This window comes from Pelosinus baikalensis (assembly GCF_020819555.1).
GTDB lineage: Bacteria > Bacillota > Negativicutes > DSM-13327 > DSM-13327 > Pelosinus > Pelosinus baikalensis.
The window spans coordinates 1-115,343 of the sequence record NZ_JAJHJB010000007.1; the positions used below are offsets into that span (position 1 = coordinate 1).

Annotated in this window: 117 protein-coding genes, 1 rRNA gene, 2 pseudogenes and 4 riboswitches (1 of these 124 running past the window's edge); of the genes and pseudogenes, 51 read left to right on the plus strand and 69 right to left on the minus strand. The window is 38.2% G+C overall.

Annotated features, from left to right (window positions below; genetic code table 11):
• Window positions 1-328, minus strand: a 16S ribosomal RNA gene (locus LMF89_RS07755); the annotation flags it as partial.
• Window positions 329-1,734: 1,406 nt separating this feature from the next.
• On the opposite strand from LMF89_RS07755, the gene LMF89_RS07750 reads away from it, so the two are divergent.
• Both LMF89_RS07750 and LMF89_RS07745 read left to right on the plus strand, forming a co-directional pair.
• Window positions 1,735-1,953, plus strand: coding sequence for a hypothetical protein (locus LMF89_RS07750; RefSeq protein WP_229534472.1), 219 nt, complete (start codon window positions 1,735-1,737; stop codon window positions 1,951-1,953).
• Window positions 1,954-3,238: 1,285 nt separating this feature from the next.
• Entirely contained in the window at window positions 3,239-3,457 is a 219-nt protein-coding gene (locus LMF89_RS07745; protein ID WP_229534473.1) for a hypothetical protein, read from the plus strand.
• 98 nt (window positions 3,458-3,555) lie between these two features.
• On the opposite strand, the gene larE is transcribed toward LMF89_RS07745, so the two are convergent.
• From larE to larC, 4 genes and pseudogenes are all read right to left on the minus strand, one after another.
• The gene (gene larE, locus LMF89_RS07740) at window positions 3,556-4,107 is read right to left on the minus strand and encodes an ATP-dependent sacrificial sulfur transferase LarE (RefSeq protein ID WP_500797126.1); all 552 of its coding nucleotides are present in this window, start codon (window positions 4,105-4,107) and stop codon (window positions 3,556-3,558) included.
• Between the two features lie 391 nt (window positions 4,108-4,498).
• Window positions 4,499-4,885 carry a MerR family transcriptional regulator gene (locus LMF89_RS07735; RefSeq protein ID WP_229534475.1) on the minus strand — a complete coding sequence of 129 codons (387 nt, stop codon included), beginning with the start codon at window positions 4,883-4,885 and terminating at the stop codon, window positions 4,499-4,501.
• Window positions 4,886-5,043: 158 nt separating this feature from the next.
• Window positions 5,044-5,466, minus strand: a pseudogene (locus tag LMF89_RS07730) (NAD(P)H-dependent oxidoreductase); the annotation flags it as partial.
• A 133-nt stretch (window positions 5,467-5,599) separates the two neighbouring features.
• Window positions 5,600-5,947 (minus strand): nickel pincer cofactor biosynthesis protein LarC, encoded by a 348-nt coding sequence (larC, locus tag LMF89_RS07725; RefSeq protein ID WP_255711070.1) that lies wholly within the window; start codon window positions 5,945-5,947, stop codon window positions 5,600-5,602.
• 193 nt (window positions 5,948-6,140) lie between these two features.
• On the opposite strand from larC, the gene LMF89_RS07720 reads away from it, so the two are divergent.
• The 3 genes and pseudogenes from LMF89_RS07720 to LMF89_RS26160 all read left to right on the plus strand — a co-directional run.
• Window positions 6,141-6,338 (plus strand): twin-arginine translocase TatA/TatE family subunit, encoded by a 198-nt coding sequence (locus LMF89_RS07720; RefSeq protein ID WP_229534477.1) that lies wholly within the window; start codon window positions 6,141-6,143, stop codon window positions 6,336-6,338.
• Between the two features lie 9 nt (window positions 6,339-6,347).
• Entirely contained in the window at window positions 6,348-6,527 is a 180-nt protein-coding gene (locus LMF89_RS26165) for a twin-arginine translocase subunit TatC (protein ID WP_229534478.1), read from the plus strand.
• Window positions 6,500-6,795, plus strand: a pseudogene (locus tag LMF89_RS26160) (twin-arginine translocase subunit TatC); the annotation flags it as partial. The gene LMF89_RS26165 and the pseudogene LMF89_RS26160, both read left to right, overlap by 28 nt.
• A 296-nt stretch (window positions 6,796-7,091) precedes the next feature.
• Here LMF89_RS26160 and LMF89_RS07710 read toward each other — a convergent pair.
• On the minus strand, window positions 7,092-7,811 hold the full coding sequence (locus LMF89_RS07710; protein ID WP_229534479.1) for a carboxymuconolactone decarboxylase family protein: 720 nt from the start codon (window positions 7,809-7,811) through the stop codon (window positions 7,092-7,094).
• A gap of 345 nt (window positions 7,812-8,156) precedes the next feature.
• Between LMF89_RS07710 and LMF89_RS07705 the strand changes: the two genes are divergently transcribed.
• Window positions 8,157-8,816: a flavodoxin gene (locus tag LMF89_RS07705; RefSeq protein WP_229534480.1), complete on the plus strand. Its 660-nt coding sequence runs from the start codon at window positions 8,157-8,159 to the stop codon at window positions 8,814-8,816.
• Window positions 8,817-8,949: 133 nt separating this feature from the next.
• On the plus strand, window positions 8,950-9,618 hold the full coding sequence (locus LMF89_RS07700; RefSeq protein ID WP_229534481.1) for a DUF4405 domain-containing protein: 669 nt from the start codon (window positions 8,950-8,952) through the stop codon (window positions 9,616-9,618).
• Window positions 9,619-9,765: 147 nt separating this feature from the next.
• On the opposite strand, the gene LMF89_RS07695 is transcribed toward LMF89_RS07700, so the two are convergent.
• The 7 genes from LMF89_RS07695 to LMF89_RS07665 form a co-directional block, all read right to left on the minus strand.
• The gene (locus tag LMF89_RS07695; protein WP_369412566.1) at window positions 9,766-10,866 is read right to left on the minus strand and encodes an MBL fold metallo-hydrolase; all 1,101 of its coding nucleotides are present in this window, start codon (window positions 10,864-10,866) and stop codon (window positions 9,766-9,768) included.
• Between the two features lie 279 nt (window positions 10,867-11,145).
• A complete protein-coding gene (locus LMF89_RS07690) occupies window positions 11,146-11,532 on the minus strand; it encodes a MerR family transcriptional regulator (RefSeq protein ID WP_229534483.1) in 387 nt (128 codons plus the stop codon).
• A 71-nt stretch (window positions 11,533-11,603) separates the two neighbouring features.
• Window positions 11,604-11,909, minus strand: a complete 306-nt coding sequence (locus LMF89_RS07685) for a hypothetical protein (RefSeq protein WP_229534484.1) — start codon at window positions 11,907-11,909, stop codon at window positions 11,604-11,606.
• Window positions 11,910-11,932: 23 nt separating this feature from the next.
• On the minus strand, window positions 11,933-12,229 hold the full coding sequence (locus tag LMF89_RS07680; RefSeq protein ID WP_229534485.1) for an aldo-keto reductase family protein: 297 nt from the start codon (window positions 12,227-12,229) through the stop codon (window positions 11,933-11,935).
• A gap of 33 nt (window positions 12,230-12,262) precedes the next feature.
• On the minus strand, window positions 12,263-13,384 hold the full coding sequence (locus LMF89_RS07675) for an aldo/keto reductase (RefSeq protein WP_229534486.1): 1,122 nt from the start codon (window positions 13,382-13,384) through the stop codon (window positions 12,263-12,265).
• 120 nt (window positions 13,385-13,504) lie between these two features.
• Window positions 13,505-14,506 carry an aldo/keto reductase gene (locus LMF89_RS07670; protein ID WP_229534487.1) on the minus strand — a complete coding sequence of 334 codons (1,002 nt, stop codon included), beginning with the start codon at window positions 14,504-14,506 and terminating at the stop codon, window positions 13,505-13,507.
• A gap of 218 nt (window positions 14,507-14,724) precedes the next feature.
• Entirely contained in the window at window positions 14,725-14,862 is a 138-nt protein-coding gene (locus LMF89_RS07665) for a hypothetical protein (protein WP_229534488.1), read from the minus strand.
• Between the two features lie 703 nt (window positions 14,863-15,565).
• Between LMF89_RS07665 and LMF89_RS26155 the strand changes: the two genes are divergently transcribed.
• Together LMF89_RS26155 and LMF89_RS07655 are read left to right on the plus strand one after the other, a co-directional pair.
• Window positions 15,566-16,627, plus strand: a complete 1,062-nt coding sequence (locus LMF89_RS26155) for a GDSL-type esterase/lipase family protein (protein ID WP_229534489.1) — start codon at window positions 15,566-15,568, stop codon at window positions 16,625-16,627.
• A 122-nt stretch (window positions 16,628-16,749) separates the two neighbouring features.
• Window positions 16,750-16,947 (plus strand): hypothetical protein, encoded by a 198-nt coding sequence (locus LMF89_RS07655; protein ID WP_229534490.1) that lies wholly within the window; start codon window positions 16,750-16,752, stop codon window positions 16,945-16,947.
• A gap of 685 nt (window positions 16,948-17,632) precedes the next feature.
• On the opposite strand, the gene LMF89_RS25690 is transcribed toward LMF89_RS07655, so the two are convergent.
• From LMF89_RS25690 to hisG (LMF89_RS07480), 36 genes are all read right to left on the minus strand, one after another.
• Entirely contained in the window at window positions 17,633-17,755 is a 123-nt protein-coding gene (locus tag LMF89_RS25690; protein ID WP_007957618.1) for a hypothetical protein, read from the minus strand.
• A 262-nt stretch (window positions 17,756-18,017) separates the two neighbouring features.
• A complete protein-coding gene (locus LMF89_RS07650; protein ID WP_229534491.1) occupies window positions 18,018-18,422 on the minus strand; it encodes a GFA family protein in 405 nt (134 codons plus the stop codon).
• Window positions 18,423-18,521: 99 nt separating this feature from the next.
• The gene (gene rlmD / locus LMF89_RS07645; protein WP_229534492.1) at window positions 18,522-19,901 is read right to left on the minus strand and encodes a 23S rRNA (uracil(1939)-C(5))-methyltransferase RlmD; all 1,380 of its coding nucleotides are present in this window, start codon (window positions 19,899-19,901) and stop codon (window positions 18,522-18,524) included.
• Window positions 19,902-20,001: 100 nt separating this feature from the next.
• The gene (locus LMF89_RS07640) at window positions 20,002-22,425 is read right to left on the minus strand and encodes a Lon protease family protein (RefSeq protein ID WP_229534493.1); all 2,424 of its coding nucleotides are present in this window, start codon (window positions 22,423-22,425) and stop codon (window positions 20,002-20,004) included.
• A 101-nt stretch (window positions 22,426-22,526) separates the two neighbouring features.
• On the minus strand, window positions 22,527-22,781 hold the full coding sequence (locus tag LMF89_RS07635; RefSeq protein ID WP_007957622.1) for a hypothetical protein: 255 nt from the start codon (window positions 22,779-22,781) through the stop codon (window positions 22,527-22,529).
• Window positions 22,782-22,795: 14 nt separating this feature from the next.
• Window positions 22,796-23,476 (minus strand): CPBP family intramembrane glutamic endopeptidase, encoded by a 681-nt coding sequence (locus tag LMF89_RS07630; protein WP_229534494.1) that lies wholly within the window; start codon window positions 23,474-23,476, stop codon window positions 22,796-22,798.
• Between the two features lie 138 nt (window positions 23,477-23,614).
• On the minus strand, window positions 23,615-25,051 hold the full coding sequence (gatB, locus tag LMF89_RS07625) for an Asp-tRNA(Asn)/Glu-tRNA(Gln) amidotransferase subunit GatB (RefSeq protein WP_229534495.1): 1,437 nt from the start codon (window positions 25,049-25,051) through the stop codon (window positions 23,615-23,617).
• Between the two features lie 3 nt (window positions 25,052-25,054).
• Complete coding sequence (gene gatA / locus LMF89_RS07620) at window positions 25,055-26,518, minus strand: Asp-tRNA(Asn)/Glu-tRNA(Gln) amidotransferase subunit GatA (protein ID WP_229534496.1); 1,464 nt, start codon at window positions 26,516-26,518, stop codon at window positions 25,055-25,057.
• An 11-nt stretch (window positions 26,519-26,529) separates the two neighbouring features.
• On the minus strand, window positions 26,530-26,820 hold the full coding sequence (gene gatC / locus LMF89_RS07615; protein WP_229534497.1) for an Asp-tRNA(Asn)/Glu-tRNA(Gln) amidotransferase subunit GatC: 291 nt from the start codon (window positions 26,818-26,820) through the stop codon (window positions 26,530-26,532).
• 288 nt (window positions 26,821-27,108) lie between these two features.
• Window positions 27,109-28,392 (minus strand): SpoVR family protein, encoded by a 1,284-nt coding sequence (locus tag LMF89_RS07610; RefSeq protein ID WP_229534498.1) that lies wholly within the window; start codon window positions 28,390-28,392, stop codon window positions 27,109-27,111.
• On the minus strand, window positions 28,392-29,576 hold the full coding sequence (gene yhbH, locus LMF89_RS07605; protein ID WP_229534499.1) for a sporulation protein YhbH: 1,185 nt from the start codon (window positions 29,574-29,576) through the stop codon (window positions 28,392-28,394). Before yhbH ends, LMF89_RS07610 begins: the two co-directional genes overlap by 1 nt.
• Window positions 29,577-29,604: 28 nt before the next feature.
• Window positions 29,605-31,533 carry a PrkA family serine protein kinase gene (locus LMF89_RS07600; protein WP_007957628.1) on the minus strand — a complete coding sequence of 643 codons (1,929 nt, stop codon included), beginning with the start codon at window positions 31,531-31,533 and terminating at the stop codon, window positions 29,605-29,607.
• 565 nt (window positions 31,534-32,098) lie between these two features.
• Window positions 32,099-33,052: a homoserine O-acetyltransferase MetA gene (gene metA, locus LMF89_RS07595; RefSeq protein ID WP_229534500.1), complete on the minus strand. Its 954-nt coding sequence runs from the start codon at window positions 33,050-33,052 to the stop codon at window positions 32,099-32,101.
• Window positions 33,053-33,158: 106 nt separating this feature from the next.
• Window positions 33,159-35,195, minus strand: a complete 2,037-nt coding sequence (ligA, locus tag LMF89_RS07590; RefSeq protein WP_229534501.1) for an NAD-dependent DNA ligase LigA — start codon at window positions 35,193-35,195, stop codon at window positions 33,159-33,161.
• A gap of 132 nt (window positions 35,196-35,327) precedes the next feature.
• Complete coding sequence (gene pcrA / locus LMF89_RS07585) at window positions 35,328-37,553, minus strand: DNA helicase PcrA (protein WP_229534502.1); 2,226 nt, start codon at window positions 37,551-37,553, stop codon at window positions 35,328-35,330.
• Between the two features lie 149 nt (window positions 37,554-37,702).
• On the minus strand, window positions 37,703-39,340 hold the full coding sequence (locus LMF89_RS07580) for a putative manganese-dependent inorganic diphosphatase (protein ID WP_007957632.1): 1,638 nt from the start codon (window positions 39,338-39,340) through the stop codon (window positions 37,703-37,705).
• Window positions 39,341-39,458: 118 nt separating this feature from the next.
• A complete protein-coding gene (locus tag LMF89_RS07575; protein ID WP_229534503.1) occupies window positions 39,459-40,124 on the minus strand; it encodes a TVP38/TMEM64 family protein in 666 nt (221 codons plus the stop codon).
• Window positions 40,125-40,284: 160 nt separating this feature from the next.
• Window positions 40,285-40,902 (minus strand): DUF3793 family protein, encoded by a 618-nt coding sequence (locus LMF89_RS07570; protein ID WP_229534504.1) that lies wholly within the window; start codon window positions 40,900-40,902, stop codon window positions 40,285-40,287.
• Window positions 40,903-40,935: 33 nt separating this feature from the next.
• Window positions 40,936-41,226, minus strand: coding sequence for a DUF2325 domain-containing protein (locus LMF89_RS07565; RefSeq protein WP_007931788.1), 291 nt, complete (start codon window positions 41,224-41,226; stop codon window positions 40,936-40,938).
• A 111-nt stretch (window positions 41,227-41,337) separates the two neighbouring features.
• Window positions 41,338-41,493 carry a hypothetical protein gene (locus tag LMF89_RS07560; protein ID WP_229534505.1) on the minus strand — a complete coding sequence of 52 codons (156 nt, stop codon included), beginning with the start codon at window positions 41,491-41,493 and terminating at the stop codon, window positions 41,338-41,340.
• Window positions 41,494-41,601: 108 nt separating this feature from the next.
• Entirely contained in the window at window positions 41,602-43,986 is a 2,385-nt protein-coding gene (gene feoB, locus LMF89_RS07555; protein ID WP_229534506.1) for a ferrous iron transport protein B, read from the minus strand.
• A 70-nt stretch (window positions 43,987-44,056) separates the two neighbouring features.
• On the minus strand, window positions 44,057-44,269 hold the full coding sequence (locus tag LMF89_RS07550) for a FeoA family protein (RefSeq protein WP_007957641.1): 213 nt from the start codon (window positions 44,267-44,269) through the stop codon (window positions 44,057-44,059).
• A 20-nt stretch (window positions 44,270-44,289) separates the two neighbouring features.
• Window positions 44,290-44,520, minus strand: coding sequence for a FeoA family protein (locus LMF89_RS07545; protein ID WP_007931796.1), 231 nt, complete (start codon window positions 44,518-44,520; stop codon window positions 44,290-44,292).
• Window positions 44,521-45,122: 602 nt separating this feature from the next.
• Window positions 45,123-46,346, minus strand: a complete 1,224-nt coding sequence (locus LMF89_RS07540) for a divergent polysaccharide deacetylase family protein (RefSeq protein ID WP_229534507.1) — start codon at window positions 46,344-46,346, stop codon at window positions 45,123-45,125.
• 34 nt (window positions 46,347-46,380) lie between these two features.
• Window positions 46,381-47,058 carry a response regulator gene (locus LMF89_RS07535; protein WP_007957645.1) on the minus strand — a complete coding sequence of 226 codons (678 nt, stop codon included), beginning with the start codon at window positions 47,056-47,058 and terminating at the stop codon, window positions 46,381-46,383.
• 356 nt (window positions 47,059-47,414) lie between these two features.
• Window positions 47,415-48,671 (minus strand): NAD(P)/FAD-dependent oxidoreductase, encoded by a 1,257-nt coding sequence (locus LMF89_RS07530; RefSeq protein WP_229534508.1) that lies wholly within the window; start codon window positions 48,669-48,671, stop codon window positions 47,415-47,417.
• Between the two features lie 182 nt (window positions 48,672-48,853).
• Complete coding sequence (gene dcuS / locus LMF89_RS07525; RefSeq protein WP_007957650.1) at window positions 48,854-50,458, minus strand: DcuS/MalK family sensor histidine kinase; 1,605 nt, start codon at window positions 50,456-50,458, stop codon at window positions 48,854-48,856.
• Window positions 50,459-50,624: 166 nt separating this feature from the next.
• Complete coding sequence (locus tag LMF89_RS07520) at window positions 50,625-51,362, minus strand: SagB/ThcOx family dehydrogenase (protein WP_229534509.1); 738 nt, start codon at window positions 51,360-51,362, stop codon at window positions 50,625-50,627.
• A 172-nt stretch (window positions 51,363-51,534) separates the two neighbouring features.
• Entirely contained in the window at window positions 51,535-52,191 is a 657-nt protein-coding gene (hisIE, locus tag LMF89_RS07515; RefSeq protein WP_229534510.1) for a bifunctional phosphoribosyl-AMP cyclohydrolase/phosphoribosyl-ATP diphosphatase HisIE, read from the minus strand.
• Entirely contained in the window at window positions 52,188-52,946 is a 759-nt protein-coding gene (gene hisF / locus LMF89_RS07510) for an imidazole glycerol phosphate synthase subunit HisF (protein ID WP_229534511.1), read from the minus strand. Before hisF (LMF89_RS07510) ends, hisIE (LMF89_RS07515) begins: the two co-directional genes overlap by 4 nt.
• A gap of 4 nt (window positions 52,947-52,950) precedes the next feature.
• A complete protein-coding gene (gene hisA / locus LMF89_RS07505) occupies window positions 52,951-53,679 on the minus strand; it encodes a 1-(5-phosphoribosyl)-5-[(5-phosphoribosylamino)methylideneamino]imidazole-4-carboxamide isomerase (protein ID WP_229534512.1) in 729 nt (242 codons plus the stop codon).
• Window positions 53,676-54,284, minus strand: coding sequence for an imidazole glycerol phosphate synthase subunit HisH (gene hisH, locus LMF89_RS07500; RefSeq protein ID WP_229534513.1), 609 nt, complete (start codon window positions 54,282-54,284; stop codon window positions 53,676-53,678). The genes hisA (LMF89_RS07505) and hisH (LMF89_RS07500) overlap by 4 nt, the downstream gene beginning before the upstream one ends.
• Window positions 54,285-54,295: 11 nt before the next feature.
• Entirely contained in the window at window positions 54,296-54,883 is a 588-nt protein-coding gene (hisB, locus tag LMF89_RS07495) for an imidazoleglycerol-phosphate dehydratase HisB (RefSeq protein WP_304622597.1), read from the minus strand.
• A 38-nt stretch (window positions 54,884-54,921) separates the two neighbouring features.
• Window positions 54,922-55,980: a histidinol-phosphate transaminase gene (hisC, locus tag LMF89_RS07490; protein WP_229534514.1), complete on the minus strand. Its 1,059-nt coding sequence runs from the start codon at window positions 55,978-55,980 to the stop codon at window positions 54,922-54,924.
• Window positions 55,970-57,319 (minus strand): histidinol dehydrogenase, encoded by a 1,350-nt coding sequence (gene hisD, locus LMF89_RS07485; protein ID WP_229534515.1) that lies wholly within the window; start codon window positions 57,317-57,319, stop codon window positions 55,970-55,972. Before hisD (LMF89_RS07485) ends, hisC (LMF89_RS07490) begins: the two co-directional genes overlap by 11 nt.
• Window positions 57,316-57,981 carry an ATP phosphoribosyltransferase gene (hisG, locus tag LMF89_RS07480; RefSeq protein WP_229534516.1) on the minus strand — a complete coding sequence of 222 codons (666 nt, stop codon included), beginning with the start codon at window positions 57,979-57,981 and terminating at the stop codon, window positions 57,316-57,318. Before hisG (LMF89_RS07480) ends, hisD (LMF89_RS07485) begins: the two co-directional genes overlap by 4 nt.
• A gap of 208 nt (window positions 57,982-58,189) precedes the next feature.
• Here hisG (LMF89_RS07480) and LMF89_RS07475 point away from each other — a divergent pair, with 208 nt between their 5' ends.
• Window positions 58,190-59,140 carry a D-2-hydroxyacid dehydrogenase gene (locus LMF89_RS07475; RefSeq protein ID WP_229534517.1) on the plus strand — a complete coding sequence of 317 codons (951 nt, stop codon included), beginning with the start codon at window positions 58,190-58,192 and terminating at the stop codon, window positions 59,138-59,140.
• Window positions 59,141-59,146: 6 nt separating this feature from the next.
• Here LMF89_RS07475 and LMF89_RS07470 read toward each other — a convergent pair whose 3' ends face one another.
• The 3 genes from LMF89_RS07470 to LMF89_RS07460 are packed head-to-tail and all read right to left on the minus strand — an operon-like array spanning window position 59,147 to window position 61,244.
• Window positions 59,147-59,674, minus strand: a complete 528-nt coding sequence (locus LMF89_RS07470; protein WP_229534518.1) for an HDIG domain-containing metalloprotein — start codon at window positions 59,672-59,674, stop codon at window positions 59,147-59,149.
• 15 nt (window positions 59,675-59,689) lie between these two features.
• Window positions 59,690-60,886, minus strand: coding sequence for an ATP phosphoribosyltransferase regulatory subunit (gene hisZ / locus LMF89_RS07465; protein ID WP_007957672.1), 1,197 nt, complete (start codon window positions 60,884-60,886; stop codon window positions 59,690-59,692).
• A 49-nt stretch (window positions 60,887-60,935) separates the two neighbouring features.
• Complete coding sequence (locus tag LMF89_RS07460; RefSeq protein WP_229534519.1) at window positions 60,936-61,244, minus strand: YerC/YecD family TrpR-related protein; 309 nt, start codon at window positions 61,242-61,244, stop codon at window positions 60,936-60,938.
• 147 nt (window positions 61,245-61,391) lie between these two features.
• A riboswitch (SAM riboswitch) is annotated at window positions 61,392-61,494 on the plus strand.
• A gap of 80 nt (window positions 61,495-61,574) precedes the next feature.
• On the opposite strand from LMF89_RS07460, the gene LMF89_RS07455 reads away from it, so the two are divergent.
• From LMF89_RS07455 to LMF89_RS07440, 4 genes are all read left to right on the plus strand, one after another.
• On the plus strand, window positions 61,575-62,633 hold the full coding sequence (locus LMF89_RS07455) for a methionine ABC transporter ATP-binding protein (protein ID WP_007957676.1): 1,059 nt from the start codon (window positions 61,575-61,577) through the stop codon (window positions 62,631-62,633).
• On the plus strand, window positions 62,602-63,255 hold the full coding sequence (locus tag LMF89_RS07450) for a methionine ABC transporter permease (RefSeq protein ID WP_007931822.1): 654 nt from the start codon (window positions 62,602-62,604) through the stop codon (window positions 63,253-63,255). The genes LMF89_RS07455 and LMF89_RS07450 overlap by 32 nt, the downstream gene beginning before the upstream one ends.
• 68 nt (window positions 63,256-63,323) lie before the next feature.
• Window positions 63,324-64,142, plus strand: coding sequence for a MetQ/NlpA family ABC transporter substrate-binding protein (locus LMF89_RS07445; RefSeq protein WP_229534520.1), 819 nt, complete (start codon window positions 63,324-63,326; stop codon window positions 64,140-64,142).
• Window positions 64,143-64,162: 20 nt separating this feature from the next.
• The gene (locus tag LMF89_RS07440; RefSeq protein ID WP_229534521.1) at window positions 64,163-64,978 is read left to right on the plus strand and encodes a MetQ/NlpA family ABC transporter substrate-binding protein; all 816 of its coding nucleotides are present in this window, start codon (window positions 64,163-64,165) and stop codon (window positions 64,976-64,978) included.
• 73 nt (window positions 64,979-65,051) lie between these two features.
• Here the strand turns inward: LMF89_RS07440 and LMF89_RS07435 are convergent, their stop codons facing one another.
• Window positions 65,052-65,822, minus strand: coding sequence for a histidinol phosphate phosphatase (locus LMF89_RS07435; RefSeq protein WP_007957682.1), 771 nt, complete (start codon window positions 65,820-65,822; stop codon window positions 65,052-65,054).
• 424 nt (window positions 65,823-66,246) lie between these two features.
• On the opposite strand from LMF89_RS07435, the gene LMF89_RS07430 reads away from it, so the two are divergent.
• The gene (locus tag LMF89_RS07430) at window positions 66,247-66,417 is read left to right on the plus strand and encodes a hypothetical protein (protein ID WP_007957684.1); all 171 of its coding nucleotides are present in this window, start codon (window positions 66,247-66,249) and stop codon (window positions 66,415-66,417) included.
• Window positions 66,418-66,544: 127 nt separating this feature from the next.
• Here the strand turns inward: LMF89_RS07430 and LMF89_RS07425 are convergent, their stop codons facing one another.
• From LMF89_RS07425 to LMF89_RS07395, 7 genes are all read right to left on the minus strand, one after another.
• Window positions 66,545-67,171, minus strand: coding sequence for a TetR/AcrR family transcriptional regulator (locus LMF89_RS07425; RefSeq protein WP_007957685.1), 627 nt, complete (start codon window positions 67,169-67,171; stop codon window positions 66,545-66,547).
• 22 nt (window positions 67,172-67,193) lie between these two features.
• Entirely contained in the window at window positions 67,194-68,129 is a 936-nt protein-coding gene (locus tag LMF89_RS07420) for a dipeptidase (RefSeq protein ID WP_007957688.1), read from the minus strand.
• A 472-nt stretch (window positions 68,130-68,601) separates the two neighbouring features.
• Entirely contained in the window at window positions 68,602-69,543 is a 942-nt protein-coding gene (cysK, locus tag LMF89_RS07415; protein ID WP_229534522.1) for a cysteine synthase A, read from the minus strand.
• A gap of 242 nt (window positions 69,544-69,785) precedes the next feature.
• On the minus strand, window positions 69,786-70,127 hold the full coding sequence (locus tag LMF89_RS07410; RefSeq protein WP_007931830.1) for a YezD family protein: 342 nt from the start codon (window positions 70,125-70,127) through the stop codon (window positions 69,786-69,788).
• A gap of 4 nt (window positions 70,128-70,131) precedes the next feature.
• The gene (locus LMF89_RS07405; RefSeq protein ID WP_229534523.1) at window positions 70,132-71,274 is read right to left on the minus strand and encodes a trans-sulfuration enzyme family protein; all 1,143 of its coding nucleotides are present in this window, start codon (window positions 71,272-71,274) and stop codon (window positions 70,132-70,134) included.
• A gap of 56 nt (window positions 71,275-71,330) precedes the next feature.
• Complete coding sequence (locus LMF89_RS07400) at window positions 71,331-72,467, minus strand: trans-sulfuration enzyme family protein (RefSeq protein ID WP_229534524.1); 1,137 nt, start codon at window positions 72,465-72,467, stop codon at window positions 71,331-71,333.
• An 82-nt stretch (window positions 72,468-72,549) separates the two neighbouring features.
• Window positions 72,550-72,652, minus strand: a riboswitch (SAM riboswitch).
• Between the two features lie 181 nt (window positions 72,653-72,833).
• Complete coding sequence (locus tag LMF89_RS07395) at window positions 72,834-73,715, minus strand: diacylglycerol/lipid kinase family protein (RefSeq protein ID WP_007957693.1); 882 nt, start codon at window positions 73,713-73,715, stop codon at window positions 72,834-72,836.
• A gap of 327 nt (window positions 73,716-74,042) precedes the next feature.
• Between LMF89_RS07395 and LMF89_RS07390 the strand changes: the two genes are divergently transcribed.
• The gene (locus LMF89_RS07390) at window positions 74,043-74,702 is read left to right on the plus strand and encodes a C40 family peptidase (RefSeq protein ID WP_007957695.1); all 660 of its coding nucleotides are present in this window, start codon (window positions 74,043-74,045) and stop codon (window positions 74,700-74,702) included.
• 118 nt (window positions 74,703-74,820) lie between these two features.
• On the opposite strand, the gene LMF89_RS07385 is transcribed toward LMF89_RS07390, so the two are convergent.
• Both LMF89_RS07385 and LMF89_RS07380 read right to left on the minus strand, forming a co-directional pair.
• Window positions 74,821-75,291, minus strand: a complete 471-nt coding sequence (locus tag LMF89_RS07385) for a pyridoxamine 5'-phosphate oxidase family protein (protein WP_229534525.1) — start codon at window positions 75,289-75,291, stop codon at window positions 74,821-74,823.
• A 73-nt stretch (window positions 75,292-75,364) separates the two neighbouring features.
• Window positions 75,365-75,979 carry a GNAT family N-acetyltransferase gene (locus tag LMF89_RS07380; RefSeq protein ID WP_036681296.1) on the minus strand — a complete coding sequence of 205 codons (615 nt, stop codon included), beginning with the start codon at window positions 75,977-75,979 and terminating at the stop codon, window positions 75,365-75,367.
• A gap of 272 nt (window positions 75,980-76,251) precedes the next feature.
• Between LMF89_RS07380 and LMF89_RS07375 the strand changes: the two genes are divergently transcribed.
• Window positions 76,252-76,866 (plus strand): GNAT family N-acetyltransferase, encoded by a 615-nt coding sequence (locus tag LMF89_RS07375; protein WP_036681296.1) that lies wholly within the window; start codon window positions 76,252-76,254, stop codon window positions 76,864-76,866.
• A gap of 73 nt (window positions 76,867-76,939) precedes the next feature.
• On the plus strand, window positions 76,940-77,410 hold the full coding sequence (locus LMF89_RS07370) for a pyridoxamine 5'-phosphate oxidase family protein (RefSeq protein WP_229534525.1): 471 nt from the start codon (window positions 76,940-76,942) through the stop codon (window positions 77,408-77,410).
• A 118-nt stretch (window positions 77,411-77,528) separates the two neighbouring features.
• Here LMF89_RS07370 and LMF89_RS07365 read toward each other — a convergent pair whose 3' ends face one another.
• On the minus strand, window positions 77,529-78,188 hold the full coding sequence (locus tag LMF89_RS07365) for a C40 family peptidase (RefSeq protein WP_007957695.1): 660 nt from the start codon (window positions 78,186-78,188) through the stop codon (window positions 77,529-77,531).
• 327 nt (window positions 78,189-78,515) lie between these two features.
• Here LMF89_RS07365 and LMF89_RS07360 point away from each other — a divergent pair, with 327 nt between their 5' ends.
• The 7 genes from LMF89_RS07360 to LMF89_RS07330 all read left to right on the plus strand — a co-directional run bounded on the left by LMF89_RS07360 (window position 78,516) and on the right by LMF89_RS07330 (window position 85,686).
• Complete coding sequence (locus tag LMF89_RS07360; RefSeq protein WP_007957693.1) at window positions 78,516-79,397, plus strand: diacylglycerol/lipid kinase family protein; 882 nt, start codon at window positions 78,516-78,518, stop codon at window positions 79,395-79,397.
• A gap of 181 nt (window positions 79,398-79,578) precedes the next feature.
• Window positions 79,579-79,681: riboswitch (SAM riboswitch) on the plus strand.
• Between the two features lie 82 nt (window positions 79,682-79,763).
• Window positions 79,764-80,900: a trans-sulfuration enzyme family protein gene (locus tag LMF89_RS07355; RefSeq protein WP_229534524.1), complete on the plus strand. Its 1,137-nt coding sequence runs from the start codon at window positions 79,764-79,766 to the stop codon at window positions 80,898-80,900.
• A gap of 56 nt (window positions 80,901-80,956) precedes the next feature.
• Window positions 80,957-82,099, plus strand: a complete 1,143-nt coding sequence (locus tag LMF89_RS07350) for a trans-sulfuration enzyme family protein (protein WP_229534523.1) — start codon at window positions 80,957-80,959, stop codon at window positions 82,097-82,099.
• Between the two features lie 4 nt (window positions 82,100-82,103).
• Entirely contained in the window at window positions 82,104-82,445 is a 342-nt protein-coding gene (locus tag LMF89_RS07345) for a YezD family protein (RefSeq protein ID WP_007931830.1), read from the plus strand.
• A 242-nt stretch (window positions 82,446-82,687) separates the two neighbouring features.
• Window positions 82,688-83,629, plus strand: a complete 942-nt coding sequence (cysK, locus tag LMF89_RS07340; RefSeq protein ID WP_229534522.1) for a cysteine synthase A — start codon at window positions 82,688-82,690, stop codon at window positions 83,627-83,629.
• Between the two features lie 472 nt (window positions 83,630-84,101).
• The gene (locus LMF89_RS07335; RefSeq protein WP_007957688.1) at window positions 84,102-85,037 is read left to right on the plus strand and encodes a dipeptidase; all 936 of its coding nucleotides are present in this window, start codon (window positions 84,102-84,104) and stop codon (window positions 85,035-85,037) included.
• A 22-nt stretch (window positions 85,038-85,059) separates the two neighbouring features.
• The gene (locus LMF89_RS07330) at window positions 85,060-85,686 is read left to right on the plus strand and encodes a TetR/AcrR family transcriptional regulator (RefSeq protein ID WP_007957685.1); all 627 of its coding nucleotides are present in this window, start codon (window positions 85,060-85,062) and stop codon (window positions 85,684-85,686) included.
• 127 nt (window positions 85,687-85,813) lie between these two features.
• Here the strand turns inward: LMF89_RS07330 and LMF89_RS07325 are convergent, their stop codons facing one another.
• Complete coding sequence (locus LMF89_RS07325) at window positions 85,814-85,984, minus strand: hypothetical protein (RefSeq protein WP_007957684.1); 171 nt, start codon at window positions 85,982-85,984, stop codon at window positions 85,814-85,816.
• Between the two features lie 424 nt (window positions 85,985-86,408).
• Here LMF89_RS07325 and LMF89_RS07320 point away from each other — a divergent pair, with 424 nt between their 5' ends.
• The gene (locus LMF89_RS07320) at window positions 86,409-87,179 is read left to right on the plus strand and encodes a histidinol phosphate phosphatase (protein ID WP_007957682.1); all 771 of its coding nucleotides are present in this window, start codon (window positions 86,409-86,411) and stop codon (window positions 87,177-87,179) included.
• Window positions 87,180-87,252: 73 nt separating this feature from the next.
• Here the strand turns inward: LMF89_RS07320 and LMF89_RS07315 are convergent, their stop codons facing one another.
• The 4 genes from LMF89_RS07315 to LMF89_RS07300 all read right to left on the minus strand — a co-directional run bounded on the left by LMF89_RS07315 (window position 87,253) and on the right by LMF89_RS07300 (window position 90,656).
• Complete coding sequence (locus LMF89_RS07315; protein WP_229534521.1) at window positions 87,253-88,068, minus strand: MetQ/NlpA family ABC transporter substrate-binding protein; 816 nt, start codon at window positions 88,066-88,068, stop codon at window positions 87,253-87,255.
• 20 nt (window positions 88,069-88,088) lie between these two features.
• A complete protein-coding gene (locus LMF89_RS07310) occupies window positions 88,089-88,907 on the minus strand; it encodes a MetQ/NlpA family ABC transporter substrate-binding protein (protein WP_229534520.1) in 819 nt (272 codons plus the stop codon).
• 68 nt (window positions 88,908-88,975) lie between these two features.
• A complete protein-coding gene (locus LMF89_RS07305; RefSeq protein ID WP_007931822.1) occupies window positions 88,976-89,629 on the minus strand; it encodes a methionine ABC transporter permease in 654 nt (217 codons plus the stop codon).
• Window positions 89,598-90,656 (minus strand): methionine ABC transporter ATP-binding protein, encoded by a 1,059-nt coding sequence (locus LMF89_RS07300; RefSeq protein WP_007957676.1) that lies wholly within the window; start codon window positions 90,654-90,656, stop codon window positions 89,598-89,600. The genes LMF89_RS07305 and LMF89_RS07300 overlap by 32 nt, the downstream gene beginning before the upstream one ends.
• 80 nt (window positions 90,657-90,736) lie before the next feature.
• A riboswitch (SAM riboswitch) is annotated at window positions 90,737-90,839 on the minus strand.
• A 147-nt stretch (window positions 90,840-90,986) separates the two neighbouring features.
• Here LMF89_RS07300 and LMF89_RS07295 point away from each other — a divergent pair.
• Genes LMF89_RS07295 through LMF89_RS07285 form a run of 3 tightly spaced genes read left to right on the plus strand, consistent with a single transcriptional unit; the run spans window position 90,987 to window position 93,084 of the window.
• Window positions 90,987-91,295, plus strand: a complete 309-nt coding sequence (locus tag LMF89_RS07295; RefSeq protein ID WP_229534519.1) for a YerC/YecD family TrpR-related protein — start codon at window positions 90,987-90,989, stop codon at window positions 91,293-91,295.
• 49 nt (window positions 91,296-91,344) lie between these two features.
• Window positions 91,345-92,541, plus strand: coding sequence for an ATP phosphoribosyltransferase regulatory subunit (gene hisZ, locus LMF89_RS07290; RefSeq protein ID WP_007957672.1), 1,197 nt, complete (start codon window positions 91,345-91,347; stop codon window positions 92,539-92,541).
• Between the two features lie 15 nt (window positions 92,542-92,556).
• Window positions 92,557-93,084, plus strand: coding sequence for an HDIG domain-containing metalloprotein (locus LMF89_RS07285; protein WP_229534518.1), 528 nt, complete (start codon window positions 92,557-92,559; stop codon window positions 93,082-93,084).
• 6 nt (window positions 93,085-93,090) lie between these two features.
• On the opposite strand, the gene LMF89_RS07280 is transcribed toward LMF89_RS07285, so the two are convergent.
• Window positions 93,091-94,041, minus strand: a complete 951-nt coding sequence (locus LMF89_RS07280; protein WP_229534517.1) for a D-2-hydroxyacid dehydrogenase — start codon at window positions 94,039-94,041, stop codon at window positions 93,091-93,093.
• Between the two features lie 208 nt (window positions 94,042-94,249).
• Between LMF89_RS07280 and hisG (LMF89_RS07275) the strand changes: the two genes are divergently transcribed.
• From hisG (LMF89_RS07275) to pcrA (LMF89_RS07170), 22 genes are all read left to right on the plus strand, one after another.
• Window positions 94,250-94,915, plus strand: a complete 666-nt coding sequence (gene hisG / locus LMF89_RS07275; RefSeq protein ID WP_229534516.1) for an ATP phosphoribosyltransferase — start codon at window positions 94,250-94,252, stop codon at window positions 94,913-94,915.
• Entirely contained in the window at window positions 94,912-96,261 is a 1,350-nt protein-coding gene (hisD, locus tag LMF89_RS07270) for a histidinol dehydrogenase (protein ID WP_229534515.1), read from the plus strand. The genes hisG (LMF89_RS07275) and hisD (LMF89_RS07270) overlap by 4 nt, the downstream gene beginning before the upstream one ends.
• Complete coding sequence (gene hisC, locus LMF89_RS07265) at window positions 96,251-97,309, plus strand: histidinol-phosphate transaminase (protein WP_229534514.1); 1,059 nt, start codon at window positions 96,251-96,253, stop codon at window positions 97,307-97,309. The genes hisD (LMF89_RS07270) and hisC (LMF89_RS07265) overlap by 11 nt, the downstream gene beginning before the upstream one ends.
• A 38-nt stretch (window positions 97,310-97,347) precedes the next feature.
• Window positions 97,348-97,935, plus strand: coding sequence for an imidazoleglycerol-phosphate dehydratase HisB (gene hisB / locus LMF89_RS07260; RefSeq protein ID WP_304622597.1), 588 nt, complete (start codon window positions 97,348-97,350; stop codon window positions 97,933-97,935).
• 11 nt (window positions 97,936-97,946) lie between these two features.
• Complete coding sequence (gene hisH / locus LMF89_RS07255) at window positions 97,947-98,555, plus strand: imidazole glycerol phosphate synthase subunit HisH (protein ID WP_229534513.1); 609 nt, start codon at window positions 97,947-97,949, stop codon at window positions 98,553-98,555.
• Window positions 98,552-99,280, plus strand: coding sequence for a 1-(5-phosphoribosyl)-5-[(5-phosphoribosylamino)methylideneamino]imidazole-4-carboxamide isomerase (gene hisA / locus LMF89_RS07250; RefSeq protein WP_229534512.1), 729 nt, complete (start codon window positions 98,552-98,554; stop codon window positions 99,278-99,280). Before hisH (LMF89_RS07255) ends, hisA (LMF89_RS07250) begins: the two co-directional genes overlap by 4 nt.
• Window positions 99,281-99,284: 4 nt before the next feature.
• Complete coding sequence (hisF, locus tag LMF89_RS07245; protein WP_229534511.1) at window positions 99,285-100,043, plus strand: imidazole glycerol phosphate synthase subunit HisF; 759 nt, start codon at window positions 99,285-99,287, stop codon at window positions 100,041-100,043.
• Entirely contained in the window at window positions 100,040-100,696 is a 657-nt protein-coding gene (gene hisIE / locus LMF89_RS07240; protein WP_229534510.1) for a bifunctional phosphoribosyl-AMP cyclohydrolase/phosphoribosyl-ATP diphosphatase HisIE, read from the plus strand. The genes hisF (LMF89_RS07245) and hisIE (LMF89_RS07240) overlap by 4 nt, the downstream gene beginning before the upstream one ends.
• Before the next feature lie 172 nt (window positions 100,697-100,868).
• Window positions 100,869-101,606, plus strand: coding sequence for a SagB/ThcOx family dehydrogenase (locus LMF89_RS07235; RefSeq protein WP_229534509.1), 738 nt, complete (start codon window positions 100,869-100,871; stop codon window positions 101,604-101,606).
• A gap of 166 nt (window positions 101,607-101,772) precedes the next feature.
• Window positions 101,773-103,377, plus strand: a complete 1,605-nt coding sequence (dcuS, locus tag LMF89_RS07230) for a DcuS/MalK family sensor histidine kinase (protein WP_007957650.1) — start codon at window positions 101,773-101,775, stop codon at window positions 103,375-103,377.
• Between the two features lie 182 nt (window positions 103,378-103,559).
• Window positions 103,560-104,816 carry an NAD(P)/FAD-dependent oxidoreductase gene (locus LMF89_RS07225; RefSeq protein ID WP_229534508.1) on the plus strand — a complete coding sequence of 419 codons (1,257 nt, stop codon included), beginning with the start codon at window positions 103,560-103,562 and terminating at the stop codon, window positions 104,814-104,816.
• A gap of 356 nt (window positions 104,817-105,172) precedes the next feature.
• On the plus strand, window positions 105,173-105,850 hold the full coding sequence (locus LMF89_RS07220; RefSeq protein ID WP_007957645.1) for a response regulator: 678 nt from the start codon (window positions 105,173-105,175) through the stop codon (window positions 105,848-105,850).
• A 34-nt stretch (window positions 105,851-105,884) separates the two neighbouring features.
• Complete coding sequence (locus LMF89_RS07215; protein WP_229534507.1) at window positions 105,885-107,108, plus strand: divergent polysaccharide deacetylase family protein; 1,224 nt, start codon at window positions 105,885-105,887, stop codon at window positions 107,106-107,108.
• Between the two features lie 602 nt (window positions 107,109-107,710).
• Window positions 107,711-107,941: a FeoA family protein gene (locus tag LMF89_RS07210; protein ID WP_007931796.1), complete on the plus strand. Its 231-nt coding sequence runs from the start codon at window positions 107,711-107,713 to the stop codon at window positions 107,939-107,941.
• Window positions 107,942-107,961: 20 nt separating this feature from the next.
• Window positions 107,962-108,174 (plus strand): FeoA family protein, encoded by a 213-nt coding sequence (locus LMF89_RS07205; protein WP_007957641.1) that lies wholly within the window; start codon window positions 107,962-107,964, stop codon window positions 108,172-108,174.
• 70 nt (window positions 108,175-108,244) lie between these two features.
• Window positions 108,245-110,629, plus strand: coding sequence for a ferrous iron transport protein B (gene feoB, locus LMF89_RS07200; RefSeq protein WP_229534506.1), 2,385 nt, complete (start codon window positions 108,245-108,247; stop codon window positions 110,627-110,629).
• A gap of 108 nt (window positions 110,630-110,737) precedes the next feature.
• Entirely contained in the window at window positions 110,738-110,893 is a 156-nt protein-coding gene (locus tag LMF89_RS07195; protein WP_229534505.1) for a hypothetical protein, read from the plus strand.
• Window positions 110,894-111,004: 111 nt separating this feature from the next.
• On the plus strand, window positions 111,005-111,295 hold the full coding sequence (locus LMF89_RS07190) for a DUF2325 domain-containing protein (RefSeq protein ID WP_007931788.1): 291 nt from the start codon (window positions 111,005-111,007) through the stop codon (window positions 111,293-111,295).
• Between the two features lie 33 nt (window positions 111,296-111,328).
• Window positions 111,329-111,946, plus strand: a complete 618-nt coding sequence (locus LMF89_RS07185) for a DUF3793 family protein (protein WP_229534504.1) — start codon at window positions 111,329-111,331, stop codon at window positions 111,944-111,946.
• A gap of 160 nt (window positions 111,947-112,106) precedes the next feature.
• Window positions 112,107-112,772 carry a TVP38/TMEM64 family protein gene (locus tag LMF89_RS07180; protein WP_229534503.1) on the plus strand — a complete coding sequence of 222 codons (666 nt, stop codon included), beginning with the start codon at window positions 112,107-112,109 and terminating at the stop codon, window positions 112,770-112,772.
• 118 nt (window positions 112,773-112,890) lie between these two features.
• Complete coding sequence (locus LMF89_RS07175) at window positions 112,891-114,528, plus strand: putative manganese-dependent inorganic diphosphatase (protein ID WP_007957632.1); 1,638 nt, start codon at window positions 112,891-112,893, stop codon at window positions 114,526-114,528.
• Between the two features lie 149 nt (window positions 114,529-114,677).
• Window positions 114,678-115,343, plus strand: the 5' portion of a protein-coding gene (pcrA, locus tag LMF89_RS07170; RefSeq protein WP_229534502.1) for a DNA helicase PcrA. It continues 1,560 nt past the right edge of the window; the window shows 666 of its 2,226 coding nt (coding positions 1-666); its start codon is at window positions 114,678-114,680; the stop codon falls past the right edge of the window.

Here is a 115,343-nt window from a genome sequence, read left to right on the forward strand (position 1 = left end):
CCAGTGTGGCCGTTCATCCTCTCAGACCGGCTACTGATCGTCGCCTTGGTGAGCCATTACCTCACCAACTAGCTAATCAGACGCAGACCCATCTTCTAGTGATAGCTTATAAATAGAGGCCACCTTTAGTATCTTAAGTATGCACTCAAAATACAACATTCGGTATTAGCACCACTTTCGCAGTGTTGTCCCCAGCTAGAAGGTAGGTTGTCTACGCGTTACTCACCCGTTCGCCACTAAAATTCCATTGCTGAAATCTCCGTTCGACTTGCATGTGTTAGGCACGCCGCCAGCGTTCGTCCTGAGCCAGGATCAAACTCTCCATAAAAGTTTATTTATGAAGAACCTTGATGGCTCTTTAAAAAACAAATTGTTTATGTCAGTTCATTTGCATGAACCAACTGTTTTGTACTCCAAACGAGTACCGCACATCTGGCTTATTTTAACCTTACTTACATTGTTTAGTTTTCAAGGAACACATATTTTCATAACATCGCCATCGTTTTTGGCGACAACTTTTAAAGTATATCATTTTAAAAAATCTTTGTCAATATTTTTTTGTTTTTTTGCTGTCGTGTTTAGCAGCTTGCTTATAGTAACACGAGCTACTACTCTATGTCAACACTTATTACACTAATTATTCCAACAAAGTTTATATTACAAAAAACGAAATGCTTTCTCAAATGATGGGTAAATTCTTTTAAGGAGTTCAATGTTGCACTTTCAGCACCTTCCATCACAATAACTGATGCTAACACTATTTCATTCTTTGTCAACTCTATCTCTATAAACGGCGAAAATAAAGTAATCGTCTAGCTTGAAGATAGACGATTCATGATATTAAAAAATGCACACTAACAGTTTTTGAATTATACTAACTAAACAATGTAATAATTGAGCTGCCCGCAGTATATACCACCAATACTCCTGCAAAAATTACAATTGGATGGTTGCGCCATTCAAATTCCTTTCTATTATGATCCATAAGTCACCTCTTCGTATCTTTTCAACAATTAATATATATACTTTTATATTTATAATATAGGATAGTTATTACAATCTAAACACAAAACTATATATATTTAACAACAAATGAAGAACCAGACCTTGTTCTATGACTATATCCTTGTTCCATCCTTCTTAATTAACGACTATTTATCTGATAATTCGCTAAGACTATATAAATATAATACTAAGCCTGCAGTCAATATAATATGGACTATGTTAAATAACCAATCTCCTAAAATCATAATATCACCTCCTTACTTCTAGATAAGCATTAATATTATTATGGAATTATGTATAAAGTTTTATAAACCACTACCTGTCGATCACCTACTTTTATATTACAAAAAAACTATGACGAAAATGTGACGAGAACAAATAATAGCCGCCTACCTTAAAATCAAAGATAGACGGCTACTCTTACTACTCTTATTATTTTGCGAGAAATCTAGCAATAACTATGATCCCTGAAACCTTAAGCAATTCCATAGTCGAGACCATAATTGACGTGTTTAAAGGTATGTCCGAAGATATGATCAACTCCATACCTGAAACTAAAACTACAATCATAGCTGATGCCATGACCGAATCCTCCAAAGCCATGCCCAACCACCTCAAATAATCTGTTTACTACTATACTATGTAATGAAGAAATAACGGTGCCAATAGAAAGTCGCTATGTAAAGTAATGAAAAGACAATTATAAAGCATTACTAAGGGGGTGTTAACATGAAATGTCCAATGTGCGGTACAAATACACAATTTAATTTCTTATATTGTCCCAATTGCGGCTATAAAATAGCTCTAGAGGTTGAGCAGCCAATACCAAATTGGAGACAACTGCCAGGTTTTCGTTCTAAGACACCATGGAAGATGATCCTAGCTATAATGATTTACGTATGGATATTACTCGCAATTGTTGCTTCCTTTTTTGGAGGTATAATATAATGGGCTACAAACGCCTCACCTAAGACAATATGATTATTGATATAATAAATTCTACCTATACCAAAAGCAAAACCATGTCCTGGAGTTTTTTCTCCTCAGACATGGTTTCAGATGTTATTGCAATACATCATTTTTTGCTATTGATATAAATACATGCCATTTGATAATGATTGTCAATTAAAATTTCCTTTTTTGATACTACTAAATTTATATTTTAAAGTATAAGAAAAAGCACCTTAAAAGATGCTCTTGCTAGTAATGAACATTAAACTTTTTAACGTAAAAATTTGATCGTAAAATCGGGTAAATAGTTATTGAAGTAAACACATTTCGGTTTTAAATCCATTATCTTTAATTATCCTTTAATACTACGCCTCAATCAGCAAAAAATCCTAAAGAAATTTGGTCTTAGATTTAGAAGTCTGGAAAATCTTCAACCTTTTCCATGTTGCTTAGTTGTTCCATCGCTTCATTTTTGGTCTTGCCAATAATTTTACCTTGTTTTGTTTTAAAATTTAAGAAAAAAAATCCATCATTAGATACAACAATTGCTGAAGTTTTGTCGTTACTGAATATTGGAGTAGTAAAATCTGTACTCTTACTTATGATAACCCTCTCCCTTTATTGTCTGATGATTCCGAATATACTTCTATCTTATCCAATAAGAGGTAATATTATCCTGTTAAAATTAAAATCATCAGATAATTACAAAATTTTTATCAGTATCATAAGGTTCTTAAATTAGAGAAGTTATCGAAACCAGCCAAATTCAATTTTATCCTTCTTGCTACAGTGCACTTATATAGATTATCTGCTGAAGATTTGAAGGTTCATTAGATCTTCTTTATTAATTAATGGATGGGTAAGTATAGAATACGATTTACCTGGACATACTCTTATTGACGACCTCTCTTGTCGTTTTTTAACACTTCTTCTCTCCCATTTTTTTATGGCTCTCCTAAGGAGAGCTCTTTTTTTATTTTATTGCACATAAAGCAATGAAACGAATATGATACAGTAGTACAATTGCTTACATAGCAATAATCTACTGGCTGCTTGTTTTAAGCAGTCAGTATTTTTTATAGCCAACAGATAAATCACTCTTATTTACTATAGATCATATTATGTATAAACGATACTTCTATCAGTATTTAGGAGGTGATACTATTCATGGATTATCGTAAATGGGAAGATCCTGAGATTGAAGATTGGGAAGAAGACCCGAATTCCAGGAAAAAACTGTATGCATCAAATTTATGGGAATTCGGCCTAGGATGCTATCCTAGTGATTCTTGCTATCCTAGTGATTCTTGCTCTCCTTGGTGTTGCCGACCTAGAAGAGACTGTTGGCCGGATCAAGTCTGCTGGCCAAGACGATTCTGCTGGCCAAGGCAGAGCTGTTGGCCGAGAAGAGGTTGCTGGCCTTGGAAAGGCTGCTGGCCGAGACAAGGCTGCTGTCCACGTTAATATAGCTTATACTTATATTAAGAAATACACGGGTTAAAGCAACTCACTTTAACCCGTGTATTACAATAAAAAAAAGAGCAAACTCATTACAGTAGTTAACTCTCTTAATATCCCATTATTTTCCGACCATTTGATTCATACTCCCCATCTGATAACCCGAAATATCCAGCGTAACATACGTAAATCCTTTTTTTTTATTTCACTTACAATCTCATTTGTAGTTACCAGGTTTGCCAGCGAAGCAAACTGCTCCAGCTGCAACTCAATGCGGGCTAAATTCCCATGATGCCGGACCCGAATCTGACCAGAAAAGTTTTTCTTGAGCAATGCCTCTGCTGTCTCTACCTGCTTTAAACGTTCGGCAGTAACCGGTAACCCATAGGCAATTCTTGAAGATAGACAGGCCGCACTGGGCTTATTGTAAGTAGGTAGACCCCACTCTTTGGAAAGTCGCCTGATATCCTGTTTGGTTAAGCCAGCCTCCAGTAACGGGCTACTGACACCGGCCATTTCGTTCACCGCCTTCATCCCAGGACGAAAACCGGCAACATCATCGGCATTGGAGCCTTCAAGCACCCATTTGTAACCCTGTTCTTCTGCCCAGGCGGCTAATGCTGAAAACCTCACCTTTTTACAATAGTAGCAACGCGCCGCATCTGGAGACAAACTCAGGACTTTCCAATTCACTGATGGTCATCAGTTTATGCTTTATCCCAATTTGCCCGGCAAAAACAACAGCGTCCTCTACCTCATTTTGCGGAAGAGTTTCGGAACAGGCAGTAATAGCGATAGCTTTATCACCTAACGCATTATAAGCAGCAGCAGCCGCCAGAGAAGCCTACTACAACGCTTTCCCTTTGTTTTAAGAGGTTTATCAGCTTATTTAACTTTTCTTCAAGCTTAATCATGAGTCAACTCCTTTCCTTTTTCTTTGCAGATTATCTCATTGGATTAATAATACCTGCGATACTGCCTGATGATTATCACATTTAACATAATCTATATTCTGACAGGTGTAGTTGATCAAAGTTCAAGTCGATTTGTCCTTATTCAATTCAATACCTTTTTACCCACAAAACTAATCCTCCGGTCTTTTTAGTGCTTTTTCTTTTTCAATTATTGCTTGTTCATAGCTTGCAATTTTATAATCCAGGCGTTCCAGCGTTTTCCTCATATCTTCCATTCTTTTTATTATCTGCTTACGCTGCTCGATAAAGAGTTCTTTTCTTGCCTCAATGGTTTCATCACCCTGTTGAAACAGCCCAATATACTCAATCAAGACTTCAATCGGAAGACCTGCACTTCGCATACATTTGATAAATTCGACCCACTTACAGTCTTCTTCAGTATAATCCCTGATTCTGCTTTTATTGCGGTTCACACGAGGAAGCAGTCCGATGCGTTCATAATAGCGGAGTGTATCCTGTGAAACATCAAATTTTTCACTTACTTCTGTAATCGTCACGCGGTTTCACCTCCTGATATCCGATATCATAGCATTTGGAGTTAACTCCAAGTCAAGAGTTTTTAAATAGCAGCCAAAAATATACACGATCACGTTCGCAAAGTCTTATAGCTTTAAAACACCTTACTAGCAGACAGGGCGTAAGTCATGAAAGAAAGTCACACTGCTCTTTCAAGAATCTTGTGGCTTATATCCAATGTAAGATCCTGAGTTTCCGAAAGTGCTATCATCCCATGAGCCTTTAGTTGTTCAATAACAACTGGTATTTTATCAGCTCCGACGCCATATTGGGACAGATGAGTTTTGGCACCAAGGCTTTCAAAGAATTCTCTAGTTTTCTGAATTGCCAAGTCTACTTTTTCCTCTTCGCTGCCACTTTCTATATGCCATACACGTTCTGCATATTGCAGAAGTTTAGCGTGTTTTTGTTCGCGTCTTCCCGCCCTTCTGGCAGAAACAATAGCGGCTGCAGGTTTCAAATAAAAAATTTGTTTACCAGAACATCGATCAGCAAAGAAAACGCGGTCTAAAAATGAAGTAATGGCACCTCCTGCAGACGCATAATGTACAGGGGAACCGAATACAAACCCGTCACGTCTCCCGCCATATCGAGAAAATCATTGATTCTGAATTTGTCATCGGGTTCACCGTTACGCGTCTTCCTCCTGGAATATCTTAAGATATAGACTGCATTATTGGTTTCCTAGTGTCGCATTAAAACTCGTTAGCCTCCATCATTTTGCAAACCTCTTTTGTATGCTCTTCTCTCTTATCATTTCTATCTTCGTAGCCAAGATATATTCTTAAAACGTTAGGAATCTCAAGCTCTCTATGACCTATCCCATAGCCAATCTTTTCTACTGAAAAGTCCATATGGTCTGTAAATGTATCCACATTTGCCGCCAATATCGCGGCCCCAGTAGGCGTAGTCGTTTCAAAAGGTACTATACCTGATTTCACGGGAATATTCTTTAAAATTTCAATAGTTGCCGGAGCAGGAATGGGGATAATACCATGAGTACATTTCACAAATCCTCCTCCTACCTGAACCGATGAAGCCATAATCTTATCGTCATGTTTACCAATTGAAATTCAGTCTAGCACTTTGATTTAGCTCCAAGTCAAGTGTTTTTTTTAGGAAGAGTACAGTTAAGGCTGTGAAAAAAATATTTATAAAATTTATTGACTTTGAGTACACTCAAAGTTGTAACATAAAATATAAAACAATACTTTATAGAATGAAGGTGATGTAGATATGTTTAATATGGGCATGACGGAATTAATATTAATCTTGGTGATTGCTTTAGTAGTGTTCGGACCGGGGAAACTTCCCGAAGTTGGCAAGGCGCTAGGAAGGGGTATTCAGGAATTTCGCAGTGCTACCAGCGGGGAAAGTGCTAAAGAAGAGATCAAGGAATTAAAGAACGAAGTAAAGGCAGAAGAAAAAAAGTGAGGCAGAGTTATGACCACACCATCGCAGTATGACGAGGAGCCCCTCGATACTCCGCTTTCTGCAACACCGTCGTCCGTAGTTTTATTTTTTATCGGTATCCTTTTCTCTTATTTTTTTGTTTTGCCGGCTGGCATACAGTTTTTTTTGAACTTTGCAACGGAAAGTCTGCAGCCCATGTTTTTTCGTTAGGAGAGTATCTGTCATTTGTTATTTCTCTCCTGCTGCCGTTTGGCTTTATTTTTGAGTTGCCTTTGTTATACTGTTGTTGGCAAAGTTGGGTATTATCAGTTCTTCTTCTTTAAAAAGGAAGTGCAAAATGGTTTTGGTGTTGGCCTTTGTGGTCGGTGCTGTTGTTTCGCCGACACCGGCCGTATTTTCTCAAACGATGATTGCGGTTCCTATGATACTTTTGTATGAAATCAGTATCCTCTTAGTAAAGTATGTTCTGCGTAAATAGTTATAGAATGTCTTGTACTATACAGGAAAGAGCAGTAAATTCCCAACACTCTGCACAATTTACGTCTGATTTCCGCACTTCTCGAGACTTTTATAATCGCCGCAGTATTTCCATCTGGACGTGGGCTTCATTGAATGCTACCACTTTCATTGCGATCACCTCTTAACATTTATACAAGAAATATTCAAGGCTGCCGACAATACTTTGTCGACAGCCTTGTTTTAGGCCTGAAAAAAAGTGTACCTCAAAGACCATCTCTGAATGCAGACCTCATATCCCACATGATGCCAGTAGCGTTATCTGTTGCTCAAAACTATATTCAAAACTTCTTTGGCATTATCGGCTTCTTTTTTACCAACTTTAGCTTCGAGCACGGATATCAGGCTCATCATCTGAGCTTCAGTCAGATCAGTATTAAACCCGACTTTGAAATGTGACTGAAGCTGGCTGTTGACACCTTCCATGCTGGCTAGGGCCGAAATGGTCGCGATCTCCCTGCTCTGGAAATCGATATTGTCGCGTCCGAAGATGTCACCAAATAGGTGGTCTTTCAAGAAGGCGTCTATTGCTGGAGTGAAAGTATAAATTGCCCCGCTGGCAGGTGCTCCTATCAAGCTTGTCTGAATTTCTGTTCCGAGTTCGATTCTGCTTTTGTTGGTAGGCAAGGGGCTTGCTTCCTTACCAATCTCGTCCTTGATGCCTTTGGCTTTGCGTTCTTCCATGACGCTCATAAAGGTACTGATTCCGTTTAGGCTGCGCGGGAAACCACAATAGGCGTACATCTGCACGAGGACTTCTTTGATTTCATTAACAGTCAACCCGGCATCCAGTCCTTCGTTCAAAGCTGTTTTCAGCTTCTCCAAATCGCCTTTGGCTGTGAAGGCCGCAATTGTGACGATACCCTGCTGTTTTGCGTTCAAGCCTTGGTTATTTGTAGTCTGTGCCTGGGAAACAGTTGTCAGACTAAACACTGAAATAAAAATGCCTGTTAAAATCGCAGCTAGTTTTTTTCTCATGATAGTATCTCCTTTACTTTTAAACTTTACACAGTGTTAAAAAATTACCGGCTGTTGCCCTACTATATTGGATTAATAACTTTGCCGCCTCCGTGTAATTTTCGCAGCGCGCTACAGCCAAACATATACATTTTTTTACTTATGTTGCATCTTTTTTGTTATTGTACAATCTAGAGTTAACTCTATGTCAAGAGAAAAATTTTTCGAATTTTTTCTTGACTTGGAGTTAACACCATCCTGTAAGATGAAAAAAGCTGTTGAGGTTTAGAGGGTTAATTTTGACCTCATAGGTGATTACAGCAGCAATATATTTGTGGATCAGTAATAATTAAGGAGGATCACGTCATGAAAAAAATGTTAGCGTTGGCCCTTACATTGATAATGGCCCTCTCCCTCACTGCCTGCAGTGGAAATAATAGTGGCGTTCAGGCGGGCAATGGCCCCAATGTTGCCGCTCAGGAAAAAACCAGTCCGCTAAATACAAAAACTGAAAGTGGGGATCAAAAACAGATGGATTCGACAAGAAAAAAGATTCTTATCGCTTATTTTTCGCGCACCAGCAACACTCGTGAAATTGCCAACCAAATTCACGAAAACGTCGGCGGCGATCTCTTTGAAATCGTGACGGTAAACCCGTATCCCGCAGATTACAACGGGACCGTTGATCAGGCGAAACGAGAACAGGAAAATAACTCCAGGCCAAAGCTTACAGCAGAGGTTAAAAATATGGATTCTTATGATGTGGTTTTCGTTGGTTATCCCAACTGGTGGGGTACAATGCCAATGGCCGTATTTACCTTTTGGGAGGGATATAATTTCTCCGGGAAAACCATCATACCCTTCAGCACCCACGAAGGAAGCGGCCTTGGTCGAAGTGTCAACGATATCCGTGCGCTTTGCCCGCAAGCCACTATCCTTGATGGTCTTGCAATCAGAGGATCGGATGCGAAAAACGCACGGAATGATGTATCCGCGTGGCTGCGCAAACTTGGAATGATAAACTAGCATAATTATCCAGACTCGAAAAACACAAAGTGGATTTCGGGCCAGTCAGCGTCACATGCTATGTGGATCTGCTGCTGGCTGCGTGGTTGGATAGGCATCCTAATTTTTGTTTATTACAGAAAGGGGAGATTTTTTGAAGACAAAAACGCTTTGCAAGATGGTTATTGATCTCGTTATGACCATTCTCATGCTGGTATTAATGGCTTGCCGCCTTACCGGAAACACAATCCATGAGCTGTTAGGCGTTTCCCTGTTTATACTGTTTATTGTCCACAATATTTTGAATTGGGGATGGTATAAAACACTTCTGAAAGGAAGGTACAATACACTTCGTGTTCTTCATACAGCGGTCAATATTCTTCTTCTTGCAGCGATGCTGGCACTGATGATAAGCGGCGTAATGTTCTCTCGCACCGTGTTTGCATTTATGGACCTAAATGGTGGCTTATTCGCACGAAAGCTGCATATGCTGTCCACATATTGGGGATTTATCCTCATATCCGTGCATCTTGGAATGCACTGGGGAGTGATTATGGATACGGCGCGAAAGCTGGCAAATATTACTGCTCCGAACCGTAACCGCACATTTACCTTGCGAATTATGGCGGTATTGATCACTGTATATGGAGTGTATGCTTCTTTTAACAGAGACGTGGGTTCTAAGCTGATTTTATATTATACCTATGATTTTTGGAACTTTGACCAATCCCTTGTGTTTTTTTCTGTTGATTACCTGTCCATCATGGGGCTTTATGTCTGCGTGACTTATTATACCGTAAGACTGATTCAACAAAGATCCTAAAAAAATTTCATCATAAACTTCTGCTTTGCTATCCAAAATCAGCAACTTTATTGCGGCGATATACACAAACAACCCCCGCTTTCAGGCCTCAGCCTCAAAGCGGGGGTTGTTTTCACTCTGGAATCGTACCAAAAGGAAGTTCTATCATTATTTGGCCCTTTCCCACCAAGGAGAAAAGTGTTGTTGCTGATTTTCAAGCTCTATCGGCTGTCCGATCATTGGAGTAAGAAGCCTGTATTTCTTATTCTTACTAGCATGAGTTATTCGTTCAAACGGTTCATCCCAAGGATGGTTGGCAATGGCAAATTTTCCTACGTGCGCTGGCAACAAGGCTTTGGCCTTTAGGTCTTCGGCAGCCTGTACCGCCTCTTCCGGTGTCATATGTATATACGGCCAATTTTTGTCGTACTGGCCGTTATCTAAAATAACAAGGTCAAATCCATTTAAGCTTTCTCCAATTTGCTTAAAATGCTGCCCATAACCACTGTCGCCACTGATAAAAACTTGGTGCTGTGGAGTTACCAGTGCAAAGCCTGTCCATAAAGTCTTGTTTCTGGTCAGCATGCGCCCAGAATAATGGCGTGCAGGCAATACATGGATAATGAAATCATTTTCCAGTTCCAGTGCAGTAAACCAGTCAGCCTCATGTATAAGGTCTTTTGCAAAGCCCCATTGTTCAAAATAGGCACCTACTCCTAAACCGCAGATCACATTTTTAATTTTGGGTTTCAGAGCGGTAATAGTGGGATAATCCAGGTGATCCCAATGATCGTGAGAAATAAGCAAATAATCGATTTCCGGCATATCTTCAGCTGTGTATTGATTGGTTCCCTCAAAGGCCTTGTTTACGAAAGAAACAGGCGCTGCATAAGAACTAAATACAGGATCAATCAGAAGCCTTTTGCCTCCAAGCTGCATAAAGTACGAAGAATGTCCCAACCAAATAACTACATCCTTACTTTTGTCCAAGGTCATCAGATCTGTTTTTATTGAAGGAATGGAATCTGTCGGTGTTAAACGTTCTTTTTTGGTAAAAAGATACTCCCACCACAAAGAAGCAGAACTGGTTCCTTCGATGCGTTGAGGAGTGGGAATTAAATTCTGAAATTGCCCGTCAAGGTAATTAGACGAACTTTTGATTCTTTCAAGGCGGGAACCTTCAGGCAATGCTCCATACTTAGGCTGCTGTAGATAAAGACCTATACCAAGAGATAACATGGCAAGGCCTATTAGCGAAGCTAATAGCATTTTTCTTAACCACCTTTTCATATAATTCTCCGAAAAGATGGTTTTGGAGTAGACTTAGTAAACCCTAATTTGTAATTAAAATATGCAAATTCTCTGCATTGATTCATCTTAAGCATCTCCTTACTTTATCTGTTCACTTATAATGTAGAAATACTAAGAGGTTGCCATGACAAGAACGGTCTGCTTTAATTATTTTTTTCTCAATCTTATTCCTTAATTCTTTTACCTGAAGCATGAATTTGATAGCGAAGATAATACAAGACCTTTTCCCCCACAAAACTACTCTTCCGGCCTTATTAGTTCTTTTTCTTTTTCAACTATTGCGCGTTCAAACATGGCAATTTTATAATCCATGCGTTCCAGCGTTTTCCTCATATCTTCCATTCTTGTTATGAGTAACTTGCGCTGCTCTATAAAAAGTTCTTTTCTTGCGTCAATGGTTTCATCACCCTGTTGAAACAGCCCAATATACTCAATCAAGACTTCAATCGGAAGACCTGCACTTCGCATACATTTGATAAATTCGACCCACTTACAGTCGTCTTCCGTATAATCCCTGATTCTGCTTTTATTGCGGTTCACACGAGGAAGCAGTCCGATACGTTCATAATAGCGGAGTGTATCCTGGGAAATATCAAATTTCTCACTTACTTCTGTAATCGTCATGCGGTTTCACCCCCTAATATCCGATATCATAGCATTTGGAGTTAACTCCAAGTCAAGTATTATTAATCGTATTAATTTGGTGACCTGCATAACCCACATTCTATACACTCGCTTGCATGATGTTCTAATAAGTCATAATGATTCTTTAATGTTTCAGGAACATCTTCTTGAATTAATGCTAAATCTAAATATTTATTTACTGCTGCAATATCTATCTTTTTCGAACATGGGGCACAATGTCCACAATACATACAATGTCCGCTAAATGAACTTCTTGGAGCATTTGCAAGAACTTCACTATAATCTTTCTCTTTATTACTTGTAGTAACATAGGCAGATGCTGCAAGTATTTGATTTGTATTAGATACTCCAACCATTACGGAAGCAACTGCCGGCCTGGTTAAACAGTGACGACTTCATTAACATCCCTAGTACGCCGATATTGTCCGTTATCCCAGGTAGAACCTAGATGTCCTTGAATAACAAAGCTGCTTCGAGGATATTTACGTAACGCTTTGCCAACATTACTTCTAACTTCCGGATTTGAATTATATATGTCAATGAAATTAATACCTTCTTTGATTGCGAAATCAATCATTGCTTCGCAGTCTTTATAACTTTTATTTTCAAATCCCTCACCGCCAAGACCAATGGCACTTACCTTAATCCCGGTTCTTCCTACTATTCGATATTCCATAGTAATCCCCCATAACTATTTGCGGAAAGGAAGTTATGCTTCAAAAGTATCCGCTACATCCTTTAAAGATTTTGCAATCTCAATATGCTGCGGACAATGTCTTTCACACTGTTTACATCCGATACAGTCTGATGCTTTTCCATGTGTTTTTGTATAATTATCGTAATATACCTTTTGTATCGAAAACGCTGTTTTTAAAGATTGCTTTTCCGTATTGTATAATGCAAAATACTTGGGAATGGCTATGTTTTTCGGACAGTCCTCTACACAGTACTGACAGGCTGTACATGGAATCGCAATTGCTTCATTAATAATTGTTACAGCCTTTTTTACAATATCATATTCTTCCTGTACAAATGGTTCAAACTCCTGCATATATCCCGTATTGTCCAGTAACTGCTCCATGTCAGACATCCCACTTAACACAATCATAACTCCTTCAAGGCTTGCCGCATAACGAATAGCCCATGACGGTATGGACATATCAGGATGATATTCTTTAAATAATTCCTCTGCTTTTTCAGGCACCTTCGCAAGGTTACCACCTTTGACAGGTTCCATAACAATAACCGATTTATTATGTTTTCTGGCAACGGAGTAGCATTTCCTTGACTGAATGCTTTCATTGTCCCAATCCAGATAATTAATCTGCAACTGGACAAAATCGACTTCCGGATGTGCTGTCAGGATTTCTTCTAATAAATCCGCATGATCATGATAAGAAAATCCCATCTGTCTAATTTTTCCTTCTTTTTTCTTTTCTTGAACAAATGCAAAACTATCTAATCTTTGAGCTGTCTCATAATTCGTTACACCAAGGTTGTGAAGAAGATAGTAATCGAAGTAATCTACACCACATTTTTCTAACTGCTCGTTAAAAATTCTTTCCTGATCTTCTCTGGTTTTCAAAAACATTGTTGGTAATTTTGTGGCTACCGTGAAGCTGTCTCTTTTATGACGCTTTACCAAAGCCTCTCTAATAGCTATCTCACTTTTACCCGCATGATACATATAAGCTGTATCAAAATAAGTAAAGCCTCTTTCCAAAAAAGTATCTACCATTTGATTTAATGTATCCATATCAATACTTGTCGGATCATCCTGACCCTTTACCGGTAATCGCATGAAGCCAAATCCTAATTTTTTCTGTTCCATCTCTTATTTCCTCCTGTTCTTTTTTTTTACAAAAGCAGCAAACCAGTTACCTGATTTCAGGCACCTGGTTCGCTACCGGTAAGTTTAAACATCGATTCACTTATACAAAGTATCTAATTTTTATTTTTTTACAAATTTGCTCTCACGGGCACTGTAGCGTGGCCCGATATTTGGATACTTCTTTAATAAGTTTTCGATCTCTTCCAGATCCTTAGCAGTCAGAGTTACATCTGCCGCACCTGTATTTTCTTCCAGATATTTTCTACGTTTTGTTCCAGGAATAGGAATGATGTTATCACTTTGTACCATTACCCATGCTATGGCAAGCTGCGCAGGTGTGCAATTTTTACCTGCGGCAAATTCGGCAAATTCAGATGCTAATTTTTGATTATTATCTAAATATTCTCCATTATAGCGTGGCAGATTTTTGCGGAAATCATTTGATGCAAGTGTACTCACATTGAGATTGTTTGTAATCAATCCACGACTTAACGGAGCAAACGGAACGAATGTTATACCTAACTCTTTTGTTAATGGAAGAATCTCTTTTTCCACTTCACGGGTGAGCAAAGAGTATTCACTTTGTACCGCAGTTATCGGGTGGACAGCATACGCCTTTTTCAAATCCTCTGGTGTACACTCACTTAAACCTAAGTACCGCACTTTTCCTTCCTTTACCAGTTCAGACATGGCACCTACTGTTTCTTCTACAGGAACAGTAGGATCAACACGGTGTGCATAATAAAGATCAATGGTATCGATTTTCAAACGTCTGAGACTGCCCTCAACGGCCTGCTTCATCCACTTCGGGGAAGCGTCAAGATAAGTATCACCGCCAACAAATGCATCTCCTTTTGTATCTCTTACACGGAAAGCAAATTTCGTTGCAATAAAAATCTTATTGCGGTTCGGAACCAGCACTTTAGAAATCAGTTCTTCATTTGCGCCGTTTCCATAAATATCAGCAGTATCCCAGAAGTTTATCCCAAGATCTAATGCATATTGTAAAGTGGCAATACTTTCTTTATCATTTTTCTGCCCGTAAGCAGTGCTCATTCCCATGCAGCCTAACCCAACTGCTGATACTTCAATGTCTGTTTTTCCTAGTTTTCTGTATTTCATAGTAATAACCCCCCTTTTTTTACTTGTTTTTACTTGTCTATAATTTTTTTCTTCCTGCTATATAAACTCTATCACTTGGAGTTTGCTCCAAGTCAATAGTTTTTTCAATTTTAATAATATCGCGTCACTTAGAGTTCACTATAAATTATGAACTATTCATACGTTCGATCAGGTAATGACAATACGAAATACCAATAACTTACATAGCAGATTATCGTTTAAATTGCATGAAACGTAGTCCATTTTCCACTTATATTCCGGTATACGAAAATCTGCGCTATGATTACTGGCAAAAATAATTTGAATAAATCCTTATTAGTAAATAACTGTTTCGCTGCCACAGATTTCTGCTCCAATCTTATTCCTCCAATTTTATACGCTTTTTCCCATTTCATATGCCTGCTTCATTCCAGGTTGTTCTTTAATGTCCCCCTTATTCCAGGCTCCAGTCCCGTAAATAATACCTTTTTCTTTTGCTTGTTTTGCCGTACAACTATTTCATTCTATAATTTTAATTTCACGCAACCATTTAGTTATCTCGGGTTGCGTGGTTTTTATTTTATTGCCCTCAACTACCAAACCTTCGAGAATAGTTGATTGCGGATAGTTGGATATCTGTTTTTCCTGCAATCATCATGTTTCCCCCTTGAAATTAAGTCTAGTACTTGGAGTTAACTCACAGTCAAGTGTTTTTTTGAGTGCACTTAAGTTACACCCTCGTCATTTATTAAAGCCATATGAGTCAAATGCACGAGATGATAAAGAGCTATGGAGAATTATCTAAAATAGAAAGTACAGACACATTCGAAAAGCTATCCTGGGATAATCCAGGATAGCTTTTCGCGGGTTGCAAATTAGGTGGGATTTTCCGCGCCGCATTATTGAGCTAGTTTGGGTTTGAAAAATTTTTATAAGACCTATTGACTTTGAGTCTACTCAAAGTTGTAACATAAAATGTAGTTCAAAATTTTATCCATTCAGTTGAACAGCATAGCTAATACTACAAATGAGCTCAGGTATTTTAATTGAACTCTTCATAATGGTAAAGGAGGGGAACTTGTGAGAAGAAAATTATATAGAAATACTTTTTTGATCAGCTTCTTATTGAGTCTTGCAACGCTCCTCTGGGCAGGATGTTTTATTTCCGAAACCATCGAGGTGGTATCTGCATGGGCTGAATGCAGGACAAATTCACGGGAAAATAAACCAGTTCCAACCGTTCATTTTTCCCATCAAAAACCGGCTTCTATAAAACCTGTGCTGACCTGGACCAAAATCGAAGGGGCGGTGGCTTATGAAATAGAGTTATTAACCAAACCACCGGAGAATCCCGATAAACCCGTATCATATCCAAACTGTTTCTTTTCAACAAACAAAATCTATGTTAACGGGTTTAACGCTGACCTATCTAAGTATTACAAGAGTGAATCCTTCTATTGGCGTGTTCGCGGACTGGATATTGATGGCAACCCTATAGGTTTTTTTTCTGATGCGGAAAAAGTATATATCGATCGGCAACAAGACGTTATTCAAAAACCTGTCCCTACTTCAATTTTCAATCAGAGCGCTGGTGCTACGTTGCTGTATCCGGTTTATGCATGGATTCCAATCACAGGAACTGAAAAGTATGAAGTTGAAATATTAGATGATTTGCCGGAGAACCCCAACGGGGTTGCTCCATCCATCCACAGGATCGAATCAGCTATAGCTATAGGGTTTGACTACTATGATGAAGAGCCTAGAATTGCCGAGAAACCGTTTTATTGGAGGGTGCGGGGGCTTGACCAGAATGAAAACCCAGTTAAGGTGTATTCGGATGCCGGACAATTTAGTGTTAATCCCAATATGCATGTTGCTGTGGCGACATTCGGTGATAGCATTACTCATGGTGGTGGTAGTGTTTCCTATTCACCAGCGGATTGGGAGTACAGCTATCAGTATTATCTTGATTTTCCAAGTGTAAACCTTGGGAAAAGCGGCGATACCAGTCAAACCATGGTTGAGAGATTTGAGCAGGATGTTTTACCTTTCCATCCTCAGTATCTCATAATTTTGGCCGGTACAAACAGTCTACGTGGAGGAGTAACAGCGGAAAATGTTATAGCAGATTTGAAGTCCTGAAAGAAAAATGTCTCGTCAACAATATCCGGCCTGTATTTTTGACGCTGCCGCCAATTAATCCGGACAATATCAAAAAAGTATTTAATGAATCCACGGCTCCGGACTGGCAGGAGCAAATACGGTTGGTTAACAATTTTATCCGGACTCAGGTACATATCGATGTGGCGCGCGATATGGAATACACCAATGGAATCCTTCCTTCGAAATTGGCAGTTGACGGGCTGCATTTGGACATCGAAGGGAAAAATAAAATTGCGGCTGCCGTAAATGCGAACTGGGCTCGTATTACAGAATTAGCCCAGCAGAGCAGTATCGAATGATTTATCACCGTTTTTCAAATGCCTGCCCATGAGGGCCCCCTTGAAGGCTGTTTTTCTGACTTTGATCCGGTAAAACCGGACTACTAGATTTGGGAAAATAACCAGGCAAAATTGTCGAAGCTAGTCCTACTGATGCAACAACTTTTAAAATCCCGGCGATTCATTACGAGTCCCTTTAAGTTGCTTCAATCGTCATTTATGCACCTTTAAAATCAGTCTAGCACTCGGATTTAACTCCAAGTCAATTGTTTTTTTAGGGAGAGTACAGTTAAGGCTGCACTCCCAGCATATATCAAGGCTATATGAGGCAAATGCACGAGATGATGTCGTAAAGGAAAAGAGCAAATGAAGATTTATCTGAAATAAAAAATGTAGACACATTTAAAAAAGGGGCCGTTTTGAAGCGTAAGAGTTTCAACACGGCCCCTTAATTTTTATGCGGAGTGTGAAAAACGTGTCGAATAGGTTTCCATTGAGCGGCAGCAGATAAGATTAGCTGATATCCTCTAGGATCAACCCCAAATTTATTAATAAATACCACCACATGATACTCACCTCTTCTGCTTAGCTATCATACAATATATTAATTGACGATAAAGGAGGAATACTTATGGGTTTAGGTTTTGGAGGTGGTCGTAATGGCTTCGGCGGTTCCGGCTGTATTATTATTATAATTATTATCTTATTATTTTTCTGTTGCGATAATAACGATTGTTCCTCTGGTTGTTAATTTTTCTATACTAATCCGCCAAACCGTTTCCTCTTGCAAACCACGTTTCCACCAAGACGTGGTTGCTTTTTTTTGCATAAAAGAAACCGCCCTATTTGACGGTTTCATACGTACTATTACATCTTCATATTTTGCCTACCAAGTAAAAAATACGTTGGCAAATGGTAGGCAAATCCAACATGATTGATCTTTTATTCCCCTGAACCCTTGATATTCCTAGTTAGTAGAGTTACGCACTCCACATGCCTGAGGAGACAAAAAAGATGACAGTTGGACCTGGTGGAGCCTTGGTGGATAAGTTCATGTTTCACCAATTATTTAGTGAATTGTGCGCAGTTAGTTAAATCTTCGGGAGTTGCTCGAACTTTGGTACTTTCTCTAAGTCGTTATCCCAGTTAGCCTTGTTTGCAAAATAAATATGCCCTTGAGGCTTAATGTGTATATCACTGTCAACACACCCTGCTGGAACAACCAACAACTTTCCATCCAACTGAATATTGGGGAGTGCCGATCCGCAATTGGTGCAGAAGCTTTTCGCGTGCCCATCTGAATTTAAGTTAAAGGTTTTTGCTTTATTTTTACCCGACAACCATCTTAACTTGGCTGTAGAAGAAAACAGATTAGCGGCATGAGCTGAGCCTGTATCTTTACGGCAGCGCTCACAATGACAAAGAAAGAAACTCTCAAACTCTCCTTCGATCTCGAAAGTAATTTCGCCACAAAGACATGATCCTGTGTATTTCATAATGATATCTCCTCGTTTAAATTGTCTCGATTTAAGTGATGTATAAATATAAAAATTTCATTCAAGACGATACGTTATGTCTTTTGTAAACTAATAGCATTAACAATTTTTCTTTTGCAACAGGACTATGGACTCCACATGGTACGTATGGGAGAACATGTCAATTGGCTGAATTTCTTGTGTTTTATACCCCAGTTCTTCTAGTAAGGCCAAGTCTCTGGCTAAAGAGGATGGATTGCAAGATACATACACGATACGCTTAGCCTGCATAGCTGCAAAGGTTTCCAATACTAGTTTATCGCATCCTGCTCTGGGAGGATCAACGACAATGACTTGCGGACGGATACCTTCTTTAAACATTTTGGGCATGCTATCTACCGCATCGCCAACAATAAATTCAACATTAGAAACTTGATTCATCTGTGCATTATGCTGAGCATCACGAATAGCAGGTGCAACAATTTCGATTCCATATACCTTTTTTGCATGACGAGCTAAAAATAATGTGATGGTTCCAGTACCGCAGTAGGCGTCAATTACGGTTTCTTCCCCAGAAAGTCCTGCATATTCTACAGCTTTATTGTATAGCACTTCTGCTTGCTTCGTGTTGACTTGAAAGAAGGATCGAGCTGAGATATGAAAAGTAAATTCGCCTAATGTATCCGTAATATAATTTTCTCCCCACAAGGTTTTCGTCCGATTTCCTAATATTACATTCGTCTTATTGCTGTTTATATTTTGTATGACACTAACTAACTTGGGCACTCTTCGGCGCAAGTGAGCAATGATACGATCTTTGTGAGGCAGTTCAGGAGTTGCAGTTACTAAGACTACCATAACTTCATCAGTGGCTGTACCCACTCGTCCTAATACATGGCGCATAATCCCCCGACCTGTACGCTCATCATAGGTACTAATACCAAGCTCTGTGACGATTTCTTGCAAAGCTTGGGCAACTAGATTATTAGCCTCATGCTGAATAAAACAATGCTCCGTATTAATTATGTTATGAGTGCCTTGGGCAAAGCAACCTACTGCAACCTTTCCATTCACCGTACCAATAGGAAATTGCATCTTATTTCGATAATACCAGGAATCTTCAGCGCCTATCGTAGGATGAATTATCACATCATTGATCTTCCCAATGCGAGTCACAGCGTCTATCACCGTTTGCCTTTTCAAAATAAGCTGCTCATTATAAGCAACATGCTGCAATTGACAGCCGCCACAATCATAATAAATGGAGCATCGTGGCTGGCAGCGTGCAGCTATCGGTTTTAGGATTGCTTTTAACTTGCCTTTTGCATAACTTTTTTTCACTTCGGTAATTGTAACTTCTACCTGTTCCCCTGGTAGCCCATGAGGTACGAAAACAGTAAACCCTTCATATTTTCCGACTCCTTCCCCACTATGTCCCAAACTAACAATATCCAGGGTATATGTATTATTTCTTACAATTGGTTTTTCTTCTTTTACCATCTTATTATCACCTTTCCATTCAATCAGGAGTTTTTTAAATCCAGCTTTTTATTCAGAAATAAAGAGTGCCCAGTAAGGCACCCTATCAATAAAGAATTTATTAATGTTTTGCATCAGCTGCAGCTTTACTTAACGTAATAAAGCTATCCGTATATTCTTTTAGTTTTTGAGTTACTAAATAATGAATACTGCCAGGTGGATAGGTTCCATCCACACGACATTCACCCGCTGGTACATCGGTTAATAATTCGATGCCTTCATCGATTGTTTTTACCGTATATATGTGAAATTGTCCCTGTTTCACCGCTTCAATGACTTCATCATTGAGTACTAATTCATCTACATTCTGGTGAGGAATCATAACACCCTGTTCACCTGTCAAGCCTCTCATTTTGCAGATGCTAAAAAACCCTTCAATTTTCTCTGTAACCCCGCCAATGGGCTGGACTTCACCTTTTTGGTTAACCGACCCTGTAACAGCAATCGATTGTTTAATTGGAACACTTGCCAGACTCGACAACAACGCATATAGTTCTGTACTAGAAGCACTATCGCCATCAATACCACCGTAGAGTTGTTCAAAGGTTAAACTTGCAGTAAGTGCCAAAGGATACTTCTGTGCATATTTTTGTCCTATATAGCCACTTAAAATCAACACACCTTTGGTATGACTTGTACCGCTCATCTTGGTTTCGCGCTCGATGTTAACAATACCGCTCTTTCCCATATAAGTATTGGCAGTGATACGAGAAGGTTTTCCAAACATATGCTCTCCAACGGCCATCACAGCTAAGCCGTTCACTTGACCAATTTTTTTATCTTTCGTATCAATCATGAGTTTACCATCAGCAACCATTTCCTGCAAGTGTTCTTCATATTTATTGCTGCGATATTTTTTTTCTTCTATCGCTTGTTTGACATGTTCTCCTGTTACAATATCATTTTGATTCATGGTGGCCCAAATATCCGCTTCGCATAATATTTTTACTACTTCGCTAAAGCGAGTAGTCAACTTTTTCTGACTCCCTGCTAATCTACAGGAATATTCCACAACTCTGGCTACTGCAGAGCGATCAAAATGTTTTAGCTTTTTACTCTCAATTGCGGAACTAATAAACTCAGCCATTTTTTGCACATTGTCCATATTACTATCCATTTGCGTATCAAAGTCAGCGTGAATTTTAAACAGTTTACAAAAGTCTTCATCATAATTATACATTAAATAATATAAATAAGGATTACCAATTAAGATTACCTTTACATTAATGGGCACAGGCTGAGGTTTCAATGACGCCATAGCCATCATCCCATATTGTTCACTCAGATTTTCTACAAATAATTTTTGTGTTTTCAAAATCCGTTTTAAGGCTTCCCATGCGCCGATGTTAGTTAAAACATCCCGCACATTCAAAATGAGGTATCCTCCATTTGCTTTATGCAGTGCTCCCGCTTTAATCATGGTAAAGTCCGTACTTACCATGCCCATACGTGTTTCATATTCTACCCGGCCTACTAAATTATAATAAGTAGGGTTCGCTTCTACAATGACCGGGGCACCTTTTAGTTCACGATTATCAACCAATAAGTTGACCTTGTATTTATCTCGAATAGAATCTTGGGTATTCTTTTTCAAAAAGGCAAGAGGATTGCTGTGGTCATCATCACCACTGCTGTTCTTAAAATCATTAATATTTTTTACAACATCTTCTTTTACAGCCTCTAAATATTCTACGACAGCACTATGATCCTGATATTTCTGCCGCACTTCATCAATCATGCTGCCAGCGGCAAACAGACCTACCTTACCATCCAATTTCCGGATTTCTTCCCGCATTTCTCTTTCTAATTCCTGCATGCGCCTTACTACTTCCATGGCTTTTTCATGAACGGCCAATATTTTTTTCTCAGTAGCTTCTCTTTCTTCTTTTTCCAGGCTTTGAAATTCCTCAGGAGTCAGCGTCTTTCCATCCTTCATCGGCATGCCGACAAAACCAGTTGTTGACCATTGAGGCAATATTCCATTCTCACTGGCTTTTTCGTTAAAAGAGTCAATAATCAGCGTACGTCTTTCTTGAAATGACTTTATGGTATTATTTTTAGCACTTTCATAATCATCGCTGCTAAAAACTTTCCCAACTTCTGTTTTTATGTCTTCAATTAAACCTTCTATATCCTTGCAAAATACATGACCCATTCCTGCTGGCAATAATAAAGCGATAGGCTGGCTGCTATTTTTAAAATTATTCACATAGCACCAATCACCTGGACGTTCCTGTTCCTTGGCAACTTTAGCAACAGCCGCTTTCGCATAGGTAATTTTACCAGTTCCTACCAGACCTGAGATAAAGATATTATATCCATGATTTTTTGCAAACAAACCAAATTCTACCGCTTTAACAGCACGCTTTTGTCCAATCATTACATCAAGAGGAGATATACTCGCTGTAGTTTCAAAATGAAATAAATTTTCATCACAAGTAAAACGAAGTTTATTTACTGGCAGCTCAGGATATTTGGTCATCATATCTGCTCCCTTTTTCCACATTTTAAAGATATACTTCGACTATTTCCATAAAAACCCCTTTTACACTCTTAACTTTTCCTTTCCTTCATCTTCTGAGCAGGTTACTCGCCCTCTTCACTCCACAAAACAGATTGATAACCACATTGTACACATATGTCAAAAAATTTTTGAGGTTCATGGCATGCAGCATTAATCATGGACTTGGTGGCACCTGAACTATGAACCCACATCAGTTCACGATCTGTTTTAAATTCTCCGATTATACCTGATAAAGGACCATTCGCATACATACCCGCGGGAGGAATCTGACTAGCCCCGAAACTTTTTATATTACCACAGTTTTGACATTTTGGCATACTTTCATCTCCTTTTATACAAATGATATCCCCAAAAACAACATAATAATTTTAGATGTATTAAGCACCGAATGGGCAGCAATCGAACTAATGAGTGAGCCTGTCTTATAATAAAGATAGGATAAGCCCACTCCAACCAGAATCATTTCACTAAGCCAATACAAATTAAAATGCATAAGTGCGAAAACGAAGGAACTAGCAATCGCTCCTCCCCAAAATCCCCATTTTTCTTTCATGGGTAAAAAAGTAAACAATCGATATAGTATTTCTTCTGTCAAAGGTGCTAATGCCCCAGCTAGGAATAAAGGGGAGGCTAGGTCACGCCATGAAATGGCTTTTTCAACTTGGGCAACTAAAGGATGCTGACTAGGTGTGAGAAAAAGAACTGTCGTATATATTCTTTCACTAAAGATGCTCACACCTAGCAATATAAAACCAACAACGATTCCATAGAATAAATTTCTGTTAAAATTCTGAAAGGTTAGTCCTAGTGCTTTGAAGTTGCCATTATGCCTTCGGACTACTAAACAAACCAGCGCTAATACCACCAATCGATCGGTCACTTCTATGACAAAAGGTGTCGCCACAAAAATCATCGGATATAAAACTCTTACTAAGAATAAACCTACCATTAATCGTAATACATGAATCGAAAAAACATCCTTGAGATTCCAAGGGGCTTTATTTTCTAGCATAATACTACCTCTTAAATTAGAAAGACATATCAATACCATTATGCACGTCCATATCATCTTTCATGCTTGGAAATTTTTAAACAAAAAATAGCCTTCCTGCCTTGGTATCGACAGAAAAGCTATTTTCACTCTATCTTATTATAATCTTTCACGCAGTAAGGTATTTACCATATCCGGATTCGCTCGTCCCTTTGTTTGTTTCATAATTTGTCCGACTAAAAATCCTATGGCCTTGTCTTTACCTGCTTTAAAATCAGCTACGGATTGAGGGTTTGCTGCGATTACACTTTCTACAATGGCAACAATCTCGCTACTATCGGAAATTTGCACCAGCCCTTTTTCTTTGACAATCACTTCTGCATCTTTGCGGCTGGTCCACATTTCTTCAAATACAGTTTTGGCTATTTTATTAGAAATTGTTCCCTTTTCAATTAGAGTAAGCAGTTCAGTCAATTGTTTAGGTGAAACAGGGCAGTCCAAAATGGTTATGCCTTCACTATTTAAGTGTTTAGATACTTCCCCCATCAACCAATTAGCTACTACTTTTGCATCTCCATTATTTTGCACACTTTGATCAAAATAATCAGCTACCGCTTTACTAGATGTAATAATGCCAGCATCATATTCTGATAAGCCGTAATCATTCATTAGACGCTGCCTGCGAGCATCAGGCAGTTCTGGCAAATTAGCACGAATTTCGGCCACTCTGGCTGGGTCAACCACAATTGGCACCAAATCAGGCTCTGGCAGGTACCGATAATCGTGGGCCTGTTCTTTACTACGCATAGAAGCAGTGATCCCTTTATTTTCATCCCAAGTACGTGTTTCTTGAATCACTCTTCCCCCATCGTCTAGTATTTCTTCCTGACGAATCACTTCATACTCTATACCACGCTGTACGGAACGGAAAGAATTGAGATTCTTAATTTCCGCTTTTGTACCAAGGGCAGCTTGTCCATGTGGCCGCAGGGAAATATTAGCATCGCAGCGCAAACTGCCTTCTTCCATTTTGCAGTCCGATACATCTAAGTATTCCAAAATGGCTTTTACTTTTTCCAAATACGCCCTGGCTTCTTCTGCGGAGCGAATATCTGGTTCAGAAACGATCTCTAATAATGGTACTCCTGTACGATTATAATCTACCAAGGCAGAGTCCGAACTGCTGATCGTCGCACCTGAATGCACCAGCTTTCCAGCATCTTCTTCCATATGTATGCGCGTAATATTAATACGTTTGGTTTCTCCATTTACCTCAATATCTAAATGCCCATTTACTGCAATGGGTAAGTCATATTGAGAGGTTTGAAAATTCTTCGGCAGATCAGGATAATAATAATTCTTACGGTCGAACTTACTAAACGGCAGGATTTCACAATTGAGAGCCACCCCTGCTTTTATAGCAAATTCTACTACTTTCTCATTAATGACTGGCAAAACTCCAGGAAGTCCCAAACATACTGGACAAACATTAGTGTTTTGTTCTGAGCCAAATTTTGTGCTGCATCCACAGAAAATTTTTGAATTGGTCTTTAGCTCTGTATGAATTTCTAACCCTATTACTATTTCATAATCCATCGATTAAACCTCCCCTAGGGTTGCAAAGCCCTTGTGGTAATCATTATTCTGCTCAAATGTATAGGCAGCGCGAATGATTGTTTCTTCTCCCAGAGGCTTACCGATGATTTGCATACCAATAGGCATGCCAGCTGCAAAACCACATGGAATGGAAATCGCCGGTACTCCTGACAAATTTACAGGAATCGTACATACATCCTGCAAGTACATGGCAAGGGGATCATTCGTCTTTTCACCCAATTTAAAAGCAGTAGTAGGTGCCGTCGGTGTAATCAATACATCTACTTGCTCAAACGCCTTGTCAAAATCCTGTTTCACCAAGGTGCGAACTTTCAACGCTTTTAAGTAATACGCATCATAATAACCAGAACTCAACGCATATGTACCAAGCATGATACGGCGCTTTACTTCCGCACCAAAGGCTTCACTGCGAGTCTTCTTATACATATCAATAATATCATTGCCTTCTACTCGATGGCCAAAGCTCACTCCATCATAACGGGCCAAATTAGAACTGGCTTCTGCCGGAGCAATCATATAGTAAGCTGACAAAGCATATTCCGTATGGGGCATAGATATTTCTTTATATTCAGCACCTAAAGCTACTAATTGTTCAATGGCCTTGTTAATGGCTCTTTCTACTTCAGCATCCATCCCAGCAACAAAATACTCTTTCGGAAGACCGATCTTTAAACCTTTAATATTGTTTACCAATGATTTTGTATAATCAGGCACACCAGTATTAATTGAAGTCGAATCTTTGGCATCATAACCGGAAATGATATTCATCACATGTGCACTGTCCGTAACATCACGGGTAATCGGTCCAATTTGGTCAAGGGAAGAAGCATATGCCACCAGTCCATAACGGGATACACGACCATATGTGGGTTTTAGTCCAACTACACCACAATAGGCTGCTGGTTGGCGGATCGAACCACCTGTATCGGACCCCAATGCCCAAATTGCTTCTCCCGCTGCAACAGCGGCTGCCGAGCCACCACTAGAACCACCTGGTACCGTTTCCAGATTCCAAGGATTGTGAGTAGGAAAAAATCCTGAATTTTCTGTAGAACCGCCCATAGCAAACTCATCCATGTTAGCTTTACCAAGGATAACAGCGTCTTCTGCCGCTAATTTTTCAGCAACGGTTGCATCATAAGGAGGTACAAAAGTTGCCAATATTTTTGAAGCACAAGTTGTTTTTATTCCTTTGGTGCATATATTATCTTTCAGAGCTCCTGGAATACCAGCAAGCACAGAAACCTTCTCACCACGCTGAATTTTACTATCCACTGCCTGAGCCTGAGCCAAAGCAGTCTCACTCGTTCGAGTAATATAGGCTTGTACATTTTTATCGACAGCATCAACCCGCCCTAGCACAGCCTTTGTTAATTCTACAGCTGATATTTCTTTTGCTACTAATTTTTCATGCAATTGACTCGCTGTATGTTTAAATAACTCCATGCTTATCCTCCTTATCCTTCCATGATCTTAGGAACTTTAAAATAACCATCTTCCTGTTCAGGCGCATTTGACAATGCTAATTCCCGAGGCAGCGATGGCTTTGCTTCATCTGCCCGCATTACATTTCTTAGCGGCAACACATGAGCAGTAGGCTGTACATTATCAACATTTAGCTTATTTAAAACATCTGCATATTCTAAAATAGCATCCATCTGTCCAGTAAATGTTTCAAGCTCACTCTCGGAAAATTCCAGTCGTGACAATAAAGCAACATTCGCTACATCTTTACATGTAATCTTCACAATCTCACCATCCAAACTTAGTATTGTTAAGAAATTTCATAATAAACTATATTATACCATGTTTAAGAGAAATTCAAAAATAAAACATTTCAAACCGCGAAGATGCGAGGATTATGAGAATTTGAAATGACAATCAGAATGTACAACAATCGAACCACAAAGACGCAAAGTACACAAAGGGTTCCTATTTTGCGCACTCCTTTGTGGTTCATCACATCTTATATTCTTTCACTTACAGACAAAGATTGCTGCAACGCAGAATCGACGTTGCAGCAATCTTTGTCTTTCTCAATCATGTACATTCACTATTTTACCTTCACTACAACTAATGATTTTAGGATTATTATCGATCTTGACTCGCAAATCAACTTTTCCGCCCCAAAGATCAACAACATATTTGACGGTTTCCTGGGCATAGTTTAATTCCAATTCTCGTTGATCACAAACATGCTCTAATAGTAAGGTACCATTTTCCACCCCCACAGGTCTAATAATAGGTATACTCCCTAAGCCAACGGCATTAGCCAAATTGTCTCGTACTGTTTTCCAGCCTTCTTCATTCGAAACTTCTGTTACAACTATATCTTCACCTTGTATGCCATAGGAGAACAAATGCAGCTTTTCACACAACTCCTGGTTTAAATAACGGCGTATAAAAGACTGATCCCGATCCTCAGACCGTATGGCCATAATCTTCTCTCGCCCGCCAGGCTGCTGATCCAAGTATTCAAACATCTTAAAGCCCAGAAAATAAGGATTAATCTGCCCTTGATGAGGACGTATCACCAAATGATGGCGTTGTAAAAATTCCAAGTGAAGTCCCTGTGGCAACTCAAGTTGATTTAAAATTTGATAATGCCAGTAGCTGGCCCATCCTTCATTCATAATCTTAGTTTCCAATTGGGGAATAAAGTACATAGTCTCTTCCCGTACGATATGAATTAAATCACGTTCCCATTCAACCAGCTTTCCTTTCTCTGCCAGAAATGCTAATAAATCATCTTTTAGCCGCTCTGGCACAGTTCCTTCCTCTTCCTCAGGAATTTGCTTTCTTTCGCCATGCCGGCACGTTTGAAATTTAAGTCCGTGTGCCGCATCCAAAATACGCTCTACCTTATCTGGACCGATGCTGGGATCTTGTATATATTCCCTGACACGATTCGCATGAGCCTTAAACATTTCCATCTCCAGCTTGGCCCGTGTATCCCGTTTAAATAGACGATTATTCTTAAAAAAATCATTATGCCCGTATACGTGGGCCATGGTCAAAATATGAATGAGCAAGGTATTATCCCGCATTAAATAAGCAATGCAAGGATCGGAGTTAATCACCATTTCATAGGGTAATCCAACAAGATTGTATTTATAAAAAGTTTTTTGCCTTTCATAAGCCTTACCAAAGCTCCAGTGAGGATAATGGGAAGGCATACCTACGTATGCCTCATAACACAACATATCCTCATAACTGCATATTTCAAAATGCTGTTCATAACAATCTAATCCTGCATCCCATACTAACTTTTCAATTTTATCATTCCAGTATTCTAATTCGTCTAAGCTATAGGCTGCCATCAGCTGTTACCTCCGGATGCAGATTCCGTATCTAAGATCTTCTTAAATGCTGGCCAAATATCTGTTTTATCGCCCATCATAACCATAATAAAATTATCCAAGTGTATTTGTTTTTCATATTCTTTGCTAATGGCACTCCCATACATGCTACTGGTTGTTATTTCTCCATACCCAAATAAATTGCTGATCGTACAAAGCTGGTTCACTAAAGCAACAGCTTTAGCATTATCTTCACCCCAGTTATCACCATCTGAGCAGTGAAAGATATAAATATTCCAGATGGCTGGATTATAACGCTGTTCAATAATTTCTAACGCTTTTTCATACCCACTGCTGATATAGGTTCCTCCAGTCTCGCCTCGATGGAAAAACTCTTGTTCATTCACTTCTTGAGCAGTGGTCGTATGAGCGATAAATGCTACCTCAACATGTTCATACTTCCAGCGTACAAATTGGTACAGCAAAAAATAAAAACTGCGCGCTAAATATTTCTTGGTTTGATCCATTGATCCAGATGTATCCATGATACAAATCACTACCGCATTGGAATGCCTGCGGGTATCTTCTTTTATGCGGCAATAGCGCAAGTCATTTTCATGAAAAGGTATACGTTCCGGAGATTCGTTTTCCTCATTATTATATTTATCCCGCTGCGCCATTTTTTGACGTTTAATTTTTTCTGCCAACGTTCTTTTCTTATTTAAATGGGGTGGAATCCCTTTGCGCTGAAAGCTTGAACGCTTAAATTTGCGTTCTGACTCGATTTGCGCGAACTTTTTCCTTTCCATATCCGGTAATTGTAAATCATCGAAAAGATAACTAGTAAGTTCCTCTATGGTTATTTCTGTCTCGTAAACGTCTTCACCGGGATTATTACCAGCTTGCCCCTGTCCTGGCTGCTGCCCTGGCTGACCATTCGCCTTGCCAATAACCTGCCCCTTTGCTTCCTGCCCTTCCCCAGAACCTGTGCCACCGGCATTCTTTCCGTAAATGAATTGATATTCTTTAATTCCTCTTATGGGAATTTTTATTTTTTTATCCTTGCTTTGCCCAATAATACTTTCCTCGGCAATAATATCACCTAAATTCTTTTTTATGCTTTCTTCCACTAGTTGACGATGTCTTTTGCGGTCCCATGCCGAACGATCTGAACTATTCGTATTCCCATCCTTAAAGATAGCCACTACTTGTCATCTCCCTCCTACCAACCCCTTAGTCCTTCCAAAGATTATTGGCCGCATATTTCAAGATGACATTACAACAATGGTCACAATAACCATTCGCTTTTAATTCCTCACCCATAACATTATATTTGGTATCTTGTTCTTTATCCCGTACTCTCGCCTTCGTAATAATACGTGAAATTTCTTTAACGGCTACCGTTAATTTCTTTTCAATGGCCTCTTTTAACGGTTCATAACACTGATAATCAATTTTGCCGCCATTACGCAAGACGGAGAACATATAAGCAGTCACGTCCTGACGAAAACCAGGTGCCGCAGTACTATAAATACCAACCTGTTCTTCGATTGACTGAAGAAACTTAAGATCAGGTTCTAGCTCCTCGCCTGTATTCTTATCTTTTATCTTAGTTGAATTAGCAAAAGCCTCCGCATGATCCAAATAGTTATTAAATAAGCTTTCCGCTTGTTCACTATATCCATGTATAAAGGCTCGTGTAATTTCTTTCTCCAGAATCTTATGATACTCTTTTTTAATGGTATCTTGTAAAAAAACTAAATACCGTTTTTTATCATCTTCAGCAATGGCCAATTCCTTAACTGCTTTAGTTAAAGTATCTAAAATACTAATGGGGTTAATACAATTATTTTCTGATTCCGATAGGGCAACATCTACAGCCTTCATAATGAAGCGAGTAGAAATCCCCGTCATACCTTCTCGCTGCGCTTCATCCCTGAGTTCAAAAATATCAATTTTCTTTGTAGAACCTTTTTCTACAATTTCCTCGCCATTATATAGTTTCAATTTTGTTAATGGGTCTACTTTGGCTGACGGACTCAATCGAGTTAAAATGGCAAACATGGATGCCATTTCAATCGTATGAGGTGCAATATGAGCATCGAAACTGCTGCTTCTTAAAATTTTCTGATAAATCTTTACTTCTTCATCCAGCTCCAGGCAATAGGGAACTTCAACTTTAACAATTCTGTCTAAAATCGCTTCATTCGTATGATCAGATTTAAATTTATTCCATTCCGCTTCATTCGAGTGAGCTAAAATGATGCCATCAAAATAAATCATAGAGCCCTTGCCTGGCGACGGTATGGACTTTTCTTGAGTAGCGGTAATCATCGTATGCAAATATTCCACATCATTCTTAAAGACTTCAATAAACTCAACCAATCCCCGATTTCCTACATTGAAAGCTCCGTTTAATGACAATACTCTAGGATCATCTTCAGGATATAAATCCATTTTAGAAATATCAACAGATCCAATCAACACGGAAGTATCTTGATTATTGGGGTCAACTGGAGGTACTGTACCTATCCCTTTACGGGACCGAATGGAAAACTCTGCAGTTTCTACTGGAAAGCGCTCAAACTCACCGTGGTATTCATTTTTTAAACGATAGCGGCAAACAGGGCAAAGATCACCTTCAATTTTTACACCTAACAGCTCTTCAAATTTGGGACGAAGGTGTTTCGGAATCAAGTGAAGCGGCTCTTCCCGCATTGGACAATCCTTTATGATATAAATAGAATGGCTCATTTCCAGCATTCGCTTCAAGGCTTCCATTATAGAAGACTTGCCCGCACCGACAGGCCCAACAAAATAGAGGACTTGCCTAGATTCTTCTCCTTTCATCGCTGCAGAATGAAAATAACGCATAATTTTCATGAGTGTCTTATCGATGCCATAAAAATCATTTTTAAAATATGTGTAGCGCTTTAATAGATCATTGCCATAGATTCGTTTTAAACGTGGATGCTCTTCCGTTTTTACTGTTTCTACGCCAGCAGCAATCAGCAAATCATACATGCGCTGATGCGCCAGCATGACTACCTTAGGATTTTCCTTAATGATTGCCAGATAATCAAGAAGCACACCATCAAACTGTCGATGCGTCTTTGCTTCCCGGTCTTGTTGTATAAGACTTGCAAAGTCAAAACTTTTCATAAAATTGCCCCTCCCCTTAATTTACAAGCGTACTCTCGGAGAAAAACCATATATAGCCGTAAACTAGCAAATGAGCATAAAGCGTGGATTAAGTAGCAGGTTGAAGCCTTAGTTATGCGCTCATCTTTTCCGTCCTAAATGGCACTTTCCGAGAGACTATCCTACAGTAGTAAAAGATATTTAGAAACAATTTCTTAGAGGCTTTCGAATAGATGAAATCTATATTATAGATATGCAATTCCTTGCAAACATTATTACTATAGAATTTTTTAGTCTAAGGGTTCTTTTACCTCTTAACTACTGATTTTCATTGAATGATCCTGAAAAAAGGTCAACAAAAAGCACACCCGTTGCTTCCGGAGCATTTGGCTACAATGCTGGCGAAATACCAACTCCTGCACCGCGCAAAGAAGGTACAATAACGATTATTAAATAAGAATACGGTAGTAGTCATACCATAATGACTCATACTGAAAACTAGAGGCTATATTCCATTATGAATGGAATATAGCCTCTAGTTTTTCTCATTAGTTCGCAGCGGACAAATATGTAGAAAGGATTTTAGTTAAATCCCATCCCCATCAATACCACGCAATTCATCTTCACTTAAGCGATTCAAATCAAAAGGAGTTCCTTGATATACATAATAATTAAGCCAATTGGAAAACAGTAAATTGGCTGCACTGCGCCAACGCACGATTGGTGTTTTTTGAGGATCATCATTGGGATAATAATTGACTGGAATATTAATAGGCAACCCTTCTGCCACATCACGATCATATTCTGTTTTAAGAGTTAATACATCATATTCAGCATGACCCGTAATAAATAAATGCCGATAGGTTTTGTCAATGACTGCATAAACACCCGCCTCTTCTGACTCAGACAGGATGGATAATTGGGGCACCTTCTCCACATCTTCTTTTTTTATATCTGTATGTCTGGAATGAGGAACATAAAAAACTTCATCAAAGCCCCGAAATAACATTTTTTCTTTCATATTTACAGTGTGAGGAAACACACCAAATAATTTTTGAGGTAAGTCATGTTTAGGAATACCATAATAATGATACAAAGCAGCTTGAGCTCCCCAGCAAATATGCAAGGTAGAATAAACATTCTTTCTACTCCAATCCATAATTTCACACAACTCATTCCAGTAGACAACTTCCTCATAAGGCATTTTTTCCACTGGCGCGCCAGTAATGATCATGCCATCATACTTACGATCTTTCACGTCAGCAAAAGTTTCATAGAATTTAACGAGATGTTCATGAGGTGTATTTTTAGGTTCATAGGTTGCTGTGTAGATGAAATCAAATTCTACCTGTAGGGGTGAATTCCCCAATAACCGGAGTAATTGTGTCTCTGTAACAATTTTCGTCGGCATCAAATTTAATAGTAATATTCGAAGTGGACGTATATCTTGCGCATAGGCACGATCCTCATCCATTGTAAAAATATTTTCTTTCTCAAGAATATTTACAGCTGGCAAATTATTGGGGATTTTTATAGGCATATTCTTTGACTCCTTTTCACTTGAAAAATCATTGGAACAAATTACGTACTTTTATTCTAATGCAATTCTCCAATAAGTCCTAATATTCCTTTTCACTATTCTTAATTTATTTGCCATCCCCAACCATTCTTAGAAAATCTTCTTCCTCTAGCACTTCTACCCCTAACTGCTGAGCCTTATCAAGCTTACTGCCTGCTTCTGCGCCAGCAACCACATAATTCGTTTTTTTACTAACTGAGCCGGATACTTTACCGCCTAATTTTTGAATGATGTCAGATGCCTGATTGCGACTCATTTTTTCTAAGGTTCCTGTTAATACAAACGTTTTCCCTGAAAAAAGCTGATTTTCCGTAATTGTTTGTTTTTCTTCTATCATGTTTAAGCCAGCAGTTTCAAGTCTAGCAACCAGCTCTAAATTTTCTTCAGCAGCAAAATACGCAACAATGCTTTCTGCAATTTTAGTACCTACTTCATCTAGTTCCAGCAGTTCTTCTACTGAAGCTTGCTTTAAATCCTCCATATTACCATAACGCCGTGCTACGATTCCGGCAGCTTTTACACCAACGTGACGAATGCCTAAAGCAAATAATAATCTGGACAATCCTGCCTGTTTGCTGTTTTCAATAGCAGTCAGCAGATTTTCTGCTGACTTTTTACCCATTCGGGGTACTGTAAGGACTTGTTCCATTTCTAATTGATACAAGTCTGCCACATCTTTAACAAGACCAGTATCTACTAAGGCATTTAATACCGCTGGACCCAAGCCATCAATATTCATAGCATCACGAGATACAAAGTGAATCAAGCCTTCTCGAAAAAGTGCAGGACAGTGGGGGTTTGTACACTTGTGAGCAGACTCCCCCTCTTGCCTTATTACTTTGCCTTTGCATTCAGGACATTCCTCTGGCATAACAAAGGGGATCTGTGCTCCAGTACGTTTCTCCATTACCACTGAAACAACTTTCGGAATGACTTCTCCTGCCTTATGAATAATTACCGTATCTCCAATACGAATATCTTTTTCTTCTATATAATCCTGGTTATGTAAGGTCGCTCGGCTAATGGTGGAACCCGCTACTCTTACAGGGCGAAGAATTGCTGTTGGCGTCAATACTCCCGTCCGTCCAAGCCCTACAAAAATATCTTCTACCACAGTAATCGCTTGCTCCGCTGGAAATTTATAAGCAATCGCCCATCTCGGATCTTTAGCTGTATAACCTAAGATTTGCTGACTGCTTAAATCATTTACCTTTATGACCATCCCATCAATCTCGTAAGGAAGTTCATGACGCTTTTCAGCAAAACCCGTACAGTAGGCAATCACATCTTCGATCTGATTAAATATCTTATAATGAGGGTTGATTTTTAGTCCTAGTTGATTGAGATATCCTAGCACTTGTCCATGTGTAGTTAATTCAATACCTGTATAAGTACCAACGCCGTAGACAAAGATATCTAAGGCTCGATTGGCTGTCACCTTAGGGTCAAGCTGACGCAAGGACCCTGCAGCAGCATTACGCGGATTTGCTAATAATGCTTCGCCTGCTTCTTCTCGTTCATGATTTAAACGCTCAAATTCCTTACTGGGCATATATATTTCACCACGGACCTCTAGAAAAGAAGGAATCCCAACATGATCACCACGCAGCATTAAAGGTATTGATTTAATGGTTCGAATATTCGTAGTCACATCTTCTCCCTGGGTACCATCGCCCCGGGTAACACCACTCACTAGATGACCATTTTCATAAGTTAAATTAATTGCTAAGCCATCAATCTTTAGCTCCACTACATATTCAATACCCTGCTCTTCTCCCAGACCACTTTGCACTCGATTATGAAAAGCCAGTAATTCATCTGCAGAAAAGCAATTTCCTAAACTACGCATGGGTGTAGCATGATTTACACGCTTAAAACCGCCTGCAACCATACCACCCACTCGCTGGGTAGGAGAATCCGCCGTGATCAACTGGGGATAGGATGATTCCAGCTCGATTAAACTACGCATTAACAGATCAAATTCTCGGTCCCCAATTTCAGGATCATCAAGAACATAGTAACGATAGTTATGATAATGGAGTTGTTCACGCAACTGGATGATTTTGTTTTGAATTTCCTGTATATCATCTAGCTTTTTTTCCACGACTTTGATCACTCCCAAATTAGAATCAGGAAAGCTGCAGCATAGACTGCAGCTTTCTTATATTGTCATAAAAGTATCTTTTTATACCAAGCTGCTCTAACACGCAGCCTAAGGCTTAATATTCCTTCTCTATTACACTTTGGTAATCGGCGCCATATTCGCAACGACAAGTTTGATGCCAAGGCCAGGAAACGCAATTTTAAGTTCCTGGCTGTCTCCACTCCCCTTCACTTCAATTACAGTACCAATTCCCCACTTTGTATGCTGAGCCTTATCAGCGACTTTCCAAGCACCACTGCTTTGCCCTTTTTGAGGATGAGCTTTCATAATAGGAGCTCGTAAGGGACTTTGTACAACGGATGAGGTCGAAGCAGGCGGATTGATGGTCGCCTTACTTCCATTACTGGCAAAACCATAATGATTTTGCCTGCCTGAATATTTTTCCACCATGGCACTCGGAATTTCGCTCAAGAACCGGGATAAAGGAAACATTTGCGTCCTGCCATAAATGGTGCGCATGCGGGCATTGGTCATATATAATTTGCGGCGGGCTCTTGTAATACCTACATAGCAAATTCGCCGTTCTTCTTCAATTTCTTCTTCATTCATTAATGTGCGTGAATGAGGGAAAAGCCCTTCTTCCATACCAGCCATAAAAACAACTGGAAATTCCAATCCTTTTGCAGAGTGCAGTGTCATAAGTGTAACACGGGCTTCTGATATTTCAGCATTATCAATGTCAGCTACCAAAGCAACCTGCTCTAAGAACCGTTCTAAGGTTTCTTCCCCGTCACTCTTGGCAAACTCCTTTGCAACACTTAGAAACTCTTTTAAATTGTCCAGCCTATTTTCATCTTGCAAATCCGTACTCTTTTGCAACTCCTCTACATAACCAGAGTCATGCATTACTTTGTTCACTAATTCTACAACAGACAAAGAATGTACTTGAGCCATTAAGTTAAAAATCAGTTCCGCCAAAAATTCTAACGGAGCTTTTGCTCTTGCAGTAAGTCCTGGTACTAATTCAGGATTACTCACCACATCAAACAATGTCATATTATTCTCTGCAGCATAAGCTGTTAAGCGGCTAATCGTAGTATCTCCAAGTCCCCTCCTGGGCACGTTGATAATTCGCAAAAGACTGACACTATCTGCCGGATTAAAAATAACCCGCAAATAAGCTAAGATATCTTTGATTTCTTTACGATCATAAAATTTTAACCCGCCTACAATCACATAAGGAATACCAGCCTGCATGAAAGCTTCTTCAATAGCCCTAGACTGGGTATTGGTGCGATATAATATTGCAACGTCACCATAAGACGTACGATACACTGTATTTAGCTTAGTAATAGTATCCCCAATGAACTGGGCTTCATCCTTCTCATGGTGAGCTAAATAGTGAGTAATCAGTTCACCTTGAGGATTTTGCGTCCACAATTCCTTCGGCTTCCGGGAGCTATTGTGCTCAATTACAGCGTTAGCAGCATCTAAAATCACTTGAGTCGAACGATAATTTTGCTCTAAGGTAATCATCTTGGCTTCTGGATAATCTTTTTCAAAATCTAAAATATTACGAATATCCGCTCCCCGCCAGCCATAGATACTCTGATCCGCATCACCTACAACACAAAGATTGCGATGCTTATCCGCCAGCATACCTGCCAACAAGTATTGGGCCCTGTTTGTATCTTGGTATTCATCAATCATAATATAGTGGAATTTACGTTGGTATTTTGCCAAAACCTCTTCATTATTCTGTAAGAGTCTCACCGACAGCATGAGCAGATCATCAAAATCCAATGCATTGTTAGTACGCAATTTCTGTTGGTATAACTGGTAAATCTCTGCTATTTTTTGTTCATGAAAATTACTGGATAAGGATGTGAATTGCTGTTCATCTTGTAAGGCATTCTTAGCATTGGATATGGTAGCTAGAACACTGCTTGGCTGAAACTGCTTATCATCCAGATTTAATTGTTTTAAACAACTCTTAACGAGAGACTGGGTATCGGATGTATCATAAATTACAAAATTACTTTTATAACCAGCCATTCCGCTAATCTCCATACGCAGAAATTTAGCACAAAAAGCATGAAACGTACTAAGCCAAATATCTTTGGATTGAGCACCGACCATAGTATGCACGCGCTCTTTCATTTCTGCAGCAGCTTTATTCGTAAAAGTGATGGCTAAAATATTATAAGGTGCTACACCTTGTTCCAAAAGATAGGCAATGCGACAAGTTAATACCTTGGTCTTACCAGATCCTGCACCCGCCATAATGAGTAGCGGTCCATTGGTATGTAAAACTGCTTCCCTTTGCATGGGATTTAAGCCAGCGATAATATTTTGCATAATTTCCTCCGTAGTAACACAACTTTTGAGTTTTTAATAACCTTAATTAATTCGGCAAAATTACAATAGTTCCTGTTAATTATAAAAAAAATAGATTATATAGAGCATATTAAGCTCTTCTATAATCTATTTATAGCCAAACCGTTGAGCTATATTCTTGCGGCTTCTGACATGGGTGGAATAATCTGCTTCTTTCGCGACATAACACCCGGGAGATACAAAACTCGATCCTTACCCTCGCTGCCAAAGGCTTGCTTTAACAAACTAACAGGCTGCCCAATGTATACTAAATGAGTGCCTTCATTCAAAATATCTGTAACCATTAATAAAACCATATCATAGTTTTCCTTCTGACGCAGTGCTTCCATACTCTGCTGCAATTCTTCTTTTATCGATAGAACTTCATCAGCATCCATAACAGATATTTGTCCAATCGTCATCCGATAATCGCCAATCTGAAATTCCTTAATGTCATTGGCAATAATATCAGCCGTTGACATGCCCTTAATACTAGCTCCTGCTTTTAATATACTCATCCCAAACTCAAAAACATCTAATTGAGCAAGTTCTGCTAATTGACGAGCAGTCCTTTGATCCTTCTCAGTGCAGGTTGGTGACTTAAATAGAACCGTATCAGATAAAATAGCCGCTAATAATAGACCTGCAATATTTTGCGGTATGGTTATATTACGATGCCAGTACATGTTAGCAACAATCGTAGCCGTGCAGCCAACAGGCTCATGTCGGATAAAGATCGGTTCACTCGTTTGCAGGCCGCCTAAGCGGTGATGGTCAATGATCTCTATGATTTGGGCTTCTTCAATTCCTTCAACGGCCTGCCCGCTTTCATTATGATCTACAAGAATTACTTTTGTCCGCTCCTGCACAATTAATTTATCACGATGAATAGCTCCGACTAATTTTCCATTTTCTACAACTGGATATACTCGATAATTAGTATCAGCAACTATTTTTTTAATATCGGTGACTAAATCAGTAGGTTTAAAGGTAATTACTTCTTTGCGCATGACCATTTCTAACGGAATACTTTGGTTTATTAAACGGGCACAAGTGTAGGTATCATGAGCCGATGCAATAACCAAAATACCTAATCCGGCTGCTTTTTGAATTACTTCTTCATCCACCTTAACATTGCCTGTAACTACCAGGCAGGAAATACTACAATCTAAACAGGTTAATTGTGCATTCTTGCGGTCCCCTACCAATACAATATCATTCGCACTAACAAATTTTTGTATTAAACTGTGGCTTCCAGCTGCAATATGCACTCTACCTGCTACTTTACGTTCTAAGTTATCTCCACAGAGTAATTTACCTTCTAAAGCCTTTAACACACCAGCAAAATCTACACCTGCTTGGCTTAAATCCTGCATTTGCAATTCATCAAAATATAAATTCGCTAAATCACCTACGGTTACAACGCCCGTCATGAAACGCTTTTCATCTACAACAGGCACTGATTTCACCTTATGTTGTCTCATAATGCGTCCTAAGTCCCGCAATGTATCTTTAGGACCCGCCGTTACTACTTCTGACTGCATAATATCCTTTACTCTTGGATATAAATCCGTAATCAGTTCCGGCGGGGTAAACCCTAGCGTTTCTAAAACAAACTTTGTTTCGCTATTTATTTTTCCAACTCTGGCCGCTACAGCATTTACCCCTCTAACTTGCTGAAAATAAGCATAACCAATTGCCGAGCATATGGAATCTGTATCTGGATTGCGATGCCCGACAACATAAGTCGGTTTAGAAAGTTCTGTCATGATAAGTCCTCCAGTGCTATTTCTTATACTGCTACAATTTTTCCACTTTATATTTTACCTTATTTATTGATAATTGAATAGCAAGTTATTAATAAAAATAGAAGGGCTTGCCCAAAAGTCAAACCCTTCTATTTTTATTAAGTAAATGATAGGCCAGCGGAGTAAAAAAAACAAGAGCTACCAAGGCAATTCCAAATAAAAAGGTGGAAGAAAATATATCCAAAAGAGAATATCCTAAAACATTATAGGCAAAGGCACCAGGAATCATCCCAAGGGTAGTGGCCGAGACATAGTCACGAAAGCGAATTTTAGATAATCCAGCTAAGTAACTGACTGGATCATAAGGGAAAATAGGTACGATTCGCATAAATAGCATGGTACGAAAGCCATTAGCCGCCATCTTGCTCTCAAATAGCTGTAAGTGCGAAAATTTACTTAGGTATTTTTGCATTTTTTTACGCCCTAATAAGCGAGCTATTACAAAGCACAAACATGCACCTATTACTCCACCAACTACAACATAAAAAGTACCCCACCAAGGGCCAAAAGCCAAGCCGCCAGCCAACGTGAGGACAATGGCAGGAAATAAAAGCAAGGGTCTGATACTATACATAAAAACGTACATTACAGGTCCCCACCAACCAAAAGATACTACTACATTACGAATCGATTCAGGCGTCAGGCGACTGACTCCTACAACATGTACAAATAATAAACCTAAAAAGACTAAAACCAATAAAAAACCAGCTTTTATCGCTGATTTCTTTTCACATAGCATCATCATTATTAAATACAAACCTCAATTTATAGTAAGAATAAAGCCCTAATATCGACTTACAGATTATAACTTTATTCTTACTATAATGTAAAGATAAAAATATTTTTTATGTCAAAAACTCCTTTTATTATATATCTTTCACTAAGCTGGGGAATGAGAAAGAGATTTAAGCAGTTTGCGAACAAGGACCGCACAACACATCAGTCACTTTGTAACCTTGCATCATCCAATCAGCAACTTGACTTTTCATCTCTTCCATCCGCTGCATGATACTTAGTGAGGTTTCAGGATCACCATATACTTTCCACATCCCCTGACAGGTATGACCTTCTTTACCCGTGCCCATAAATCCCATAACATCTTTTAAAGGTATTCCCAATAGAATTCCCATTTCGTGAGGGCACATGGATTGAAAACGCCCTTTAAAATATAGCAAAAGATCTTCTAAACTCATGCTTGTATGATAACCGAATCCTTCTAAAAAGCGTCGATTTTCTTCATCATTAACATAACTGTTTAATAAATCAACACGATAAAAAAGTATTTTCATGCTATGGGGCTCATTTTTAAGTACCAGCCACTCCACATTACTATTTGCTAATAACGCTTCACCATATTGAAGCCACATTGTCTTCATAAAAATTTTGGAGGAATCCATTAGATTAAGCAATGTACCTGGTTTTTCACCATAAATTGTCGGGGCTAATTCCACAGCCAGCCACTTAAAGAAAAAGTCAGCATCATTCTTACTACCTTGAACTTGCAAAAATTCTTTCCAACACATATCCATTCCACCTTGTAAAAATAATAATACTGATTAATTCATTACACCTGCAGAAACTAACTTTTCTTCAACAGACCCCCAAGAACGTTTGGCAAACACCAACGGTACATCCTGCGCTTTAGCGACGGCTTTTACCATTTTAGCAGTATTATGATTCACATAATCAGTTAATACTAATACAAACTGGGTTTTCTTAGGGATGCTGATTTTATTTTGATTTGAGACTCGCCTTCCATCAATATGCGTCAATTTAGTTACCCCTAGCGAATACAGATTCTTTTCAATAATTCCTAAATAATCGGCTCCAATTACAACAATAGACATATTAATATCCCCTCTTCATTTTATTTATTATCGACTACCCGTTATTGATTATCATTCTCATTAATTGTTTAAAAAATAAAGTTAGCCTAAAGCTATCTTCATCCACTTAGCCTATTTATCATCATCTTTCTTATCTGTACATCCGCAGTCATTACAACTCTCTGAACTACAACATGCTCCTCCTTTTCCAGTTACTTTTTTCCACACTGTTAGAGCAAAATAACCTAATGCCACTGCACCAATGCTGTATAGTATCAGGTTTTCCATCTCAAATTCCTCCTTTTTAGCATCACTTAAACTAAGATTATATTGATAAGGTTTGGGTTTGCACTAAGTGAACCAGTGCAAACCAACAAACCAATACTAATTGTTAAACTAACTACCAAAGCCTAATAATTTACCACCTTGGTATACGATAAATGTCACAACCCAAGCCAAAGCTGTCCCATAAAGCAAGCTAAATGCTGGCCATTTCCATGAATTGGTTTCTCTCTTCATTACTGCAAGAGCAGCTAAACATGGAGAGTAGATTAGTACAAATACCATTAGACTGTAAGCGACTAGCGGATTTAAATTAGGATCTTGTGCTAGTGCATGTTTTAGAGATTTAGAATTTTCATCTGTCTCTCCCAAGCTATAAATTGTTCCCATCGTACTTAGCACTACTTCCTTAGCTGTGACACCGGCAACAAGACTAACACCAACTCGCCAGTCAAAGCCAAGAGGCTGTATGACAGGTTCAACAAATTTACCCAATTGCCCCGAATAACTTTTTTCAAGCTTTTCACCCGTTTGTTCATTTTCCAAATGAGTCTTTTCTTCTTCCAAAGAAGCAGTAAGCTCAACATATTTTGCAGCACTGGCATATAGTTCTGGGTTATCGGTTTCAATTTGCTGCATTTTTTCTGTTTTTGCAGTTTCAAACTCAGCATACTCTGCACTATCTTCTCCTAATTCTGCTGTAGCTTCGTCAAATTCCGTATTAACATCCTGAATTTCACCAACTAAAGCTGTAAGTTGTTCATTTTGTTCAATATCTTCAATATTTAGTGGTGCTAATACATCTTCGCTAACTTGTCGAGTATATGTTTCTTCAGCTTGTACTGTTAAAGCATCATAGTCTTTACTATATTCTACCTCACTAGGATAATTAGTCAAGAACCACATTAATATAGAAGCTGCTAAAATTATCGTTCCTGCTTTTTTCAAATACAAAGAACTACGTTCCCACATATGAAGGATTATACTTTTAAGCGTAGGTACACGGTATGGAGGTAATTCCATAACGAAAGGTTCACTTTCGCCTTTGAATAAGGTTTTACGATAAATACTCGCCATAATCATCAACAGTACAATTCCTAAAATGTAAATTGAAAATAATACATTACCAGCAACACTCGGATCAAAAAAAGCAGCTATTAAAACGGTATATACCGGTAACTTTGCACTGCAGCTCATAAGAGGGGAAACCAATATGGTAATCATTCGATCTCTAGGATTCTCTAACATCCTAGAACCCATAATTGCTGGTACACTACAACCAAATCCTAGCAATAAAGGGATAAAGGACTTACCATGTAAACCGAACTTGCGCATCATTCTATCCATAATGAAAGCTGCTCTAGCCATATATCCCGTATCTTCCAATATGGAAATCGCTAAAAACAGTAGTATAATGCCTGGTATGAAAGTAAGAACTCCGCCTACACCTCCGATGATACCATCAACAACCAAGGATTTTAAAGGACCATCTGACATAACACTTCCTATAAATTCGCCAAGCTTGCCAAATGCGTCTTCAATCCACCCGGAAGGAATATCACCAATGGTAAATACTAAATTAAAAACAACCCACATCAAACCAAAAAAGATTGGCAATCCAAACAATCGGTTTGTTAGAACTTTGTCGATTTTATCTGAAGTTGTTATCGCATGTGCATCTCTGACATCTGCAATCTGTAGGTATACCTTTCCTACAAATTGATAACGTTGACCAGCAACAAACAATTCAACATCTTCACCTATTTTATGACTTAATTCAATCCTGATTTTATCACATTCATTGATAACAGAATCAGAGCTCGATAACTTAGCAAGAGATTTTTCTATATTCACATCATTTTCTAACAGTTTTAAAGCTAACCAACGTACAGGAAATTTGATTTCATTATGTAAGGCTACCAATAAAGGTTCTAACTTTTTAATCGCCTCTTCAACATCACTTCCATAGTCAAGCTTAAAACCATTACTTTGTTTGTTGTCACTGGCTTCTGCAGCAGCCAGCAGCATTGCATCGGTTCCTTCATTACGTACACCTATCGTACGTACAACGGGAGCACCGTTCAAACACTGGGAAAGTTTAGAATCATTAATTTTTACACCTAAATCTTCAGCTACATCCACCATGTTTAATGCTAATAATAAAGGATGCTCCAGTTCTAAAAGTTGTATGGTTAAATACAAATTTCTTTCCAAATTTGATGCATCCAGAATATCAATTACCACATCGGGCTTATCATTTACAATAAAATTACGCGTTACAACTTCTTCTTGTGAATATGCAGTTAAGCTATAAGTTCCTGGTAAATCTATAATTGCAAATTCTTTATCGCCTAAGTTTTTATAGCCTTCTTTTTTCTCAACCGTAACGCCAGGATAATTACCTACATGCTGGCGTCCTCCAGTCACATTATTAAAAATCGTCGTTTTACCTGAATTTGGATTGCCAACTAACGCAGCTGTTATTTTTTTTCTTGTCATCCTCATGCCCCTTTCAATCAAACACTAAACTATTAGGAATTAATTCTCATTATCACCTATAAGATATATATTAGCTCACGTGAATTTGATGAGCTAAACATTTTTCTAACATTACCCTAGCACTACCTACTTTCAGCAGCAGGGTTCCATTCATCGAATTCAATATTTCTATGGGACATCCGGGGAAAAGCCCCATGTTCACCATGCGCATACGTATGTCACAAGAACAGGAAAATTTTCTAATTATACATTTTTGACCTACTCTAGCAAATACCAATGGCATGTTGAAATCTCTCCCTTTACTTAAGCCGTTTCCATTTCTATCATTTCAGCTTCTTTCTTTCGTAAAGAAAGATTAAAGCCTTTTACTTTGACTTCCATAGGATCTCCCAAAGGTGCATATTTCTGCACTTCGATTACAGCACCTGCTACAACACCCATATCAATAATACGTCTTTTAATCATACTATTGCCTGTTACTTTTTTTACAGTCCCCTTTTCTCCTGGCAAAAACTCACTCAGAACCTTGCTCATATTGTTCTCTCCCTTTCATGAAATGATACCAATTATCATTATCGTGCTTGCATATATATTACCTGAAATCAGGTATAACTGTCAAGCATTCATATTGTATTTGTGCCAATAATTTTATGAAAATTGTGGCTAATATTAGCTTCTTCCGATTTTATAAGAAAACCGCCTACCAGCGAGAATCCTCTTTGATAAGCGTTTTTATTTAACTCTGTCACAACCCAGAAATATCTCTAAAAAAATAAAGAGAGAAGGTTTTTAACCTTCTCTCAAAAAGCAACCATCCTTACATTCTATTTCACTTAAAGACAAACCTCAACATCAACCTTTCAGGACGAACTACTCATTTATTAACCTTACCATATAGAAATCAACTCTTACAAATCTTATCTTACATACTTAGAAATTTTAAAACAAAAAACACTCTACCTCAAACCGACTAACTAACTGCTAAGACTGGGAATTTGGATTCCAATACTCTTTGCATTACCTAAGTCACTTGTAAGGATGGTGCTTGACTAAATAATAACATGGTCATTCTAAATTAGCAAGCTTTTTTCTTTTGGGTATTTATAACAGATCTTATAAAGTTCGTATGAATTTCCTCATTGCAAAAATTGAGAAACAAAAACCAAATGTATCCCTTGAGATTCAAATTCCGGTATCATTTCCTTCACTGCTATAGCAGTATTCATCCGGGCATGTCCGATAACGGTTACTGTACCATGTTTGATTGCCATCTCTTGAGCCGTTCGTAATTTGGCTTTAACAGCACCTACCTCGTCTGTATTGTCAAGAAATAATTCATTTTCTCCTGTCTTTATTCCCATTTGCCTCGCGATCTCAGCTGCTATTGATTGACTATTGGTACGACTATCAACAAAAAATAAATGATTTTCCTTCAAAACGGCAAGTACATCCTTCATCACCCGTCGATCTGCTGTAGCTCTCGATCCTTGGTGATTATTAACCCCAATGATTCCAGGTACCGATTGAATTGCTTGTTTCACCATGTTTTGGATTTCTTCATCACTCATATTGACGGCAACCATCAACTCTTCCGATTGTGCACTTTGTGATAATGGTTCCATCGGCAAATGCAAAATAACTTGGTTCCCCGAACTTAAGCCTATCGCTGCAGCCTCATTACTAAATGGACGATAGGGTATTACAGCAAAAGTAATCGGACGATTCAACGCAGCAAAAGCAGCAATTGATTCTTTATTATAGCCAAAGTCATCAATGATGATCGCTATTTTTCCTTTGATGCTTCCATCATATTTGGTGTCTATTTTATTTGCAGTCTTTGGACTAATTGGCTTCCCTTGGGTCAGATATACTCGATCACTGATGATCGTAACATCTTCTTTTGCTAATTGATCTTTTAAGCCAATATCAATTCGAACCACAGCTACTCCTTGGTAAGTATCCGGCTGAGAAGAAAAGACTTGACCATCCGCATTATGTACTGCGGATTTAAAAATCTCTTTTATCGATTCAGCTGATGCCTCTGCCGGGACTGTTATTAACAATTGCCTTGTATGCCAACGAATGGTTCCTTCAATATTTTTTCGTGGAACTTCTTTTGTGATCTCCTTCGTTTCTCCTACGGAGAATCCATTCTTCGCTAAAACCGAGTCAACAGCAATATGTATTTTTTTAGTCGCATCTGTAAAATCGATTACAGCTCCAGCACCAGTCTTTTCAAGATTGTGTTTGGGAGGAATCTGCTCATTGGAATCTTGGAAGAACTTTATATATAAAGTTGTCATCACTAACGCGATAACGATCACTAGCCAAATACTTCTTTTATAATTTACTTTTGCCATATATAGTCTCCCTTCTCAAATGCATCATTTTCAATTATCGGTTACGATTACAGCGATATCGATATACAGGTCTTCCTACAGCACCATAGCTAATTTCCACATGTAACAAATCCACGCTTTGAAAATACTTAAGATATTTTCGAATCGAAACAGGTGATAATCCTACATAATTCGCCATTTCCTCAGCCGTAAATTCATCTTTCTGTTCTAGGATATGTTCCCACACTCGCTTAATGGTATTACGATCTAATCCTTTAGGCAGCTCCCCTTCAATTTGAGAATGTCTTGCAAAGATCTGCTGATCTAAAAGATTTTGTGACAAATTAGAAGCCTCTCGTATTAACTGTAGACGTTTTTTAAAATTGATCAATGCCGTTTGCATCCGTTCAAATTCAAAAGGTTTAATTAAATAATCAACTGCCCCATTTCTAAGAGCCATTTGAATACTTTGATTATCTCGTGCGGCAGAGACTACAATAACATCCACACTATACTCTTGCTGACGAATAGCAGATAATAGCTCTAATCCATTCATATTCGGCATAAAAATATCTAATAACACCAAGTCAATATTCTTTGCCCGCAAAGTCGCTAAGGCTTCCTCACCATTTTTTACGATACCATAAAACAAAAAGCCTTCTACCCGTTCAACATAACGCCGATTCAATTCCGCAACCATAGGATCGTCTTCTACAATTAAAACTTTTATCATTCTGATTCCCCTTTACAACGCTCACTTTTACCTCAGTACATATATTTTCTCATGAATGCAACTATCATAACCACAAATTTTAAAAACATATAAAGTAAACCGAACCACAGAGGACACTGAGAAAAGATAGATAGGGTTAAAAATCTCTGTGCCCTTTGCGAACTCTGTGTTCAACGTTCCCCTAAACTCATAAAATTCTGATGCTACGAAAAAGGAATTTAGTCTCTATCGAAACAGAAAGACTTGTCCTATGCTTACCTCAATCCCTAAGCAAAAGTTCAAGTCTTATAACTTACAGTGTATTAATTATAATACACTCTATTCTATTTGTATACTTGCAATTTTCTGAATGCTTGTTATTGCCGAGTGATGATACGCACTACTCTTTCATAAACGAGATAATCCCACATCCATTTTACAAAGACAACTGCCCGATTACGGAAATCAATAAGACGCAAAATATGCACTAAAGACCATATAGACCAAGCAATAAAACCATGGGTTTTGAATGCACCCATATGCACCACAGCTGCATTACGACCAATCGTTGCCATATTTCCTACATCTTTGTACACGAACTTCTTAAGTTCTTTGCCACGAATTAAGTTTCGTATATTTTTTGCTGTAATATCAGCTTGTTGTATCGCCACAGGCGCTATCATGGGCAAGGGTCGTTCCCCTTGTACATAATGAGCTGCATCACCAATCACAAACACTTCAGGGCGATTCGGCAGCTGTAAGAAATCATTCACAATAGCTCGCCGCATACTGGCCTGTTCAACATCTAACGTATCCATCAAAGCACTGGCTTTTACTCCTGCTGCCCAAACGACAGTATGGGTTGGAATGACTTCGCCACCTTTTAGACTCATTTTTTCTCCATCATAATCGGTAACCTGAACACACATACGCACTTCTACATGCTTGCGGATTAGGGTTTCTACAGTAACCTCCCGCAGCTCTTCTGGCATAGTAGCTAACAATTTGTCAGAAGCTTCAACCAACATAATACGTACTTCTTTAAAGTTCAAATGATGATATTCTCGAATCATTACATGATAAATAAGTTCAGATAAAGCACCAGCTGATTCTACCCCTGTAGGACCGCCGCCTACAATCACAAAGGTCAGTAAGGCTCGACGCTTATCAGCATCTTTTTCATGAGCAGCCAATTCAAACATACGTAGTACATGATTACGAATAGTAACCGATTCATCTAAGGTTTTCATGCCAAAGCCATTGGTCTCCATAGATTTCATTCCAAAATAGTTTGTCATTCCACCTACTGCGACTATCAGATAATCATAAGCAATGTTGCCTGTATTCATGCTCACGACTTTATTATCAAAATCCACATCCGATACCTCCGCTAAGCGAAAGTCCACATTCTTTTGCTCTCTAAAGATGGCTCGGACAGGATAGGCTATGTCATCCACCGACAAGCCAGCCGTTGCCACTTGATATAATAAGGGTTGAAATAAATGATAGTTATACTTATCAATAAGGGTAATTTTAACATCTTGTTTTGCTAATGCCCTTGCTGTGCGAATTCCTCCGAAACCAGCACCAATAATTACAACATGCGGCTTCTTTACCACCGCTTCATTTTGCATATTTATACACCCCCACTATTTTAATTTGTATGCACTTATATATATAAACATTAATTTTTCTCAAAATCAATAATTGTATTGTAAAGTAATGAAAAAAATAATTGTACATTATAAATATTTAATAAATAATAACTAACTTAAATAAGTATCGTCTTCTATAACAACGACTTATTTTTTAGAATCTATTCGTTTTCCTTCTTTATTTCATAAGGAATATTTACCATGAATATTGTACCTTCCCCTGGTCTACTTTCAAAATCAATAGTCCCTCCAAGGCGTTCTAAACTGCACTGCACTAGATGAAGACCAAACCCTCGGTTCCCCTCCTTGCTGGATATACCTTTCTTAAATAAAGTACTGCTTACTTCTGGTAAAATTCCCTCACCTGTGTCACTTACGTGAATCGATAATATCCCTTTATCATAATACATATGCAGTTCTATCTCCTTATAAGGACTGTTGTTTACTGCGTCAAAAGCATTCTCTACTAAATTACCAATAATCGTTACCATTTCATGAATAACTTCATTATTCCAAGGCTTAGGAACATAGGTTTCTTCTGCTAAATGCATAATCACATTGTTTTCCCTTGATAAGCTTAACTTACTTAGAATAAACCCTGCAAGAAGAGGTTCCCTGATACGTTTGGTTACGAAACTAATTTCCTCTTCATGCTCAGAAGTAATTTTATTAATGTAATTTGCTAATTGCGAGTAACTTTTCAATTTGACTAAACCCAATATAACATGCAACTGATTCATAAATTCGTGGGCCCGCGCCCTAAGAGCATCTACATAATCCTGAACACCTGTAAGCTGCTCTGCAAGATCTTTCACTTCTGTCTTATCCCGAAAAGTAGATATAGCCCCCACCACTTTTCCATTTACAATCATAGGGAGGCAGTTTGCAATAACGGGCGAGCCATGGAAATCTTGTTCTTGATCTACTTGCGCCACACCAGATTCAATTACTTCTAGTAAATTCGTATTTGGTACATAGTTTGTAATGGATTTACCTACCGGACTATCATCTATGCCTGTCAAGCCTAATATGCGAATGGTTTCAGCGTTTACCAAGGTAATTACTCCTTGACTGTCGACAGCAAGAATTCCCTCATATACCGACTGCAGCATAGCATTTCGTTCCTCCAGTCGATTAGCAATCGCCTCTGGCTCAAGACCAAATAAAATATTTTTTACATTTTTTGATAGTAAATAAGCACCGATAATACCAATCATCATACCAATTATAATTGCCAAAAATAATGCCTTTTGCGTCTCTTTCTCCAGTATTTTAATATTATCCATTAAGACACCAACCACTACTACCCCTACCTGCTTTCCCTCTGGAGTAAAAACAGGTACAAATGCCCGTAATGCATCTCCTAACGTTCCCTTAGCCACTGAAACATATTCTTTGCCTGCTAACGCGTCCTCTTCATCCCCACCAACAAATTGTTGGCCAATCTTTTCAAAATTAGGATGTGATTTGCGAATCCCCTGCATATCTAAAATCACAATGTATTCAACCTCAGCTGCAACTCCACTCTCATTAGCATATGTCTGCATAGCATCTATATTTTTATCTTGTGCTAACCCTTCAATTACAAGAGGAGATTTCACAATAAGATGAGCCACACTCGCAGCTTTCCTGGCAGTCCCCTTTTGTGCATCAAATTCAATATTCTGGGATATTAATATATTGGTAATCAACAAGGCTGCAGCTACTACCGCAAATGTTAATAGCATAATCTTAGTTTGCAGCTTTAAGCTTCTATTAAATAACAAAAATACACCACCTTACTTTTCTCTACAAGTTATCTCTATTATAGAAATCTAACGTACAAAAAACAAGAACAACAAAGTGATTTTAAAAAATATCCAGCGAGAAAACATTGTTTCTCACTGGACATTTTTGCTACTTATTTATTTTGCCCCAAATAAGCTCTGCCGACTATCTTTTACCCAAAGCAGCTACATATATAATAAATTCTTCCTCACCATCAAGTCCTATTACAGCGTTTAGATGCTCATCATCAAAAGCAGCAACAGCACATGCTCCGCAGCCAACAACTTGTGCCGATAAATATAGATTCTGACAAACATGTCCTGCATCCAGATGCAAGTAACGATATCCTCTTTCCCCATAGCGCCATTTCATACGACTGGCTTGTGCCGCCCAAAGAAAGGTTACTGCACTCTTAGCAATAAATTTCTGCCCCAAACATGCCTTTGTTATTTCCGTGGAAATATGTTCTGCCAAATTTACTTCCATTAATTTATGCTCAAGGGCTAAAAAACGATATAAACCTGGTTTGATTCCTTCAACATTATGAATGAGTAAGTATGTCTCAAAGGCATGCCGCGCACCTGCTGATGGAACAGTTCGCAGAGTAGCCTGATTTCCTAATATTTGTTTAACGCCCTGAGTACACCATAATAAATAAGATAGTTCCAGTAAACTGATTGGCACATTCTGATAATCACGTACACTGGATCTAAGTTCAACCAGGGCCATAAAATCAATTGTAATTGGTGGAATTTCTTCTGGCATTGGCAAATCAATGATATTGTTTTTTTCATCATAAGCCGTTTCCAAAGATGGCTGAGCTACTATACTCTCAGGGTCTTTCTGTTCCATATTCTCATAGCGAGTTTGCACCATAAATTCATGTCCAATGGATTTTAGCATGATCACACCTCTAACTTTTATATGAATAGATTATTTTAAATACACTATCATTATTCTTTCACCACCTCTTTAAAAAATCCTCCCTACTTCCATTTTAGTAAAATAAATAAAACTGCCAACAGCCTCATTGAGGATTGACAGTCTTATTTTTCACAGGTAACTAACCGCTTTACTATTTCCTTCTTTTTTGCAGCTCTTCCAAAAGTTCACTGATACTTACATTATGATACGCTAAAAGCACTAAACAATGATACCAAAGATCTGCCATTTCATATAGTAATTCTTCTTTACTATTATTCTTAGAGGCGATAATTGTTTCGGCTGCCTCTTCCCCAACTTTTTTAAGTATTTTATCCTGACCTTTATCAAAGAGATAGGTGGTATAAGAACCAGCTTGAGGATTGCGCTTGCGGTCATTCACTACATGATACAGTTCTTGTAAGATAGTGGACACCGATTGTCCATAAACAGAAGGTATAGTTACCGCTGTTTCGCCTTCCACTTTCTGCTGGTCTAGTGTACGCCTGAAACAAGACAATGTTCCTTCATGACATGCAACCCCGACTTGCTCTACTTTGATCAAAAGAGTATCCCCATCGCAATCATAATATATCTGCTGCACCTTTTGCACATGTCCAGAAGTTTCGCCTTTTTGCCATAAACTTTGGCGACTACGACTGAAAAACCAGGTAACTCCTGTTTCTATAGTCTTTCGTAATGATTCCCTATTCATATAGGCTAGCATAAGAACAATTCCGGTTTGTTCCTGTTGGATAATTGCTGGAATTAAGCCATTATCATCAAATTTAATATCGTCTATATTGATCATAGCCGTACCTCCACACCTTTTGATTTTAGATATTGTTTTACCTGACCAACAGTAAATTGTCCAAAGTGAAAAACAGAAGCTGCTAATACGGCATCAGCCTTACCTTCAGTAAGCACATCATAAAAGTGCACCAGTTCCCCTGCGCCCCCGGATGCAATGACAGGTACGCCTACAGCTTCCGAAACAGCCCTGGTCAGTTTAATATCATAACCATCTTTCGTTCCATCTTTATCCATACTGGTCAAGAGAATTTCTCCTGCTCCCAGCGCTGTAGCCTGCTTCACCCAATCTAACACGTCCAGCCCCGTGGGAGTGCGTCCTCCGTTAATATACACTTCCCACTCTTCTTCACCTCTTTGTCTGGCATCAACAGCCAAAACAATACACTGACGACCAAAGCGCTTTGCTCCTTCGGCAATTAACTCCGGGCTTTTGATGGCTGCTGTATTGAGGGATACCTTATCTGCACCGGCTTTTAACATTTTGCGAATGTCTTCAACTGTTCGAATTCCGCCTCCTACAGTAAAAGGAATAAATACCTGAGATGCAGTTTGCTCTACCATCTGTACCATGGTATCTCTCTGTTCACAAGAAGCTGTAATATCTAAAAATATTAACTCATCTGCAAGTTCTTTATCGTAGATAGATGCCAATTCCACCGGGTTACCAGCATCTCTAAGTCCTACAAAATTAGTACCCTTAACGACTCTCCCATCCTTCACATCCAGACAGGGAATAATCCTTTTTGTATACATGATTTCACTCTCCCCGCAACAGACATAAGGCATCAGCAAGGTTCAGACTACCTGTATAAATGGCCTTGCCGACAATCACGCCTTCAATACCATCACTCGTTGCCTTTTTTATAGCCTCAATATCAGATAAATCACGAACTCCTCCTGAAGCAATGACTGGAATCCCAGAGGCTTTAGCCACGGCTGCCGTAGCAGAAATATTCACCCCTGACAAGGTACCATCACGAGAAATATCCGTATAAATAATTCGTGCTACACCAACCCCGGCCATTTTCTCAGCCAATTCTTCCGCCCCAATACCACCTGCAATTCCCCAACCATCTACAGCAACGACACCGTCGCGAGCGTCAATTCCCACCACGATACGATCACCATATTTCTCACATGCTGCTGCGACTAATTCTGGTTGCTTAACAGCAACTGACCCTAAAATAACTCGCGCTACCCCAACTTCCAAAAATTGTGCAATCGTGTCTAAATTCCGTATACCACCACCTAATTGCACAGGAATCCTTACATTTTTTGTTATGTCAGCAATCACACTTAAATTTACAGGCTTACCTGCTAAGGCACCATCCAAATCAACCAAATGTAGATATTCAGCACCTTCATTTACCCAACGAATTGCCATATCCAAAGGATTATCAGCGAATATAGTTTCTTTGTCGAAACGTCCTTCTGTCAACCGAACACATTTTCCATTCCGAATATCAATTGCTGGAAAAAGAATCATGATTTCAACTCCTTAAAGTTAGCCAGCATCGCTAAACCAATACTACCTGATTTTTCAGGATGGAATTGCACAGCCTGTATATTTCCCCGACCAACAGCGGCCGTTAGAGCGCCGCCATAATCTGCCACTGCCGTAATCAAACTAGCATCTTCAGGCACAGCATGGAAACTGTGAACAAAATAGACATAGGATTCCTGAGGTATATTCTCAAACAAAGGACTCTTCGCAGCAAAAGATAGGCTATTCCACCCCATATGAGGAATTTTTAAAGCAGGAGCCTGTATTTTACGTACCATACCAGGAAAAAGTCCCAGCCCTTTCGTTTCCGGATCTTCTTCACTGCCTTCAAACAAAACTTGCAAGCCCAGACAAATGGAAAGAAAAGGTGTTCCTTTCGCAACTACCTCATGGATGGCATCAATCATGTGATAGGCTTTAAGATTCTCCATACAATCACCAAAGGCACCGACGCCTGGCAGTACTACTTTATCAGCTGCTGCGACGATCTTAGGCTCACTGGTAACTACAACCTCTGCCCCTAACTTAACAAAAGCCTTTTCCACACTATATAAATTACCCATGCCATAATCAATAATAGCAATCATAGTCACCCCTCCTATAGCATCCCTTTACTCGACATCACTCCAACAATTCTCTCATCGATAGATGCAGCTTCATCAAGAGCCCTGCCTAACGCCTTAAATATCGCTTCTACAATATGGTGAGAATTTTTACCGGATAATAGGCGCACATGTAAAGTTAACCCTGCATGTACAGATAAGGCCCGTAAAAATTCTTCTGTCAGTTCACTGTCAAAATCACCGATTCTTTCCGACGGTATCGCTACATCAAAAACGAGGAAGGGACGACCGCTAATATCTAAGGACACCATTGCTAAGGCTTCGTCCATTGGTACAAAAGCAGTACCATATCGTTTGATACCACTTTTATCACCTAATGCTTTTGCCAAAGCCTGACCTAAGACAATACCTGTATCTTCTACAGTATGATGTCCATCTACCTGCAAATCTCCTTGCGCAATGAGCTGCAAATCCATAAAGCCATGTTTGGTTAGCAGCAGTAACATATGGTCAAAAAAACCAATCCCTGTTGCTATTTCACTTTTACCAGTTCCATCAATATTTAATGTGGTTGAGATATTTGTTTCAGCGGTTTGCCGCTTCATTGTCGCAGTACGCATCATTTGGAACCTTCTTTCCTATTATTTATAAATAGCTTATATTACTCATTCATAAACGTTTTAATAGCCTTGTATACATTATCATTCTCTAAAGGCGTTCCAAGTGTAATTCTAATGCAATTGGTAAGAAGAGGTGCTGTACTAAAATCTCTTATGCCAATATTTTTCTCAGATAAGTAAGCACTCAGCTTTTGTGCTTTCTCTGTTTTTATTAAAATAAAATTAGTCTCTGAAGGATAGACTGTAATACCTGCTATTGCAGCCAGCGAATCAGCTAAACGCTTGCGCTCCCCAATAATCTGCCCAATGATTGGCATAAACTCATCTCGCATTTGATATACCACTTGCGCAGTAATCAAAGACAAGGTATTGATGTGGTAAGGCATCATAACTTTATTTACCATAGATACAATTTCAGTATTAGACAACATATATCCTACACGAATTGCTGCTAAGCCATAGGCTTTGGATAATGTTCTTGCTACAATTAAGTGGTCATACTTTTTCATAAGACTGACAGCGGATTGACCATAGAATTCATAATAGGCCTCATCAACGACGACGGGACATTGTACTTTGCTTAGAATATATTCGATATCTTCTTGTGGAATAATTGTACCTGTAGGGTTATTGGGATTGCATAGAATAATCAACTTAGCCTTGGACTGCTCTGCCGCTTCCACAACTTTTTCTGGTGATAGGGAAAAATCTTCATTTAATTTTACTGGAACCGCTTGGCTGTCCGTTAATTGAGCATAAATACCATACATGGAAAATGAGGGGGTCGGAAAAATAATGCTCCTTCCTGGTCCACCAAAAGTTTGACATAGGGCCAACAAGATCTCACTTGATCCATTACCAATTACGATATTTTGAATCGTGGTCGCAAAAGCTTCTGCAATCAATGCTCGTAAATCTAACATTCCGATATCGGGGTAACGGTTAAATGCCATATATTCGATCTGGTTCATGACTCTTTCATGCACTAAAGGGGGCAAATTATTAGGACTTTCATTAGCATCAAGCTTGCTATCCCATTCCTTTTCTTCTACTGAGTAGGATTTTATATTTTCTAATCCTGGTCGATAATCAAACATCATTCTTTTCCCTCACTCTGATAGCATTGGCATGAGCCTGTAATCCTTCTGCCTCTGCTAATGTAATTACTTGATTCGCTACTGCCTGCAGCGCTTTTTGGCTATATGCAATAAAACTGGTTCTTTTCATAAAGGTTTCTACATTTAACACGGAATAAAAACGAGCTGTTCCCCCAGTTGGCAATACATGATTGGGTCCTGCTAAGTAATCCCCCAATGGTTCTGGCGAATAAGGTCCCAAAAATACAGCGCCTGCATTTTTTACAAAAGGCAGCAAGGCAAAAGGCTGCTCTGTTATGATCTCTAAATGTTCCGGTGCTGATATATTGGCCAATTCGATCGCCTGCATACTGTTTTTCGTTATAATCATCAATCCATTTTTCTGCAGCGATGCTTTAGCAATTTCCCTGCGAGGCAGCTTAGCCAACTGGCGCTCAAGTTCTATTTCCACTTTACTCACAAGGTTACTGCTATCCGTAATTAAAATGCTGGATGCTAATACATCATGCTCAGCCTGACTTAGCATATCTGCAGCAATATACGAAGGGTCTGCGGTTTCATCCGCAACAATTAAAATCTCACTTGGTCCCGCTAACATATCAATATCACAATGTCCATACACCGCCTTTTTAGCTAAAGTGACAAAGATATTACCAGGTCCTGTGATTTTATCAACCTTAGGAATCAGCTTGGTACCAAAGGCTAGGGCAGCAATAGCCTGCGCTCCTCCTGCTTTAAACACTCTGGTCACACCCGATTCCCGGGCTGCCGCTAAAATACTGGGATTAACGCTGCCATCCTTACTAGGCGGCACCACCATAATAATTTCTTTTACACCAGCAACAGCGGCAGAAACTGCGTTCATAATAACAGAGGATGGATAAATAGCAGTACCCCCAGGCACGTACATTCCCACTCTTTCTAAAGGAATACAACTTTGTCCCAGCATCGCTCCATGCTCTCGATAGGTAAGCCAAGTTTTAGGAAGCTGCTCTGTATGGAAAGATTTAACATTGCTAATGGCCTGTCGTATAGCAGTCAATATCTGCTCATCGACCTTTGCCAAAGCCTCTTGAAATTCCGATTCTGTAACTTCTAATGTATCTTCACTTAAATTTACACCATCAATTACCTGGGTATATTGAAGTACTGCTTCATCCCCTTGCAGGCGTACATCATGAATAATTTTATCCACTACCTGAGAAGCTGTTAATTCACTGCCGAATACCTTCTTAATATGACTCTTCGCGCCTTCTCCTAGTATCACCTGATCAAAAGGCGGCTTTATTAATAGTTCGCTTAATTCCTCTAGCGTACTATCTTCTGCATATACAATTTTCATGGGGTCACCACACCTTCCAGCAGGGTTCTTAACTCTTCAGTAATTCTATTAATACGGTCAAACTTCAGTTTAAAACTTACCCGATTAGCGATAAAGCGAGCTGTAACAGGCTGAATGGTCGCAACTTCCAATAAATTATTCGCCTTTAATGTACGTCCTGTCTCTACCAAATCTACAATAATTTCTGCTAAACCGACCATAGGTGCCAATTCGATAGAACCATTCAATTTAATAAATTCCATCTGAATGCCCATACTATGAAAAAAGCTTTCTGCTATACGAGGATATTTAGTAGCTACTCGCATATGTGCATAATCACTTAATTTTTCTCGTTTTAAAGCTTCTGGCACCGCCACCATCATTCGGCACAAACCAAATCTCAAATCTAATAATTCATAAAGATCTTTCTCTTCTTCCAATAATACATCCTTGCCGATAATTCCAATATCGGCTGCACCATATTCAATATACGTTGGCAAATCTGCTGTTTTCGTGATGATAAAATGCAACTTTTCCTTTTCATTGGTGATTACTAATTTACGTGAGTTTTCACTCAGGTCTTCTGCTGTACATCCTACTTTTGCTAACATTTCTGCCGAAGGTGCAAATAGTTTCCCCTTTGGCAAAGCGATCGTAAGATAATCCATGTCACTTGATGTCATGAAGATCCTCCTAAACTACTTTAGTTATTTAAAGCATTAACATAGTGCTATATTATCATTTGTTAAAATATTCGTCAATATAAATGTAGGATTTTTAGATGCATATGTAGAATCATCTTTCATAAGAATGCTAAAACTTTTATTTTGAACCAGTAAATTATAGACCCTATGATTCAGTTTTAAAATATACATAAAGGGGTGTCATATTATGCCCAACTTAAATATTCTTGTAATCAACAACTTAGCAGACCGTCATATGAAAATAATTCAAAGTAGTGCTCCTAACAGCAATATCATAACATGTGATTATGAAAAAGCTGCAGAGCACATTCGAGACATTGATATTTTAGTTCCTTGGGGGTCCATGGATGTTCGTCCCCTCTATCTTGCTGCCCCTAAATTAACATGGATACATAGCCTAAGCGCAGGAGTTGAAGGTTTGATCTTTCCTGAAATTCAAAATGCCAACACGATAATAACCAATTCAAGAGGTATTCATGGCATTCCAGTTTCAGAACATGTTTTTGCTATGATGCTCGTTTTTACGAGAGGATTGGATGTATTTATTCGGCAACAAGCAAAGCACCAATGGAAGCGGACAATCGTTGACGAAATTCATGACAAAACCATCGGTATCGTAGGTCTTGGCAGTATCGGACGAGAAATTGCTAAAAAGGCCAAAGGTCTGGGAATGAAAGTTGTCGCCAGCAAACAAACCATGACAAAAGAGCTATTTGTTGATGAACTCTATCCTCCTGAAAAACTCCATGAACTACTTTCATTTTCCGATTTTGTAGTCACAGCCCTGCCTTTATTAAAAGAAACGAAACATTTATTTACGATAAACGAGTTTTCCGTTATGAAACCATCTGCTTATTTCATCAACATTGCCCGAGGCGGTATCATTAAACAAGATGATTTGATAACCGCTTTAGAGCAAGGCTTGATAAAAGGTGCATGTCTAGATGTTTTTGATGAAGAGCCTCTTTCTGATTCTTCCCCTCTATGGGATATGCAAAACGTAATCATTACCCCCCATGTAGCAGCCCTATCACCAAGCTACCTGGACAGAGCTGTCAAGCTCTTCGCCGATAACCTGTCCAGATTTCAGCAAAACAAAGAAATGTTAAATATCATTGATAAGGTAAAGGGTTATTAACTTTTTTCAATGCATACTGTCAGACTCTCTAAGCAGCGTTAACTCCAGTGGATCATTTTCTGCTGGAGTTTTATGATGTTTAGCAATTATTTCAATCATCTCAGGACTCTCACCAATTTCCCTCAACATACCAGCACTAATAGCAGCATGATGAAAATAAATATAAAAAGCATGGCGAAGATTTGCGACCTTACTTCCTCGCCCCTGCTTTCCCCATTTTCTTAATTGATTAGGAAAAAAATAATCCCCTATAACAGTTATGATTTTATCAACTGTACTAACATCGCCTTTCACTTTTCCCACATCATGAAGCAAGGCACATTTCACCAATAGTTTACTATTTACATTTGAATGATTATCTGCCAAATGCAGTGCTGTATATGCCACATTCAGAACGTGCCGCTGATCTGGCACATTCATCGCCCAAAACAAATTTTGCGCTTTTGAGCTTAAATGCTGTTCAATAAATTCTCTATCTTTTGGTGTAATCGAAGCGGTAAGTGCAGCAAACACCTGTTTTATTCTATATAACATCTGTTGATCCACCCATTATTCTACATACACCAGCTTTTCATACCCTTTACTTTTCTGACTCTCTTTTGCTTGTGCACAAGATTCTGGAATAACGGCTAATTCTACGCTGCAACCTGAATCACGCAAAGTATCAGCCTGTTTTATTGCTTTCACCAGGTTTTCTTTATTCCATCCAATGTAAATACCTTTACAATTTTGAGTACCGTCAATCCCCTGGCGCTCTAATGCTAATAGTACTCGTTCAATACCTAAGGCAAAGCCAGTAGCCCCACAATTCATCCCAAATGAATTTAACATAGTATCGTACCGCCCACCACCACAGATTGGAAATCCAAGTCCTGGCGTATAACCTTCAAATACCATTCCTGTATAATATTCAAAATCACGAATGATTCCTAAATCAAAGTCAACATATTGGGAAACACCATAGTTTTCTAATAGGTGATAAATATTGGCTAAGTTATCTAAGGCTCTACGACTTTTATCATTTGTTACCATACTATAGGCCTGTTTGAGCATATCTTCTCTGCCATGAAGTAATGGAATATGTTTCAGTAAAGTCTGATCACTTTGGCTAAGACCACTCTTAACAAGTATTTCACCTAATCCCACTAAATCACGCGTTACCATTGCATGTTTAATCTGCTGCCTTTGCACGAGAGAAAGTTCACTCTGCTCCATAATTCCATTAATAAAATCAACTTGCCCTAAACCAATTTGAAATTTCTGCAAACCAGATTTCAACATCGATTCCACTGCTAATGCAATGACCTCGGCATCAGCTGCCGGCTCTGATGCACCCATAATTTCCACTCCGGCCTGATAAAATTCACATTGCCTGCCTGCTTGAGCTTGTTCATAGCGAAAGACATTCGTTATATAAAACAGTTTCATTGGGCTTGGACTACCTTTAAATCGGGTAGCCGCCACACGGGCCATAGGAGTTGTCATATCTGGGCGAAGTGCCAATATACGATTATTTTTATCAAAGAATTTAAACATATGCTGATCTAAGTCGTTTCCTACTCCAACAGTCATCGTTTCCAAATATTCAATTGTGGGAGTAACAACTTCATCATATCCCCAATTTGCAAATAACTGAGCCAAAGCCCCTTCCACAGCACGTTTCTGACTAGCCTCTCTCGGTAAGAAATCTCTTGTTCCATATGGAACCTGAGGAACAAATTCATGTTGCTTCATAAATAGAAACACCCCTATCCCAGTAATTTAATGTTCTCTTAGATAATACTTTGCATGCTGTTTACTTATGATCTTTTTGACCTTCGAGTCTTTCTAACATAAACTTATACCCATCAGCACCATAGTGTAAACAACGCTTTACCCGACTAATTGTTGCAGTACTAGCTCCTGTTTTGTCTACAATGTCATCATACGTATGGCCAGCTCTTAACATACGAGCTACTTCCATGCGTTGGGCGAGAGATTTTAATTCACTTACGGTACAAATATCTTCAAAAAATTGATAACATTCTTCTTGATTTTCTAAAAATAAAATAGAACGAAATAACTGATCCGTTAAGTCATCTTTCAATTTGGGATTTGTAGGCATTTTTCTTTCCCCCATTCTATTAAATCCTTTATTACTTTTAAGCTTTACTTAGTGAAATTATAACATTATGATTTCCCATTTGCAAAGTCATTTTTTTCTTGACACTATTTTATAGAACTGCTAATATGTTTATTAGTAAGTTAATATCTTTCATCAAGAGCAGTTGAGGGAATGGCCCAATGAAGCTGCGGCAACCATTCACTTGTGAAACGGTGCCAAATCCACAGGATTGATTCCTGATAGATGAAGCGCAATTCAGTTTGATAACACGCTTCATTTATGGAGCGGTTTTTTTGTTATTTCAGAAATAATAGGAAGGGAGCTATTCCATTGATTAAACTACAAGATATAGAAAAGGTCTATCAAAGCGACAACGGTACAATTCATGCCTTACGAGGCGTTAACTTATCAGTGAAACAAGGAGAAATTTTCGGCATTATTGGAACCAGCGGTGCGGGGAAAAGCACATTAGTCCGCTGCATCAATATGCTAGAAAGCCCTACTAAAGGTATTGTTACAGTAGATGGTCAAGAATTAACTTCATTAAACGAGCAAGAACTCCGAGAACAGCGTAAAAAGATTGGCATGATCTTTCAACATTTCAATCTATTATCTTCACGTACTGTATACCAAAACATAGCCTTCCCCTTGGAATTGGCGAAACGCAGTAAAGAAGATATTAATAAAGAGGTATTGCATCTATTAGAATTGGTAGGGTTAAGTGATAAAAAAGATCAATATCCAGCACAATTAAGTGGCGGACAAAAACAACGAGTAGGCATTGCAAGAGCTTTGGCTAACCATCCTAAAGTATTATTATGCGATGAAGCGACTTCAGCTCTCGACCCTCAAACCACAAAATCGATTTTAGAGCTCTTAAAGGATATCAATCGTAAGTTCCAACTTACCATCGTCCTCATTACCCACGAAATGCAGGTTATTAAAGAAATTTGTAACCAAGTCGCTGTAATTGAGGGTGGTAAGATCATTGAGCAAGGTAAGGTAATTGATATTTTTACCCAACCGCAATCCAATACCACAAAGGAATTTATTAGCTCTATTATTAATCATAACCTGCCTGACTTTTTCAAAGAGATTACTCTGGCATCGGAACCATCTGCTGATAGTAATTTAATATTGCGCTTGTCTTTTATTGGACATTCTACAGAAGAGCCGGTTATTTCCAGCATGATTCGCCGCTTTACTATTGATGCTAGTATTTTGTACGGAAATATTGATCATATTCAAACAATACCTTTCGGTACATTAATTGTAGAATTATCGGGTGAGCAAGCCTCTTTGCAGCAAGCCCTTAGTTATTTAAAAACACGTGAATTAGGAATTGAGGTGATTGGTTATGTCGCAAGAAATGCTCGTGCTGTTGGCTAAGTCTTTATGGGAAACCACGTATATGGTTGCTGTTTCTAGTTTTATTTCTGCGCTGTTAGGCATACCCCTAGGAATTATACTAGTTACTACTAATAAGGGACATATTTTAGAGAATACGCCTCTCAATCGAATCTTAGGTGCTATTGTAAACGCAACCCGCTCTACACCATTTATTATTCTAATGGTGGCAATTATACCGGTAACCAGGTTACTAGTAGGTACATCCATTGGAACAAATGCTGCCATTGTACCATTAAGTATTGCTGCCATTCCTTTTGTGGCTCGTATAGTAGAATCAGCCCTTAAAGAAGTGGACTACGGCGTAATCGAAGCTGCCCAAGCTATGGGAGCATCCCCAAGAGAAATCATTACAAAGGTTCTCATTCCTGAGTCCTTACCTGCGATTGTTCTAGGACTCACCCTCACTATTATTAGTCTAATTGGCTACTCAGCAATGGCAGGAGCAATTGGCGGTGGTGGTTTAGGTGATTTAGCAATTCGTTATGGTTACCAGCGCTTTCGCGCCGATATCATGTTAATTACAGTGGTTATTTTAATTGCTCAAGTACAAATTGTTCAATCCACTGGTGACTATATATCGAACCGTCTAAACAAGAAATAGAAGCAGCCTAATTTACTGATTTAGGCTTTCTATAAAAAACACCAAATACACTTAGGAGGGTTATTATTATGAAAAAGCTATTTCTTGTTCTTATTGGAATTCTTAGTCTAGGACTATTAGTAAGCGGTTGCGGTCAAAAAGAAGCTCCTGCTTCTCCTGCTGCTAAAACTACTGTATTAAAAGTTGGTGCTACTCCTGTTCCTCATGCGGAAATTTTAAATGTAGTAAAACCAATCTTAGCTAAAGAGGGAATCGACTTACAGATTGTTGAGTTTACAGATTATGTAAAACCAAATATTGCAGTAGCCGAAAAAGAATTGGATGCAAACTTCTTCCAGCATATTCCTTACTTAAATAAATTCTCAACAGAACGTAATTTGGCATTAACCTACACTGCTGCCATTCACATTGAACCAATGGGAATTTATTCAAAGAAAATTAAAAATTTGAATGAATTGGCAACTGGCGCTAAAGTAGCTATTCCTAACGATCCTACAAATGGCGGTCGTGCTCTAGCTATCTTAGAAAAGGCAGGACTTATTAAATTAAAAGACGGCGTAGGCGTTAGCGCTACTGTAAGTGATATTGTAACCAATTCTAAAAACATTCAAATTAGTGAATTAGAGGCTCCTCAACTTCCTCGTGTACTTGAAGATGTAACCATTGCTGTTATCAATACCAACTATGCTCTGGAAGCTAAATTAGTACCAACTAAGGATGCTCTATTCCTCGAACCAAAAGATTCTCCTTATGCTAATATCTTGACCATACGTAAAGGTGACGAAAATCGCCCTGAAATTCAGAAATTAACAAAAGCTCTAACATCTGACGAAGTTAAAAAATTCATTAACGAAAAATATCAAGGTGCTGTAATACCAGCATTCTAATCATTCTGGAGGGAACCTTTATGGGGAAGCGGTTACAAATCGTCACTACTTTTTTTATACTGGCAAGTATCGCGGCATTGCTGTCATGGCATAGTTCATTGCATATGATTCGTGTATATAGACCAATAAAAGTAGGGGTTACGGCCGGTCCCCATTTTGCAATTATGAACCTAGTTAAAACGATCGTCGCAAAAGATGGTATTGATCTGCAAATTGTTGTATTTACTGATTACAGCAAGCTTAATGAGTCTTTACACCGCGGAGAAATAAGTCTTAATAGTTTTCAGAATCAACCTTATCTTGATAGAGTACTCGATGATCACAACTATGCAATTGTTCCGATTGCTAAAACGTTTCTATTACCAATGGGGATCTATGCTAAAAAAATACATAATCTTAGCGCATTGCCAACAGGCAGTAAAGTTGCTATTCCTCAGGATTTATGGAATGGCAGCCGGGCCCTGCTGTTATTGGAAAAAGCCGGTCTTATTGTCTGCAGAAAAACAACAGATTCTCTAAGAACCCTTGATGATATTGTTGAGAATCCTAAGAATCTTAGTTTTATACAAATGGATGCCACACAGATCACTTCGATGATCGATAAGGTAGATATTGTCCTTATCAATGCCAATTATGCTGCAAAAATTGACTTGCTGCCAACCAAAGATGCACTAGCATTGGAAGATATATATTCACCATATGTAAATCTTTTAGTCGCTGGTGCTAAAAATATCAATCATAAGGACCTGGAAAAAATCGTTACAGCCTATCAATCACAAGAGATTAAAACCTTTGTGGATGAACATTTTCAAGGTACCGTAATAACAGCTTGGTAAAAATATCCCCTCCATGAGAATATATGGAGGGGATATTTTTACCATCTGGCGATTCGAGGGAGCTACCATTCGTTTATTTCTGAAACTGAGCCTTCCCTTCTTTGAAGTATACAACATTCAGATTGGAGCGTTCCGCAATCTCTAACCCTACCTGTAGATCTCTGCCAACATCTTTAACATGGTGAGCATCGGACCCAATTGTTACGATACGTCCTCCCAGTTCATAAAAGCGCTTATAGACCGGCAATATCGTCTCTACTGCTGCTTTATTCCCCAAGCGCCTAGTATTAATCTCCAGGGCTTTTTCTTTCTGGGCTAAAACCGTTAAAATCTCATCAATACTATCACTAAATTCATTATAGTAGATTTCTGGGTCTGCAAAACGTGCATATCTGGCAATATAATCAATATGCCCTAAACTATGGATACCATCATAACAGGTCACACATTGTTTCATAGCATTAAAATAATGTTCATACACTTCTTGTTTACTTCTTCCTTGATAAAAGTCTGGAGTATATAGATCAATATTATCAATTACATGTACTGATCCAATGACATAGTCAAAAGGATACCTCTCTACCAATCGACAATTTTCTTCTAAACAATCCGAACGCATACCTATTTCTATACCTAGCAGAACTTTTTCATTACGATACGCAGCATACTGGGAAAAATATTTTTCTACATCAAAAATAAAAGCCATCGGTTCAGGATATGCAATATCCATATGTTCCGTAACAATAATTCCTATATTTAATTTCTCTGCCCTTGCTACAGCATCAGTCATTTCCATTTTTGAATCTGTAGAAAAACAGGTGTGCATATGGCTATCAAATAACATTTTTTACCTCCCGGATTTTCACATCAATTTTATCCCATCTCTTATTTTATACAAAAATGAAAGAAAATCCTGCTTATGGCCTAATTTACTATATATCTATAAATTTTCAAAAAACCAATTCATATTGTATTCTATTGTATTTTTATATACTATTAAAATATTCTTCATGTATACATTCAAAGCTCTTGAAGAATGTTTTTCTTTGTATTATACTAAAGACAAGCTTAATAAATACAATCCTTTTTAAAGAAATTGTATGATATTAGCATAGGGGGTGATTCCATTGAACAATGAAGAAGATCTGCCAATGTACAAGATAGTGGAATCCATATTTTCATATGTATAACATCAACCAATGTGCTTGTCACATTGAATAGTTCAATGAACATTGTACGGATAATACCACAGCAGGGGGGTTTTCACTATGGCCAGAGAAAGGATCAGCGATCTCTTTTCCGCCTTCTGTATTTGGGTAGTTATTCCTTTATTAGCTACTAGCTTATTATTTCTCTTATTTCAAAGCGGAAATCCGTTGCTGCTGGTTATTTTTCCTTTATTAGCGGTCGTGTTTTTCATAACCAAACAACTTAATTAAAGCTAAAGCTCCGTAGCAAAAAATCATATAAAAATAAGGACTTGACCCTATGGGTCAAGTCCTCATTTTTATTCTATCATAACTGCTTTGGGCCCTTGACTGCCGAGTCAATTATTTCCAAATTTTTTTACCGATCAGCTGCACCATACAAAAAAAGTTCAGTAATAGTATGTGCTGTTTCACCAATATTTTTATCCACAAAATCGCGAAATACAAAGGTAACGATAACACTAAACAAACCATGAGCAGCCCTTGTAGCATCACAGCTTTCACGAATAAATCCTTTGCTTTGGGCTTCTAATAGTACTTTTTCAATCATACCAATCGTCTCACAAAAACAGGCTTGATATTTATCTAACTGCTCTTGGGTAAAATTCGATGATCCGGCAGCACCAAATCCACGTACTTCATGCATCATAACACGCCATAAGTTAGCATGCTTTGCATAAAACTCCAGAAATGCTTTAATTATTGTTTCTACCTTTTCTAAAGGAGGATCAGAAGAATTAACAATACCTTCAATAATGACTTGAAAAGGCATACTACATTCCTTAATCAAGGTATAAAAAAGCTGTTCTTTATTGACAAAATAATTGTATACTGTACCTTTGCCAGTATCGGCTAAAGCAATAATTTCATCTACTGTAGCTCGATGGTAACCTTTGCTGGAAAATACAGCATAAGCTGCCTCAAGTATCTGCTGTCGTTTATTTTGTGAATCATGGAAACCAATATTTTCGCGAATATGCTTCATTTCTGCCTCCAAAGTACGAATTTCATAAACATTCTTTTATAATTCTTATTGCATTCTTATAACAAATTTTTTCGATATCGCCTGTGGTAAACCCATTGCAAACAAGTGCATTTATCAATTTATCAATATTACCAAGATGAGAGATTTCCAACTGGTATTCAATACCATCGAAATCTGTTCCTAAAGCCACCACATCAATACCGCCGATCTTCACAACATGTTTAATATGGCGTACCATATCATCCACTTTGCTCCAATTTGATCCAGCCAAAAAGTTTCCTGAAAAATTGATCCCCATGATTCCATCTTTTTGCGCCAGCAGAGTAATCATATCATCAGTTAGATTACGCCGATGTCCTCTGATTGCACGGGCATTAGAATGGGAAGCAACAAAAGGCTTGTTTGACAAGGCAGCAACATCATAAAATCCTTGATCAGAAAGATGAGAAACATCAATAATCATACCTAAATGATTCATTTGGGCAACTACTTCTTTACCAAAATCCGTTAAGCCCTGCACCCCATACCGTTCTTCAACATTGGGATAACCAATCTCATTAGGGTAATTCCAAGTCAATGTCAGTAGCCGCACACCCAACCGATAAAAATTCCGCAGATTCTCCAAGCGCCCTTGTAAAGCTCCCCCTTCTTCAATCGTAAGAAAGGCAGATATTTTTCCAGCTTGCTGATTAAAAAGCAGATCCTGATAATTCTGTGCTAGGGCAATATATGGCTGCTGAATCTTCATCTCTCGATGAAAAACATCAACCATACTTAAACAATACTGTAATGGATTTTCTTGCTTTGCTAAATCAATATACAATGCAAAAAATTGTGCCAAAGCATTACCAGCTTGTAATTTTTCTATATCTACACTTAGATTATTATGATATAAATTCAAATGCGGTTGATCCATTAAGTGCAGTATTGTATCACAATGTAAATCAATAATTTTCATATTACATTCACCGTCCTACATATACTGAATGATGGTCAAAGCACAAACTTAAACAAAGCTCTGCTGTACACAAGGCAGAGCTACTTTTAATTCAATTCATTATACCATTCCAAATGGTACCTGACAATGACGAGGAATTATATTTATGCGTATTCGCTGAAAATTCTCTCATTTCAAGTTTCCTTCCCTTGGAATTCTAATTTCCGCGCAACACAAAATGCCACAATTCATAACAAAGTATCCCAACAAGCGTATAAGGAAATTGGGATACTTGAAATAAACTATGGCATTCGTTCTCTTTTATCCGATGACCAAGTCGCTCTAAGACTCCCATCTTCTCCAAGCGGGACTTAAGAGCGACTAGGTCCCTGTATAAGTGCGACTAAAGATTCAGGTGGAGTTAAAACTCCATCTGAATCAAGTCTTCTTTATAAATAAGCTGCGAGCTAAATGTCTATATCAAAGCTATATCTTAAGACTCTTGTTGAAAAAGCTCTGGATTAGACAAGTATCGTTCTCCTGAGTCAGGCAATAAGACAACAATGTTTTTTCCTTTGTTCTCAGGACGTGCTGCGATCTGAACAGCTGCATAAACTGCTGCACCGCTTGAAATCCCTACTAATAAGCCTTCTGTTTTACCAAGTTCCCTGGAAGTTGCAAAAGCATCTTCATTACGAACACCAAAAATTTCATCTATAACGTCAAGGTTAATTACAGCAGGAACAAACCCAGCACCAATGCCTTGAATTTTATGAGGACCTGGTTTGCCTCCTGATAAAACAGGTGAATCAAAAGGTTCAACAGCAACAATCTTAACACTTGGTTTCTTTTTCTTTAGTACTTCAGCCACACCTGTGATCGTACCGCCAGTACCTACACCAGAAATAAAGATATCGACTTCTCCATCCGTGTCTCTCCAGATTTCTTCAGCAGTAGTCTGCCTATGTATTTCCGGATTGGATGGGTTCTTAAATTGTTGTAGGATAATGGAGTTGCTATTTTCTGCAGCCAGTTGCTCTGCCTTACCGATAGCTCCTTTCATCCCTTCTGCCCCAGGAGTTAATACCAGTTCAGCGCCTAAAGCTTTTAAAAGATTCCGTCTTTCGATACTCATTGTATCTGGCATACACAATACTAATTTATAGCCTCGTGCTGCAGCTACAAAGGCTAAAGCAATACCAGTGTTACCGCTGGTAGGTTCAATTATTATTGTATCTTTATTAATTAATCCTTGCTTTTCTGCATCCGCAATCATAGCGTAACCAATACGATCTTTTACACTGCTGAGCGGATTGAAATACTCTAATTTAGCAATTACTTTTGCAGCCAAGCCCTTTTCACCATTATATTTAGTAAGTTCCAGCAGCGGCGTATTGCCAATAAGATCAGTCAACTGTTTTGCAATCTTAGCCATGTTACACGACCCCCATTTTTTATTTTTATATTTATTTTTTTGACAGAAAAGAAAAAGGCTAAGGAAGTCCTACAAAAGAACATTTCCTTAGCCTTCAGTTTTCTAATCGGCTAACTAATAATATTATAAGCATATTTAATCATAAATACTCCACTTTGTCAATTTAATATTATATTTTAAAAAGTAAAATTGCGTTGAAATACGAGTCTTGACCTGTGAAATTTCACCTATGTCACCTGCTTTTATATACCATCACCATAAACACCTTCTACCTCTGGGAAACGCCGTTTTTCTGTTTTTTCAATCTGCACTGCCTTACCATCCTTGATTTTTACAACTAGTTGACCATATTGTAAATGCGATAATTCCCCTAAAATTTTTTTACGAAGAAGGTTAATTTCTTCTGTATTCTTTTTCCCTTGCTGAAAGTTCTTCTGACTAGAAATAATAATTTTTTCTGTACGTTCAATTTGAATAATATGTCCGTCTTGAACAATTAGAACAATCTCACCAAAACTAATATTTTGTATACTCTGATCAATTACTGCTAATGCTTTTGCAGGAAATGAGATTTTTTCTTGCATACTCTTACTCCTCCATTGCCGATGTTAAATCTGCCAAAAGATCATTTGCATCTTCTAAGCCTACAGATAATCGCAATAAACCATCACTGATACCTAGTGCCTGGCGAACATGAGGTTCTATGGCTGCATGAGACATGGATACAGGATAAGACAAAATAGATTCCACACTGCCAAGACTCACAGCAACTGCTGACAGCTTCACATTCCGCATAATTCGCTTTGCTAGCGCAGCGGATTCCACTTCAAATGATAATACAGCACCAAATCCTGCAGCTTGCCCTTTTAATAATTCATATCCGGGATCTTCTGGTAAGCCCGGGTAGTGAACGGCTTTCACATTTGGATGTTCAGCTAGTGCTTTAGCAATTTTTAATGCCGCCTGTTGTGAATGATCCATTCTCACTTTTAATGTTTTGATTCCCCTCATTGTTAACCAACAATCTTGAGGTCCCAAAACGGCACCTAATGCATTTTGCAAAAAATACAATTCATCGGCAAGTTTTTTACTATTGGTCGCAATCAATCCAGCTACTACATCACTATGCCCAGCTAAAAACTTAGTGGCACTATGCACTACAATATCGGCGCCAAAGGTTAAAGGTCTTTGTAAATAAGGTGTCATAAAAGTATTATCTACAATGGTAATAATACCTTTGCTCTTCGCCCAAGCACAAATTTGCGGCAAATCACTTACTTTTAGCAAAGGATTTGATGGACTTTCCAATACGATCGCCTTTGTATTGCTTTTTACAGCTTTTTCAATTTCTTTTAAATCGGTAGTATCAACAAACGTATGGTCAATTCCCCATTTACCACACACCTTGCTTAACAAGCGATAGGTACCGCCATACACATCCTTCGGTGCCAAGATATGATCTCCCTGCTGAAATAATAATAGTGCAGTTGAAACAGCAGCAATACCAGAGGCAAATGCAAAACCGGCAATTCCCTCTTCTAATTCAGCGATAGTTGTTTCCAGCGCCTTACGTGTGGGATTACCCGACCGAGAATATTCATATTCTTGTGGCTGATCAATATTCTGATGAAAAGTGGAAACCTGATAGATCGGTGTACTCACCGCTCCCGTATGGGCATCTATTTCCACTCCGACATGCAATAATTTTGTAGCAAAATCTTTCTCTTTCACCTTATTCACCTCTTAAAGATTCTATGACTAGTACTTTTTTTCTATAACGATGGGTTTTAATCTGCTAATGCTTGTTCTAAGTCATTAATGATATCATTGGCATCTTCAATTCCGATTGATAAGCGTAATAAACAATCGGATATTCCCAAACGTTCACGAACCTCAATCGGCACGTCAGCATGAGTTTGAACCGCCGGTAAAGTGATCAGAGATTCTACTCCACCAAGGCTTTCTGCAAAGCGAATCATTTGTACTTTACGCAGTACTTGCTTAACCCTTTCCGGATGATCTACTACAAAAGACAGCATACCGCCATAACCAGATGATTGACTATCATGTATATCTTTGCCTTGATGATCAGCTAATCCTGGGTAGTACACCTTAACAACTTTGGGATGACGAGTCAGCCACTGCGCAATAGTTTGCGAGTTTTCATTATGCTTTTCCATCCGCAATGCCAATGTTTTCATACTGCGAATCAATAGCCAACTATCATTAGGTCCCAAAATTCCTCCTGTTGAATTTTGGATGTAACGTATCGAGGCACCTAAATCGGCATCCCGAGCAACAACTAATCCGCAGACCAAGTCGTTATGACCCGCTAAATACTTACTGCCACTGTGAATTACCACATCAGCTCCCAAATCTAAGGGACGTTGAAAATATGGTGTTAAGAACGTATTATCAACGATAACTTGAATATTGTTTCCTTTGACTAATTTTACAATAGCACGAATATCGACAATCTTCATTAACGGATTGGTAGGTGTTTCTACCAATATTGCTTTAGTAGCAGGTGTAATACTCTGTGCAACTTCTTCTATGTTACTGCCATCTACAAAACTTACTGTTAAGCCAAAATTACTAAATATTTTATCAATGACCCGATATGTACCACCATAGCAGTCTTCTACAACCACCAAGTGATCTCCGGTCTTATACAACATTAATATAGCCGTAATCGCAGCCATCCCCGAAGCAAATGCCAAACCGACTGCACCATTTTCCAGTGTAGCAATCCCTTCTTCTAATACTTTTCTTGTTGGGTTCTGGCTACGAGTATAATCAAACCCCGTGCTCTCACCAAGAGCGGGATGACGAAACGTTGCTGATTGATATACAGGAGTGCTTATTGCTCCCGTTTTTTCATCTGTACAGACCCCAATATGCACAATTTTTGAATTTTGTTTCATAAATACCTCCTGAATCTTTATTTTTTTTAAATTAAATAAACCCCTTTCCGAGGAAAGAGGTTTATTTAAAGCAACCATCTTCCTCTTATCTGTCAGGATTCTCATCCTGCTGGAATTAGCACCACTGCATTACTGCCGGTTGCTGGGTGTCATCGGGCCAGTCCCTCGACCACTCTCGATAAGAGCTTATTCATTTTTAAGATTATACCATATGGTATTCTATGTGGTCAATATTCCATTTACACTTTTAATGCCTTTTAGCGATTTTAGTTTTAATTTTGTTAATCAACTCAGCGAATAAAACATATAAAACGAATTGAACCACAAAGACGCAAAGGACACAAAGGGGTCTATATACTTTCTTGACTAGGAACAGAAAACTTCAATCTTTCTGGGTAGTATCGTAACGCTAAGAGGCAGCTTGGGACCCAGTTCTCCATCTAAGTCGCTTTCTACTTCTTCAGCACATTCTATATAAATAGTTTCCGCCTGTAGACAAGTAACATATTTACTATTACAGTGAATACCTTTTAAAAAGCTAATAAACAAACTCATTAATTCAGGCAGATTACACTTTTTCACAATAAGTACGTCCAATTTTCCATCATCAATTTTAGCATGAGGTACCAAATTAGGAAATCCGCCAACAGTACCACTATTCATTATTAAAAATAAAAAAATATCTTCCTCAATGATTTGCTGTTCTGTAATAATTCGCATTTTTAATGCTTTAAAATTAGGTAATTCTCCAAGTCCCTTTAAATAATATGCAATTTTCCCCAACGTGTTTTTCAGCATACTATCTGCATTATGAGCTACTGATGTCATCAATCCAGCACTAGCAACATTGAAAAAGTATTCATCATTGACTTTACCTACATCAATTCTCTTACGCTGTCCCTTTGTAATTGTCTCTACACAAGTATCAATATTTTTATCTAACTGCAAATACGCTGCAAAATCGTTAGATGTACCACTTGGAATAATACCTAGGGGCAGGTCTATTTCCTGTCTGAGCATATTATTTATTACACTATGGATGGTACCATCCCCACCGGATACGATAATACCATCTACAGCAATTTCTTTTACCAGCATGATAAAAGCATCACTCTCTTGCTCATTGCTAACCCTGAGGGGAATTATGATACAATCTTCTTTTTGAAAAGCCTCAATTACATTGTCCAATTTAAATTTAAAACTAGCATCACCTGATATTGGATTATATACAAGGATAAATTTTCGCAATATGATTCCTCCTCCTTGCCCCAATCACTACTATGTATAATAGGATTCATACCTTATTATTGTAATTCATTCTTCAGTAGAAAGTCTACAACAATTATCCGATAACTAAATTATTTGAACGACCTAGCCCAGCAATCATAATCATCTGTAAAATCCTCCAAATCCCTCTCATCCTAATCCAATTGTAGATATTTCCTGTTTACATAATACATATTCTCTAGTATCATTATTCTAGTCAGTAACGTTGCCAGTTGATTAATAATTTAGAGATTATTAACTCCTGAAGCCGTTTCTAACAAATCGTACATTGGACTAGGAGGTCATTATATGAAGAAATATTGTATGCCTATCATACTTCTTATCCTTTTCACCTTTTCTTTTACACTGATCATGCCTACAACGCTTGCTATGGCGGCTTCGCCTTTGAATACAGTCACGCAAACATCCTCTTCAAATTCAAAGAACAGCAGTTCTTCCTTTAATCTTCTTAATGTTCTAATTGGCATGTTATTAGGAAATTTATTAGGAAAGAACAATACATCTGAAAATCCTAACGTTAACATTAAGCCAGTGCCATTTCAAGGAACGGATAGCAATTCAACAACTAGTTCCTCAAAAGGAGATGCAATTATTGCTACCGCGAAAACCTATATGGGAGTTCCTTATGTTTTTGGCGGAGAATCTCCCACTTCAGGACTTGACTGTTCTAGCTTTACACAACTTGTTATGAAGAAAAATGGAATTACCCTTCCTCGGACAGCAGCCGAACAATACAATCAAGGTACTGCTGTAGATAAAGAGGATTTACAAATTGGTGACTTAGTATTTTTCACCACCTATAAACCTGGAGCATCTCATGTAGGGTTTTATATGGGTGATCAACAATTTATTCACGCAAGTTCGGCAGCGAAACAAGTAACGATCAGCTCTTTAGATGAGGCTTATTACACTGAACATTATATCGGATCACGCCGCTATATTAAGTAAGACAAACCCTCAAAGTAAATTCCGTACCACATAAACATGGTGCGGAATTTACTTTTTCATTTAACAGCGATTTGGCTAGGAACTCTGTTGCCTTTTGCCATAGGTGTCTTCCAAGACATTACACTTTATAACCTCTTTTTTTGCCGGTATAATGGTCCATTGTTATTTTGTACACAACTGTTTGATCTTTTGCTTTTTCAATATAAACATCACCTTCGGGCACAAAGTTAATACTATATTTCTGTACAAAACCTTTCAGGATTTTTCCCTTTTCGTCCTTTTCTTCTACTCTACTGACCGTCCCAAATACGACCACACTTTCATAATCAGTAGAAAACTGTTCTGGCACAACATTCGTTCTTCCCACCACAGTAAAACATATTTTAGAATTCAAAGCAATATTTTCTAATTTATGACCGTCCAAAGCACAATGAAAATAGATATAATTGTTACTAACTACATAGTTTAGCGGTATCGCATAAGGCTGTCCATCACGATCAACAGTCGCTAAAATACCATAACTGCTTTGAGATAGGAGATCATAGGCTTCTCCCTGTTCCATTTTTCGATCCTTTCTTCGCATATCCATTATGCTTATCACCCCAAAAATTTTATTTATCTAACTTTCCTTTATAAAGGCGAGACGGAAGAGCAGAGTAAGATCAACGATCCGATGGTAACTCTTCTTTTACATCACTAACTAATAAATAGACTCCACCTTTATGAGGAATTAGAGGATGCTCTTGTATATCAATATGTTTTACGATTCTAAAACCATTGCGTTCATAGGTTCTTCTAGCAACAGTATTATCAGCCATAACCATTAAACTCAATTGGCTGTATCCATTCTCTCGCGCTCTTTGTTTTGTTAATGTAATCAGCTTACTGCCGATACCCGTACCGCGGAATTCTTCATCTACATAGATAGAATCTAAGAACCAGCTATTATCTACCTTTGAATTATAAAACTCTTTTAAAACTTCTAGTCGATCACTAGGGAAAAAACTTCTGGTACTATCAGTAATGCCATGGAATTTAGATGAATAGGAATAAACAATTCCTATGATATCACCTTGATACTCTGCAACCGTTGCATTTTCATAAGAATCAGTACCTTGTTTCTCTTCTATCGACTTTCCCATCACTTCGGTTCTTGTATGTGGACCTAATAAATCGTGAAAGAGAAATTCCATAATTCCACCTGAGGCACGATCGATTCCTTCAGCAATTTTTAAACTATCCTCCAGCTTTCCTGTGCGATATAATATTTCTTCCATAATCACATATCTCTCCAATCTAGAATAGTATCATACTTCTATAAGAATTCATAAAGAAGCCCAATATCCATTATTATATTGGATATCATTATACAATATTTTGATAATACAAGAAAGAGGCATTTGGCAGCTCGCTAGCGAGCTGCCAAATGCCTCTTTCTTGTATTATCAAAATATTGTATAATGATATCCAATATAATAATGGATATTGGGCTTCTTTATGAATTCTTATAGAAGTATGATACTATTCTAGATTGGAGAGATATGTGATTATGGAAGAAATATTATATCGCACAGGAAAGCTGGAGGATAGTTTAAAAATTGCTGAAGGAATCGATCGTGCCTCAGGTGGAATTATGGAATTTCTCTTTCACGATTTATTAGGTCCACATACAAGAACCGAAGTGATGGGAAAGTCGATAGAAGAGAAACAAGGTACTGATTCTTATGAAAATGCAACGGTTGCAGAGTATCAAGGTGATATCATAGGAATTGTTTATTCCTATTCATCTAAATTCCATGGCATTACTGATAGTACCAGAAGTTTTTTCCCTAGTGATCGACTAGAAGTTTTAAAAGAGTTTTATAATTCAAAGGTAGATAATAGCTGGTTCTTAGATTCTATCTATGTAGATGAAGAATTCCGCGGTACGGGTATCGGCAGTAAGCTGATTACATTAACAAAACAAAGAGCGCGAGAGAATGGATACAGCCAATTGAGTTTAATGGTTATGGCTGATAATACTGTTGCTAGAAGAACCTATGAACGCAATGGTTTTAGAATCGTAAAACATATTGATATACAAGAGCATCCTCTAATTCCTCATAAAGGTGGAGTCTATTTATTAGTTAGTGATGTAAAAGAAGAGTTACCATCGGATCGTTGATCTTACTCTGCTCTTCCGTCTCGCCTTTATAAAGGAAAGTTAGATAAATAAAATTTTTGGGGTGATAAGCATAATGGATATGCGAAGAAAGGATCGAAAAATGGAACAGGGAGAAGCCTATGATCTCCTATCTCAAAGCAGTTATGGTATTTTAGCGACTGTTGATCGTGATGGACAGCCTTATGCGATACCGCTAAACTATGTAGTTAGTAACAATTATATCTATTTTCATTGTGCTTTGGACGGTCATAAATTAGAAAATATTGCTTTGAATTCTAAAATATGTTTTACTGTGGTGGGAAGAACGAATGTTGTGCCAGAACAGTTTTCTACTGATTATGAAAGTGTGGTCGTATTTGGGACGGTCAGTAGAGTAGAAGAAAAGGACGAAAAGGGAAAAATCCTGAAAGGTTTTGTACAGAAATATAGTATTAACTTTGTGCCCGAAGGTGATGTTTATATTGAAAAAGCAAAAGATCAAACAGTTGTGTACAAAATAACAATGGACCATTATACCGGCAAAAAAAGAGGTTATAAAGTGTAATGTCTTGGAAGACACCTATGGCAAAAGGCAACAGAGTTCCTAGCCAAATCGCTGTTAAATGAAAAAGTAAATTCCGCACCATGTTTATGTGGTACGGAATTTACTTTGAGGGTTTGTCTTACTTAATATAGCGGCGTGATCCGATATAATGTTCAGTGTAATAAGCCTCATCTAAAGAGCTGATCGTTACTTGTTTCGCTGCCGAACTTGCGTGAATAAATTGTTGATCACCCATATAAAACCCTACATGAGATGCTCCAGGTTTATAGGTGGTGAAAAATACTAAGTCACCAATTTGTAAATCCTCTTTATCTACAGCAGTACCTTGATTGTATTGTTCGGCTGCTGTCCGAGGAAGGGTAATTCCATTTTTCTTCATAACAAGTTGTGTAAAGCTAGAACAGTCAAGTCCTGAAGTGGGAGATTCTCCGCCAAAAACATAAGGAACTCCCATATAGGTTTTCGCGGTAGCAATAATTGCATCTCCTTTTGAGGAACTAGTTGTTGAATTGCTATCCGTTCCTTGAAATGGCACTGGCTTAATGTTAACGTTAGGATTTTCAGATGTATTGTTCTTTCCTAATAAATTTCCTAATAACATGCCAATTAGAACATTAAGAAGATTAAAGGAAGAACTGCTGTTCTTTGAATTTGAAGAGGATGTTTGCGTGACTGTATTCAAAGGCGAAGCCGCCATAGCAAGCGTTGTAGGCATGATCAGTGTAAAAGAAAAGGTGAAAAGGATAAGAAGTATGATAGGCATACAATATTTCTTCATATAATGACCTCCTAGTCCAATGTACGATTTGTTAGAAACGGCTTCAGGAGTTAATAATCTCTAAATTATTAATCAACTGGCAACGTTACTGACTAGAATAATGATACTAGAGAATATGTATTATGTAAACAGGAAATATCTACAATTGGATTAGGATGAGAGGGATTTGGAGGATTTTACAGATGATTATGATTGCTGGGCTAGGTCGTTCAAATAATTTAGTTATCGGATAATTGTTGTAGACTTTCTACTGAAGAATGAATTACAATAATAAGGTATGAATCCTATTATACATAGTAGTGATTGGGGCAAGGAGGAGGAATCATATTGCGAAAATTTATCCTTGTATATAATCCAATATCAGGTGATGCTAGTTTTAAATTTAAATTGGACAATGTAATTGAGGCTTTTCAAAAAGAAGATTGTATCATAATTCCCCTCAGGGTTAGCAATGAGCAAGAGAGTGATGCTTTTATCATGCTGGTAAAAGAAATTGCTGTAGATGGTATTATCGTATCCGGTGGGGATGGTACCATCCATAGTGTAATAAATAATATGCTCAGACAGGAAATAGACCTGCCCCTAGGTATTATTCCAAGTGGTACATCTAACGATTTTGCAGCGTATTTGCAGTTAGATAAAAATATTGATACTTGTGTAGAGACAATTACAAAGGGACAGCGTAAGAGAATTGATGTAGGTAAAGTCAATGATGAATACTTTTTCAATGTTGCTAGTGCTGGATTGATGACATCAGTAGCTCATAATGCAGATAGTATGCTGAAAAACACGTTGGGGAAAATTGCATATTATTTAAAGGGACTTGGAGAATTACCTAATTTTAAAGCATTAAAAATGCGAATTATTACAGAACAGCAAATCATTGAGGAAGATATTTTTTTATTTTTAATAATGAATAGTGGTACTGTTGGCGGATTTCCTAATTTGGTACCTCATGCTAAAATTGATGATGGAAAATTGGACGTACTTATTGTGAAAAAGTGTAATCTGCCTGAATTAATGAGTTTGTTTATTAGCTTTTTAAAAGGTATTCACTGTAATAGTAAATATGTTACTTGTCTACAGGCGGAAACTATTTATATAGAATGTGCTGAAGAAGTAGAAAGCGACTTAGATGGAGAACTGGGTCCCAAGCTGCCTCTTAGCGTTACGATACTACCCAGAAAGATTGAAGTTTTCTGTTCCTAGTCAAGAAAGTATATAGACCCCTTTGTGTCCTTTGCGTCTTTGTGGTTCAATTCGTTTTATATGTTTTATTCGCTGAGTTGATTAACAAAATTAAAACTAAAATCGCTAAAAGGCATTAAAAGTGTAAATGGAATATTGACCACATAGAATACCATATGGTATAATCTTAAAAATGAATAAGCTCTTATCGAGAGTGGTCGAGGGACTGGCCCGATGACACCCAGCAACCGGCAGTAATGCAGTGGTGCTAATTCCAGCAGGATGAGAATCCTGACAGATAAGAGGAAGATGGTTGCTTTAAATAAACCTCTTTCCTCGGAAAGGGGTTTATTTAATTTAAAAAAAATAAAGATTCAGGAGGTATTTATGAAACAAAATTCAAAAATTGTGCATATTGGGGTCTGTACAGATGAAAAAACGGGAGCAATAAGCACTCCTGTATATCAATCAGCAACGTTTCGTCATCCCGCTCTTGGTGAGAGCACGGGGTTTGATTATACTCGTAGCCAGAACCCAACAAGAAAAGTATTAGAAGAAGGGATTGCTACACTGGAAAATGGTGCAGTCGGTTTGGCATTTGCTTCGGGGATGGCTGCGATTACGGCTATATTAATGTTGTATAAGACCGGAGATCACTTGGTGGTTGTAGAAGACTGCTATGGTGGTACATATCGGGTCATTGATAAAATATTTAGTAATTTTGGCTTAACAGTAAGTTTTGTAGATGGCAGTAACATAGAAGAAGTTGCACAGAGTATTACACCTGCTACTAAAGCAATATTGGTAGAAACACCTACCAATCCGTTAATGAAGATTGTCGATATTCGTGCTATTGTAAAATTAGTCAAAGGAAACAATATTCAAGTTATCGTTGATAATACGTTCTTAACACCATATTTTCAACGTCCCTTAGATTTGGGAGCTGATGTGGTAATTCACAGTGGCAGTAAGTATTTAGCGGGTCATAACGACTTGGTCTGCGGATTAGTTGTTGCTCGGGATGCCGATTTAGGTGCCTCGATACGTTACATCCAAAATTCAACAGGAGGAATTTTGGGACCTAATGATAGTTGGCTATTGATTCGCAGTATGAAAACATTGGCATTGCGGATGGAAAAGCATAATGAAAACTCGCAAACTATTGCGCAGTGGCTGACTCGTCATCCCAAAGTTGTTAAGGTGTACTACCCAGGATTAGCTGATCATCAAGGCAAAGATATACATGATAGTCAATCATCTGGTTATGGCGGTATGCTGTCTTTTGTAGTAGATCATCCGGAAAGGGTTAAGCAAGTACTGCGTAAAGTACAAATGATTCGCTTTGCAGAAAGCCTTGGTGGAGTAGAATCTCTGATCACTTTACCGGCGGTTCAAACTCATGCTGACGTGCCGATTGAGGTTCGTGAACGTTTGGGAATATCCGATTGTTTATTACGCTTATCAATCGGAATTGAAGATGCCAATGATATCATTAATGACTTAGAACAAGCATTAGCAGATTAAAACCCATCGTTATAGAAAAAAAGTACTAGTCATAGAATCTTTAAGAGGTGAATAAGGTGAAAGAGAAAGATTTTGCTACAAAATTATTGCATGTCGGAGTGGAAATAGATGCCCATACGGGAGCGGTGAGTACACCGATCTATCAGGTTTCCACTTTTCATCAGAATATTGATCAGCCACAAGAATATGAATATTCTCGGTCGGGTAATCCCACACGTAAGGCGCTGGAAACAACTATCGCTGAATTAGAAGAGGGAATTGCCGGTTTTGCATTTGCCTCTGGTATTGCTGCTGTTTCAACTGCACTATTATTATTTCAGCAGGGAGATCATATCTTGGCACCGAAGGATGTGTATGGCGGTACCTATCGCTTGTTAAGCAAGGTGTGTGGTAAATGGGGAATTGACCATACGTTTGTTGATACTACCGATTTAAAAGAAATTGAAAAAGCTGTAAAAAGCAATACAAAGGCGATCGTATTGGAAAGTCCATCAAATCCTTTGCTAAAAGTAAGTGATTTGCCGCAAATTTGTGCTTGGGCGAAGAGCAAAGGTATTATTACCATTGTAGATAATACTTTTATGACACCTTATTTACAAAGACCTTTAACCTTTGGCGCCGATATTGTAGTGCATAGTGCCACTAAGTTTTTAGCTGGGCATAGTGATGTAGTAGCTGGATTGATTGCGACCAATAGTAAAAAACTTGCCGATGAATTGTATTTTTTGCAAAATGCATTAGGTGCCGTTTTGGGACCTCAAGATTGTTGGTTAACAATGAGGGGAATCAAAACATTAAAAGTGAGAATGGATCATTCACAACAGGCGGCATTAAAAATTGCTAAAGCACTAGCTGAACATCCAAATGTGAAAGCCGTTCACTACCCGGGCTTACCAGAAGATCCCGGATATGAATTATTAAAAGGGCAAGCTGCAGGATTTGGTGCTGTATTATCATTTGAAGTGGAATCCGCTGCGCTAGCAAAGCGAATTATGCGGAATGTGAAGCTGTCAGCAGTTGCTGTGAGTCTTGGCAGTGTGGAATCTATTTTGTCTTATCCTGTATCCATGTCTCATGCAGCCATAGAACCTCATGTTCGCCAGGCACTAGGTATCAGTGATGGTTTATTGCGATTATCTGTAGGCTTAGAAGATGCAAATGATCTTTTGGCAGATTTAACATCGGCAATGGAGGAGTAAGAGTATGCAAGAAAAAATCTCATTTCCTGCAAAAGCATTAGCAGTAATTGATCAGAGTATACAAAATATTAGTTTTGGTGAGATTGTTCTAATTGTTCAAGACGGACATATTATTCAAATTGAACGTACAGAAAAAATTATTATTTCTAGTCAGAAGAACTTTCAGCAAGGGAAAAAGAATACAGAAGAAATTAACCTTCTTCGTAAAAAAATTTTAGGGGAATTATCGCATTTACAATATGGTCAACTAGTTGTAAAAATCAAGGATGGTAAGGCAGTGCAGATTGAAAAAACAGAAAAACGGCGTTTCCCAGAGGTAGAAGGTGTTTATGGTGATGGTATATAAAAGCAGGTGACATAGGTGAAATTTCACAGGTCAAGACTCGTATTTCAACGCAATTTTACTTTTTAAAATATAATATTAAATTGACAAAGTGGAGTATTTATGATTAAATATGCTTATAATATTATTAGTTAGCCGATTAGAAAACTGAAGGCTAAGGAAATGTTCTTTTGTAGGACTTCCTTAGCCTTTTTCTTTTCTGTCAAAAAAATAAATATAAAAATAAAAAATGGGGGTCGTGTAACATGGCTAAGATTGCAAAACAGTTGACTGATCTTATTGGCAATACGCCGCTGCTGGAACTTACTAAATATAATGGTGAAAAGGGCTTGGCTGCAAAAGTAATTGCTAAATTAGAGTATTTCAATCCGCTCAGCAGTGTAAAAGATCGTATTGGTTACGCTATGATTGCGGATGCAGAAAAGCAAGGATTAATTAATAAAGATACAATAATAATTGAACCTACCAGCGGTAACACTGGTATTGCTTTAGCCTTTGTAGCTGCAGCACGAGGCTATAAATTAGTATTGTGTATGCCAGATACAATGAGTATCGAAAGACGGAATCTTTTAAAAGCTTTAGGCGCTGAACTGGTATTAACTCCTGGGGCAGAAGGGATGAAAGGAGCTATCGGTAAGGCAGAGCAACTGGCTGCAGAAAATAGCAACTCCATTATCCTACAACAATTTAAGAACCCATCCAATCCGGAAATACATAGGCAGACTACTGCTGAAGAAATCTGGAGAGACACGGATGGAGAAGTCGATATCTTTATTTCTGGTGTAGGTACTGGCGGTACGATCACAGGTGTGGCTGAAGTACTAAAGAAAAAGAAACCAAGTGTTAAGATTGTTGCTGTTGAACCTTTTGATTCACCTGTTTTATCAGGAGGCAAACCAGGTCCTCATAAAATTCAAGGCATTGGTGCTGGGTTTGTTCCTGCTGTAATTAACCTTGACGTTATAGATGAAATTTTTGGTGTTCGTAATGAAGATGCTTTTGCAACTTCCAGGGAACTTGGTAAAACAGAAGGCTTATTAGTAGGGATTTCAAGCGGTGCAGCAGTTTATGCAGCTGTTCAGATCGCAGCACGTCCTGAGAACAAAGGAAAAAACATTGTTGTCTTATTGCCTGACTCAGGAGAACGATACTTGTCTAATCCAGAGCTTTTTCAACAAGAGTCTTAAGATATAGCTTTGATATAGACATTTAGCTCGCAGCTTATTTATAAAGAAGACTTGATTCAGATGGAGTTTTAACTCCACCTGAATCTTTAGTCGCACTTATACAGGGACCTAGTCGCTCTTAAGTCCCGCTTGGAGAAGATGGGAGTCTTAGAGCGACTTGGTCATCGGATAAAAGAGAACGAATGCCATAGTTTATTTCAAGTATCCCAATTTCCTTATACGCTTGTTGGGATACTTTGTTATGAATTGTGGCATTTTGTGTTGCGCGGAAATTAGAATTCCAAGGGAAGGAAACTTGAAATGAGAGAATTTTCAGCGAATACGCATAAATATAATTCCTCGTCATTGTCAGGTACCATTTGGAATGGTATAATGAATTGAATTAAAAGTAGCTCTGCCTTGTGTACAGCAGAGCTTTGTTTAAGTTTGTGCTTTGACCATCATTCAGTATATGTAGGACGGTGAATGTAATATGAAAATTATTGATTTACATTGTGATACAATACTGCACTTAATGGATCAACCGCATTTGAATTTATATCATAATAATCTAAGTGTAGATATAGAAAAATTACAAGCTGGTAATGCTTTGGCACAATTTTTTGCATTGTATATTGATTTAGCAAAGCAAGAAAATCCATTACAGTATTGTTTAAGTATGGTTGATGTTTTTCATCGAGAGATGAAGATTCAGCAGCCATATATTGCCCTAGCACAGAATTATCAGGATCTGCTTTTTAATCAGCAAGCTGGAAAAATATCTGCCTTTCTTACGATTGAAGAAGGGGGAGCTTTACAAGGGCGCTTGGAGAATCTGCGGAATTTTTATCGGTTGGGTGTGCGGCTACTGACATTGACTTGGAATTACCCTAATGAGATTGGTTATCCCAATGTTGAAGAACGGTATGGGGTGCAGGGCTTAACGGATTTTGGTAAAGAAGTAGTTGCCCAAATGAATCATTTAGGTATGATTATTGATGTTTCTCATCTTTCTGATCAAGGATTTTATGATGTTGCTGCCTTGTCAAACAAGCCTTTTGTTGCTTCCCATTCTAATGCCCGTGCAATCAGAGGACATCGGCGTAATCTAACTGATGATATGATTACTCTGCTGGCGCAAAAAGATGGAATCATGGGGATCAATTTTTCAGGAAACTTTTTGGCTGGATCAAATTGGAGCAAAGTGGATGATATGGTACGCCATATTAAACATGTTGTGAAGATCGGCGGTATTGATGTGGTGGCTTTAGGAACAGATTTCGATGGTATTGAATACCAGTTGGAAATCTCTCATCTTGGTAATATTGATAAATTGATAAATGCACTTGTTTGCAATGGGTTTACCACAGGCGATATCGAAAAAATTTGTTATAAGAATGCAATAAGAATTATAAAAGAATGTTTATGAAATTCGTACTTTGGAGGCAGAAATGAAGCATATTCGCGAAAATATTGGTTTCCATGATTCACAAAATAAACGACAGCAGATACTTGAGGCAGCTTATGCTGTATTTTCCAGCAAAGGTTACCATCGAGCTACAGTAGATGAAATTATTGCTTTAGCCGATACTGGCAAAGGTACAGTATACAATTATTTTGTCAATAAAGAACAGCTTTTTTATACCTTGATTAAGGAATGTAGTATGCCTTTTCAAGTCATTATTGAAGGTATTGTTAATTCTTCTGATCCTCCTTTAGAAAAGGTAGAAACAATAATTAAAGCATTTCTGGAGTTTTATGCAAAGCATGCTAACTTATGGCGTGTTATGATGCATGAAGTACGTGGATTTGGTGCTGCCGGATCATCGAATTTTACCCAAGAGCAGTTAGATAAATATCAAGCCTGTTTTTGTGAGACGATTGGTATGATTGAAAAAGTACTATTAGAAGCCCAAAGCAAAGGATTTATTCGTGAAAGCTGTGATGCTACAAGGGCTGCTCATGGTTTGTTTAGTGTTATCGTTACCTTTGTATTTCGCGATTTTGTGGATAAAAATATTGGTGAAACAGCACATACTATTACTGAACTTTTTTTGTATGGTGCAGCTGATCGGTAAAAAAATTTGGAAATAATTGACTCGGCAGTCAAGGGCCCAAAGCAGTTATGATAGAATAAAAATGAGGACTTGACCCATAGGGTCAAGTCCTTATTTTTATATGATTTTTTGCTACGGAGCTTTAGCTTTAATTAAGTTGTTTGGTTATGAAAAACACGACCGCTAATAAAGGAAAAATAACCAGCAGCAACGGATTTCCGCTTTGAAATAAGAGAAATAATAAGCTAGTAGCTAATAAAGGAATAACTACCCAAATACAGAAGGCGGAAAAGAGATCGCTGATCCTTTCTCTGGCCATAGTGAAAACCCCCCTGCTGTGGTATTATCCGTACAATGTTCATTGAACTATTCAATGTGACAAGCACATTGGTTGATGTTATACATATGAAAATATGGATTCCACTATCTTGTACATTGGCAGATCTTCTTCATTGTTCAATGGAATCACCCCCTATGCTAATATCATACAATTTCTTTAAAAAGGATTGTATTTATTAAGCTTGTCTTTAGTATAATACAAAGAAAAACATTCTTCAAGAGCTTTGAATGTATACATGAAGAATATTTTAATAGTATATAAAAATACAATAGAATACAATATGAATTGGTTTTTTGAAAATTTATAGATATATAGTAAATTAGGCCATAAGCAGGATTTTCTTTCATTTTTGTATAAAATAAGAGATGGGATAAAATTGATGTGAAAATCCGGGAGGTAAAAAATGTTATTTGATAGCCATATGCACACCTGTTTTTCTACAGATTCAAAAATGGAAATGACTGATGCTGTAGCAAGGGCAGAGAAATTAAATATAGGAATTATTGTTACGGAACATATGGATATTGCATATCCTGAACCGATGGCTTTTATTTTTGATGTAGAAAAATATTTTTCCCAGTATGCTGCGTATCGTAATGAAAAAGTTCTGCTAGGTATAGAAATAGGTATGCGTTCGGATTGTTTAGAAGAAAATTGTCGATTGGTAGAGAGGTATCCTTTTGACTATGTCATTGGATCAGTACATGTAATTGATAATATTGATCTATATACTCCAGACTTTTATCAAGGAAGAAGTAAACAAGAAGTGTATGAACATTATTTTAATGCTATGAAACAATGTGTGACCTGTTATGATGGTATCCATAGTTTAGGGCATATTGATTATATTGCCAGATATGCACGTTTTGCAGACCCAGAAATCTACTATAATGAATTTAGTGATAGTATTGATGAGATTTTAACGGTTTTAGCCCAGAAAGAAAAAGCCCTGGAGATTAATACTAGGCGCTTGGGGAATAAAGCAGCAGTAGAGACGATATTGCCGGTCTATAAGCGCTTTTATGAACTGGGAGGACGTATCGTAACAATTGGGTCCGATGCTCACCATGTTAAAGATGTTGGCAGAGATCTACAGGTAGGGTTAGAGATTGCGGAACGCTCCAATCTGAATGTTGTATACTTCAAAGAAGGGAAGGCTCAGTTTCAGAAATAAACGAATGGTAGCTCCCTCGAATCGCCAGATGGTAAAAATATCCCCTCCATATATTCTCATGGAGGGGATATTTTTACCAAGCTGTTATTACGGTACCTTGAAAATGTTCATCCACAAAGGTTTTAATCTCTTGTGATTGATAGGCTGTAACGATTTTTTCCAGGTCCTTATGATTGATATTTTTAGCACCAGCGACTAAAAGATTTACATATGGTGAATATATATCTTCCAATGCTAGTGCATCTTTGGTTGGCAGCAAGTCAATTTTTGCAGCATAATTGGCATTGATAAGGACAATATCTACCTTATCGATCATCGAAGTGATCTGTGTGGCATCCATTTGTATAAAACTAAGATTCTTAGGATTCTCAACAATATCATCAAGGGTTCTTAGAGAATCTGTTGTTTTTCTGCAGACAATAAGACCGGCTTTTTCCAATAACAGCAGGGCCCGGCTGCCATTCCATAAATCCTGAGGAATAGCAACTTTACTGCCTGTTGGCAATGCGCTAAGATTATGTATTTTTTTAGCATAGATCCCCATTGGTAATAGAAACGTTTTAGCAATCGGAACAATTGCATAGTTGTGATCATCGAGTACTCTATCAAGATAAGGTTGATTCTGAAAACTATTAAGACTTATTTCTCCGCGGTGTAAAGACTCATTAAGCTTGCTGTAATCAGTAAATACAACAATTTGCAGATCAATACCATCTTTTGCGACGATCGTTTTAACTAGGTTCATAATTGCAAAATGGGGACCGGCCGTAACCCCTACTTTTATTGGTCTATATACACGAATCATATGCAATGAACTATGCCATGACAGCAATGCCGCGATACTTGCCAGTATAAAAAAAGTAGTGACGATTTGTAACCGCTTCCCCATAAAGGTTCCCTCCAGAATGATTAGAATGCTGGTATTACAGCACCTTGATATTTTTCGTTAATGAATTTTTTAACTTCGTCAGATGTTAGAGCTTTTGTTAATTTCTGAATTTCAGGGCGATTTTCGTCACCTTTACGTATGGTCAAGATATTAGCATAAGGAGAATCTTTTGGTTCGAGGAATAGAGCATCCTTAGTTGGTACTAATTTAGCTTCCAGAGCATAGTTGGTATTGATAACAGCAATGGTTACATCTTCAAGTACACGAGGAAGTTGAGGAGCCTCTAATTCACTAATTTGAATGTTTTTAGAATTGGTTACAATATCACTTACAGTAGCGCTAACGCCTACGCCGTCTTTTAATTTAATAAGTCCTGCCTTTTCTAAGATAGCTAGAGCACGACCGCCATTTGTAGGATCGTTAGGAATAGCTACTTTAGCGCCAGTTGCCAATTCATTCAAATTTTTAATTTTCTTTGAATAAATTCCCATTGGTTCAATGTGAATGGCAGCAGTGTAGGTTAATGCCAAATTACGTTCTGTTGAGAATTTATTTAAGTAAGGAATATGCTGGAAGAAGTTTGCATCCAATTCTTTTTCGGCTACTGCAATATTTGGTTTTACATAATCTGTAAACTCAACAATCTGTAAGTCGATTCCCTCTTTAGCTAAGATTGGTTTTACTACATTTAAAATTTCCGCATGAGGAACAGGAGTAGCACCAACTTTTAATACAGTAGTTTTAGCAGCAGGAGAAGCAGGAGCTTCTTTTTGACCGCAACCGCTTACTAATAGTCCTAGACTAAGAATTCCAATAAGAACAAGAAATAGCTTTTTCATAATAATAACCCTCCTAAGTGTATTTGGTGTTTTTTATAGAAAGCCTAAATCAGTAAATTAGGCTGCTTCTATTTCTTGTTTAGACGGTTCGATATATAGTCACCAGTGGATTGAACAATTTGTACTTGAGCAATTAAAATAACCACTGTAATTAACATGATATCGGCGCGAAAGCGCTGGTAACCATAACGAATTGCTAAATCACCTAAACCACCACCGCCAATTGCTCCTGCCATTGCTGAGTAGCCAATTAGACTAATAATAGTGAGGGTGAGTCCTAGAACAATCGCAGGTAAGGACTCAGGAATGAGAACCTTTGTAATGATTTCTCTTGGGGATGCTCCCATAGCTTGGGCAGCTTCGATTACGCCGTAGTCCACTTCTTTAAGGGCTGATTCTACTATACGAGCCACAAAAGGAATGGCAGCAATACTTAATGGTACAATGGCAGCATTTGTTCCAATGGATGTACCTACTAGTAACCTGGTTACCGGTATAATTGCCACCATTAGAATAATAAATGGTGTAGAGCGGGTTGCGTTTACAATAGCACCTAAGATTCGATTGAGAGGCGTATTCTCTAAAATATGTCCCTTATTAGTAGTAACTAGTATAATTCCTAGGGGTATGCCTAACAGCGCAGAAATAAAACTAGAAACAGCAACCATATACGTGGTTTCCCATAAAGACTTAGCCAACAGCACGAGCATTTCTTGCGACATAACCAATCACCTCAATTCCTAATTCACGTGTTTTTAAATAACTAAGGGCTTGCTGCAAAGAGGCTTGCTCACCCGATAATTCTACAATTAATGTACCGAAAGGTATTGTTTGAATATGATCAATATTTCCGTACAAAATACTAGCATCAATAGTAAAGCGGCGAATCATGCTGGAAATAACCGGCTCTTCTGTAGAATGTCCAATAAAAGACAAGCGCAATATTAAATTACTATCAGCAGATGGTTCCGATGCCAGAGTAATCTCTTTGAAAAAGTCAGGCAGGTTATGATTAATAATAGAGCTAATAAATTCCTTTGTGGTATTGGATTGCGGTTGGGTAAAAATATCAATTACCTTACCTTGCTCAATGATCTTACCACCCTCAATTACAGCGACTTGGTTACAAATTTCTTTAATAACCTGCATTTCGTGGGTAATGAGGACGATGGTAAGTTGGAACTTACGATTGATATCCTTTAAGAGCTCTAAAATCGATTTTGTGGTTTGAGGGTCGAGAGCTGAAGTCGCTTCATCGCATAATAATACTTTAGGATGGTTAGCCAAAGCTCTTGCAATGCCTACTCGTTGTTTTTGTCCGCCACTTAATTGTGCTGGATATTGATCTTTTTTATCACTTAACCCTACCAATTCTAATAGATGCAATACCTCTTTATTAATATCTTCTTTACTGCGTTTCGCCAATTCCAAGGGGAAGGCTATGTTTTGGTATACAGTACGTGAAGATAATAGATTGAAATGTTGAAAGATCATGCCAATCTTTTTACGCTGTTCTCGGAGTTCTTGCTCGTTTAATGAAGTTAATTCTTGACCATCTACTGTAACAATACCTTTAGTAGGGCTTTCTAGCATATTGATGCAGCGGACTAATGTGCTTTTCCCCGCACCGCTGGTTCCAATAATGCCGAAAATTTCTCCTTGTTTCACTGATAAGTTAACGCCTCGTAAGGCATGAATTGTACCGTTGTCGCTTTGATAGACCTTTTCTATATCTTGTAGTTTAATCAATGGAATAGCTCCCTTCCTATTATTTCTGAAATAACAAAAAAACCGCTCCATAAATGAAGCGTGTTATCAAACTGAATTGCGCTTCATCTATCAGGAATCAATCCTGTGGATTTGGCACCGTTTCACAAGTGAATGGTTGCCGCAGCTTCATTGGGCCATTCCCTCAACTGCTCTTGATGAAAGATATTAACTTACTAATAAACATATTAGCAGTTCTATAAAATAGTGTCAAGAAAAAAATGACTTTGCAAATGGGAAATCATAATGTTATAATTTCACTAAGTAAAGCTTAAAAGTAATAAAGGATTTAATAGAATGGGGGAAAGAAAAATGCCTACAAATCCCAAATTGAAAGATGACTTAACGGATCAGTTATTTCGTTCTATTTTATTTTTAGAAAATCAAGAAGAATGTTATCAATTTTTTGAAGATATTTGTACCGTAAGTGAATTAAAATCTCTCGCCCAACGCATGGAAGTAGCTCGTATGTTAAGAGCTGGCCATACGTATGATGACATTGTAGACAAAACAGGAGCTAGTACTGCAACAATTAGTCGGGTAAAGCGTTGTTTACACTATGGTGCTGATGGGTATAAGTTTATGTTAGAAAGACTCGAAGGTCAAAAAGATCATAAGTAAACAGCATGCAAAGTATTATCTAAGAGAACATTAAATTACTGGGATAGGGGTGTTTCTATTTATGAAGCAACATGAATTTGTTCCTCAGGTTCCATATGGAACAAGAGATTTCTTACCGAGAGAGGCTAGTCAGAAACGTGCTGTGGAAGGGGCTTTGGCTCAGTTATTTGCAAATTGGGGATATGATGAAGTTGTTACTCCCACAATTGAATATTTGGAAACGATGACTGTTGGAGTAGGAAACGACTTAGATCAGCATATGTTTAAATTCTTTGATAAAAATAATCGTATATTGGCACTTCGCCCAGATATGACAACTCCTATGGCCCGTGTGGCGGCTACCCGATTTAAAGGTAGTCCAAGCCCAATGAAACTGTTTTATATAACGAATGTCTTTCGCTATGAACAAGCTCAAGCAGGCAGGCAATGTGAATTTTATCAGGCCGGAGTGGAAATTATGGGTGCATCAGAGCCGGCAGCTGATGCCGAGGTCATTGCATTAGCAGTGGAATCGATGTTGAAATCTGGTTTGCAGAAATTTCAAATTGGTTTAGGGCAAGTTGATTTTATTAATGGAATTATGGAGCAGAGTGAACTTTCTCTCGTGCAAAGGCAGCAGATTAAACATGCAATGGTAACGCGTGATTTAGTGGGATTAGGTGAAATACTTGTTAAGAGTGGTCTTAGCCAAAGTGATCAGACTTTACTGAAACATATTCCATTACTTCATGGCAGAGAAGATATGCTCAAACAGGCCTATAGTATGGTAACAAATGATAAAAGTCGTAGAGCCTTAGATAACTTAGCCAATATTTATCACCTATTAGAAAACTATGGTGTTTCCCAATATGTTGACTTTGATTTAGGAATCATTCGTGATTTTGAATATTATACAGGAATGGTATTTGAAGGTTATACGCCAGGACTTGGATTTCCAATCTGTGGTGGTGGGCGGTACGATACTATGTTAAATTCATTTGGGATGAATTGTGGGGCTACTGGCTTTGCCTTAGGTATTGAACGAGTACTATTAGCATTAGAGCGCCAGGGGATTGACGGTACTCAAAATTGTAAAGGTATTTACATTGGATGGAATAAAGAAAACCTGGTGAAAGCAATAAAACAGGCTGATACTTTGCGTGATTCAGGTTGCAGCGTAGAATTAGCCGTTATTCCAGAATCTTGTGCACAAGCAAAAGAGAGTCAGAAAAGTAAAGGGTATGAAAAGCTGGTGTATGTAGAATAATGGGTGGATCAACAGATGTTATATAGAATAAAACAGGTGTTTGCTGCACTTACCGCTTCGATTACACCAAAAGATAGAGAATTTATTGAACAGCATTTAAGCTCAAAAGCGCAAAATTTGTTTTGGGCGATGAATGTGCCAGATCAGCGGCACGTTCTGAATGTGGCATATACAGCACTGCATTTGGCAGATAATCATTCAAATGTAAATAGTAAACTATTGGTGAAATGTGCCTTGCTTCATGATGTGGGAAAAGTGAAAGGCGATGTTAGTACAGTTGATAAAATCATAACTGTTATAGGGGATTATTTTTTTCCTAATCAATTAAGAAAATGGGGAAAGCAGGGGCGAGGAAGTAAGGTCGCAAATCTTCGCCATGCTTTTTATATTTATTTTCATCATGCTGCTATTAGTGCTGGTATGTTGAGGGAAATTGGTGAGAGTCCTGAGATGATTGAAATAATTGCTAAACATCATAAAACTCCAGCAGAAAATGATCCACTGGAGTTAACGCTGCTTAGAGAGTCTGACAGTATGCATTGAAAAAAGTTAATAACCCTTTACCTTATCAATGATATTTAACATTTCTTTGTTTTGCTGAAATCTGGACAGGTTATCGGCGAAGAGCTTGACAGCTCTGTCCAGGTAGCTTGGTGATAGGGCTGCTACATGGGGGGTAATGATTACGTTTTGCATATCCCATAGAGGGGAAGAATCAGAAAGAGGCTCTTCATCAAAAACATCTAGACATGCACCTTTTATCAAGCCTTGCTCTAAAGCGGTTATCAAATCATCTTGTTTAATGATACCGCCTCGGGCAATGTTGATGAAATAAGCAGATGGTTTCATAACGGAAAACTCGTTTATCGTAAATAAATGTTTCGTTTCTTTTAATAAAGGCAGGGCTGTGACTACAAAATCGGAAAATGAAAGTAGTTCATGGAGTTTTTCAGGAGGATAGAGTTCATCAACAAATAGCTCTTTTGTCATGGTTTGTTTGCTGGCGACAACTTTCATTCCCAGACCTTTGGCCTTTTTAGCAATTTCTCGTCCGATACTGCCAAGACCTACGATACCGATGGTTTTGTCATGAATTTCGTCAACGATTGTCCGCTTCCATTGGTGCTTTGCTTGTTGCCGAATAAATACATCCAATCCTCTCGTAAAAACGAGCATCATAGCAAAAACATGTTCTGAAACTGGAATGCCATGAATACCTCTTGAATTGGTTATTATCGTGTTGGCATTTTGAATTTCAGGAAAGATCAAACCTTCAACTCCTGCGCTTAGGCTATGTATCCATGTTAATTTAGGGGCAGCAAGATAGAGGGGACGAACATCCATGGACCCCCAAGGAACTAAAATATCAATGTCTCGAATGTGCTCTGCAGCTTTTTCATAATCACATGTTATGATATTGCTGTTAGGAGCACTACTTTGAATTATTTTCATATGACGGTCTGCTAAGTTGTTGATTACAAGAATATTTAAGTTGGGCATAATATGACACCCCTTTATGTATATTTTAAAACTGAATCATAGGGTCTATAATTTACTGGTTCAAAATAAAAGTTTTAGCATTCTTATGAAAGATGATTCTACATATGCATCTAAAAATCCTACATTTATATTGACGAATATTTTAACAAATGATAATATAGCACTATGTTAATGCTTTAAATAACTAAAGTAGTTTAGGAGGATCTTCATGACATCAAGTGACATGGATTATCTTACGATCGCTTTGCCAAAGGGGAAACTATTTGCACCTTCGGCAGAAATGTTAGCAAAAGTAGGATGTACAGCAGAAGACCTGAGTGAAAACTCACGTAAATTAGTAATCACCAATGAAAAGGAAAAGTTGCATTTTATCATCACGAAAACAGCAGATTTGCCAACGTATATTGAATATGGTGCAGCCGATATTGGAATTATCGGCAAGGATGTATTATTGGAAGAAGAGAAAGATCTTTATGAATTATTAGATTTGAGATTTGGTTTGTGCCGAATGATGGTGGCGGTGCCAGAAGCTTTAAAACGAGAAAAATTAAGTGATTATGCACATATGCGAGTAGCTACTAAATATCCTCGTATAGCAGAAAGCTTTTTTCATAGTATGGGCATTCAGATGGAATTTATTAAATTGAATGGTTCTATCGAATTGGCACCTATGGTCGGTTTAGCAGAAATTATTGTAGATTTGGTAGAGACAGGACGTACATTAAAGGCGAATAATTTATTGGAAGTTGCGACCATTCAGCCTGTTACAGCTCGCTTTATCGCTAATCGGGTAAGTTTTAAACTGAAGTTTGACCGTATTAATAGAATTACTGAAGAGTTAAGAACCCTGCTGGAAGGTGTGGTGACCCCATGAAAATTGTATATGCAGAAGATAGTACGCTAGAGGAATTAAGCGAACTATTAATAAAGCCGCCTTTTGATCAGGTGATACTAGGAGAAGGCGCGAAGAGTCATATTAAGAAGGTATTCGGCAGTGAATTAACAGCTTCTCAGGTAGTGGATAAAATTATTCATGATGTACGCCTGCAAGGGGATGAAGCAGTACTTCAATATACCCAGGTAATTGATGGTGTAAATTTAAGTGAAGATACATTAGAAGTTACAGAATCGGAATTTCAAGAGGCTTTGGCAAAGGTCGATGAGCAGATATTGACTGCTATACGACAGGCCATTAGCAATGTTAAATCTTTCCATACAGAGCAGCTTCCTAAAACTTGGCTTACCTATCGAGAGCATGGAGCGATGCTGGGACAAAGTTGTATTCCTTTAGAAAGAGTGGGAATGTACGTGCCTGGGGGTACTGCTATTTATCCATCCTCTGTTATTATGAACGCAGTTTCTGCCGCTGTTGCTGGTGTAAAAGAAATTATTATGGTGGTGCCGCCTAGTAAGGATGGCAGCGTTAATCCCAGTATTTTAGCGGCAGCCCGGGAATCGGGTGTGACCAGAGTGTTTAAAGCAGGAGGAGCGCAGGCTATTGCTGCCCTAGCCTTTGGTACCAAGCTGATTCCTAAGGTTGATAAAATCACAGGACCTGGTAATATCTTTGTCACTTTAGCTAAAAAGGCGGTGTATGGACATTGTGATATTGATATGTTAGCGGGACCAAGTGAGATTTTAATTGTTGCGGATGAAACCGCAGACCCTTCGTATATTGCTGCAGATATGCTAAGTCAGGCTGAGCATGATGTATTAGCATCCAGCATTTTAATTACGGATAGCAGTAACCTTGTGAGTAAAGTGGAAATAGAACTTGAGCGCCAGTTGGCTAAGCTGCCTCGCAGGGAAATTGCTAAAGCATCGCTGCAGAAAAATGGATTGATGATTATAACGAAAAACAGTATGCAGGCGATCGAATTGGCCAATATATCAGCACCGGAACATTTAGAGATCATAACAGAGCAGCCTTTTGCCTTGCTGCCTTTTGTAAAAAATGCAGGCGCTGTATTTTTGGGACCTTATTCGCCAGAACCATTGGGGGATTACTTAGCAGGACCCAATCATGTATTGCCAACTGGGGGAACAGCTCGTTTTTATTCCGTGTTAAATGTAGAAACCTTTATGAAAAGAACCAGTTTTATTGCATATAGCCAAAAAGCGCTGCAGGCAGTAGCGAATCAAGTAATTACATTAGCAGAGGCAGAAGGATTACAGGCTCATGCCAATGCTATCAGAGTGAGGGAAAAGAATGATGTTTGATTATCGACCAGGATTAGAAAATATAAAATCCTACTCAGTAGAAGAAAAGGAATGGGATAGCAAGCTTGATGCTAATGAAAGTCCTAATAATTTGCCCCCTTTAGTGCATGAAAGAGTCATGAACCAGATCGAATATATGGCATTTAACCGTTACCCCGATATCGGAATGTTAGATTTACGAGCATTGATTGCAGAAGCTTTTGCGACCACGATTCAAAATATCGTAATTGGTAATGGATCAAGTGAGATCTTGTTGGCCCTATGTCAAACTTTTGGTGGACCAGGAAGGAGCATTATTTTTCCGACCCCCTCATTTTCCATGTATGGTATTTATGCTCAATTAACGGACAGCCAAGCGGTTCCAGTAAAATTAAATGAAGATTTTTCCCTATCACCAGAAAAAGTTGTGGAAGCGGCAGAGCAGTCCAAGGCTAAGTTGATTATTCTATGCAATCCCAATAACCCTACAGGTACAATTATTCCACAAGAAGATATCGAATATATTCTAAGCAAAGTACAATGTCCCGTCGTCGTTGATGAGGCCTATTATGAATTCTATGGTCAATCCGCTGTCAGTCTTATGAAAAAGTATGACCACTTAATTGTAGCAAGAACATTATCCAAAGCCTATGGCTTAGCAGCAATTCGTGTAGGATATATGTTGTCTAATACTGAAATTGTATCTATGGTAAATAAAGTTATGATGCCTTACCACATCAATACCTTGTCTTTGATTACTGCGCAAGTGGTATATCAAATGCGAGATGAGTTTATGCCAATCATTGGGCAGATTATTGGGGAGCGCAAGCGTTTAGCTGATTCGCTGGCTGCAATAGCAGGTATTACAGTCTATCCTTCAGAGACTAATTTTATTTTAATAAAAACAGAGAAAGCACAAAAGCTGAGTGCTTACTTATCTGAGAAAAATATTGGCATAAGAGATTTTAGTACAGCACCTCTTCTTACCAATTGCATTAGAATTACACTTGGAACGCCTTTAGAGAATGATAATGTATACAAGGCTATTAAAACGTTTATGAATGAGTAATATAAGCTATTTATAAATAATAGGAAAGAAGGTTCCAAATGATGCGTACTGCGACAATGAAGCGGCAAACCGCTGAAACAAATATCTCAACCACATTAAATATTGATGGAACTGGTAAAAGTGAAATAGCAACAGGGATTGGTTTTTTTGACCATATGTTACTGCTGCTAACCAAACATGGCTTTATGGATTTGCAGCTCATTGCGCAAGGAGATTTGCAGGTAGATGGACATCATACTGTAGAAGATACAGGTATTGTCTTAGGTCAGGCTTTGGCAAAAGCATTAGGTGATAAAAGTGGTATCAAACGATATGGTACTGCTTTTGTACCAATGGACGAAGCCTTAGCAATGGTGTCCTTAGATATTAGCGGTCGTCCCTTCCTCGTTTTTGATGTAGCGATACCGTCGGAAAGAATCGGTGATTTTGACAGTGAACTGACAGAAGAATTTTTACGGGCCTTATCTGTACATGCAGGGTTAACTTTACATGTGCGCCTATTATCCGGTAAAAATTCTCACCATATTGTAGAAGCGATATTTAAGGCGTTAGGCAGGGCTCTTGATGAAGCTGCATCTATCGATGAGAGAATTGTTGGAGTGATGTCGAGTAAAGGGATGCTATAGGAGGGGTGACTATGATTGCTATTATTGATTATGGCATGGGTAATTTATATAGTGTGGAAAAGGCTTTTGTTAAGTTAGGGGCAGAGGTTGTAGTTACCAGTGAGCCTAAGATCGTCGCAGCAGCTGATAAAGTAGTACTGCCAGGCGTCGGTGCCTTTGGTGATTGTATGGAGAATCTTAAAGCCTATCACATGATTGATGCCATCCATGAGGTAGTTGCGAAAGGAACACCTTTTCTTTCCATTTGTCTGGGCTTGCAAGTTTTGTTTGAAGGCAGTGAAGAAGATCCGGAAACGAAAGGGCTGGGACTTTTTCCTGGTATGGTACGTAAAATACAGGCTCCTGCTTTAAAAATTCCTCATATGGGGTGGAATAGCCTATCTTTTGCTGCGAAGAGTCCTTTGTTTGAGAATATACCTCAGGAATCCTATGTCTATTTTGTTCACAGTTTCCATGCTGTGCCTGAAGATGCTAGTTTGATTACGGCAGTGGCAGATTATGGCGGCGCTCTAACGGCCGCTGTTGGTCGGGGAAATATACAGGCTGTGCAATTCCATCCTGAAAAATCAGGTAGTATTGGTTTAGCGATGCTGGCTAACTTTAAGGAGTTGAAATCATGATTCTTTTTCCAGCAATTGATATTCGGAATGGAAAATGTGTTCGGTTGACAGAAGGACGTTTCGACAAAGAAACTATATTCGCTGATAATCCTTTGGATATGGCAATTCGTTGGGTAAATGAAGGTGCTGAATATCTACATTTGGTTGATTTGGATGGTGCCTTAGCAGGTAAGCCTGTAAATTTAAGTGTGATTGCTGACATAACAAAAAATGTAAGGATTCCTGTGCAATTAGGTGGTGGTATACGGAATTTAGACACGATTGCACAATTTTTGGAAGTTGGGGTAGCGCGAGTTATTTTAGGGTCAGTTGCTGTTAAGCAACCAGAATTAGTCGCAGCAGCATGTGAGAAATATGGTGATCGTATCGTGGTGGGAATTGACGCTCGCGACGGTGTCGTTGCTGTAGATGGTTGGGGAATTGCAGGTGGTATTGGGGCGGAAGAATTGGCTGAGAAAATGGCCGGGGTTGGTGTAGCACGAATTATTTATACGGATATTTCTCGTGATGGTACCTTGTCAGGGGTGAATATTTCTGCTACGGCAGCCGTGGCTAAAGCCTCTGGGATTCCAGTCATTGCTTCAGGAGGAGTTCGTGATTTATCTGATATTGAGGCTATAAAAAAGGCAACGAGTGATGGTATTGAAGGCGTGATTGTCGGCAAGGCCATTTATACAGGTAGTCTGAACCTTGCTGATGCCTTATGTCTGTTGCGGGGAGAGTGAAATCATGTATACAAAAAGGATTATTCCCTGTCTGGATGTGAAGGATGGGAGAGTCGTTAAGGGTACTAATTTTGTAGGACTTAGAGATGCTGGTAACCCGGTGGAATTGGCATCTATCTACGATAAAGAACTTGCAGATGAGTTAATATTTTTAGATATTACAGCTTCTTGTGAACAGAGAGATACCATGGTACAGATGGTAGAGCAAACTGCATCTCAGGTATTTATTCCTTTTACTGTAGGAGGCGGAATTCGAACAGTTGAAGACATTCGCAAAATGTTAAAAGCCGGTGCAGATAAGGTATCCCTCAATACAGCAGCCATCAAAAGCCCGGAGTTAATTGCCGAAGGAGCAAAGCGCTTTGGTCGTCAGTGTATTGTTTTGGCTGTTGATGCCAGACAAAGAGGTGAAGAAGAGTGGGAAGTGTATATTAACGGAGGACGCACTCCCACGGGGCTGGACGTGTTAGATTGGGTGAAGCAGGCTACAGCGCTGGGAGCAGGAGAAATTCTCTTGACCAGTATGGATAAAGATGGAACGAAAGATGGTTATGATATTAAACTGACCAGGGCTGTTTCGGAAGCTGTAGGCGTACCTGTCATTGCATCCGGGGGCGCAGGGGAACTGGTGCACTTTTATGATGTGCTTACTGAAGGTAAGGCTGATGCCGTATTAGCAGCTTCTGTTTTTCACTTTGGACAATTTACTGTTGGTCAGGTAAAACAATATCTAAAATCAAAAGGTGTGGAGGTACGGCTATGATCAATATAGACGATATTAAATTTGATGATAATGGCTTAATTCCAGCAATTATCCAACAGGAACAAACCGGAATTGTTCTTATGCTAGCCTATATGAATAGGGAATCATTACGAAAGACTATAGAAACAGGAGTTACCTGGTTTTTCAGTCGTAGTCGCCAAAGTTTATGGCAAAAAGGCGAAACTTCTGGACATGTGCAAAAGGTGCAGCAGATATATTATGATTGCGATGGGGATACTCTTTTGATCAAAGTAGAGCAAGTCGGGGTTGCATGTCATGAAGGAACATTGTCTTGTTTCAGGCGTACACTAGACCAGCAGAAAGTGGAAGGCGAAACAGCGGTAACTATACCTTCTGTTTATGGACAATCGGTGTCCACTATCTTACAAGAACTGTATCATGTAGTGAATGACCGCAAGCGCAATCCTCAAGCTGGTTCTTATACCACCTATCTCTTTGATAAAGGTCAGGATAAAATACTTAAAAAAGTTGGGGAAGAGGCAGCCGAAACAATTATCGCCTCTAAGAATAATAGTAAAGAAGAATTACTATATGAAATGGCAGATCTTTGGTATCATTGTTTAGTGCTTTTAGCGTATCATAATGTAAGTATCAGTGAACTTTTGGAAGAGCTGCAAAAAAGAAGGAAATAGTAAAGCGGTTAGTTACCTGTGAAAAATAAGACTGTCAATCCTCAATGAGGCTGTTGGCAGTTTTATTTATTTTACTAAAATGGAAGTAGGGAGGATTTTTTAAAGAGGTGGTGAAAGAATAATGATAGTGTATTTAAAATAATCTATTCATATAAAAGTTAGAGGTGTGATCATGCTAAAATCCATTGGACATGAATTTATGGTGCAAACTCGCTATGAGAATATGGAACAGAAAGACCCTGAGAGTATAGTAGCTCAGCCATCTTTGGAAACGGCTTATGATGAAAAAAACAATATCATTGATTTGCCAATGCCAGAAGAAATTCCACCAATTACAATTGATTTTATGGCCCTGGTTGAACTTAGATCCAGTGTACGTGATTATCAGAATGTGCCAATCAGTTTACTGGAACTATCTTATTTATTATGGTGTACTCAGGGCGTTAAACAAATATTAGGAAATCAGGCTACTCTGCGAACTGTTCCATCAGCAGGTGCGCGGCATGCCTTTGAGACATACTTACTCATTCATAATGTTGAAGGAATCAAACCAGGTTTATATCGTTTTTTAGCCCTTGAGCATAAATTAATGGAAGTAAATTTGGCAGAACATATTTCCACGGAAATAACAAAGGCATGTTTGGGGCAGAAATTTATTGCTAAGAGTGCAGTAACCTTTCTTTGGGCGGCACAAGCCAGTCGTATGAAATGGCGCTATGGGGAAAGAGGATATCGTTACTTGCATCTGGATGCAGGACATGTTTGTCAGAATCTATATTTATCGGCACAAGTTGTTGGCTGCGGAGCATGTGCTGTTGCTGCTTTTGATGATGAGCATCTAAACGCTGTAATAGGACTTGATGGTGAGGAAGAATTTATTATATATGTAGCTGCTTTGGGTAAAAGATAGTCGGCAGAGCTTATTTGGGGCAAAATAAATAAGTAGCAAAAATGTCCAGTGAGAAACAATGTTTTCTCGCTGGATATTTTTTAAAATCACTTTGTTGTTCTTGTTTTTTGTACGTTAGATTTCTATAATAGAGATAACTTGTAGAGAAAAGTAAGGTGGTGTATTTTTGTTATTTAATAGAAGCTTAAAGCTGCAAACTAAGATTATGCTATTAACATTTGCGGTAGTAGCTGCAGCCTTGTTGATTACCAATATATTAATATCCCAGAATATTGAATTTGATGCACAAAAGGGGACTGCCAGGAAAGCTGCGAGTGTGGCTCATCTTATTGTGAAATCTCCTCTTGTAATTGAAGGGTTAGCACAAGATAAAAATATAGATGCTATGCAGACATATGCTAATGAGAGTGGAGTTGCAGCTGAGGTTGAATACATTGTGATTTTAGATATGCAGGGGATTCGCAAATCACATCCTAATTTTGAAAAGATTGGCCAACAATTTGTTGGTGGGGATGAAGAGGACGCGTTAGCAGGCAAAGAATATGTTTCAGTGGCTAAGGGAACGTTAGGAGATGCATTACGGGCATTTGTACCTGTTTTTACTCCAGAGGGAAAGCAGGTAGGGGTAGTAGTGGTTGGTGTCTTAATGGATAATATTAAAATACTGGAGAAAGAGACGCAAAAGGCATTATTTTTGGCAATTATAATTGGTATGATGATTGGTATTATCGGTGCTTATTTACTATCAAAAAATGTAAAAAATATTTTATTTGGTCTTGAGCCAGAGGCGATTGCTAATCGACTGGAGGAACGAAATGCTATGCTGCAGTCGGTATATGAGGGAATTCTTGCTGTCGACAGTCAAGGAGTAATTACCTTGGTAAACGCTGAAACCATTCGCATATTAGGCTTGACAGGCATAGATGATAGTCCGGTAGGTAAATCCATTACAAACTATGTACCAAATACGAATTTACTAGAAGTAATTGAATCTGGTGTGGCGCAAGTAGATCAAGAACAAGATTTCCATGGCTCGCCCGTTATTGCAAACTGCCTCCCTATGATTGTAAATGGAAAAGTGGTGGGGGCTATATCTACTTTTCGGGATAAGACAGAAGTGAAAGATCTTGCAGAGCAGCTTACAGGTGTTCAGGATTATGTAGATGCTCTTAGGGCGCGGGCCCACGAATTTATGAATCAGTTGCATGTTATATTGGGTTTAGTCAAATTGAAAAGTTACTCGCAATTAGCAAATTACATTAATAAAATTACTTCTGAGCATGAAGAGGAAATTAGTTTCGTAACCAAACGTATCAGGGAACCTCTTCTTGCAGGGTTTATTCTAAGTAAGTTAAGCTTATCAAGGGAAAACAATGTGATTATGCATTTAGCAGAAGAAACCTATGTTCCTAAGCCTTGGAATAATGAAGTTATTCATGAAATGGTAACGATTATTGGTAATTTAGTAGAGAATGCTTTTGACGCAGTAAACAACAGTCCTTATAAGGAGATAGAACTGCATATGTATTATGATAAAGGGATATTATCGATTCACGTAAGTGACACAGGTGAGGGAATTTTACCAGAAGTAAGCAGTACTTTATTTAAGAAAGGTATATCCAGCAAGGAGGGGAACCGAGGGTTTGGTCTTCATCTAGTGCAGTGCAGTTTAGAACGCCTTGGAGGGACTATTGATTTTGAAAGTAGACCAGGGGAAGGTACAATATTCATGGTAAATATTCCTTATGAAATAAAGAAGGAAAACGAATAGATTCTAAAAAATAAGTCGTTGTTATAGAAGACGATACTTATTTAAGTTAGTTATTATTTATTAAATATTTATAATGTACAATTATTTTTTTCATTACTTTACAATACAATTATTGATTTTGAGAAAAATTAATGTTTATATATATAAGTGCATACAAATTAAAATAGTGGGGGTGTATAAATATGCAAAATGAAGCGGTGGTAAAGAAGCCGCATGTTGTAATTATTGGTGCTGGTTTCGGAGGAATTCGCACAGCAAGGGCATTAGCAAAACAAGATGTTAAAATTACCCTTATTGATAAGTATAACTATCATTTATTTCAACCCTTATTATATCAAGTGGCAACGGCTGGCTTGTCGGTGGATGACATAGCCTATCCTGTCCGAGCCATCTTTAGAGAGCAAAAGAATGTGGACTTTCGCTTAGCGGAGGTATCGGATGTGGATTTTGATAATAAAGTCGTGAGCATGAATACAGGCAACATTGCTTATGATTATCTGATAGTCGCAGTAGGTGGAATGACAAACTATTTTGGAATGAAATCTATGGAGACCAATGGCTTTGGCATGAAAACCTTAGATGAATCGGTTACTATTCGTAATCATGTACTACGTATGTTTGAATTGGCTGCTCATGAAAAAGATGCTGATAAGCGTCGAGCCTTACTGACCTTTGTGATTGTAGGCGGCGGTCCTACAGGGGTAGAATCAGCTGGTGCTTTATCTGAACTTATTTATCATGTAATGATTCGAGAATATCATCATTTGAACTTTAAAGAAGTACGTATTATGTTGGTTGAAGCTTCTGACAAATTGTTAGCTACTATGCCAGAAGAGCTGCGGGAGGTTACTGTAGAAACCCTAATCCGCAAGCATGTAGAAGTGCGTATGTGTGTTCAGGTTACCGATTATGATGGAGAAAAAATGAGTCTAAAAGGTGGCGAAGTCATTCCAACCCATACTGTCGTTTGGGCAGCAGGAGTAAAAGCCAGTGCTTTGATGGATACGTTAGATGTTGAACAGGCCAGTATGCGGCGAGCTATTGTGAATGATTTCTTACAGCTGCCGAATCGCCCTGAAGTGTTTGTGATTGGTGATGCAGCTCATTATGTACAAGGGGAACGACCCTTGCCCATGATAGCGCCTGTGGCGATACAACAAGCTGATATTACAGCAAAAAATATACGAAACTTAATTCGTGGCAAAGAACTTAAGAAGTTCGTGTACAAAGATGTAGGAAATATGGCAACGATTGGTCGTAATGCAGCTGTGGTGCATATGGGTGCATTCAAAACCCATGGTTTTATTGCTTGGTCTATATGGTCTTTAGTGCATATTTTGCGTCTTATTGATTTCCGTAATCGGGCAGTTGTCTTTGTAAAATGGATGTGGGATTATCTCGTTTATGAAAGAGTAGTGCGTATCATCACTCGGCAATAACAAGCATTCAGAAAATTGCAAGTATACAAATAGAATAGAGTGTATTATAATTAATACACTGTAAGTTATAAGACTTGAACTTTTGCTTAGGGATTGAGGTAAGCATAGGACAAGTCTTTCTGTTTCGATAGAGACTAAATTCCTTTTTCGTAGCATCAGAATTTTATGAGTTTAGGGGAACGTTGAACACAGAGTTCGCAAAGGGCACAGAGATTTTTAACCCTATCTATCTTTTCTCAGTGTCCTCTGTGGTTCGGTTTACTTTATATGTTTTTAAAATTTGTGGTTATGATAGTTGCATTCATGAGAAAATATATGTACTGAGGTAAAAGTGAGCGTTGTAAAGGGGAATCAGAATGATAAAAGTTTTAATTGTAGAAGACGATCCTATGGTTGCGGAATTGAATCGGCGTTATGTTGAACGGGTAGAAGGCTTTTTGTTTTATGGTATCGTAAAAAATGGTGAGGAAGCCTTAGCGACTTTGCGGGCAAAGAATATTGACTTGGTGTTATTAGATATTTTTATGCCGAATATGAATGGATTAGAGCTATTATCTGCTATTCGTCAGCAAGAGTATAGTGTGGATGTTATTGTAGTCTCTGCCGCACGAGATAATCAAAGTATTCAAATGGCTCTTAGAAATGGGGCAGTTGATTATTTAATTAAACCTTTTGAATTTGAACGGATGCAAACGGCATTGATCAATTTTAAAAAACGTCTACAGTTAATACGAGAGGCTTCTAATTTGTCACAAAATCTTTTAGATCAGCAGATCTTTGCAAGACATTCTCAAATTGAAGGGGAGCTGCCTAAAGGATTAGATCGTAATACCATTAAGCGAGTGTGGGAACATATCCTAGAACAGAAAGATGAATTTACGGCTGAGGAAATGGCGAATTATGTAGGATTATCACCTGTTTCGATTCGAAAATATCTTAAGTATTTTCAAAGCGTGGATTTGTTACATGTGGAAATTAGCTATGGTGCTGTAGGAAGACCTGTATATCGATATCGCTGTAATCGTAACCGATAATTGAAAATGATGCATTTGAGAAGGGAGACTATATATGGCAAAAGTAAATTATAAAAGAAGTATTTGGCTAGTGATCGTTATCGCGTTAGTGATGACAACTTTATATATAAAGTTCTTCCAAGATTCCAATGAGCAGATTCCTCCCAAACACAATCTTGAAAAGACTGGTGCTGGAGCTGTAATCGATTTTACAGATGCGACTAAAAAAATACATATTGCTGTTGACTCGGTTTTAGCGAAGAATGGATTCTCCGTAGGAGAAACGAAGGAGATCACAAAAGAAGTTCCACGAAAAAATATTGAAGGAACCATTCGTTGGCATACAAGGCAATTGTTAATAACAGTCCCGGCAGAGGCATCAGCTGAATCGATAAAAGAGATTTTTAAATCCGCAGTACATAATGCGGATGGTCAAGTCTTTTCTTCTCAGCCGGATACTTACCAAGGAGTAGCTGTGGTTCGAATTGATATTGGCTTAAAAGATCAATTAGCAAAAGAAGATGTTACGATCATCAGTGATCGAGTATATCTGACCCAAGGGAAGCCAATTAGTCCAAAGACTGCAAATAAAATAGACACCAAATATGATGGAAGCATCAAAGGAAAAATAGCGATCATCATTGATGACTTTGGCTATAATAAAGAATCAATTGCTGCTTTTGCTGCGTTGAATCGTCCGATTACTTTTGCTGTAATACCCTATCGTCCATTTAGTAATGAGGCTGCAGCGATAGGCTTAAGTTCGGGGAACCAAGTTATTTTGCATTTGCCGATGGAACCATTATCACAAAGTGCACAATCGGAAGAGTTGATGGTTGCCGTCAATATGAGTGATGAAGAAATCCAAAACATGGTGAAACAAGCAATTCAATCGGTACCTGGAATCATTGGGGTTAATAATCACCAAGGATCGAGAGCTACAGCAGATCGACGGGTGATGAAGGATGTACTTGCCGTTTTGAAGGAAAATCATTTATTTTTTGTTGATAGTCGTACCAATAGTCAATCAATAGCAGCTGAGATCGCGAGGCAAATGGGAATAAAGACAGGAGAAAATGAATTATTTCTTGACAATACAGACGAGGTAGGTGCTGTTAAAGCCAAATTACGAACGGCTCAAGAGATGGCAATCAAACATGGTACAGTAACCGTTATCGGACATGCCCGGATGAATACTGCTATAGCAGTGAAGGAAATGATACCGGAATTTGAATCTCAAGGGATACATTTGGTTTTTGTTTCTCAATTTTTGCAATGAGGAAATTCATACGAACTTTATAAGATCTGTTATAAATACCCAAAAGAAAAAAGCTTGCTAATTTAGAATGACCATGTTATTATTTAGTCAAGCACCATCCTTACAAGTGACTTAGGTAATGCAAAGAGTATTGGAATCCAAATTCCCAGTCTTAGCAGTTAGTTAGTCGGTTTGAGGTAGAGTGTTTTTTGTTTTAAAATTTCTAAGTATGTAAGATAAGATTTGTAAGAGTTGATTTCTATATGGTAAGGTTAATAAATGAGTAGTTCGTCCTGAAAGGTTGATGTTGAGGTTTGTCTTTAAGTGAAATAGAATGTAAGGATGGTTGCTTTTTGAGAGAAGGTTAAAAACCTTCTCTCTTTATTTTTTTAGAGATATTTCTGGGTTGTGACAGAGTTAAATAAAAACGCTTATCAAAGAGGATTCTCGCTGGTAGGCGGTTTTCTTATAAAATCGGAAGAAGCTAATATTAGCCACAATTTTCATAAAATTATTGGCACAAATACAATATGAATGCTTGACAGTTATACCTGATTTCAGGTAATATATATGCAAGCACGATAATGATAATTGGTATCATTTCATGAAAGGGAGAGAACAATATGAGCAAGGTTCTGAGTGAGTTTTTGCCAGGAGAAAAGGGGACTGTAAAAAAAGTAACAGGCAATAGTATGATTAAAAGACGTATTATTGATATGGGTGTTGTAGCAGGTGCTGTAATCGAAGTGCAGAAATATGCACCTTTGGGAGATCCTATGGAAGTCAAAGTAAAAGGCTTTAATCTTTCTTTACGAAAGAAAGAAGCTGAAATGATAGAAATGGAAACGGCTTAAGTAAAGGGAGAGATTTCAACATGCCATTGGTATTTGCTAGAGTAGGTCAAAAATGTATAATTAGAAAATTTTCCTGTTCTTGTGACATACGTATGCGCATGGTGAACATGGGGCTTTTCCCCGGATGTCCCATAGAAATATTGAATTCGATGAATGGAACCCTGCTGCTGAAAGTAGGTAGTGCTAGGGTAATGTTAGAAAAATGTTTAGCTCATCAAATTCACGTGAGCTAATATATATCTTATAGGTGATAATGAGAATTAATTCCTAATAGTTTAGTGTTTGATTGAAAGGGGCATGAGGATGACAAGAAAAAAAATAACAGCTGCGTTAGTTGGCAATCCAAATTCAGGTAAAACGACGATTTTTAATAATGTGACTGGAGGACGCCAGCATGTAGGTAATTATCCTGGCGTTACGGTTGAGAAAAAAGAAGGCTATAAAAACTTAGGCGATAAAGAATTTGCAATTATAGATTTACCAGGAACTTATAGCTTAACTGCATATTCACAAGAAGAAGTTGTAACGCGTAATTTTATTGTAAATGATAAGCCCGATGTGGTAATTGATATTCTGGATGCATCAAATTTGGAAAGAAATTTGTATTTAACCATACAACTTTTAGAACTGGAGCATCCTTTATTATTAGCATTAAACATGGTGGATGTAGCTGAAGATTTAGGTGTAAAAATTAATGATTCTAAACTTTCCCAGTGTTTGAACGGTGCTCCCGTTGTACGTACGATAGGTGTACGTAATGAAGGAACCGATGCAATGCTGCTGGCTGCTGCAGAAGCCAGTGACAACAAACAAAGTAATGGTTTTAAGCTTGACTATGGAAGTGATGTTGAAGAGGCGATTAAAAAGTTAGAACCTTTATTGGTAGCCTTACATAATGAAATCAAATTTCCTGTACGTTGGTTAGCTTTAAAACTGTTAGAAAATGATGTGAATATAGAAAAATCTCTTGCTAAGTTATCGAGCTCTGATTCTGTTATCAATGAATGTGATAAAATCAGGATTGAATTAAGTCATAAAATAGGTGAAGATGTTGAATTGTTTGTTGCTGGTCAACGTTATCAATTTGTAGGAAAGGTATACCTACAGATTGCAGATGTCAGAGATGCACATGCGATAACAACTTCAGATAAAATCGACAAAGTTCTAACAAACCGATTGTTTGGATTGCCAATCTTTTTTGGTTTGATGTGGGTTGTTTTTAATTTAGTATTTACCATTGGTGATATTCCTTCCGGGTGGATTGAAGACGCATTTGGCAAGCTTGGCGAATTTATAGGAAGTGTTATGTCAGATGGTCCTTTAAAATCCTTGGTTGTTGATGGTATCATCGGAGGTGTAGGCGGAGTTCTTACTTTCATACCAGGCATTATACTACTGTTTTTAGCGATTTCCATATTGGAAGATACGGGATATATGGCTAGAGCAGCTTTCATTATGGATAGAATGATGCGCAAGTTCGGTTTACATGGTAAGTCCTTTATCCCTTTATTGCTAGGATTTGGTTGTAGTGTACCAGCAATTATGGGTTCTAGGATGTTAGAGAATCCTAGAGATCGAATGATTACCATATTGGTTTCCCCTCTTATGAGCTGCAGTGCAAAGTTACCGGTATATACCGTTTTAATAGCTGCTTTTTTTGATCCGAGTGTTGCTGGTAATGTATTATTTTCAATTTACATTTTAGGAATTGTACTGTTGATGATTATGGCGAGTATTTATCGTAAAACCTTATTCAAAGGCGAAAGTGAACCTTTCGTTATGGAATTACCTCCATACCGTGTACCTACGCTTAAAAGTATAATCCTTCATATGTGGGAACGTAGTTCTTTGTATTTGAAAAAAGCAGGAACGATAATTTTAGCAGCTTCTATATTAATGTGGTTCTTGACTAATTATCCTAGTGAGGTAGAATATAGTAAAGACTATGATGCTTTAACAGTACAAGCTGAAGAAACATATACTCGACAAGTTAGCGAAGATGTATTAGCACCACTAAATATTGAAGATATTGAACAAAATGAACAACTTACAGCTTTAGTTGGTGAAATTCAGGATGTTAATACGGAATTTGACGAAGCTACAGCAGAATTAGGAGAAGATAGTGCAGAGTATGCTGAGTTTGAAACTGCAAAAACAGAAAAAATGCAGCAAATTGAAACCGATAACCCAGAACTATATGCCAGTGCTGCAAAATATGTTGAGCTTACTGCTTCTTTGGAAGAAGAAAAGACTCATTTGGAAAATGAACAAACGGGTGAAAAGCTTGAAAAAAGTTATTCGGGGCAATTGGGTAAATTTGTTGAACCTGTCATACAGCCTCTTGGCTTTGACTGGCGAGTTGGTGTTAGTCTTGTTGCCGGTGTCACAGCTAAGGAAGTAGTGCTAAGTACGATGGGAACAATTTATAGCTTGGGAGAGACAGATGAAAATTCTAAATCTCTAAAACATGCACTAGCACAAGATCCTAATTTAAATCCGCTAGTCGCTTACAGTCTAATGGTATTTGTACTAATCTACTCTCCATGTTTAGCTGCTCTTGCAGTAATGAAGAGAGAAACCAATTCATGGAAATGGCCAGCATTTAGCTTGCTTTATGGGACAGCTTTGGCTTGGGTTGTGACATTTATCGTATACCAAGGTGGTAAATTATTAGGCTTTGGTAGTTAGTTTAACAATTAGTATTGGTTTGTTGGTTTGCACTGGTTCACTTAGTGCAAACCCAAACCTTATCAATATAATCTTAGTTTAAGTGATGCTAAAAAGGAGGAATTTGAGATGGAAAACCTGATACTATACAGCATTGGTGCAGTGGCATTAGGTTATTTTGCTCTAACAGTGTGGAAAAAAGTAACTGGAAAAGGAGGAGCATGTTGTAGTTCAGAGAGTTGTAATGACTGCGGATGTACAGATAAGAAAGATGATGATAAATAGGCTAAGTGGATGAAGATAGCTTTAGGCTAACTTTATTTTTTAAACAATTAATGAGAATGATAATCAATAACGGGTAGTCGATAATAAATAAAATGAAGAGGGGATATTAATATGTCTATTGTTGTAATTGGAGCCGATTATTTAGGAATTATTGAAAAGAATCTGTATTCGCTAGGGGTAACTAAATTGACGCATATTGATGGAAGGCGAGTCTCAAATCAAAATAAAATCAGCATCCCTAAGAAAACCCAGTTTGTATTAGTATTAACTGATTATGTGAATCATAATACTGCTAAAATGGTAAAAGCCGTCGCTAAAGCGCAGGATGTACCGTTGGTGTTTGCCAAACGTTCTTGGGGGTCTGTTGAAGAAAAGTTAGTTTCTGCAGGTGTAATGAATTAATCAGTATTATTATTTTTACAAGGTGGAATGGATATGTGTTGGAAAGAATTTTTGCAAGTTCAAGGTAGTAAGAATGATGCTGACTTTTTCTTTAAGTGGCTGGCTGTGGAATTAGCCCCGACAATTTATGGTGAAAAACCAGGTACATTGCTTAATCTAATGGATTCCTCCAAAATTTTTATGAAGACAATGTGGCTTCAATATGGTGAAGCGTTATTAGCAAATAGTAATGTGGAGTGGCTGGTACTTAAAAATGAGCCCCATAGCATGAAAATACTTTTTTATCGTGTTGATTTATTAAACAGTTATGTTAATGATGAAGAAAATCGACGCTTTTTAGAAGGATTCGGTTATCATACAAGCATGAGTTTAGAAGATCTTTTGCTATATTTTAAAGGGCGTTTTCAATCCATGTGCCCTCACGAAATGGGAATTCTATTGGGAATACCTTTAAAAGATGTTATGGGATTTATGGGCACGGGTAAAGAAGGTCATACCTGTCAGGGGATGTGGAAAGTATATGGTGATCCTGAAACCTCACTAAGTATCATGCAGCGGATGGAAGAGATGAAAAGTCAAGTTGCTGATTGGATGATGCAAGGTTACAAAGTGACTGATGTGTTGTGCGGTCCTTGTTCGCAAACTGCTTAAATCTCTTTCTCATTCCCCAGCTTAGTGAAAGATATATAATAAAAGGAGTTTTTGACATAAAAAATATTTTTATCTTTACATTATAGTAAGAATAAAGTTATAATCTGTAAGTCGATATTAGGGCTTTATTCTTACTATAAATTGAGGTTTGTATTTAATAATGATGATGCTATGTGAAAAGAAATCAGCGATAAAAGCTGGTTTTTTATTGGTTTTAGTCTTTTTAGGTTTATTATTTGTACATGTTGTAGGAGTCAGTCGCCTGACGCCTGAATCGATTCGTAATGTAGTAGTATCTTTTGGTTGGTGGGGACCTGTAATGTACGTTTTTATGTATAGTATCAGACCCTTGCTTTTATTTCCTGCCATTGTCCTCACGTTGGCTGGCGGCTTGGCTTTTGGCCCTTGGTGGGGTACTTTTTATGTTGTAGTTGGTGGAGTAATAGGTGCATGTTTGTGCTTTGTAATAGCTCGCTTATTAGGGCGTAAAAAAATGCAAAAATACCTAAGTAAATTTTCGCACTTACAGCTATTTGAGAGCAAGATGGCGGCTAATGGCTTTCGTACCATGCTATTTATGCGAATCGTACCTATTTTCCCTTATGATCCAGTCAGTTACTTAGCTGGATTATCTAAAATTCGCTTTCGTGACTATGTCTCGGCCACTACCCTTGGGATGATTCCTGGTGCCTTTGCCTATAATGTTTTAGGATATTCTCTTTTGGATATATTTTCTTCCACCTTTTTATTTGGAATTGCCTTGGTAGCTCTTGTTTTTTTTACTCCGCTGGCCTATCATTTACTTAATAAAAATAGAAGGGTTTGACTTTTGGGCAAGCCCTTCTATTTTTATTAATAACTTGCTATTCAATTATCAATAAATAAGGTAAAATATAAAGTGGAAAAATTGTAGCAGTATAAGAAATAGCACTGGAGGACTTATCATGACAGAACTTTCTAAACCGACTTATGTTGTCGGGCATCGCAATCCAGATACAGATTCCATATGCTCGGCAATTGGTTATGCTTATTTTCAGCAAGTTAGAGGGGTAAATGCTGTAGCGGCCAGAGTTGGAAAAATAAATAGCGAAACAAAGTTTGTTTTAGAAACGCTAGGGTTTACCCCGCCGGAACTGATTACGGATTTATATCCAAGAGTAAAGGATATTATGCAGTCAGAAGTAGTAACGGCGGGTCCTAAAGATACATTGCGGGACTTAGGACGCATTATGAGACAACATAAGGTGAAATCAGTGCCTGTTGTAGATGAAAAGCGTTTCATGACGGGCGTTGTAACCGTAGGTGATTTAGCGAATTTATATTTTGATGAATTGCAAATGCAGGATTTAAGCCAAGCAGGTGTAGATTTTGCTGGTGTGTTAAAGGCTTTAGAAGGTAAATTACTCTGTGGAGATAACTTAGAACGTAAAGTAGCAGGTAGAGTGCATATTGCAGCTGGAAGCCACAGTTTAATACAAAAATTTGTTAGTGCGAATGATATTGTATTGGTAGGGGACCGCAAGAATGCACAATTAACCTGTTTAGATTGTAGTATTTCCTGCCTGGTAGTTACAGGCAATGTTAAGGTGGATGAAGAAGTAATTCAAAAAGCAGCCGGATTAGGTATTTTGGTTATTGCATCGGCTCATGATACCTACACTTGTGCCCGTTTAATAAACCAAAGTATTCCGTTAGAAATGGTCATGCGCAAAGAAGTAATTACCTTTAAACCTACTGATTTAGTCACCGATATTAAAAAAATAGTTGCTGATACTAATTATCGAGTATATCCAGTTGTAGAAAATGGAAAATTAGTCGGAGCTATTCATCGTGATAAATTAATTGTGCAGGAGCGGACAAAAGTAATTCTTGTAGATCATAATGAAAGCGGGCAGGCCGTTGAAGGAATTGAAGAAGCCCAAATCATAGAGATCATTGACCATCACCGCTTAGGCGGCCTGCAAACGAGTGAACCGATCTTTATCCGACATGAGCCTGTTGGCTGCACGGCTACGATTGTTGCTAACATGTACTGGCATCGTAATATAACCATACCGCAAAATATTGCAGGTCTATTATTAGCGGCTATTTTATCTGATACGGTTCTATTTAAGTCACCAACCTGCACTGAGAAGGATCAAAGGACTGCTCGTCAATTAGCAGAACTTGCTCAATTAGATGTTTTTGAGTTTGGGATGAGTATATTAAAAGCAGGAGCTAGTATTAAGGGCATGTCAACGGCTGATATTATTGCCAATGACATTAAGGAATTTCAGATTGGCGATTATCGGATGACGATTGGACAAATATCTGTTATGGATGCTGATGAAGTTCTATCGATAAAAGAAGAATTGCAGCAGAGTATGGAAGCACTGCGTCAGAAGGAAAACTATGATATGGTTTTATTAATGGTTACAGATATTTTGAATGAAGGCACTCATTTAGTATACATTGGGCAGCCTGTTAGTTTGTTAAAGCAAGCCTTTGGCAGCGAGGGTAAGGATCGAGTTTTGTATCTCCCGGGTGTTATGTCGCGAAAGAAGCAGATTATTCCACCCATGTCAGAAGCCGCAAGAATATAGCTCAACGGTTTGGCTATAAATAGATTATAGAAGAGCTTAATATGCTCTATATAATCTATTTTTTTTATAATTAACAGGAACTATTGTAATTTTGCCGAATTAATTAAGGTTATTAAAAACTCAAAAGTTGTGTTACTACGGAGGAAATTATGCAAAATATTATCGCTGGCTTAAATCCCATGCAAAGGGAAGCAGTTTTACATACCAATGGACCGCTACTCATTATGGCGGGTGCAGGATCTGGTAAGACCAAGGTATTAACTTGTCGCATTGCCTATCTTTTGGAACAAGGTGTAGCACCTTATAATATTTTAGCCATCACTTTTACGAATAAAGCTGCTGCAGAAATGAAAGAGCGCGTGCATACTATGGTCGGTGCTCAATCCAAAGATATTTGGCTTAGTACGTTTCATGCTTTTTGTGCTAAATTTCTGCGTATGGAGATTAGCGGAATGGCTGGTTATAAAAGTAATTTTGTAATTTATGATACATCCGATACCCAGTCTCTCGTTAAGAGTTGTTTAAAACAATTAAATCTGGATGATAAGCAGTTTCAGCCAAGCAGTGTTCTAGCTACCATATCCAATGCTAAGAATGCCTTACAAGATGAACAGCAATTCACATCCTTATCCAGTAATTTTCATGAACAAAAAATAGCAGAGATTTACCAGTTATACCAACAGAAATTGCGTACTAACAATGCATTGGATTTTGATGATCTGCTCATGCTGTCGGTGAGACTCTTACAGAATAATGAAGAGGTTTTGGCAAAATACCAACGTAAATTCCACTATATTATGATTGATGAATACCAA

Excerpts from the sequence above, each read along its gene's own strand:
- LMF89_RS07215 (WP_229534507.1), top strand. The coding sequence starts at position 105,885 with ATGGCAAAAGTAAATTATAAAAGAAGTATTTGGCTAGTGATCGTTATC.
- LMF89_RS07195 (WP_229534505.1), top strand. The coding sequence starts at position 110,738 with ATGGAAAACCTGATACTATACAGCATTGGTGCAGTGGCATTAGGTTAT.
- hisG (WP_229534516.1), bottom strand. The coding sequence starts at position 57,981 with ATGACATCAAGTGACATGGATTATCTTACGATCGCTTTGCCAAAGGGG.
- LMF89_RS07225 (WP_229534508.1), top strand. The coding sequence starts at position 103,560 with ATGCAAAATGAAGCGGTGGTAAAGAAGCCGCATGTTGTAATTATTGGT.
- LMF89_RS07325 (WP_007957684.1), bottom strand. The coding sequence starts at position 85,984 with ATGGCCAGAGAAAGGATCAGCGATCTCTTTTCCGCCTTCTGTATTTGG.
- gatA (WP_229534496.1), bottom strand. The coding sequence starts at position 26,518 with ATGGAGTTATTTAAACATACAGCGAGTCAATTGCATGAAAAATTAGTA.
- hisB (WP_304622597.1), top strand. The coding sequence starts at position 97,348 with ATGATGCGTACTGCGACAATGAAGCGGCAAACCGCTGAAACAAATATC.
- LMF89_RS07420 (WP_007957688.1), bottom strand. The coding sequence starts at position 68,129 with ATGAAAATTATTGATTTACATTGTGATACAATACTGCACTTAATGGAT.
- LMF89_RS07180 (WP_229534503.1), top strand. The coding sequence starts at position 112,107 with ATGATGATGCTATGTGAAAAGAAATCAGCGATAAAAGCTGGTTTTTTA.
- LMF89_RS07390 (WP_007957695.1), top strand. The coding sequence starts at position 74,043 with ATGAAGAAATATTGTATGCCTATCATACTTCTTATCCTTTTCACCTTT.
- LMF89_RS07565 (WP_007931788.1), bottom strand. The coding sequence starts at position 41,226 with ATGTCTATTGTTGTAATTGGAGCCGATTATTTAGGAATTATTGAAAAG.
- LMF89_RS25690 (WP_007957618.1), bottom strand. The coding sequence starts at position 17,755 with ATGCAAAAAAAAGCAACCACGTCTTGGTGGAAACGTGGTTTGCAAGAG.
- LMF89_RS07695 (WP_369412566.1), bottom strand. The coding sequence starts at position 10,866 with ATGCTATTAGCTTCGCTAATAGGCCTTGCCATGTTATCTCTTGGTATA.
- LMF89_RS07355 (WP_229534524.1), top strand. The coding sequence starts at position 79,764 with ATGAAACAAAATTCAAAAATTGTGCATATTGGGGTCTGTACAGATGAA.
- hisD (WP_229534515.1), top strand. The coding sequence starts at position 94,912 with ATGAAAATTGTATATGCAGAAGATAGTACGCTAGAGGAATTAAGCGAA.
- LMF89_RS07690 (WP_229534483.1), bottom strand. The coding sequence starts at position 11,532 with ATGACGATTACAGAAGTAAGTGAGAAATTTGATATTTCCCAGGATACA.
- LMF89_RS07650 (WP_229534491.1), bottom strand. The coding sequence starts at position 18,422 with ATGAAATACACAGGATCATGTCTTTGTGGCGAAATTACTTTCGAGATC.
- LMF89_RS07410 (WP_007931830.1), bottom strand. The coding sequence starts at position 70,127 with ATGCAAGAAAAAATCTCATTTCCTGCAAAAGCATTAGCAGTAATTGAT.
- LMF89_RS07385 (WP_229534525.1), bottom strand. The coding sequence starts at position 75,291 with ATGGATATGCGAAGAAAGGATCGAAAAATGGAACAGGGAGAAGCCTAT.
- hisH (WP_229534513.1), bottom strand. The coding sequence starts at position 54,284 with ATGATTGCTATTATTGATTATGGCATGGGTAATTTATATAGTGTGGAA.
- LMF89_RS07535 (WP_007957645.1), bottom strand. The coding sequence starts at position 47,058 with ATGATAAAAGTTTTAATTGTAGAAGACGATCCTATGGTTGCGGAATTG.
- LMF89_RS07640 (WP_229534493.1), bottom strand. The coding sequence starts at position 22,425 with ATGATGACCAAATATCCTGAGCTGCCAGTAAATAAACTTCGTTTTACT.
- hisC (WP_229534514.1), bottom strand. The coding sequence starts at position 55,980 with ATGATGTTTGATTATCGACCAGGATTAGAAAATATAAAATCCTACTCA.
- LMF89_RS07675 (WP_229534486.1), bottom strand. The coding sequence starts at position 13,384 with ATGGAACAGAAAAAATTAGGATTTGGCTTCATGCGATTACCGGTAAAG.
- LMF89_RS07670 (WP_229534487.1), bottom strand. The coding sequence starts at position 14,506 with ATGAAATACAGAAAACTAGGAAAAACAGACATTGAAGTATCAGCAGTT.
- LMF89_RS07190 (WP_007931788.1), top strand. The coding sequence starts at position 111,005 with ATGTCTATTGTTGTAATTGGAGCCGATTATTTAGGAATTATTGAAAAG.
- LMF89_RS07310 (WP_229534520.1), bottom strand. The coding sequence starts at position 88,907 with ATGAAAAAGCTATTTCTTGTTCTTATTGGAATTCTTAGTCTAGGACTA.
- LMF89_RS07380 (WP_036681296.1), bottom strand. The coding sequence starts at position 75,979 with ATGGAAGAAATATTATATCGCACAGGAAAGCTGGAGGATAGTTTAAAA.
- LMF89_RS07370 (WP_229534525.1), top strand. The coding sequence starts at position 76,940 with ATGGATATGCGAAGAAAGGATCGAAAAATGGAACAGGGAGAAGCCTAT.
- LMF89_RS07685 (WP_229534484.1), bottom strand. The coding sequence starts at position 11,909 with ATGGTTGGAGTATCTAATACAAATCAAATACTTGCAGCATCTGCCTAT.
- gatB (WP_229534495.1), bottom strand. The coding sequence starts at position 25,051 with ATGGATTATGAAATAGTAATAGGGTTAGAAATTCATACAGAGCTAAAG.
- LMF89_RS07575 (WP_229534503.1), bottom strand. The coding sequence starts at position 40,124 with ATGATGATGCTATGTGAAAAGAAATCAGCGATAAAAGCTGGTTTTTTA.
- metA (WP_229534500.1), bottom strand. The coding sequence starts at position 33,052 with ATGCCTATAAAAATCCCCAATAATTTGCCAGCTGTAAATATTCTTGAG.
- LMF89_RS07285 (WP_229534518.1), top strand. The coding sequence starts at position 92,557 with ATGTTATATAGAATAAAACAGGTGTTTGCTGCACTTACCGCTTCGATT.
- LMF89_RS07295 (WP_229534519.1), top strand. The coding sequence starts at position 90,987 with ATGCCTACAAATCCCAAATTGAAAGATGACTTAACGGATCAGTTATTT.
- LMF89_RS07345 (WP_007931830.1), top strand. The coding sequence starts at position 82,104 with ATGCAAGAAAAAATCTCATTTCCTGCAAAAGCATTAGCAGTAATTGAT.
- LMF89_RS07220 (WP_007957645.1), top strand. The coding sequence starts at position 105,173 with ATGATAAAAGTTTTAATTGTAGAAGACGATCCTATGGTTGCGGAATTG.
- LMF89_RS07705 (WP_229534480.1), top strand. The coding sequence starts at position 8,157 with ATGAAAAAAATGTTAGCGTTGGCCCTTACATTGATAATGGCCCTCTCC.
- LMF89_RS07750 (WP_229534472.1), top strand. The coding sequence starts at position 1,735 with ATGAAATGTCCAATGTGCGGTACAAATACACAATTTAATTTCTTATAT.
- LMF89_RS07430 (WP_007957684.1), top strand. The coding sequence starts at position 66,247 with ATGGCCAGAGAAAGGATCAGCGATCTCTTTTCCGCCTTCTGTATTTGG.
- LMF89_RS07365 (WP_007957695.1), bottom strand. The coding sequence starts at position 78,188 with ATGAAGAAATATTGTATGCCTATCATACTTCTTATCCTTTTCACCTTT.
- cysK (WP_229534522.1), top strand. The coding sequence starts at position 82,688 with ATGGCTAAGATTGCAAAACAGTTGACTGATCTTATTGGCAATACGCCG.
- LMF89_RS07600 (WP_007957628.1), bottom strand. The coding sequence starts at position 31,533 with ATGAAAAGTTTTGACTTTGCAAGTCTTATACAACAAGACCGGGAAGCA.
- LMF89_RS07630 (WP_229534494.1), bottom strand. The coding sequence starts at position 23,476 with ATGCTAGAAAATAAAGCCCCTTGGAATCTCAAGGATGTTTTTTCGATT.
- LMF89_RS07680 (WP_229534485.1), bottom strand. The coding sequence starts at position 12,229 with ATGGAATATCGAATAGTAGGAAGAACCGGGATTAAGGTAAGTGCCATT.
- hisB (WP_304622597.1), bottom strand. The coding sequence starts at position 54,883 with ATGATGCGTACTGCGACAATGAAGCGGCAAACCGCTGAAACAAATATC.
- LMF89_RS07460 (WP_229534519.1), bottom strand. The coding sequence starts at position 61,244 with ATGCCTACAAATCCCAAATTGAAAGATGACTTAACGGATCAGTTATTT.
- larC (WP_255711070.1), bottom strand. The coding sequence starts at position 5,947 with ATGGCTTCATCGGTTCAGGTAGGAGGAGGATTTGTGAAATGTACTCAT.
- LMF89_RS07450 (WP_007931822.1), top strand. The coding sequence starts at position 62,602 with ATGTCGCAAGAAATGCTCGTGCTGTTGGCTAAGTCTTTATGGGAAACC.
- LMF89_RS07175 (WP_007957632.1), top strand. The coding sequence starts at position 112,891 with ATGACAGAACTTTCTAAACCGACTTATGTTGTCGGGCATCGCAATCCA.
- LMF89_RS07185 (WP_229534504.1), top strand. The coding sequence starts at position 111,329 with ATGTGTTGGAAAGAATTTTTGCAAGTTCAAGGTAGTAAGAATGATGCT.
- feoB (WP_229534506.1), bottom strand. The coding sequence starts at position 43,986 with ATGACAAGAAAAAAAATAACAGCTGCGTTAGTTGGCAATCCAAATTCA.
- LMF89_RS07400 (WP_229534524.1), bottom strand. The coding sequence starts at position 72,467 with ATGAAACAAAATTCAAAAATTGTGCATATTGGGGTCTGTACAGATGAA.
- LMF89_RS07635 (WP_007957622.1), bottom strand. The coding sequence starts at position 22,781 with ATGCCAAAATGTCAAAACTGTGGTAATATAAAAAGTTTCGGGGCTAGT.
- hisC (WP_229534514.1), top strand. The coding sequence starts at position 96,251 with ATGATGTTTGATTATCGACCAGGATTAGAAAATATAAAATCCTACTCA.
- LMF89_RS07560 (WP_229534505.1), bottom strand. The coding sequence starts at position 41,493 with ATGGAAAACCTGATACTATACAGCATTGGTGCAGTGGCATTAGGTTAT.
- LMF89_RS07530 (WP_229534508.1), bottom strand. The coding sequence starts at position 48,671 with ATGCAAAATGAAGCGGTGGTAAAGAAGCCGCATGTTGTAATTATTGGT.
- hisD (WP_229534515.1), bottom strand. The coding sequence starts at position 57,319 with ATGAAAATTGTATATGCAGAAGATAGTACGCTAGAGGAATTAAGCGAA.
- hisA (WP_229534512.1), bottom strand. The coding sequence starts at position 53,679 with ATGATTCTTTTTCCAGCAATTGATATTCGGAATGGAAAATGTGTTCGG.
- LMF89_RS07475 (WP_229534517.1), top strand. The coding sequence starts at position 58,190 with ATGCCCAACTTAAATATTCTTGTAATCAACAACTTAGCAGACCGTCAT.
- LMF89_RS07445 (WP_229534520.1), top strand. The coding sequence starts at position 63,324 with ATGAAAAAGCTATTTCTTGTTCTTATTGGAATTCTTAGTCTAGGACTA.
- LMF89_RS07580 (WP_007957632.1), bottom strand. The coding sequence starts at position 39,340 with ATGACAGAACTTTCTAAACCGACTTATGTTGTCGGGCATCGCAATCCA.
- LMF89_RS07280 (WP_229534517.1), bottom strand. The coding sequence starts at position 94,041 with ATGCCCAACTTAAATATTCTTGTAATCAACAACTTAGCAGACCGTCAT.
- LMF89_RS07520 (WP_229534509.1), bottom strand. The coding sequence starts at position 51,362 with ATGCTAAAATCCATTGGACATGAATTTATGGTGCAAACTCGCTATGAG.
- LMF89_RS07425 (WP_007957685.1), bottom strand. The coding sequence starts at position 67,171 with ATGAAGCATATTCGCGAAAATATTGGTTTCCATGATTCACAAAATAAA.
- LMF89_RS07540 (WP_229534507.1), bottom strand. The coding sequence starts at position 46,346 with ATGGCAAAAGTAAATTATAAAAGAAGTATTTGGCTAGTGATCGTTATC.
- hisH (WP_229534513.1), top strand. The coding sequence starts at position 97,947 with ATGATTGCTATTATTGATTATGGCATGGGTAATTTATATAGTGTGGAA.
- LMF89_RS07720 (WP_229534477.1), top strand. The coding sequence starts at position 6,141 with ATGTTTAATATGGGCATGACGGAATTAATATTAATCTTGGTGATTGCT.
- cysK (WP_229534522.1), bottom strand. The coding sequence starts at position 69,543 with ATGGCTAAGATTGCAAAACAGTTGACTGATCTTATTGGCAATACGCCG.
- LMF89_RS07435 (WP_007957682.1), bottom strand. The coding sequence starts at position 65,822 with ATGTTATTTGATAGCCATATGCACACCTGTTTTTCTACAGATTCAAAA.
- pcrA (WP_229534502.1), bottom strand. The coding sequence starts at position 37,553 with ATGCAAAATATTATCGCTGGCTTAAATCCCATGCAAAGGGAAGCAGTT.
- hisG (WP_229534516.1), top strand. The coding sequence starts at position 94,250 with ATGACATCAAGTGACATGGATTATCTTACGATCGCTTTGCCAAAGGGG.
- LMF89_RS07710 (WP_229534479.1), bottom strand. The coding sequence starts at position 7,811 with ATGAGAAAAAAACTAGCTGCGATTTTAACAGGCATTTTTATTTCAGTG.
- LMF89_RS07610 (WP_229534498.1), bottom strand. The coding sequence starts at position 28,392 with ATGGCAGCCTATAGCTTAGACGAATTAGAATACTGGAATGATAAAATT.
- hisF (WP_229534511.1), bottom strand. The coding sequence starts at position 52,946 with ATGTATACAAAAAGGATTATTCCCTGTCTGGATGTGAAGGATGGGAGA.
- LMF89_RS07330 (WP_007957685.1), top strand. The coding sequence starts at position 85,060 with ATGAAGCATATTCGCGAAAATATTGGTTTCCATGATTCACAAAATAAA.
- LMF89_RS07470 (WP_229534518.1), bottom strand. The coding sequence starts at position 59,674 with ATGTTATATAGAATAAAACAGGTGTTTGCTGCACTTACCGCTTCGATT.
- LMF89_RS07570 (WP_229534504.1), bottom strand. The coding sequence starts at position 40,902 with ATGTGTTGGAAAGAATTTTTGCAAGTTCAAGGTAGTAAGAATGATGCT.
- LMF89_RS07235 (WP_229534509.1), top strand. The coding sequence starts at position 100,869 with ATGCTAAAATCCATTGGACATGAATTTATGGTGCAAACTCGCTATGAG.
- hisIE (WP_229534510.1), top strand. The coding sequence starts at position 100,040 with ATGATCAATATAGACGATATTAAATTTGATGATAATGGCTTAATTCCA.
- LMF89_RS26165 (WP_229534478.1), top strand. The coding sequence starts at position 6,348 with ATGACCACACCATCGCAGTATGACGAGGAGCCCCTCGATACTCCGCTT.
- LMF89_RS07305 (WP_007931822.1), bottom strand. The coding sequence starts at position 89,629 with ATGTCGCAAGAAATGCTCGTGCTGTTGGCTAAGTCTTTATGGGAAACC.
- LMF89_RS07315 (WP_229534521.1), bottom strand. The coding sequence starts at position 88,068 with ATGGGGAAGCGGTTACAAATCGTCACTACTTTTTTTATACTGGCAAGT.
- hisA (WP_229534512.1), top strand. The coding sequence starts at position 98,552 with ATGATTCTTTTTCCAGCAATTGATATTCGGAATGGAAAATGTGTTCGG.
- feoB (WP_229534506.1), top strand. The coding sequence starts at position 108,245 with ATGACAAGAAAAAAAATAACAGCTGCGTTAGTTGGCAATCCAAATTCA.
- LMF89_RS07440 (WP_229534521.1), top strand. The coding sequence starts at position 64,163 with ATGGGGAAGCGGTTACAAATCGTCACTACTTTTTTTATACTGGCAAGT.
- LMF89_RS07550 (WP_007957641.1), bottom strand. The coding sequence starts at position 44,269 with ATGCCATTGGTATTTGCTAGAGTAGGTCAAAAATGTATAATTAGAAAA.
- LMF89_RS07320 (WP_007957682.1), top strand. The coding sequence starts at position 86,409 with ATGTTATTTGATAGCCATATGCACACCTGTTTTTCTACAGATTCAAAA.
- LMF89_RS07205 (WP_007957641.1), top strand. The coding sequence starts at position 107,962 with ATGCCATTGGTATTTGCTAGAGTAGGTCAAAAATGTATAATTAGAAAA.
- LMF89_RS07210 (WP_007931796.1), top strand. The coding sequence starts at position 107,711 with ATGAGCAAGGTTCTGAGTGAGTTTTTGCCAGGAGAAAAGGGGACTGTA.
- LMF89_RS07335 (WP_007957688.1), top strand. The coding sequence starts at position 84,102 with ATGAAAATTATTGATTTACATTGTGATACAATACTGCACTTAATGGAT.
- rlmD (WP_229534492.1), bottom strand. The coding sequence starts at position 19,901 with ATGGTAAAAGAAGAAAAACCAATTGTAAGAAATAATACATATACCCTG.
- hisIE (WP_229534510.1), bottom strand. The coding sequence starts at position 52,191 with ATGATCAATATAGACGATATTAAATTTGATGATAATGGCTTAATTCCA.
- LMF89_RS07375 (WP_036681296.1), top strand. The coding sequence starts at position 76,252 with ATGGAAGAAATATTATATCGCACAGGAAAGCTGGAGGATAGTTTAAAA.
- LMF89_RS07545 (WP_007931796.1), bottom strand. The coding sequence starts at position 44,520 with ATGAGCAAGGTTCTGAGTGAGTTTTTGCCAGGAGAAAAGGGGACTGTA.
- hisF (WP_229534511.1), top strand. The coding sequence starts at position 99,285 with ATGTATACAAAAAGGATTATTCCCTGTCTGGATGTGAAGGATGGGAGA.